Raw genomic sequence first — 111,847 nt, 5'->3', positions numbered from 1 at the left:
CGATGGCCCGCCGCGAGTACCGATCGGCGAGCACGCCACCGATCGGCACTGCCACCAGGAATCCGGCTATGCGCGCCGCGAGGACGACGCCGAGACCACTCGCGGTCAACGTCCGTTCGAGCACCGCAAGCCCGAGGATGAACGGCAGTGCCCAGGTCGCGACGGTGGATGCGGTGGCGGCCAGCCATAGCCGGAGGAACCTGGTGTCACGCAGGACAGAACGCTTCGCCGGAAGGGTCGTCACCTGACTACAGTGGCATGCTCCTGTGCCGCTATGGCAAGCATCTTCACGATCGGGTGCGGTTGGGTTTCGGCCAATTCCGGCTGGAAGAGCGTGGCCAGGAAAAACGGGTGGTCGTCGAGCTCGACGATCCTGAGCTGTCCTTCCTCGTCGGTGCCTGTCACGCGCAAGCCGTGCAATTGCAAGGGCTGCAAGTACTTCTCGCTCAGGCCGTACGCGCAGTGGTAGCGCTCGACGGTCCGGACGGCACCGAGAATCCTGTGCGCCAACGAATCCGGGGTTGTCACGATCGTGCCCTCATGGCCGACCAACGAACATGTCAAGGGCACAATCAACAGATCGTCGGCATCCGGGGTGGTTTCTCCGTGGTGTACGTCCAACCCGCACACGTTGCGGGCGAACTCCAGCAGGGCGTGTTGCAGGCCGCCGCACGTGCCGAGAAACGGGATCCGCCGCTCACGCGCGATTCGCACGGCCTGCACCGCACCGGCTTCGCTCCGGTACGGGCTGCCGGGCACCAGCCAGATGGCGTCGAACCCGGCCAGTTCCTCGTCGACGTCCTCGGTCGGGATCCAGTAGGCGTCCAGGTCCAGGCCTTGCAGCAGCAGGGGGATCCTGGTGTGGGATCTGACCGCCGCTGACCGGTCCCCCACCAACGCGAGTCGTGCTGTCATGCCGCAATCCTCACCCGGCGACCGAGTTCAGCACCAACGATGATTCATGCACTTTGCATTAGAGATACTTATGCACATGGATCCGCATCTGTTGAGGACGTTCGTGGCCGTCACCCGCTGCGGCTCCTTCTCCCGTGCCGCCGACGAACTCGGGTACACGCAGTCCGCTGTGTCACAACACATCGCCGCCCTGGAGAGTGACCTGGGCACGGCACTGCTGCACCGGCGTCCCGTCGCGCCCACGCCGGAAGGCCAGCGTCTGCTGGAGCACGCCGGACCGATCCTGGTGCGACTGGACGCTGCCCGGGCGGAGATCACCAAGATGGTCGAGGCACCGCCGGACCGGCTCGTCGTCGGCTTGTCCCCGCTGGCATTCATGCCCGACATCGTCGCGGCCAACCACGTGCGGGTCCTGCCACGCGCCGACGTGGTGACCGGTGTCGCACAAGGAACCCTCGACCTTGGCCTGGTCGACGGGGTGGCTACGGCCAGCGATCCGTTGAACCTGCCGGATGTCGCGCCACTGGCCACAGTGGGCGTCGCGGAACGCCCACTGGTCGTGGTCTTTCCCGCCGATCACCCACTGGCCCGGCGCAAACGGATCAACCTCGTGGATCTGAGTGACGCGCAATGGATCGACGCACCGGAGTCAGCGATCCCGTTGGCACAGCTGCGTAGCGCGAGCGGCACGGACGGTTTCCGTGCCGCTCTGCGCTACGAAGGAACGCACGTCCCTGGGCTGCTGGAGATGGCAGCCGCCGGCCATGGCCTGGCTCTGTTGCCACAGCACATGGTCGACGGCGTGCCTGCGGTGCCCATCACGCGCCTGGTACACCGCGTCGAACTGCTGTCTATGCCAGGTCGATCCGGTGTTCGCTGACCGGGTAGCCCGCCTTGGCGAACGCCCTGGCCATCGGGAAGTTGGGCTGGTCGGTGGCGGCGATGACCCGGTCGGCACCGTTTTCGACGAGAATGTGCGTGGCCTCGACCAGCAGGTCGTAGGCGTATCCGTTGCCGCGGTGCGCGGGCAGGACACCGATGTAGCCGATGATCGGGTTCTTGTAGTTGCGTGCCGGGATTGAGATTCCGGCCAGCTCACCTGACGGCGTGTACGCCAGCCGCCACCAGTCCCGTGGGCTGGGCAGCCAGCGCAGGATGTCCAGTTCTTCCTGGGCGGAGGCATCCAGACCGGACTGTTCGACGGTCTTGCGGACGTGCGCGTCCAGACTGCCCTGGTTGATCTGCCGGAACGCCTCGAAGATCTGCTGGTCGTCCTCGACCGGCTGGAAGTCAAGCCGGCCAGGCCGCTCTGGCAGGCCGCAGTCCGGCGTCCATCGATAGCGGTAGCGCTCGACAAGCCGCTTGAACCCTGCCGCTTCGGCAGCGGACAGCCGAGTCAGCGCGGCTTCGTGGATGTCCTTGTCCTCCCGCCAGTTCGGCGGCAACCGCAACCAGTACTCCGCGTGGAGCGGAGCCTCTTTCAACAACTGGACCGCGGCGTCCGCGTCGGTGAAGTCGAACCAGTCGAGTGTTTTGGGCTCGGTGTCCTCCGGCCCACCCCACCAGGCGGCACGCGCGACGACAACGCCGTCCCGTTCGGCAATCCAGGTCCACTCCGGACGGTACTCACCGGCCGCGTAGGTCTCGCCGAACGCGGCGAACCCGACAAGGCCGGGGTCGGGCAGCGAGTCGAAAAGGTGTTCTTCACCGGGCAGCAACGCCCGGATTGTCAAAGACATGGGATTCCTTCTGCAGAAGCGTGCGCGCTCCCAGTCAGATCCCCGAAGCCCTCACAGCCAGGCGGGAGCGCATGATCGACACAGTGATCATCGTTCCCACCTCCTTGATCCACTCGAGGGCTGCCGCCACCCTACTCCGTGTCCACCACTCCAACACACCGAAATACACACTCCGGCACACCGAGACGCACATCCCGGCACTGGCGGGGGAATTTCATGGTGCCGGAATGGTGGACACGGGGTGCTGCAAAGGTGGACACGGCGGTTCGTGCATGGTCGAGTGATGACATCCGCACATCGGATTTGCGCATGGGCCTCGCCACGCTGAAGGTATGAATAGCATCTTGCCGGTGGAACCGATGTTGCGCCGGGCCAGGGCGGTCACGCTGGGCTCGCTGGCGGTCACCGTGCTGACCAGCCTGATCATGCCTGGGATCGGGATCTTGCGTGACCAACGTCCGCTATGGATCGTGCTCGGGGCCATCGGTGTGCTTGCCTTCGCGGCGACGCAAGCGGGCGCGCTCTACGCCACAGTGACGCCGTGGCTCAGCGAGCAGGCCAGGCGACGGTTGCTGATCGCCTTCGGGCTCGCCTCAGTCCTGACACTCCCCCTCACAGCTCCGGTTGGCGGAAGCCAGTGGGAGACGTGGGCATGGATCGGCGGCTCGATCATCGGGTCGCTTCCTATGCTCAAGGTCGGGCGAGTCCCGACGACAGCCATAACGTTGGCGGTCTTCGTAGCCGCTGGGATCCTGGCTGACCGGCCGGTCGCGGCGCTGGTGATCGTGGCCAGCATCGCCGCGGCCGTGATCGCGATGAGCGTCGCGCACCTGTGGCTCTGGGACATGCTGCTACAGGCCCGCAAAGGCCGCGAAGCTCAGGCGCAGCTCGCGGCGACCGAGGAGCGGCTGCGGTTCGCCCGCGACGTGCACGATGTGCTCGGCCACGACTTGTCCCTGATCACTCTCAAGGCTGAACTCGCCTCGAAGCTCGCACCGGTCGACGCCGAAGCGTCGGCGAGAGAGGCGTCCGAGGTGCAACAACTGGCGACCCAAGCGCTGACGAACATGCGCGAGGCCGTCCACGGCTACCGCGCCGTCAACCTCAACGAACAGCTCGATGCGATCGCCGACGTGCTGCAGTCCTCCGGGGTACGCTGCACGATCACGCGGCCGGACAACGAACTGCCGCAGGCGATCGCCACGCGGCTCGCGGCGGTGCTGCGGGAGGCGAGCACCAACGTGCTGCGGCACAGCCAAGCCAAGTGGTGCACGATCGACGTGACACACGCGGGCGAGGAGGTGCGGATGACCGTGGCCAACGACGGCGCCGGGAACAGTGCGGCCGATCGGCACAGTTCGGGGCTCGCCGGGCTCGCCGACCGGCTGGCCGAGGCCGGTGGACGGCTGCGCACCCGTCAGGAGAACGGCGTCTTCACACTGGAAGCCTCGATAAAACCGTGATCCGAGTACTGCTCGCCGACGACGAGGACCTGATCCGCACCGCGTTGGCCGCGTTGCTGAACCTGGAGCCGGACCTCGAAGTCGTCGGCCACGCGTCCGACGGCCGCAAAGCTGTCGAGGCCGCGCTGGCGCACAAGCCGGACGTGGCCGTGGTCGACCTGGAGATGCCAGCGCTCGACGGCCTCGAAGTCACCACCGAGCTGATCAAGGTCGCGCCGGAGTGCGCGGTGGTCATCCTGACCGGGCACGGCAGGCCGCAGCACCTGAAACAAGCGCTTTCCGCCGGTGCCAAGGGGTTCGTGCGCAAAGGATCACCTGGTGGCACGTTGGCCGACGTCATCAGGCGCGTCCACGGCGGCGATCGCTACGTCGACCCGTCGCTCGCCGCGGACGCCCTGACCGCGCCCGAGTGCCCGCTGACACCGCGTGAGCTGGAGGTTCTCCGGCTCGCCGAGTTCGACACACCGGTGGCCGTGATCGCCAAACAAACCCACCTGTCCAACGGGACGGTCCGCAACTACATCGCCGCGGTGATCAACAAGCTCGGCGTCTCCACCAGGGCCGAGGCGATCCGGATCGCACGCGAGCACGGATGGCTTTGACCGTGTGTGACTGATCAGCTGCGGACTGGTACCGTAGATCACGATGAGGACACGACGGGTGGCCATTCTCCTACTGCTGCCGTTCCTGTGGCTCGTGATCGCTTCGTGCGCACCGCACACGGAGGACCATCCCGAGTCGCACGGCGTTGTGTCCACTCACGACGGTCACTGTCATCATGAGACAGAACCGCACTCACACGACTATTTCGCCGCTGTTCCAACGACTGCAGCTCCCATCCCGGTCACCACACCGGCGACGGCCGAGACCCAGCCGCAGGAGACGGGCGCTGGCCCCGCACGCGTTGACCAACCGCGCAGCAGGACCGGCCGCACTGTCCTCATTGATCTGTCCATCGCGCGGACCTGAGGGACCGCGAAACCGGCCGGAACTCTGCGCAGTCCACAGACGACTCTCTGTGGTGATGTCGCATGCCTTCGGCCGCTACGCGCCCCTACCCCACTGAGCGTTGTGAGACAGGTCTGATGAACGCTGTTTTGACCAACACCGGGCTTTCCGCGCCCACCCCTGCCCAGCTGCTGACCACCGCCGCGAACTGCCACTCCCCCGCCACCGCCGTCGGCAACACGCCGGTGCTGTGGGTCAACGAGGACGGCCGTGGCTACTGGGCGAAGCTCGAGGGCCACAACCCCGGCGGCATGAAGGACCGGCCCGCGTTGCACATGGTCGACAAGGCCATCCAGCGCGGCGATCTCAAGCCGGGAGCCATGATCGTGGAGTCCACCAGCGGCACCCTCGGTCTCGGCCTCGCGCTGGCCGCGACCGTGTACCGGCATCCGGTCACCCTGGTCACCGACCCTGGTATGGAGCCGATCGTGCGCCGGTTGCTGACGGCGTACGGCGCACGCGTCGAACTGGTCGAGGAGCCGCACCCGACCGGCGGCTGGCAGCAAGCCCGCCGCGACCGCGTCGAGAAAGTCATGCGCGCGAACCCTGGGTCTTGGTGCCCGGACCAGTACAACAACCCGGACAACGTGGCCGCGTACGCCTCGTTGGCCATGGAGCTCGTCGCCCAGCTCGGGCGGGTGGACGTGCTCGTGTGCTCGGTCGGCACTGGCGGTCACTCCGCCGGGATCGCCCGCGTTCTGCGAGAGTTCTGCCCGCACATGCGTTTGGTCGGCGTCGACACGATCGGCTCGACGATCTTCGGCCAGCCCGCGAGCACCCGGCTGATGCGAGGCCTGGGCTCCAGCATCTACCCCAGCAACGTCGACTACGCGGCCTTCGACGAAGTGCACTGGGTCGCACCGGCCGAAGCCGTGTGGACGTGCCGCAAGCTCGCGTCCACGCATCACGCCAGCGGCGGCTGGAGTGTCGGCGCGGTCGCACTCGTTTCCGGTTGGCTGGCAAGGACAAGCTCGCCGGAGACCCGGATCGCGGCGATCTTCCCCGACGGCCCGCACCGCTACTTCGACACGGTCTACAACGACGAGTTCTGCAGGCAGCACGGCCTGCTGGACACCAAGCCGACCGAGCCGGACACCATCGACAGCCCGCAGGACCGAGTCGTCGAACGGTGGACCAGGTGCACCGCCGTCAGCGATCCACTGGCCGGTGCCCGGTGATCCGGCAGTTCCGGTCGTTCGACCGGCCGAGCAAGCTGTTGATGGTCAACCAGTTCGCCATCAACGTCGGCTTCTACATGCTGATGCCCTACCTGGCCGGCTATCTCGCCGGGCCGCCCGCGCTGGCGGGCTGGGCGATCGGGCTGGTCCTCGGCGTGCGCAACTTCTCCCAGCAGGGAATGTTCCTGCTGGGTGGGACGCTCGCGGACCGGTTCGGGTACAAGCCGTTGATCGTCGCCGGGTGTCTACTCAGGACGGCCGGGTTCACGTTGCTCGGCGTGGTGAACTCGTTGCCCGCGTTGATCATCGCCTCGGCGGCGACGGGCTTTGCCGGGGCGTTGTTCAACCCGGCAGTCCGCGCGTACCTCGCGGCGGACGCGGGCGAGCGCCGGGTGGAGGCGTTCGCGTTGTTCAATGTCTTCTACCAAGGCGGGATCCTGCTCGGCCCGCTCGTCGGACTGGCATTGACCACTGTGGACTTCCGGCTGACGTGTCTGACCGCCGCGGCGGTCTTCGCGATGTTGACTGTTTTGCAACTGCGCGCGTTGCCCAGTCATGCCGCCGAAACTGGGAAACGCACCATGCTGGGCGATTGGCGGACGGTCATGGCCAACCGGCCGTTCATGCTGTTCGCGTTGGTCATGGTCGGCTCGAATGTGCTGTCGTTCCAGGTGTATCTGGCGCTACCGTTGCAGGCCAGTTCCCAGACCTTGGTGATGGCGTTGTTCGTGGTGTCGGCCGTGGTCGCGATCGCAGGGCAGCTGCGGATCACGGCGTGGTTCCGGGATCGCTGGGGTCCCGGCCGGTCGATCGTGATCGGTGCGGCCGTGCTGACGTCCGCGTTCCTGCCGCCATTGGCCGTGCCGGGCGACGCCGCTTTGCTGATCTCGTCCGCGCTGCTCGCCTTGGGGACAGCCGTGGTGTTCCCGTTCGAGATGGACACGATCGTCCGGTTGTCCGGCAACCGTCTGGTCGCCACGCACTACGGGTTCTATAACACCATTGTGGGTGTCGGAATCATGCTCGGGAACCTGTTCGCCGGCACGGTTTTCGATCTGTCCCCCAGCACCGGCTGGCTCGGATTGCTTGCCATCGGCGGCATCTGCGTACTCGGCCTGTTCGCTTTGGAACGCAGCCGTACCTTTGTAACGGTGAACTAGTGGCAATTGGTGAACCTTGCCCATCCCGATCGGGTCGACTACACGTCGACTATGGGATTCGGTAAGCGAACTGCCATCGCCGCGCTGTCACTCGCCTTGGTCGCGCCGGTTCAGGCGAATGCCGAACCGGCGCACCGCTACATCGTAGTGCTCGACGGGACTGCCGGGATCGACACGCTGACCAACCGGTTGGACGTACGGGCTGAGCACACGTATCACACCGTTCTGAACGGCTTTTCGGCTTCGCTGACCCAATCCCAGCTGCGCAGGCTGGCAGGGGACAAGTCAGTGTCCTATGTGGTGCCGGATGCCGAGGTCCACGCGTACGGCGAACAACTCAACCCGCCGTGGAACCTCGACCGTATCGACCAACGAGACTTGCCCTACGACGGCAAATACAGGTGGGTGACCGAGGCGGCCAACGTGCACGCGTACGTCCTCGACACCGGTATCCGGCGCACGCACTCGGATCTGCTTGGCCGAGTGGCGCCGGGTGTGGACCTCGTTGAGAACGACGGGAATCCCAACGACGACAACGGACACGGCACGTTCATCGCCGGGATCATCGGCGGTACGAAATACGGCGTGGCCAAGAAGATCACCCTCGTGCCGGTGAAGGTGCTCAGCGCGAACGGCTCGGGCAGCATGTCGACGGTCATCGCCGGTCTTGACTGGATCACCCGCAACGCCAAGAAGCCCGCGGTGGCCAACATTAGCCTCGGCGGTGCCGCCAACCAGGCGTTGGACGACGCCGTTCGCCGATCGATCGCGTCCGGCGTGACCTATGGCGTGGCGGCGGGGAGTTCCGCCAGCGACGCGGGCAACTTCTCACCGGCCAGAGTGAAGGAAGCGATCACCACTGCGGCGACGAACATCAACGACTGCGTGCACACCGCGTCGAACTACGGCCCATTGATCGACTTGCACGCTCCCGGCGTGAACATCACCGGGATCTGGAACTCCTCGGACACGGCAACGAACACGCTGACCGGGACATCGTTCTCGACGCCGCACGCGGTCGGCGGGGCGGGCCTGTACCTGGCAACGCACCCCACCGCCACACCGGCTCAAGTGGAAGCCGCACTGATCGCCCACTCCACCAAGGACAAGCTCTGCGGACTGCGGCCGAACACCGCCAACCGCTTGCTCTACACGTTGCCGTAGTGCGAGGCTTCCCCTTCCTTGTGCACCACCACAGTGCTGGCAACCTTGTCGTGCAAGCACTGGTACAGCGGACGGTCCCATAGGCACCACAACACGTTCAGCAAACCACCGAGCGGCACGATGGCGAACACGGGAGCAATGAGGAAACGGCCCAGCGCCGCACCGAAACCCGGGTATTCCGCGTTCGCCACACGCACCACCCGGATGCCCATGGCGAGCTTGCCCGGCGTGCCGCCTTTCAACGTGTTGAACAACGGCTCGTAGAGCAGCCATGCCAGACCCACGATGACCAGCAGCACGATCCCGATCACGTTCGCCGCTTCGTCCGGCCGGCGAGTGCCGAAGCCGTTGGTGATACCGGCGATGGCGGCGGCCAGGCCACCGATGACCGCGCCGAGGATCAGTCCGTCGATCAGTCTGGCGACCAGCCTGCGCCCAGGGTTGGCCAGCACACGGACCGGCTGCACCGGATCGAAGCGGGCGTACTGCGTGCCCGCCTCCGGCGGCAGGAACTGCGGACCGATGTGCTGCTGGCCGGGGTATCCGTACTGGTAGCCAGGCTGCTGGTAGTAACCCTGCTGCGGGTACGGCGGTGTCTGCGGGAACTGCTGGTACGGCTGCTGCTGGTTCGGATCACCAGGCTGCTGCGGCGGTGGCGGTGGAAAGGTCACGCGCTCCCCCTCTCGAATCGAGCGGACGGAGTGTAAACCGGTTACGGCGCTATGTGGGCCTTGAGGGTAGCGAGCCGCTCCCGCCACATCGCCTTCATCCGCTCAGCTTCCTCCGGGCTTTCCAGCCGCTCGTGCGCCACGGCCACAACGCTCTTGCCCGGTCCCTTCGCGTCGAAGCCCACGTTGACCCGCGTCCGGCCGTCCTCCCAGTCGAACCGGGCGGACCGCCCAGGCTGGGAAGTCCGTTCCCGCAGCGCCTCACCCGCCGTCTGCATGAACGCCTTGAACAACTCGTCGACCGGCACGTCCACTGTCTTGCTCACGCTGATGGTGAACAGGCCGTCCCGTCCGCTGCCCGGCGATCGCAACCCGCGCGCCTGCTCGTAGGCGACCGTGATCGACTGTGCCCACCAGCTGCCGACGCCGCGTTCGTCCATCAGCCAGGCGACGATCTCCTTGTGGCTGTGTCCGGTCGCTCCCCAGGCGTCCAGTTCGGCGTTCCACTCGTCCCAGTCACGCCCGGTCGCGGTCCGGACGGCGTCCACGGAAGTGCGCTTGACCTGCTTGTTCATCGTGTCCTCCTCGGGGTTGTCACCCGAGACGTAGAACCTGGCGAGGCGTTCTCGACATCGTGGTCCAAGTTGTTCGTGGAAATCGCGCCGATCGCCGTTGAAGTGACACTAAGCGGCCGATCCGACCGGGCTCTGCGTCCGCACCGGCGTGAGCAACTCGGCCATGCGTTCCCGGTAGGCGGTGACGTTGTCGAGTTTGATCTGCTCGTAGCCGCGGATCATGTCCGGCAACTCGGCCAGCTCCAGCCGCACGGCCGGGTCTGCTTGGCGCACAGCGTCGCGGTACTCGCCGATCAGCTCGCGCTCCACCTTGCGGACGTGCGCATAGCCGAACACATCGAGCTTGGTGCCGCGCAGCCTGCGCATCCCGACCAGCAGCCGGAACACCAGGCGGAACCAGCGGCCGAGGCTGAGCTTGCGCTTCATCCCCATGGCGCGCAGGACCGGCGGGTGCAACCGGTAGGAGACCTTGGCGCCCTCGCCGAACTGCTCCTCGACGCCGGACAGGTCAAGCGACAACCGGGCGACCTCGTATTCGTCCTTGTACGCCATCAGCTTGTACAGGTTGCGGGCGACGGCCTCGGCGACCTCGACCGTGTCGGAGGCACGGATCTGCTCGACGAAGGTCGCGTACTCGGTGGCGTAGCGCTCGTCCTGGTAGCCGATGAGGTCCGAGACACGCAGCCGGACCAGCCTGGCCAGCTCCGAGTCCGCTGGCGCGTCGACGATTCCGGCGATCCGATCGGTCGCCCGGTGCATCGGTGCTTCAACCTCGGGCGCGACCAGCAGCGCCGCAAGGGCCTCCGGGTCGGCGACAGCTTGGCGGCCACGCCGGAACGCTTGGAGGTTACGGTCGACCGCCGTGCCGTTGAGCCGGATCGCCTGTTCGACGGCGTCGGCGGACAACGCGATCGCACCGGTCTGGAATGCCGCGCCGACCTGGAGGATGTTGGCGTACTGGTCGTCGTCGAACAGCGCCTCGGCCAGGCCTCGCGCGTCGAGGTAGACCGTCCGGCGAGTCGCCGAGTCGATCACCGACCGGACATCGTGGGCGTCCGGATAGGACACACCGGTGTCCACGACCATGCTGGCCGTCGGCACTTCCGTTGTTGAGACGACGGCGGTCGTCCGGTCGGAGTCCGCCGCGGCCAGGTGCGTCGGGTCGGCGCCGACCAAGGCGTCGCAGGACAGGTAGAGGTCCGCTTCACCCGACGCCAGTTTCGCGGCCTGCTCAACGCGTGAGGCCGTGACCTTGACGTCGGATACGACCGCGCCGCCCTTCTGCGCGAGCCCGATCTGGTCGAGGGTCCGGACGTGCTTGCCGTCGATCGCCGCCGCGGTGCCAAGGATCTGGGACACGGTCACCACACCGGTTCCGCCGATGCCGGTGATCCGGACTGTGAAGTCTTCGCCGTCCTGCACAGGCATGGGCAAGTCGGAGGCGGCGATGTCGGGAATCTCCCGGTGTTGCGGCCGCTTGCCGGGAATGACGGTGAGGAAGGACGGGCAGTCACCGGACAGGCACGAGTAGTCGACGTTGCACGACGACTGGTGGATCCGGGTCTTGCGGCCGAATTCGGTGGCGACCGGCTGCACCGACAGGCAGTTGGACTTCGCGCCGCAGTCGCCGCATCCTTCGCAGACCCGCTCGTTGATCATGACCTTGGCCGCGGGCGTGGGAACCTTGCCGCGGCGGCGCTTGCGGCGCTTCTCGGCCGCGCACTCCTGGTCGTGGATGAGCATGGTCACGCCGCCGATGGCGGCCAGTTCCTCTTGGCTGCGCAACATGTCGTCGCGGTGGCGGACCTCGACGCCACGCGGCAGCGGCAGTTTGCGGACCCGATCGGGCTCGTCACTGGTGATGATGATCTTGCGAACGCCTTCGACGAGCATCATCGACGCGATCTTCTCGATCGGCAACGCGCCGACCGCCTGCTGGCCGCCGGTCATCGCGACCGTGGAGTTGTGCAGCAGTTTGAAGGTGATGTTCGCGCCCGCGGCTACGGCTGCGCGCACGGCGAGGCTGCCGGAGTGCATGAACGTGCCGTCACCGATGTTCTGCACGAGGTGGGTCGAGTCGACGAACGGGCTCATGCCGATCCACATGACGCCCTCGCCACCCATCTGCGTGACGCCGAGGACGTTGCCGACCTGCTCGGGCTCCATGAACAAAGCCATGGTGTGGCACCCGATCCCGGCACCCACGAGCGTGCCCTCCGGCACCTTCGTCGACGAGTTGTGCGGACAGCCCGAGCAGAAGTACGGAGTCCTGGCCAGCAACGGCACCGCGATCCGTTCGCGCTTGCGCCGCTGTTGCCACGCACGGACCGGCTCGAAACCCTGCAGCCGCTTGGCGAACGCGCCCGCGATCTGTTCCGGGCTCAACTCACCGGACTGCGCCAGCAAAGTCCTGCCGTCGGGATCATGCTTGCCGTGCACTCGAGGCGCATCCGGCATGCCGTACAGGATGTTCTTCACGGCCGTCTCGACGAACGCCCGCTTTTCCTCCACCACGACGATCTCGGAGAGCCCCTTGGCGAACTCACGCACGATCTGCGGTTCGACCGGATGGATCACGCCCAGTTTGAGCACGCGTACCCGGCCGGACATGCCCAGCGCGCGCAAGGCCTGCTGGACGTCCAGATAGGACTTACCGGCGGTGATCACGCCGATGTCGGTCGTGCCGCGCTCGACGATCTGGTTCACGCCGCTGGCACGGACGTACTCCATGGCCAACGGGACACGCGTGTCGAAGAAGCTGCGTTCCAAGGCAGCCTGTTGCTGGCCGAGCAGATGCGCGGACGGAACGTGCTTGTACGCGTTGGCAGGCAGTTCGGGAGCGGTCCAGTCGTGCGGCAGGACAACGGTTCCCGCGGCGTCGGCGACATTCGCGACAATCTTCATCGATGTCCACAAACCGCTCGCTCGCGACATTTCGACCGCGTGCAGGCCGTGCACGAGCAGGTCTTGCGAGTCGGACGGGAAGAAGACCGGGATCTCCAGGTCGGCCAGGGCAAGCTCGGAAGCGTTCGGCACGGTCGAGGACTTCGCGTTCGGGTCGTCACCGACTAACGCGACGGCTCCACCGCTCGGGTCCGTGCCCGCGAGGTTGGCGTGGCGCAACGCATCGGTGGCCCGGTCCAGGCCGGGTGCCTTGCCGTACCACATGCCCACGATGCCGTCGGGCCGCTGTGTGCCCGTGCCCGCCGCCAACTGGCTGCCCATCACGGCCGTCGCGCCCAGTTCCTCGTTCAGACCGGGCCGGTGCACGATGTCGTACGCGTTGAGCAGCTTCTTGCGGCGCCCCAGTTCCAGGTCGAACCCGCCAAGCGGCGATCCCGAGTACCCCGAGACGAAGGCGGCGGTCGTCCGGCCTGCGGCACGGTCGTGCCGGATCCGGTCGAGCAGAACCCGCACCAGCGCCTGGATCCCGGTCAGATAGGCAGACCCGGATTCACGGACATAGCGGTCTTCGAGAGTGAAGGTCATGACTGGCCTCCCTGGCACGCGTGTTGCGCACACCACACAACGCCCGCGTGCGCGACGCAACAACCCTGGCACCTGAGCGCCACAAAGACGCAAAAAACCCGCGCCCACCTGGCGGAACCGCGCACACTTTTTGCGCGCCGCGTACAGTCACCGCTCATGGATGTCGAACTTGACCCCACCGACCACGAGATCTTGGCATTGCTCCGGCAGGACGCCCGCCGGACGCTGTCGGACATCGCCGGGCGGGTCTCGCTGTCCATCGCGGCGGTCAAGCGCCGGATCGACCGGCTGCAGGAATCGGGCGTGATCCTCGGGTACACCGTACAAGTTGATCATGCCAAGCTCGGCTGGGGAATCGAGGCCTTCACCGAACTGCGGTTCGCGGGCACCACGAACGTGGCGGAGATCGTGCAGACGACGACGGCGATGCCGGAGACCCAGGCGGTGTTCACCATCGCGGGCGACCCGGACGCGCTGATCTGGCTGCGCGTCCGGGACCTGGCCCATCTGCAGGAGCGGATCGACGAGATCCGCCGGAGCCACCGGGTCACCGGGACCAAGACGCTGATCGTGCTCGACGCCTGGTCGCGTGACCAGCAGAACTGGCCCAGCCGCTAAGCCTCACACGCGAGGTCGTAGACGAGCTTGGCGCTCTCCGCGTTGATCCGGGTTTCCTCCATCGCGAACGTATGGCCTTCGGGCGCCGCCACGATTCGCTGGATGACGAGCATCGGCGTGGCGCACGGTATGTGCAGCCGGTCGGCGTCCTCGGGAGGCGGCATCACGGCGCGGACATGTTCCCGCCAGGTCAATGTGTGCCCGGCAGCCGAAAGGATGTTGTACAGCTGGGTCGGGCTCCGGTACGGCCGGTCGCCCAGTTTCCGAGGGTCACGGATGGTGTCGCTCGGCAGGTACATGCGGTGGAACATCCGTCGCCCCTGGCCGTCATCCAGCAATTGGTCGTGCCGGTAGACATCAGCGCCTTCCCGGATTCCCATCACCAGAGCCAGGCCGGCGTTCGCCCGCACCCACTCGGTTGTGGGTTCACCGACGACATCCCATTGATAGCCCTCCAGATCGGGGTCGAAATAGTCGGACGATCCACTGCCCGGCGGGGCGTCGTCGATGATTTTGCGTGGATGTGACCGCACGACCCACTCCGGCCGCATGCGGACAACGGCGCCTTTGCCGTGGTGCACCGTGACCAGGCCTTCGGCCTTGAGTATGGCGATCGCGTCGCGAACCGGCGTACGCGAGACGGTGAACCGTTCGATCAGCTGGCTTTCGCTGGGCAGCATACTGCCGGATGGATAGCGGCCCGCCATGATCTCGTCCCGGATGACGCTGGCGATCGCATCCTTCTTCTTCGCCAGCTTGCCCCCGTTGGACATTACCTCTCCTGCCTGAAATATGCGGCGAGACGCCACGAAAAACAGCCGCGACGCCTCAACCATGTATTCTTTTCAACCGGCGTGTGTTATCGGGCGTCGCGCTTCAGCCTCGCCGCCGAAGTCCATGCGGAAACCACGCCGACGGACTGGCACATGAGAATGGCGGCACAGCAAACAACCACTGTGAGTACCGCCATCCGGACGATCGGCCCCCATGTGGGCGCGTGCAGTGCTCGATCGATCAGCCAGATCGGGCGCATCGGGCGCCCGCGAGTCCCGGTCCGACGGCGTGACCTGCGCGAATCATAAAATCCGCCGCGCTGACCGAAATCCGCCCAACGAGGGACGGATTCACCTGGATTCGATAGCTGACCTGGACCTATAATGAACATGTCCTAGGTTCCCTTTCTTGGTGTTCTAGTACCGACCGACAGGGATCCAGGGCGATGCGGCTCGCTGTGTCAGCAGCGAGCCGCCCCTGTATGCGCTTCGATGTGGCCCCCCAATTACGAGCGACTCCGCATGTCAGCGCATGTCCAAATTGAAGCAGGTCAAGATTCCACGTCGCAAGGACACCTATCCAGAGTGCCCATGCCGACGATCAACGGTCATTTTCACGCGACGAGCGGCAGTTGGTTTCTGCCCGACTGATCTGCGGGCCACATTGCTGAGGATCTACAAATACCAACCGAAAAGCCATCACATAGCCCGGTCGTGTTCACCCTTAAGACCGACAGAAACACCGTTGTCCGGGCGAATTGACGCCACAGCGTGCGGTCCCGCCCGATCGAGCAGCATCGGAACACGGATGGAGCAGTGATAAATGGTGCACAAGTCATCCGTGCGGCCACGAACTTGTCATGACGACTCGTTCCATTCCGAGTGGCCTGTCAAGAACTGCACGGATCGGATAAACGCACCCGGAATCCACGCCGCGCTGTGCTGCGAACACGGCCCAGCAAACGCAGAGGCGGGGCCCGGACCATCCGTCCGGGGCCCCGCCTGGAGTGATCGCCTAGCCGCGGCCGCGGCTGAAGCCCCAGCCAGTGCGGTTGAGGGTGTCCTCGTGACCGCTGAAGCCTTCGTTCGGGTTCAGCACGTCCTCGACGAAGTCGACGTCGACGTCGTCGGCCGTGCCACCGATCTTGTCCGGGCCGACGCCGAACATCAGGGTCGGGTTGCCGCCCTGGTCCATCAGGCTGGCCACCTCGTTGAACTGGTCGACGTGCCAGCTGCCGATGAAGTGCCCGAGTTCATGGGCGGCGATGTTGCCGACGCCCTGGCTGATGAACCGGATCTTGTCGGTCGCCGGGGTGATGTACGTGTTCAGCGAGGTGCGGCCGGTCGGCCCGCTCAGCACGTCGAGCAGCAGCAGCGCCGATTCCTCGGTGCCGAAGTTGCCCGGGTCGATCGACTGGGCGATGCCCACGGTCGGGATGCCCGACTCCGCGATCGAACCGCCGATGATCAGCCTGCTCACGCCTCCCTGGCCGAACGGGTCCGCGTGGTCCCGGCTGTTGAGGATCTTGACGGCGAAGTTCCGGTTGGTCGACTTCTGCGCGAGATCCTTCTCGACGTTCTCCTTGACCACGTCGATGATGCGGTCGATCAGCACGTTCTCGTCAGCCGGGCCAAGACCCCAGCCCGCGAGGAACGTCGAGAACGGGGACAAGGTCCGCACACCGGTCGCCCCGGCGTTGAAGATCCCGACGTCGATCTGGGCACCGTCGAAGTCGAGGAAGATGGTCTGCACGGTGCCGCGCGGCTTGGTCTCGGTTCCTGGCCGGTATGCCTCGAGCGCGACCTGATACTGACCTTCACCGTTACGCACGTGCAGGGTGTATTTGCCGGTCGTCGGCGCGAGGAAGTCGACCACCGCGTTGCCGCCCCGCGGCAGCGGAGACGACGCCGGGTACAGCGACGTGAAGTCCTGCGACGAGCCGAACACCTCGCGCCCGGTGGAGTCGTGCACCTCAAGCCGAGTCGAACCGCCCGTGACCGCGGCACCGATCACGTCGCCCGCGCGCAGGAAGAAGGAGTACACGTCCTTGTCATAGGTCTCCTGGCCGGACAGGGTCACGGTGTAGGCGCCTTCCGAGCCCGTGCCGAGCCCGCTGCCCGAGTCCGAGGGGTTCTGCGGGAACGTCGTGCCGTTCTCGCCGAATCCGCTGACCAGGACGTAGTAGTCGCCCGGGGTCGGCAGCGGCACGGTCACCAGGCTGTCGGTGTTGTCCGGGCCTTGGTCGTCATTGACCGCGATCTGCTCGCCTGCCGCGTTGTAGACCGCGACGACGGAGTCGAGGTCGCTGGCGGGCGTGTCGACGTCGATCGTGACCGAGCTGAAGCCCGAGACCTTGTAGAAGTCGTAATCCCCCTTCTTGTCGCCGCTGCTGCCGTGCGGGCCGTCGCCGATCACGCCGCTGGTCCGGATCCGCCGGCCCTCACCGACCGCGGGCGCAAGCGGGATCGACCCGTTGTCCTCAGCGAACGGTGGCAACGTCTTCGTCTCGGGGTCCGGAGCGAGATTCCCGGTCAACGAGAATTTCGACGCGGCGCCGAAACCGGTGCCGAAACCGAACAGGAACTCCGCGGTCGCATCGGTGTCGTTGCGACCACGGACGCCGACCGGTTCCCTCTCGGTGTACGGCTTTGCTTCGCCCGACCTGTTGCGCAGCGCGGCTTGTTCGGCCGCACGAGCACGCCGCACACCCGCGATGTCCACATTGGACAAGTCGGGCAGGTACGCCAGCATCGGGTCGATTCCCGAGGATTGCGAGCCCTTCGGCACGATCTGCACGCCCGCAGCCAATTGGCGCGCCTTGGCGGCGGCCACATCCTGAGCGGACACCGGGTCCGCCACTGCCACTCCTGCGGCCGAGACCATCGTGGCCACGGCGGCGACAACCAAACCTCTACGCAAGAATGCCCCTCCCAGTAGATCCCCAGGCGTGTATATCGAGATGACCATGGGCGGTCAACACTTTCGACCGTGCCTGAAACAGCCGCACAGCGGCCGGTTTGCCGAGATAGGCGCAGGTTCGAGCCAGCTGTGCGCGGCCTCGGCCAGCGCCGACGATGGCGAGTTCTGGCCGAGCGCATCCGGCCACACTTTCTTGATCGATCGTTCCAATTCCGCTAACGTGGTGAGCATGGCCAGGACGAAGGAGTTCGACCCGGACGCCGCGCTACGTGCGGCGCTGGACCTGTTCTGGCGCAAGGGTTACGAGGCGACCTCGATCCAGGACCTGGTCGACCACCTCGGCATCGGCCGGGCCAGCCTGTACGCCACCTTCGGCACCAAGCACGACCTGTACCTGCGCGCGTTGGACCTCTACACCGAGCAGGTCAACGGCGACGCCGGGTCGACCCTGTTCCCACAAGGCAACGCCCTCGCCGCGGTGAAGCAGCTGATCAGGGATTTCGCCGAGGACTCACTGACAGACCCGGATCGCAAGGGCTGCTTCGTCACCAACACCGCTGTCGAGTTGCTGCCGCACGACGAAAAGGCCGCTCGCGGAGTCGACGTCGGCATCGGCGGTCTCGAATCCGCCATCGCCGGAGCATTGGTGCGCGCCCAAGACCAAGGTGAGCTCAGCGCCGACAAGGATCCGTACTCGCTCGCCAGGTTCCTGACCACCTTCGCACAAGGTCTTCGCGTGGTCGCCAAGCGGCCCGAACGGCGTCGGATCACCGACGCCGTCGAGCACGCGCTGTCCCTCCTCGACTAGTTTCACGCCCTTATATTGGAACGCTCGATCTAGAATGGACCGACGATGAACAACGCCGAGCTCGCCAAGTCGCTGGGTTTCACCAGTGAGTACGCCGACGTCAACGGAACACGGCTGCACTACGTGACCGGCGGCGAGGGCAGCCCGCTCGTGCTGCTCAGCGGCTGGCCGCACACGTGGTGGGAATTCCGCAAGATCCTGCCGCCGCTGGCGCGCAACCACCGGGTGATCGCCGTGGACCTCCGCGGTATGGGTGGGTCGGACAAGCCGGAAAGCGGCTACGACAAGAAGACCATGGCGCGCGACATCGCCGAGCTGATCAAAGCCCTCGGGTTCGACCAGGCGAACATCGCCGGGCACGACATCGGAGCCATGGTCGCGTACAGCCTCGCGGCCAACCACCCCGCGGTCGTCAGCAAACTCGCCCTGCTCGAAGTGCCGCATCCGGACGAGAGCTGGTTCGGATTCACCATGCTGCCGCAGCCACCCGTTCCGCACCTGTGGTGGTTCGCGTTCAACCAGCTGACCGAACTGCCGCAAGTGCTGCTGAACGGCCGGTACCGGGCACTGATCGACCACCTCTGCGAGGGAGCGTTGGTCAACCAGGCGGCGATCACCGACGCTGATCGGCAGATCTACGCCGAGGCGTACGACTCCCCCGACGCGATCCGGGCATCGAACGGCTGGTACCAGACGTTCGTCCAGGACATCCAGGACGCGAAAACGTACGAACCGGTGTCGATGCCGGTCCTGGGCCTCGCGGCCGAGGGCAACGCGTTTCTGGAAGTCGCGCTACGCAAGCACAGCGCCGACTTCCAGATCCACTACATCGCGGGCACCGGCCACTACATCGCCGAGGAACAGCCCGAAGCGGTCGTCGAGCACCTGCTGAAGTTCTTCGGCTAGTCCACCAAGCTCAAGTCGGCCGCCTCGGCACCCGCGGTGCCGGGGATGGTGTCGAACTTCTCCGGGTCGATCCGGTCGACAGCACCCGTGCTGACGTCGGCGATCATCCGGTTCAACCCGGCGACGACCGCGCGCGTGAACCGCTCGCGGTGTTGCTGGCCAAGGGTTTGCGTCTGGCCGCGAACCTCGAACAGCACGGTTCCGGTGCCGTTCAAGGCAAAGGAGCACCGTGCCTGGCCAGGCAGGTCACGGTCGGCCGCGTGCGGGTATCGGGCGCCGATGTAGCCGCCTTCGGTCATCCCGTTGTAGGCACTGATCGCCAGCTGCCGTGATTCATCCTTTGTGTACACGTCACGGTACTTCGCGTACTTCTGGCCGTCCTCGAAGAAGCGGTCGGGCAGCGGCGGGTAGTCCACGGCGACGTCGAGGAACTTGTTGCTGCCTTCCTGCCGGACGCACGCGCCTTGGTGGTGCAGGTCGACGTACACATCGGGCACCTTGCCGCGCTCGGCCTTCAGGTCCAGGTACACCTTGCGCAACGCCCTGGCCTCCGGCGTGATGAACCAGCCGGGACGGTCGGACGAGCCGGGTACGTCCGCGGCCTGCGGCACGTAGTCCAGTTCGGGGTGGAAGTCGCGGTTGACGTCGAACCCGGGCCGCGTGCGGTAGTCATCTCCTTGCTGCTGGCCGGAAATGTAGTTCCACGCCGGTGGACGCCCGGCCAGCTGCGGGAACGTCTGCTGCACCTCGGCCCAGGACAGATCGTTGCCGCGGCGGTCCAGTTCGGCTCCGTCCGGGTTGAGCTTCGGCACCGCGACGAAGGTGATCGCCGCACGCAACCGCTTGGCGTGCGCGGATTCCGACGTGCCGAGGAAGTCGAGGATGCGCAACAACGCGTCGGTGCCGGTCTTCTCGTTGCCGTGGATCTCGCTGCTGACGATCATCACTTTGGGGCCGGTACCGACGGTCACCCGGTGGATCGTGCGGCCACGGGTCGACAGGCCCGCCGTCTCGACTTTGACCCTGCCGTTGCTGACACGCTGCAACCTGCCCAGTTCCACCTGGAGTTCGCGGTAGTCGGTGAACTCGTGGATCGGCAGTTCCCGCGGTTCGTCGCTGCACGGTCTGGCCTGGACTTGCGGCTGAGCCGCCGCGAAAGCCGGATTGACGAGGCCGAATGCCAGTGCCGCGGCGAGTGTGCCAACAAGAATCCGCATGGACGCCTCCCAGTATGTTGGACAAAAGCCAACGTACTGACATCGGGTCTGGTCCGGTTAGCCCGATCGGCCCAGATTGGCCGGGCGATCACGCGGGTACACGACTGCATGAGAATCGGAGTGCTCGACATCGGCTCCAACTCCGCGCAGTTGCAAGTGATCGACGCGCGTCCCGGAGCGCCGCCACTGCCGGCGCACTGCGTCAAGGAACCCACGTTGCTGGCCGAGTCCATCAACAAGGACGGAGCCATCGACGACGATGGGGTGCAACGGGTCGCCGACGCGGTTTCCCGCGCGGTGGATTTCGCCTTCCGGTATTCGGTCGACCAGCTGTACCCGTTCGTCACCTCGGCGATCAGGGACGCGACGAACCGCGAGAAGGTGCTGGACAAGATCCACCAAGCGGCCTCGATCATGCCTCAGTACCTCTCGGGTGAGCAGGAGGCGCGGCTGACGTATCTCGCGGCGCACCGGTGGTACGGCTGGTCAGCGGGCCGGCTGATGGTCCTGGACATCGGCGGCGGCTCGATGGAGATCGTGCTCGGCCGCGACGCCCAGCCGGACCTGGCGGTCTCGCTGCCGCTTGGCGCAGGCCGGGTGACCCGCAGGTTCCTGCCGAACGATCCGCCGACCCGCAAACAGGTCAAGGTGGCACGCAGGTACATCCGCGACACCCTGAGTGAAGTCGTCGATCGGCTCCGGTGGGAAGGCGATCCGAGGCGCGTGGTCGCGACGTCCAAAACGTTCAAGCAACTGGCCCGGCTCAACGGGGCGGCGCCGCAACGCAAAGGCCCCTTCGTCCGGCGCACGCTGTCGGTCACGGCACTGGCGCGGTCGATTCCCAAGCTGGCGGCCAAGACAGCTGCCGAACGAGGACGGATGCGTGGCGTTTCGAAGTCCCGGTCAAGACAGATTCTCGCCGGAGCGATGATCGCCCACGACGCGATGGTGGCGCTGGACATCTCGTCGGTGGAGATCTGCCCGTGGGCCCTGCGCGAAGGGATCATGCTGCAGCACCTGGCCGGGATGGTCGGCGACAGCGTCTCGCTGCCGTTGCAGCCGCTGACCCGAAACGGTCGCGTGATCGAGTTGCGAGACCACGCCTGACTGGGTACTACGACCTTTAACCAGGGAGGTACAGGTACTCATGTCCACTGACAAGCCGAAACACGTGGTCGAGGAGATCGTCGGCAAGATCAAGGAGGAGTGGGGCGAGTACACCGGCAACGAGGCGTTGCGGGTGGAGGGCGAAGCGGAGCTCGAGCAGGCGAAAGAAGACCTCAAACGGGACGAAGAATGATCCGCCGGGTTTGGGGGTAGCCACGAGTCATGGCGCGTGCGATTTGGAGCGGGGCGATCAGCTTCGGGCTGGTCGCCATCCCGGTGGAGCTCTACAGCGCCACCAGCGACCACACTGTCCACTTCAACCAGTTCCAGCGCGGGACGTCCGACCGGATCCGCTACAAACGGGTGAACGAGCGGACCGGCAAGGAAGTGGACTACAGCGACATCGTCAAGGGCCGTGAGGTCGGTGACGGCCAGTTCGTCCTGGTCGAGCCGGACGAGCTGGCCGACATCGCGCCCGGCAGGTCAAGAACGATCGACATCGACGCCTTTGTGGACCTCGACGAGATCGACCCGATCTTCTACCAGAAGACCTATTGGCTGGCACCGGCCAAAAAGGAGTATGCGAGGCCGTATGCCTTGCTGGCCAAGGCGATGACCGAGAGCAACCGGGCCGGCATCGCCACGTTCGTCATGCGCGGCAAGCAGTATCTGACCGCGGTGCGCGCCCGTGACGGGATCATGGCGCTGGAGACGATGTACTTCGCCGACGAGATCAGGGATCCGGCGGAGGTCAAGGAGACCGTCAAAGGCGCGAAAGCCCCGCAGGGCAAGGAACTCAAGATGGCCACGTCGCTGATCGAGTCGCTCAGCGAGGCGTGGAAACCGGAGAACTACCGGGACACCTACACCGACAAGGTGAACAAGCTGATCGAGGACAAGGCACAGGGCAACGAGATCGTCGTCGAGGCCGAGCCGCCGGAGGCCACCGAGGTCACCGACCTGATGGAGGCCCTGCGCCGCAGCGTCGAGTCGACGAAGGGCCGCACCAAGCAGCAGAAGAAGCCGCCTTCCAACCTGTCCGACCTCAGCAAGGCCGAACTCGACGAACGCGCCCGTGACCTGGAGATCAAGGGCCGGTCGAAGATGAACCGGGCCCAATTGGAGAAAGCCGTGGCGAAGGCATCATGAGCACCGTCGCACCACTCCCCTGGGACCGTGCCGGAGCACCGATGTACGCGGTCGTCACCGGTGCTGACTCGGGCATCGGCAAAGCTGTCGCTGTCGCTCTCGCCGGAGGTGGCGTCGACGTCGGAATCACCTACAACCGGGACGCGGACGGCGCTGAAGAGACGGCGAAACTCGTACGTGAACGCGGCGTGCGAGCCGCTATCCGCCACCTCGACCTGACCGACCTGCCAACCTCGACCGGCGCCATCGACGCCCTCGCCGAAGAACTCGGCGGCCTCGACGTGCTGGTCAACTGCGCGGGCACAGGCACAAGCCAGCTTGTCATGGACATGGACTACGACACGTGGCGCGACGTGATCTCCGTCGACCTCGACGGGGCGTTCCTGTGCTCCCAACGCGCCGCGCGGCACATGATCGAAGCAGGCAAGGGCGGCAGGATCATCAACATCACCAGCGTCCACGAGCACGCGCCCAGAATCGGCGCGGCGCCGTACTGCGCGGCGAAAGCAGGCCTCGGCGCACTGACCAAAGTGCTCGCGCTGGAGCTGGCCGAACACGCGATCACGGTGAACTCGGTCGCGCCCGGCGAAATCTCCACGCCGATGACCGGCCAGGAGGACATCGACCCGAAATCCCAGCCCCGGCCGGGAGTTCCGCTCGGCAGGCCAGGCCACGCCCAGGAAGTCGCCGCCGTTGTGGCCTTCCTCGCCACACCAGCGGCCGGGTACGTCACCGGTGCGTCCTATGTGGTCGACGGTGGCATGCTGCTGATGGGCCCGCAGGCGAGTCAACTGCTGCACGACGACCGCTGGCGCACACCGTGAGGTTTCCGTCTTGCCGGACTGGGCAACACTGGATGCATGATCGGACAACTACGAAGCGTGGTGTTTGACTGCAAGGATCCGGCCAAACTGGGGGATTTCTACGCGCAGTTGATCGGCGGAACCGTCACCAACGACGACCCGGATTGGGTGGTGGTGACGGACCCAGCTGGCCAGCGGCTGGCGTTCCAGGTGGCGCCTGACCACCAGCCGCCGAAGTTCCCCGACACCGCGGGCTCCCAGCAGGTGCACCTGGACATCAAGGTCGACGACCCGGACGAGGCCGAACGCCAGGCCTTGGCATTGGGCGCCACCCGCGTGACCGAGGAGCACCACGAGGACCACTTCCGGGTGTTCCGCGACCCGGCGGGCCACACGTTCTGCCTGGTCTACGGCGTTCAGGAGGACCCAGCGGGCTCAGGAGCCTGAATCGGCCGCAGGGCGTTGCGAATGGTCTCCTCGGCGAACGCGACAGCAGCCGACGCGGCGCCCGAGCGTCCCATCGCGGCACCGTTGACCTTCAACCCGTCGATGATCAGCAACAGCCGGTCCGCGAGCGTGCGCGGATCGGCTGCACCCGCGCGCTTGGCGAGGTCGAACAGGCTCTCCCGGATGAACTCGAAGTTCGCGGTGGTCGCCCGGTTGACGGGGTGATCAGCCTGCGGGAACTCGGCGTGCGTGTTGTAGATGACGCATCCCCGAAACCCAGGAGCGGTGGCGTTCTCGGCGATCCGGGCGACAATCGCCAGCAACTGATCGGCGGGCGCCGAAACCTGCTCGGCAACCGCCCGCAGATCCAAGCACCACCCCTCCTTGGTCCGCTCGATGTAAGCGGCGACAAGGTCATCCTTGGTCGGGAACTCGCGGTAGAGCAGATTCTTGCCGCAGCCGACCACATCGATGATCTGCTGCATCCCGACAGCGTGCACACCGTGGGCGTTGAACAGCTGACAAGCAGCAGTGAGAATCCGATCCCTCGCCCCCGGATCAGGCTTACGAGGCATGGCGGAAACGATACCCGACCAATTCCGGACCGCCCAGTCCACGACCACGCCCCACCCCCCGTGTCCACCGTTCCAGCACACCGTGTCCACCCTTCCAGCACCGTGAATTGCACGTTCAAGCACACCGTGTCGCACGTTCCAGCACCGTGAGTCGCACGTTGCGGCACACCGTGTCCAACGTTCCGGCACCTTGAATTCCCTCAACGGACCGGAAGGGGAATTTCGTAGTGCCGCAATGAGGGACACGGTGAGCCGGAACGGTGGACACGATGACGAAGGGTGGGTTGACACAACCTTGCCATCTCCGCCACGATGGGGACCGATCAGTCCGGGACCGATCGGTCCGTAACACTGGAGGGCTCGCAGTGGATCTGCAACTGGCGGGGAAGACCGCTGTCGTCACTGGCGGCAGCAAGGGGATCGGTTTGGAGACCGTTCGCCTGCTTCAGCAGGAGGGCGTCAAGGTTGTCAGTGGTTCTCGCTCGATAACGCCGGCACTCAAGGAAACCGGCGCCTACCCGGTCACCGTTGACCTGTCCACATCGGATGGGCCGCAACGGTTGATTGACGAGGCCCTCGCGCATCTTGGCGGCATTGACATCCTGATCAACAACGTGGGTGTCGGTGACAGCGAGAGCCTTGTCGAAGGTGCGACCAAGAATCTGCTCACATTGCCGGACAGCGCCTGGGAAAGCGCCTTCGACCTGCACTTCTACAGTGCCCTGCGCGCGACGAGGGCCGCTTTGCCGAGCCTCATCGAACGCAAGGGCGTTGTGGTCAACGTTTCGTCGACCGGAGCGCGGCTCGTCGGCGGCGGCCCGGTCAACTACAACGTTTCCAAGGTTGCCCTGAACGCACTGACCAAAATCACGGCCGAGCAGTTCGGCGGCGAAGGCGTTCGTGCGATCACGGTCTCCCCCGGCCCGGTCAGCACCGGTGTGTGGACCGACGAGGACGGGTTCATCGGCAAGGTCGCTCGCGCGCAGGGGATCACGCGCGAGCAGTTCAAGGAGACGCTGCTCGACCAGCTGGGCGCCTACACAGGTCGTATCTCCACGCCGGAAGAGGTCGCCCGGCTGATCGTGTTCGCCGCGTCCCCCAACAACATCACCGGATCCGATTACCTGATCGACGGCGGCATGATCAAGTCCGCTTGACCCTTCGTCCGAAGTAGACCATTCCGGCGCCGGACATCAGCAACAGCGCACCGAGCGTCAACAGCCCGACCGGGTTGACGCCGGTGTTGGCCAGTTCGGCCGGCCGGAAGTTCAACGGCGGCACCAGATCCTCCGCAGCCTCGGTCGCACCGGCTGGCGGCGTCGAAGCCGGTGGCGGCAGTGAAGAACACGCGGCACCGAGCGTGATGGTCATGGTGTCGAGCTTGTCACCAGCGGCGTAGAACCCGGCGAACGCCTCAGAACTCGCCAGAGTCGCGGCAACGCCGGCGATCGTCACCACTCCGTCGGCATTCGTCGCCTTCGCCGCGTCCAGATTCAGCTTCGCCAGTTCGACGCCGGTCAGCTTGGCCGGCTTACCCGGCGCGCCCTCTTTCGCCGTCAACTCGACGTCCGCGAACAACGATCCCGTCTTGCCGTCGACAACCACTCGCGGATTGCCGAGGTGCACAGTGAAGAGGTGCGCCGGGTAGTCGAAGCTGATCATCCCGCCGAACACGACCTCGAACTTGGTGTCCGATGTGTACCTCGCCGACTTGAACGGATACCGGTGCGCACCGGTTGCCACACCGTTCTGATTGGGCACGACGTCGATGTCCGTGATCGCGGCTCCGCCGGAGGCCTTGATGCTGTTGCCGCTGCCGTTGCCCACGTACTGCCGGAAGCTGCGTTTGAAGCCCCACACCAGGTCGCCCTTGTCGAACTGGGTGCTTGCCTCACACTCGGCCGGGACGTCCGCGGTGAAGGTCACGGTGCCTGCGTCGACCTCCGTGCCCTTGGGATAGAACCCGGCGAACGCAGCCGCGCCGTCCTCGGTCAACGCCGCCGACTTGATCTTCACGGTGACGCTACGCCCGGACACCACCGGCTTGCCGTCGAACACCAAGTCGGCGTACGCGATCTCCTTGGGCCCGAACACTTTCTCCGGCTGCGCCTTGGTCCCGTAGAACGCCGTGTTGACCGTCGCCTGCAGCACGCCCTTGCCGTCGGGGTTGATCACGATCTTCGGGTTGGCCAGGCCGTAGTCCCAGATCGTGTGCGCCTCGTAGGCGAAAATGACCTTGCCGGAGAACTGCACCTCGCCCTTGCCCGCGCGCGGGTCGAAAGATGCCGACTTGAACGGCCACACATAAGGCAACGGTGGTGTGCCTGCGTTGTCGAAAGCGGCGCCTTGGGACGGTGTGATCGTGCCGCCGCGCGCGATGTAGCCACGCCAGGAGGCCTTGATCCCCCAGTTCAGCGCGCCGTCGAGTGGGTTGCCGGCCGCCTTGAACTTCAGCGGGATGACGATGTCCTTCGACGTGTCAGGGTTGTCCCACGGGAAGATCATCACGTAGAACTGCTCGTTCGCCGCGCTGATCGTCTCGCCGCCCGCGGTGTAGCTTGCCTTGACCGTCACCTCGGTCTGCCATGTGCCGTCCGGCTTCAGGTCGATGCCGAACTGCCAGTTCTCCTTCAGCAGCTTGCTGTACTGGGTGAAGGTCGTGGTCGCCTTGTCCCGCCAGCCTGTCCGCTGTGGACCGATGCGGACACCGTAGCCCTTGCCGTCACCGAACTTCGGGTCGAAGGCGGTGCCCTTGATGGTGATCTTCTGCCCGGCCGGGTCCAAATCGCTGGCGCTGGACAACGACACGCTCGGCTTCGCCTGTTGTGCCGACGCTGGCGCGGGCGCCGCGACCAGCAGCAACGCCCCCAGCGCCACCACGCCTAACCGTCTGACCTTACTCATCGCTTGTCTCTTTCTGCGCTGATCCCTTGTGGGCACCAAGGCGTCGACGAGACAGCACCAGACCACCCACAGCCACCAGGACGAGGACCGGAATACCGATCAGCAGCCAGAGGTTCGGCCCAGTGTCCCGTGGGAGTGGCTGCGCCTGCGCCGCTGGCTCCGGAGTTCGCGCCTCGCTCGTCGTCTCCACCGATGTGGTGGTGACGGAAGTCGAGGTGGTCGTCGTCGGAGGAAGTGAAGTGGTGGTCGCCGCCGGAGGCGTGGTCGTCGTCGCCTTCGGTTGAGGTGGTGGTGCGGGCTGCTGGTCGGGAACAGCGAAACTGATCGGGGTGAAGGTCTCGTTGTTGGCGTTCACCACGCCGTGCGCGCCGACCGTGATCACACCGCAACGCGACTTCAGGCAGTCTACTTCGGACACGCCGCCTGATCGGTCGGCGGCTTTGAAGCGAGGGCCGGGGATGTTCAGCCTGGTGCTCCACGTACCGTTCTCGGCAACAACACCGCCATTGGCCGACGCGGCCGTATCACTGCCTGGGAACGCCACAAAACGCTGATAACCGTTGTTGTCCTTGGTTTCACGGTCCTGGACGTACTTGAACGTCGCCCCGCTGGCACCGCCCTTGCTTGGCCGCCATGAACCGCCATCCGGGTCGGAGACCCAGCCGAAGAACACGTAAATTCCGCCATGACCGTTCTTCACGGACTGAAAACCCTTGCCCTGCAAGGTCAATGTTGTGGCGTACTGCGGGTCTGCGGTCGCGGGCGACACCGACACGGTCGCGCCCTGCGCGTATGCCGGAGTCGCCACAGCCAGCCCCAGAACGGCGGCCAAGCCCAGAACACGTGCTCTCATTACCCCTCCCGATACGGCATGACGACTGGTCGGCCAGTACGCGGATGCGCGAACACCTCGACGCGGTGTTGATAGACCTCGCTGAGCAACGCCTCGGTCAGCACCTCGGCGGGCGAGCCGTCCGCGACGACTCGGCCAGTGGATAGCACCGCTATCCGGTCTGCGTGCGCGGCCGCGAAACCTAGGTCGTGCAGAACGACCAGAACCGCGTCGCCTGCCGAAGCGCGTTTCCCTGCGATCTCCAGAACTGACTCGGCGTGCTTCAGGTCGAGCGCGGCCGTGGGCTCGTCAAGCAGGAGAATTCCGGTCTGCTGAGCCAAAACCCGAGCCAGTGCCGCACGTGCCTGTTCCCCGCCGGACAACGAGTTGAAGTTCCGTCCGGCGAAAGCCGTCGTGTCGGTCAGCGCCATGACTTCGGCGACCACCTCATCATCGTCTCCGGAGTCCCACGGCGCGCGACCCATTCGGACGACCTCGTCCACAGTGAACGGAAACGACAATGTGATCCGTTGGGGCAACACCGCCCTACGCCGCGCCAGCTCCTTTGTGGACCACTTGGCCAAGGACCGCTCGCCCAGCTGGACCTCGCCCGACTCTGGCGTCAGGTCACCGGCGAGCACACTGAGCAAAGTGGACTTTCCCGAACCGTTCGGCCCAACCAGCGCCAGTACCTCACCAGCGTGCAGCCGCAAGGACACGTCCCGAAGCACCGGTTGGCCACCCAGCCGCACGCTGACGCCGTCGGCCCGCAACACCTCCGTCATGCCCAACCACCAGCCCGACGCCTTGTCCGGCGCAGCAACCAGAAGAACAACGGGCCACCGACCAACGCGGTGAGCATGCCGATCGGCAGGTCGACGAACGTGATCAGCCCGCGCGCGCCAAGATCCGCCGACACCAGCAGCAAGGCTCCACCCAAGGCGCTGGCCGGAAGCAAGACACGGTGTCCAGGTCCGACAACCATCCGAATCGCGTGCGGCACAACGAGGCCGACGAACGCGATCACTCCCGTGAACGACACTGCGGCCGAAACCATCAGCGCCACAAGCACAATCGCGCCCATACGCAATGCCTCGACGTTCACGCCGAGATGCCTGGCCGAACGCTCCCCCAGCGACAACAGATCCATCCGGCGCGCCAACGTCATCGCCAACACGAGGCCGACCGCCGCGAGCGGGATCACCGTCCACACGTACGGCCATCGTGCGCCCGCGATGCTGCCCAGTTGCCAGAACACGATCTGCTCACGCGCCTGCTGATCACCGAGGAACGTCAGGAACGCGATCGCAGCCCCGGCAACGGCGTTCACCGCGATGCCGGTCAGCAGCAACGTGACGACCTCGGTCTTGCCCCGGGATCGGGACATGACATACACCGCCATGGTCGTGGCCAGCCCGAAGGTGAACGCGAAGATGGGCGTGGTGAACTGGCCAAGGAAGCTCCACTGGAACACGATCGTCAGGCACGCACCGACCGCGGCGCCAAGCGAAACCCCGACCACGCCAGGCTCAGCGAGCGGGTTGCCGAAGATCCCTTGCATCAGCGCGCCGGTAACCCCGAGAACCCCGCCGACCAGCAGAGACATGATCACCCGAGGGAAGCGGATGTTCCACAGCGTCGCTTCGGCGGCCGGATCACCGGCTTTGCCGCCGAAGACCGACGTGACGATGTCAGCAAGCGGGATCGGGAACTGGCCGATGGACGCGGAGACCAATGCCATCACGACCACGCCGACAATGAGCGTCGCGAACAAAGCGACGACTCGAAGCTTCACTTGGCGGTCCCGTACAGCGCCTTGGCCAACGCGTCCAAGACGCTCGCGGTGAGCGGGCCGAACCCGAGGATCTGGTGGTCGTCCATGTCGATGATGCGCCTGTTCTGCCCCGCAGGCGTTTGCGCGACGCCGGGCAGTTGCAGGACGCCGTCGACACCACCGACCGACTGAAGTCCCTTTGTCATCAACAGGATGACGTCCGGCCTGGCCTTGACGAGTGCTTCGGGGTTGATCGGCCTCATGCCGTCCATGCCCGCTTCGGTCGCCACGTCGACACCGCCGACAGCCTCGATCAACGAATCGACGCCGCTGCCTCTGCCGAACATGTAGTACACGCCGGCTTGCCCACGCAGGTAGAGAAAGACGATCCGCGGTTTCTGGTTTTGCGTCTTCGCAACGGTGGCCTTGGCCTCAGCGATCTCCTTCGTCGTGCGCTCGACGAGTTGCGCACCGGCCTCGGGCACGCCCAGCGCGTTGGCGACTTGCCCGACGATCTCGTTGACGTTGTCGATCGTGCGCTTGGAATCCGTTACCACGACAGGAATTCCGGAGTCGCGAAGCTGCAGCACGACATCCCACGGGCCGAGGGTTGTGTCCGTGATCACGACGCTCGGCCGCAGGGTCATGATCGCCTCGGCGTTGAGCTGATGCCCGTTCGCCGTGATGACAGGCAGGTTCTTGGCAGCGGGAAAACCCGTCGAGGTGTCCCGGCCGACGACCTTGTCACCAAGCCCCAGACCGAAGACGGTGGCGGCGAGCGTGCCGTACGTGTCGAATGCCAGGACGCGATCCACGCTGGTCACGGTCACCTTCGTGCCCTGGTTGTCGGTGACCGTGACCGGCAGTTTCGGTTGCGGCGCGGGGGTGATCGGCACGATGTCCGGCCGTGCGACAACCGCGGTGATTGGTCCAGTGGGTGCAACGGTGGAAGTGCTCGCCTCGGGCGCAGAACAGCCCGCCAGCAGAAGTCCTGCGACCAAAACCCGTCTCAACACGGGCTCGACATTAGCTTAGCCTTACCTAATAATCTAGTCCGACTCCCACCACGGTCCGTCACAAGAAGGGCTGTTCATGGTTCGCAAGTCAGTGACACTCGGCCTCGCGGCGTTCGCCGTGCTCGCGCTGGCCACCCCGGCATCGGCCGCCCCAGGTTCCGGCTCCAACAACGGAAGAACGTTGTCGGCGTCGAACGCCACCGGCCTCAACCCGGCGGGCGAGACGATCACCGTGTCCGGCACGGGATACGACCCGAGCAAGGGCTACTACGTCGCGCTCTGTCAAGTACCTGACGACTACCACTACGGCGAGAATCCGACGCCGTGCCTGGGAGGCAACGGGCAAGGAGGAAGCGGAGTCGGCGCATCGGCGTGGGTGACCAATACGCCGATCGGCGGCAACCCAACGACGCCGATCGCGGCGGACGGCAGCTTCACCACGCAGATCCGGATCACGCAGAGCGGCACGAACCTGGATTGCAGCGTGGTGACGTGCGCGGTCGTGAGCAAGCGGGACCACATGGGGCTGGGGGATCGCAGCTTTGACGTGTTCATCCCGGTGAGCTGGAGTTGAGTAGCTGAAGAAGGGGCTGCCACGCCGGGGATCAAGGCGTGGCAGCCTCCCGTGCGGAACGAACAAATGGGTGTCTGCCATGTTCATCCGCTCGCCCCAGCTCCCATCCCGATGGCGGGGAGTTGTTCACCATGGAGAAGGCACTTTCGAAGCCAGTGCGCTCAGACAGCGCGCCTTTCTCGAAGTACCAGTCGCCATGAAACTCGGCCCACCTAACTCACTGGCTCGCCACTGAACAAAACGATGCTTCGTATCGACAACACGCGGGGCGGTTTCGAGGTCACCCGGGTCATCCTAGAGAGTGCTTGACTTCCAGTGAACTTGAACTTTTACGTTCGGCACATGACGTATTTGGTGACGGGAGCGACCGGGAACGCCGGACGGCAGGTGGTCGAGCACCTGCTGCGCAAGGGACAACGGGTGCGGGCATTGACCAGGCATCCCGAGAAGGCGGACTTCCCCGACGAAGTCGAGGTCGTCGCCGGCGACTTGATGGATCCGTCGACGCTGGACTTCCGTGGTATCACGGGTATTCATCTGCTGACTATCGGTGGCGACGACTACGCCACGCTCAATACCGGTCCCGACATCGTTGCGCTGGCTGAAAAACAGGGCGTACGCAAGATTGTCACGTTGTGGAACGGACAGCCTGGTCCGGTCGAAACGGCCGTCGAAGCCGGCAGTCTGGAGTGGACACACATCGAGCCCACCGACTTCATGAGCAACTCCTTGCACTGGGCCCAAACCATCCGGACCACAGGCAAGGTCGAAGAACCCTTTGCCGACAGCCTCAACGCTGCCGTGCACCCGGCCGATGTCGGCGCGGTGGCGGCTACCGTCCTCGTCGAGGATGGGCACGCGGGCAAGCGTTACTCGATAACTGGGCCGGAACCGTTGACACCACGGCATAAGCTGGACCTCATCAGCGACGCCATCGGCAAGCCCCTTGAGTTCGTGGAGCTCACCGAGGCCCAAGCGCGCCGCAACTGGCAGAAAGCCGGGCACGCCGACGAGATGATCGAGATTCTCGTCGCGTGGCAGTCCAACCCGCCGCCTGCCGCCTACACCGTGACGACGACCGTCGAAGACATCACTGGGCAAAAGCCGAGGTCCTTCCGGCAATGGGCCGAGGAGAACGCCGACAAGTTCCGTTAACGGCCATCCAGCAAAGGCCGCAACGGATCCCAAGCCTCGCCTGTGCGGCGATGTGCGATCGCGGAAAGCGCTTCGAGCACCACGCGATTGGCCAAGGCCGCGGTGATGTCCGCGTGGTCATACGGCGGGCTGACCTCGACGACATCGATGCCGACGACGGGCAACTCCAGGCAGATGCGACGCACGGAGTCCAGCAGTTCGCGCGCGGACAAGCCACCGGGCTCCGGTGTGCCGGTTCCTGGGGCGTGCCCTGGGTCGCAGACGTCGATGTCCACCGAGAGGAAGACCCCGTCGCAGTCGTCCGTCGCGATTTCGAAGGCTTCGGTCAGACAGGAAGAAAGGCCACGCGCCACGATCTCGGACATCTCGTACGAGCGCATCCGCTGCTCCGCCATCCACTTCAGCACATCGGACCCCGGCCAGTAACCGCGCAGGCCGATCTGCAGGAAACGGTCCCCGCGCAGCGCACCGGACTCGATCAGCCGTCGCATCGGTTGACCGTGGCCCCACAGTGAGCCGAACTCGATGTCGCCGGTGTCGGCGTGCGCGTCGAAGTGGATCATCGAGACCCGGCCGTGGCCAAGCACATCGGCCACACCGCCTGCGTCGGGGAAGGCAATCGAATGGTCACCGCCCAGAATCAACGGGATGGCGCCGGCCCGCACCACCTTCGCGACCTCGCCACGCAATGTCGTCAACGAGCGCTCCGCATCACCGGAGAACATCTCGACGTCACCGGCGTCGAGCACGCGAAGGTCACGCAACCCGTCGGTCCGCAACGCCAGACTTGGCCGGGATCCGTGCTGTCCAAGGTAGTCAGTCGTCCGAATGGCCTTGGGCCCGAAGCGGGTCCCCGGCCGGTGTGATGTGCCGCCGTCGAAGGGCGCGCCGACGACCACCACGTCGGCGTCCGCATAGGACGATGGATCGTCCAGGTCGCAGCGTGGAACGCCAAGAAACGTCACATCCGGGCCATACATCGCCATGGTCTCTATTGTGGCCTTATGACCGACGCTTGGCACTACACACCTTCAGACCGTCCGCGGGCACGTGCGCTGACCATTCCTTTTCCCGGTCAGCCCGCCGCGCTCAACTCGATCACCGACGTCCCCGGCGTCGAGGTCGGCTACGAGACGCTCATCGAGGGCGACGACGTCCGTACTGGTGTCACGGCGATTCTGCCGCGTGGCAAGCAAGGTGTCGGGGTGAGCTGCGCGTCCGGTTTCCATTCGTTCAACGGCAACGGCGAGCTGACCGGATCACATTGGCTTGCCGAAACCGGTCTGCTCGGCTGGCCGGTGATGATCACCAACACGTACGCCGTCGGACCGGTGCACCGCGGTGTCATCGACTGGGTCGTCCGTGAACAGCCCAACCAGACACCCTGGGACTTCCCTGTTGTCGGTGAGACCTACGACGGCTACCTCAACGACATCAACCGCTCGACCATCACGGCTCAACACGCGGTGAACGCCATCGACAACGCCAGGACGGGCCCCATCGAGGAAGGCTCGGTCGGCGGAGGGACCGGCATGAACTCCTACGGGTTCAAAGCCGGTAGCGCAACCGCGTCCCGCAAAGTCCGGTACGCCGGAACGGACTACACGGTCGGAGCGTTCATCCAGGCCAACTTCGGCTCCCGCCGCCAGCTGACCATCGCCGGACGCTCGTTGGGCAAGGTCTTCGCGGACGACAACCCCATGGCCGAGACCAATTGGTTCCTGCCTCCCGGCGCTGGGTCGGCGATTGTCGTCGTCGCCACCGACGCGCCACTGCTCCCCCAGCAGTGCGCGGCGCTCGCCCGCCGGGCCACGATCGGGCTCGGTCGGACCGGGACGACCGGCAACCACAGCTCAGGCGACATTTTCCTGGCGTTCTCCACCGGGAATCCCGGGGCGCTGAGCAACCCTCCCGCAGCGCAGCGGGAAGCCTTGTCACGCCTGGAATTCGTACCGTGGCACGGGATCGATCCCTTCCTGGAGGCAACCGCGTACGCCGTGGAGGAAGCGGCGATCAACGCGATCGTGGTCAGCGAGACGATGATCGGCCGCGATGGCCACCGCTCCCCCGCGATCCCTCGGGAACGCCTGGTCGGCCTGTTCAGCGAGTGATCGGCGCGCCGTTGCGCCAGACGGCCGAGATACTCCGCATCGCGGTGATGTCCCTGGTCGGGTCGCCGTCGACCAGCACGAGGTCGGCGCGCAGGCCCCGCCGGATGCGGCCACGGTCAGCGAACCCATAGATGCCCGCGGGTGTCGCGGTGGCCGCCGTCAACGCCTCACGCGGCGTCAAACCGGCACGGACCAGCAACTCCAGCTCGACCAGAAGGCTGACACCGTATGCGACACCGGGAATACCGGAGTCCGTGCCCACGGTGATCGGCACACCCGCGTCATGCAGGATCTTCACGTTACGCATCGCCGGCTGCAGCACCGGACGCTCGAAACCCCAAGGTGTGTCGAGGAAAGCGCGCTGGGTGGCGGAAATGTACGGCGCCACCCTCGGATCGTTGACCACCGCGTTGGAAGCCGGGTTCGCCGCGGACTCCCATGAACTCCACACGGTCAGCGTCGGGTTGACGAACGCGCCCGTACGCTTTGCCAGCGCGACCGTGTCGGCGGACGCGACCTCGTCGAAGAAGATGTGCACCAGACCGTTCACCCCGGCCTGCAGACCGACGCGCGCGAGCCTTTGGCTGGTGGCGTGCGCGACCGCGGGCATGCCCAGTTTCTTGGCCGCCGCGACCAGTTTGTTCGTCTGGTCGACCGACAGCACCGGGATCGGCTTCGTGGTCACCAGATTGCGGTCTTCCAACGCCAGTTTCAGGTGGTCGGAGCCTTCAGCACGGCGGGCGGCGACAAACTCAGCCGGCACCGTGTCCGGCTCGACCAGCGGGATCTTCAGGCCGGAGTCGGTGCCGTGGCCGCCGGGAACGGTCGCCCACCAGCCCGCCGTCCATAGGTCCGAGTTCGCCGTGGGCGCGTAGGACTGACGCTGCTGTTTGAACGGGCCGTGCACGGTCGGGTCGCTGACCATGTCCAGCTCAGTGGTCACGCCGAAGCGCGGCGCGTCCGTGCGCACAGCACCGGTGTGGTGCACGTGTCCATCGATCATCCCTGGCAGCAACGTCTTGCCACGGCCGTCGACCACGTGCACCGACTCAGGCACGCCGCCCCGCTCGAGCACCGACACGATCCGGCCGCCCGAGACGACGACGTGACCTCGGTCGATGACCCGTCTACCGTCGAAGATCCGGACGTTGGCGATGACGAACGTCGCGGGCGCGGCCGCCGCTTCGGTCACACCGAATGCCAGCGCACCCGGCACAGCCACACCTGCGGCGAGCACGCTGCGACGGCTGATTTTCGGCACGGGAACAACATGGGACAAGCACATGTCTCAAACTCCCCAGTTCGACTAGGAGTCCCACGCTACTCCTTCACTGGGGCAGTTTGACCACCGTGAGGAAGAAATCGTCGATCTGCCGGACCGCTTCGACGAACTGGTCGAAGTCGACGGGTTTTGTCACGTACGCGTTGGCGTGCAGCTGATAGCTGCGCATGATGTCCTCGTCGGCCTCGGACGTCGTGAGGATCACGACCGGAATGGTCCGCAGATCCTCGTCGCTCTTCAGCTCTGCCAACACTTCCTGGCCGTTCTTGCGGGGCAGGTTGAGGTCCAGCAGGATCAGACCGGGTCGTGGCGCGTCTTCGTACGGCGCCTCGCCGCGCACGAACTGCATGGCTTCGACGCCGTCGCTGACCACGTGCAACTTGTTGCGGACCTTGTTGTCAGCCAAGGCTTCCTTGGTCATCAGCACGTCGCCCGGATCGTCCTCGACGAGCAGGATGTCGATCGGCCGCAGCGCTTCGGTCATGGTTTCTTCTCCCCAACGGGCAACGTGAAACGGAAAGTCGTGCGGCCGTTCGTCGCCGAGGTGTCCAGCCAGATCCGTCCGCCGTGGTGTTCAACGATCTTACGGGCCATCGCCAGGCCGATACCCGTGCCCGGATAGGCGGCACGGGGGTGCAGCCGCTGGAAGATCACGAAGATCCGGTCGGCGTACTCCGGGTCGATACCGATCCCGTTGTCGCTCACCGAGAACGTCCACTCGCCGTCGCCTGGTTCGGCTGTGATCTCGATGTGCGCCGGCTCCTCGCCACGGAACTTGACGGCGTTGCCGATCAGGTTCTGCATCATCGTGGTCAGCAGCGACTCCTCGCCACGCACTGGCGGCAGTTCGGAAACCGTGATGTCCGCACCGGTCTGCTCGAGGTTGCCGATCGCGGTCCGCACGACCTCGCCCATGTCCACGTCCGCGAACTCGCCGGTGCCGCGACCGACCCGGGAGAACGCCAGCAGGTCGTTGATCAGCACCTGCATCCGCCGGGAACCGTCCACAGCGAACGCGATGTACTGCTCACCGCGCTCGTCCAGCCTGCCTTGGTAGCGGCGCTGGAGCAGCTGGCAGAAACTGATCACCTTGCGCAGCGGCTCCTGCAGGTCGTGCGAGGCGACGTAAGCGAACTGCTCGAGGTCCGAATTGGACCGTTGCAGCTCGTCGGTCTCAGCGACCAACCGCTTGCGCAAGGCCTCGACGTCCTCGGCCAGCTGCTTCAGCTCCTGTGGCCCGTCGCCGGGCGGGATGGCACGGGAGATGTCGCTGGTCGCCGCCCGGATCTCATTGGCCAGGCTGAAGACCGGGCGCGCGACCCGGCGGTGGAACCCCAACGCCAGCAACACGAACAGGATCACGAGCAACGCGACGGCGACGGCGAACACGACAGTCAACAGGATGGCGGAGCGCAGCAAGGTCTGCCGGTTGGCCTCGCGTTCAGCGGTGAGGTTGGCGCGCTGGCTGTCCAGCGCCGCGCGTACCGCGTCGAACTGCGCTTTTCCAGTTTCGACAAGGGTTTGGTCAGTCGGTGCGCCGACCATCCGTTCGGCGGTCGCCTGCCATTCGACGGCTTTCGCCAGCACCAGGTCCAGATCGGCGCCCGCGGGGGTGCCTTCGACCGCGCCGAGCCTTCGCATGTCGGCGACGGATTGCTGCTGCTGCGTCCGCCCCTCTTGGTACGGTGTAAGGAAGTCCACCCGACCGGACAACAGGAATCCGCGCAAGCCGGTCTCCTGCTCGAGCAGGGACGTCTCCAGCTCACGCTGTTCGATGAGCTCCGGATCGATCTGGTCGACCACCCGCATGCGGGCCTCGCCCAGCTGCGTCAGGCCGATCACGCCGCCGGTGACCGCCGCCGCGAGCACGATCGCCTCGACGACGACCAGCAGCAGCACCCATCGGCGCAGCGTGTTCATCGGGACTCGCGGTGGCTCAGCAGGGCCAGCGCCACGTCGTCGTCCAGTGGGCCCTGGTTGAGGTCCACCACGGTGGCGATCAACCGGTCCAGCACATCCAGCGGCCGCGACCGCCAGTCCGGATGGGCACGCAGGTCACCCAGCACCAACTCCGCCATGTTCTCGTGGCCGAGCCGCTCGGGCATACCCTTCACCTTTCCTTCGAACACGCCGTCGGTGTACATCAGCAGTGCCCAGTCAGGGCTCAGCTGCACATCAACCGGCGCCCACGTGGCGTCCGGCAGTAGACCAAGTGGGACACCCAGGTGCTCCGAAGGCAGCAACCGCCCGGTGGTTCCTTCGATCAGCAACGGCGGCGGATGGCCGGCCAGACGCATCCGCAACGATCGCCTGTCCGCCGCGACGCTGATGGCGCACAACGTCGCGAACGAGTGCTTGATCCGTTCGTGCCGCAGCACGACTTCGATCGTGCGCAACACCTCGCCGGTCGGCAGACCCGCCAAAACCAAGGAACGCCAAGCGATCCGCAGCGCCACTCCCAACGCGGCCTCGTCCGGTCCGTGCCCGCTGACGTCACCGATGATCACGTGCAGTGTGCCGTCCGGCAATTCGACGGCGTCGTAGAAATCGCCGCCGAGCAGCGATCCACCCCGTCCCGGCCGGTAACGCGCGACCAGGTTCAGGCTCGGGTCGGTGAGCAGCGGCGCGGGCAACAAGCCGCGCTCCAGCCGCCGGTTCTCGTCGGCCACCAGCCGCTGCTCCAACAGCTGCCGCTCGGCTTCCTCGGCCCGCTTTCGCTCCCACGCGAATCGCAGGGCCTTGATCAGCAGCAGACCGTCCACCTGGTCCTTGACCAGGTAATCCTGGGCACCGGCCGCGACAGCCGCCACACCGACGGCCTCATCACGGTGGCCTGTCAGCACAACCACGGCCGTCCCCGGCGCGTGCTGCCTCACCTTTGTCAGCGCGGTGAGCCCCATGGCGTCGGGCAATTGAAGATCAAGCAGTACACAGTCGACCTGCAGCCGTGCGCTCAACGCACTGGCCAGCGTGTCGACTCTGTGCATCACCACGTGCTCAGCCACGTCCGCCAGCAGCTCGGACACGAGGAAGGCGTCGCCGTCGTCGTCCTCGACAAGCAGTACGCGCAGCGGTTTCCCCACCCCTGGTGGTGCGTCCAGAACGTCCACACGGCTCCCCTGGGGTGTGGCCGCCCGGCAGGCCATTACCGGTCGGACTCGGGTAGTTCTCGGGTGGCTGACGGTTCAACCGGCGATCATCTTACGGTCCACCGGCGTGGCCACCATTCCAGTACCTCGTGACTCTAGAGTGGGCTGGTGCAGTCACTCGCCGAACGGATCGAGCACTTCCCCGATCCGCGGGCGTTGATCTTCGACTTGGACGGCACCCTCGTCGACACGAAGGCCAACAACCGCCGTGCTCTGTTCGCCACGTTCGCGACGCAAGGGGTGCGCGCCGAAGACATGCCTTCCGCCCCTGAGGGAACGGGTTTCGTCGACTGGTGCGCCCTGCTCGTGGCCGAAGGCCTGCTCTCCCCGGACGTCTCAGTGCCCGCGTTGCAGGAGATCTGTGAGAAAGAGACGCTGCGCACGATCCGGGAGGTTCGGCCGATCGAAGCCGTCGCCGAATTCGCCCGATGGGCTGAACGCCGGTTTCCGCTGGCGATCGCGACCGGCAGTTCGCTGGCGATCGTCGATCCCTTGCTGGCGGCAACCGGGTTGCGCAGGTTGTTCGACGTGGTGGTGACCAGGGACCAGGTGGCCAACGGCAAACCGGCGCCGGATCTTTTCCTGCGTGCGGCCGAGCTGCTCGACGTGCCGCCCGCGCGGTGTGTGGTTCTTGAGGACACGCAGGTCGGGCTGGACGCTGCCAGCCGCGCCGGGATGTCCGCTATGGACGTGCGACCGTACCGATGACTTTCGCTGTCCCGGCGTCGTAGGCCGCGGTCGCCGAGACCATCGCGAGAAGCTGGTCGACAAGCCAGTTCTCCAGGTCCTGCCTGGGCAGGTTGCGCTCCTGCAGCCAGGTCAGCGTCGTTCCCTCGACCACCGCGGTCCAGCAGTTCAACGTCAGCAAAGCCAAGGGCGACGGTTCTTTCACCCCTGCGCGCGCGAGGATCTCCGCGACCGCGTGCCTGCGGACATCGTCGACGACCGCGCCGGTTTCCGCAGTCGCCACAACGGATCCGCCGCGCAACAAGGCGACGAACGCGGCCGCGTGTGACTCCGCGAACGCGATGAACTCACCGATCAGCGACCGCAGTTGGTCAAGCAGCGGGCCTTCCGCCGGTGCGGCGAACCGGGCGATCAGTCCGTCGGCGGCGAACCGGAGGGCGGCCACGTAGATCTCGCTGGGACTGGAGAAGTACCGGTAGAACAACGCACGGGACACGTCCGCGGCCGCGGCTATGTCGTCGATCGAGACCTGCTCGTACGGCCGGGTGCCGTACAGCTCGATCGCGGCCTGGAGCAACTGCATGCGCCGCTGCTCCGGCGCCATCCGCCGCGGTGTCCTCACCAGGCTCATTCTGGCATCACATGTCCAAGACGATCCGGCCGTGGCCCCGGGAGACGCAGATCCTCATCTCGTCACCGCCGACCACCTTCGTGCTGCACGTCCCGCAGAAGCCCTGCCTGCACGAGTACGGCACCGCCGGCACGGCATCGCGGATGACGTCCAGTGCCGTCCGATCGGCCGGGACTCGCAGGACGATTCCGGCGCGGCGCAGTTCGACCTCGAACGGGCGGCCGTCGACGATCGGCGGCGGCGAGAACCTCTCGTAGTGCAGGCCGGTCGCCCGGTCGACACGGACGCCCGCGATCATCGGTGCCGGACCGCAGCAGTACACATGCGTGTTCGGCAGTGCCCACGTGAGCAACTCCTTGCCGCTGACGGGAACGCCGAACTCGGTGTCCGGCCGGATCCACACCCTGGCCGGATCCAGCTCGGCGATCTCGTCAAGGAACGGCATCGAGGCACGACTTCGTCCACAGTAGACAAGGTGCCAGTCCTTGTCCTGTGCCGCTTTGACCATCGGCAGGATCGGCGTGATGCCGATACCGCCTGCGATGAACAGGTACCGGGGGACGTCGATGAACGGGAACGCGTTGCGCGGGCCTCGGACGGTGACCGTGTCACCTTCCCGCAGGGCATGCACTTCTCGCGAACCCGCGCCGAGCTTGCGCACCGCGATCCGGTACGTCCAACGGTCTTCAGGGTCGCCGCACAGCGAGTACTGCCGTTCGATGCCCGACGGCAGGCGCAGATCGATGTGACAGCCGGGCTGCCACGTCGGCAGCGGACTCCAGTCCTCTTTGGACATCGTCAGGCTGACGACGTCCTCGGCCTCGGCTTTGGTCTTGCGCACCACCAGCTTCATGCTCAGGCCCTTGACCGGCCGGACCGGCGGTTCGCTGCGCATGAAGCGCGTCGCCACCTCGTACGCACTGATGGCACGCGCGGCGAACTTCCACATCCGGTCCGTCGGGCGTCTGCCGTACAGATCGGGTGGTGCGCTCATTGCCCAGCCGCCAATGCCGCTGGCGAACTCGCCAGGTACGCCACGGCCTGGCTCGTCGAACCTTCTTGTGACGGGTGATAACTGCGCTTGAAGTACCGCAGCGTGGACCGCGCCAGATGCGGCGTACTGGGGACCAATCCGCGCCTGCCCGCTTTGACGATGTCCCGCCAGCGCGCCTTCTGCGTGGTCCGCGGATCGCTGGCCATGAGGTATCGCACGCCCCGGCTCCATTGCCAGACGAGGAACGGCACTGCCACCGCCATCGCAGCGGCACGGTTGGCGAACCGGCCGTCGATGTGCATGAAGAGGTCGAACGCCACGGAACGGTGTTCGACCTCTTCGGCACCGTGCCACCGCAGCAGATCCAACATCGTCGGGTCCGCTTTGGCCTCGTCGAGCTTGGGTGAATCGAGCACCCACTGGCTGAGGAACGCGGTCATGTGCTCGACGGCCGCGATCACCGCGAGCCTGGACACCAGCCATCGCCTGCCGCCGTCCGGCCGGTTGAGCCGGACCCTGAAGAACCATTCGAGCTGACGCACGTACGGTCCGGGATCGATGCCGTGGTTGACCAGGTGGTCCTGCGCGCCTTGATGGGCCGACGCGTGCATCGCCTCCTGGCCGATGAAGCCGACGACCTCCTCCCGCAGCCGCTCGTCGGTGATCAGCGGCAAGGCCTCCTTGAAGACCTCGACGAACCACCGCTCGCCTTCGGGCAGAAGCAGGTGCATCACGTTGAGGACGTGGGTCGCGAACGGCTCACCAGGGATCCAGTGCGCGGGCAGTGCCGACCAGTTGAACCGCACGTCCCTCGGCCTGAGCGCCAGCTTCTCCGGCTCCATCACGACCCTCCACAGTGAGACCAGATGTCATGATAGACAGATTGTCAGCAAGAGCTCTAGAGCAAAGCCGCGAGCTCACGCCACTCACGCACCGGCAGCTGCTCCGGCGTGGACGTCAGAACCTGCAGGCAGACGTGGTTCGCCCCGGCGTCGACGTGCTCGCGTACCCGTTCAGCGATGGCTTCGAGAGACCGTCCGGGCACGAGCGCGTCGACCAACCGATCGCTGCAGCCGTCGGCGAAGTCGCTTTCGTCGAAGCCCAGACGCATCAGGTTGGCGCGGTGATGCGGGGCCGCCGTCACGTAAGCGGCGACATGGCCACGCTTGATCTCCGGATCCGGATCAAGCACAACGGCCTGTTCAACCGCAAGATAGGCCGACGGCCCCATGCGTTCACGGGCCATCGCCGTGTGTTCCACGGGCACGAAGTACGGGTGCGCACCCCAGGTCAGTTCGGCCGCCAGATCGAGCATCTTGGGCCCGAGCGCGGCGAGAAGCCTTCGGGGCCGCGCCGCCGACGCCGCGTTCAACGGGACTTTGTCCAGGTCCACGAGGTAGTCACGCATTCCGGACACCGGCCTGCCGCTGAAGGGAATACGGTAGCCCTCCCAGTCGAGCTGCACGTCCGGAACACGGTGCCCACCAAGCCCGAGCACGAACCTGCCAGGGTGCTGCTCCCCTAACGAACGTTCCGCCGCTGCCATGGTCATCGGGTGGCGCAGGTAGATGTTCGCGATCCCGGTCGCCACGACCATGCGTTTGGTCGCGTTCAGCAACAGGGCGGCCTGAGACACCGCGTCCCGGCCGAACGCCTCCCCGAACCAGACCGCACCGAAGCCCAGTTCGTCCAGTTCCGCGGCGGTCTCGCGGACTTTCCCGGCAGGGTGCGGGTCGAACCCGAAGGTCCAGATACCAAGCCTGCCCAGGTCGTGCTGCATGTCGTCTCCAGTAAAGTGAGGTTGCCTCCGTTTCAACCGAGCATACGGAGGCAGCCTCCGGTTGGCAAAGGAGATTGGCATGCGAGCCGACGCGCGCCGCAACTACGAGCGGCTGCTCAAGGAAGCCGACGTGGCGTTCCGGGAACGCGGGACCGACGCGTCGCTCGAAGACATCGCCCGCAGCGCCGGAGTAGGCATCGGCACGCTCTACCGGCACTTCCCCACGCGTGACGCCCTGCTCGAAGCGCTGCTGCACGACCGGTTCGTCGCGTTGGGCGACCTCAGCACGGAGTTGCTTGAGTCGTCGGAACCCCGGGTCGCCTTGATCAACTGGCTCAGCGAGTTCGCGCGGTCTTCGAACCGGTACGAGGGCCTGCCCGCGTCCGTTGTGGCGACGCTGAACAACGAGAAATCCCAGCTCTACGCGTCGTGCCACGCGATGAGCGACGCGGGGGCGCGCCTGCTCGCCAAAGCCCAAGAGGCCGGCGAGGTGCGGGCGGACCTCAAGGCCGGCGAGCTCCTGCTTCTGGTGGCGTCGCTGTCCTGGGCCAACGAGCACAGCCCCGACAGCATCGACCGGTTTCTGACTCTGCTGGTCGAGGGCATCAAGGCCTGAAGTGTTCTGCGTGATCCAGACACAGTGGACTACCCGTCGAAGACGACGGCAAACCACCTGACGGTGCGGTTTGTTCCATAGTGGACACGCCGATTCCTGTTGTGCCGAAACTACGACGACAGGGGTAGGTGGGTCATGCTGAACTTGATCATGGCTGGTGTCCTAGCCGTGGCACCGGTCAGTGCCGCGCCGACCGCGTTGGCCATCTGTGACTCGGTGACGCAAATAATGCTGTGCAAGCCAATGGACACCTTGAGTTTGCCGCCAGAACCGACAATCGGCGACGCACGCGTGGAAGCGAAGCGCAGGTACGGGCAGCTGCCATGGGTGTGCGACCTGAACATCGCGGGCCGCGTCGAGGTCGAGACCTGTGTGTTCCCACGGGATCCGGACCAGACGCCGTTGCGTGAGGTGCTGAGCAGGTAGTGTCAGTGGAGTGACTAGCGCAGAGTTGCTCGTCGACGCGTTCGGCCGAGTGCGGGAGGAAGTCCACGCGGTGGTGGACGACCTGAGCATCGACGACCTGACCTTCCGGGTCAACGACAGTGCGAACACCATCGCGTGGCTCGTCTGGCACCTCACCCGGGTCCAGGACGACCACCTCGCCGGCGCCGCGGACGTCCCGCAGGTGTGGACCGAGCAGGGCTGGTTCGACCGATTCGGCCTGTCATTGCGCAAAGCCGACATCGGCTACGGCCACAGCGCCGCGCAGGTTGCCAAGGTCAAGGCAAGCACTGACCTGCTGATCGGCTACTACGACGCGACCCACGAGCAGACGATCGAGTACGTGCAGGCATTGAAGGACAAGGATCTCGGGCGGATCGTCGACGAGGGGTGGGATCCGCCGGTGACGTTGGGTGTGCGGCTGGTCAGCGTGATCTCCGACGACCTGCAGCACGTTGGCCAAGCGGCCTTTGTCCGAGGCCTGCTCGGCAAGTGACGGACTGGCGTCAGGTCGTCTGACCGCCTTCACGGAACGCGGCGAGCAACGCGTCGCGTACCTCGGCGGGCACGGCCTCCTGGGGCAATTCGCCGAGCGTCCGGACGGTCATCCGCATTTGGTCCAGGTACGGCCCGCATCCTGCACAGATCGCGAGATGGCTGTAGAACCGTTCGGTCGTCTCGGGGTCCAGCGCACCCTCGAGGTAGTCGGTGACCAGTTCGACCAGTTCGGCGCAGGTCAGCTCATCCTTCATGGTCGACCGCCTTGGCAGTGGAGAAGTACTCCTCCAGTTTCCCACGTACGAACGCCCGCGCGCGGTGCAGCAGAACCCGTTGGTTGGCTTGGCTGAGGTCCAAGATGGAGCACACCTCGTCGGCGTCGTACTCGTCGATGTCCCGGAGCGTGATCACGATCCGTTGGCGTTCGGGCAATTGGGTCAACGCTTCCTCGACCACGCCACGGATTTCCTTGGTCACCGCTTCCTGCTCTGGTGAGGGCATCGGCCATGGTTTCGGGAAAACGCGCCAGTCGCCGGGGTCTTCGGACTCCGGGCCCAGGAACTGCGCGGGATCCACCGTCGGCCCTTGGTCGTGCACGCTGCTCCACGGAATTGTCCGGCCTTCCTTGACGCCACGGCGTTTCGCCGTATTGACCAGGATCCGGCAGACCCAGGTCTTCAGCGACGAACGCCCTTCGAACGACTCCAGCCCGTTGATCACCGCCAGCCATGTGTCCTGGAGGACCTCGGCGGCCGAGTCGTTGGTGGACACGAAGTTCCGCGCCAGTCGCAGCATTCCGCCCGACCAGGAGCCCACCATCAGCGCGAAGGCGTCCTCGTCCCGCGAGCGCAGGCGGGCCACGAGTTCGCTGTCAGGCGGGAACCCCATGGCGTGAGACTATCCCGAAATCGGCCAGCGAGCGGACCGATGGCTCAATCCCGAGTTCGGCGCGGAATATCCGGCGGTACGAAGCCAGATACGTCTGCGCCTGGTGCCGGTTGCCCTGCGACAGGCAGGCCCTGATCAGCGTCTCGTGCGCACTGTCCCGCAAGGAATCGGCCTGCACCGCGGCCAGTGCCGCATGCACCGCGGCGCCGTGGTGCCCGTGTTCGGCCAGACCGGTTGCCAGAGTTTCCAAACAGGACAGTCGGAGCTGCCGATGCCGGCTCTGGTGCTCGACAAGCCAGTCCTCGTCCCAGTCCGGGAGCAAATCCTCGTACAAAGCCGCGTCCAGTGCGTCCTCGGGACGCACCACACCAGCCAGGATCCGGGTGGTCAGTCGTCGAGCCCGGTCCACGTCCACGCAGATCCCGTCAGCCAACCGCAAATACGAACCGGAGACCAGCAAAACGCCAGGACGGCTGCGTTCCAGCCGATAGATCGCAGTCCTGAGGTTCGCGTGTGCCCGTGCACTGGTCGTGTCCGGCCACAAGACGTGTGCGACCTGGCTTCGTGTCACGGGTGCGGAACGACACGCGACAACCGCCAGTAGCCGTTGCCCGGTCTGACTGATCTGCGCCAACTCTCCGTTCACCAGCAACTGGAACTCGCCAAGCAGGTTCAGCTCCACTGTGCCCTCCCAATTTCGTCTGGTCCTGCACAGTGCCTGGTGGCCCTCCGGGCGTTACATGATCCTTTGCCGCTACGGTGTGCTGGATGGGGAACAGTCGGATCGCCCTGCTCATCGCCCTGGCCGTGGACAACTTCGGTTCCGGGCTGTTCCTGCCGTTGGCGCTGGTCTACGTGGTCGACGTGGTGGGTCTGCCGCTGGGACAGGCGGGCACGGCCGTGATGATCGGAACCTTGGTCGGCCTCGGGATTCTGCCAGTGACCGGCCGGTTGGTGGATCGCGCCGGCCCGCGCAACGTCGTGGTTCTCGCACAGGTCGTGCAGGCAGCGGGCGCGTTTACCTATCTCCTCGCGGACGGGTTCGTGCTGACCGTGCTCGCAGCCGTCTTGTTGGCCGCTGGCCAACAAATGTTCTACGGCTCCCTGTTCGCGCTGATCGCCGACGTGGCCGGTTCCGGCCCGAAGGACAAGGCGTTCGCGGTGGCGGGCATGGTGCGCAACGCCTCGTTCGGCGCCGGAAGCCTGGCCGCCGGTCTGCTGCTGACAACGACCGGTCCCACTGGGTACACGGTCGCGATCGCGGTGGACGGTGTGAGTTTCCTGTTGTGCGCCCTGCTGTTGTGGTTCCGGGTACATCCGGAAGTGCATGCGGTGACGGAGAAACTCAAGGCTCACGGGCCGTTGCGTGATCGCCCCTACCTCACGCTGATCGCGTTGACGTTCCTCGTCGGTCTGGCCACCGATTTCTTCCTGATCGGTGTCCCCGTGTTCGCGATCGACCAGCTGCACATGCCCGCCTGGGTTCCTGGCGTCATCCTGGCCTTGTTCACCGCGATCAACGCGACCTGCGGCACTCTGGCCGTGCACGCGACCCGCGTGTACAAGCGCACCACCGCCATCGCGCTGAGCGCGGGACTCTTCGCGTTGTGGTGCCTTGTCAGCGTCGCCGCTGTGGCGCTGCCGCCGGGTTGGCGCATTCCTTACCTGTTGGCGACCACTTTGGTCGTAGCCGCAGCTGGGTTGGTGTTCCACTCACGGGTCAACGCGCTGGCGGAGGCCGCTGCGCCGCCCGCTGTCCGTGGCCGGTATCTAGCGGCCTTCCAATACTCGTTCGCCGTCGCGGGTGTCGCGGCGCCTGGTGTCGTCGCTCTGTTCGAGGTCGCGATCTGGCTGCCGTGGGCGGTCGTCTTCGCGTGTGCTTGCCTCGCTGCCTGGGGAATGCGCGCCATCGACGCCCGGCTGCCGCAGCACGCCGTGGTCGCCAGCGTCTGACGGGAACATCATGATCCCGGCGATGACCGCGACACCACCGGTGAACGTCCAGACAGTCAGGTCCTCGCCCAGGAACACGATCGCGGTGAGCACGCCGAACAGCGGCACGAGGTTCAGCGTGACCCCGGCCAGCCCGGCGGGGATGAACCTGATGACGTGGTTGTAGAGGAGGAAACTGCCCGCGAACCCGAGTCCGCCGATCGTCACCGCGACCGCCCAGAACTGCCACGGGACGTCGACCGGGAGCGCTTCCCGACCGGTCGACCACTGGAACACCGCGAACGGCACCGACATCGCCGCGCCCCACAGGAACTGATACGCGGTCATCGACAGCGTGTCGACGGTCGGCGCGACCTTGGCGGCCAGGATCACGTAGATCGCCGCGGCCAGGTTGCCCGCCAGGATGATCATGTCGCCGAAGGTGAACGACGGCGAGACCGCGAAGGCTTCCTCGATCAGCAGCACGCCGACGAACGCCAGCAACAGGCCGATCAGCGACCGAGCACCGATCCGTTCCTTGAGGAACACCGCGGCCAGCGCGACGACGAAACACGCCTCGCTCGCGCCGAGTAGTGCCGCGTTGGTTGCGGTTGTATAGGCAAGGCCGAGCGTCAACGCGCCATACGCGAGCGTGGGTTCGAACAGGCCCAGCCAGGCGAGTCGGCCCCTGCGCGTGAGTCGCGGCGCGCCTCGTACGGCCAGAACCGCCCACAACACAAGGGCTGCGGCGGCCAGCTTGACCAACAACAGTGTGGACGGCCCGAACCCGTCCAGTGCGTATTTCGTCGCTGTGGTCGCACCGCCCCAGCCCACGGCGGCCAGGACCAGTGCGAACCGTGCGGTGATGCTGTTCATGTGCGGACGCTATGACGCGCCCCGTCACACACTCGTCACTTGCCTCAGGCCGTGTGACGCTTCGGCGAACTGGCTTTCGTGGTACGCGTCCAGCCTGCCGAGCGCGGCCTCACACTCCACCCGGCCGAAGTCGCTCACCGCCCGCGCACGGGCGAATTTCTTGACTGGGGTCAGGAATCGGTACCGGTCTTGGACCGTGCTCTCCAGCATGTGCCTGTCCACCAAGGACTCAAGCAGGTCTTCGGTCAGTGTGGGAGGCCGGTCGAGCAACGCGGCCGCCGCCCGTACCCCGATATCCGGCGAGTCGATCAGCGATACCAGCAGCAACGTCCGCGTTTGTTCCTGGTCGAGGTCGGCCAGCATCTGCTTGAACGGCCGCTCGATCATCGCGCACTCCGGTGGTTGGGCAGGCGCGCCCGGTGTGCGCCGTTCGGCTCGTTCGGTGACCGACGCGATCGTCCACTTCGGTCTCGACGCGATCCGGTTTCCCATCGCCTGCAGCAAGTGCGGGATGCCCATGGTGATGCCGGCCAGCCGCCGGGACGCGATCGGCTCGGCCCGCACCCTCGCTTCCCCGATCATGTGCTCGAGCAGCATGACCGACTCGTCCTCGTCGAGGCCGCCCATGGCGATCCACCGGGCGTGCGGCGGGTCGTACAACCGTTGCCGTGCGGTCATGAGCACACCGCCTGAACTGGGCAGCAGCGCGGAAACGGAGTCGCGCACGTTGTCGATCACGATCAGCATCCGCTTCACGCTGGTCAACGTGCGCCACAACGTCTGACGTTCCCACTGTGTCCGAGGCAGTTCGACGACACCGACAGCGTGCAACAACTCGGCCAGTGGATCGGGTGATTCGTTCAGGTCGACGAACAACGTGCCATCGGGGAACTCCGACGCCATCCGGTGTCCGACATGGACCGCCAGCGCGGTCTTGCCCACACCGGACAAGCCTTCGATCCCGACCGGAATGCCGTCCCGCAAGGCGGCCGTGATCTGCGGCAACAACTGGTGGCGGCCCACGAAGAACGGCGTGTCCGCGGGCAGTTGCGCCGGCATTGGCGCAACCGTCTCGGCCGGCGTCAACGCGGGGTCGGCGACCAGGATTCGCTGGTGCATCTCACGCAGCTCCGGACCTGGCGCGATGCCGAGTTCCGCGCTGAGCACGCGGCGGGTCTCGTCGAACAACGCCAGCGCTTCGGCCTGGCGCCCCGACCGGTACAGCGCCAGCATCAGCAGTTCCCGCGGCCGTTCGCGGAACGGATGCCGATCGACCAACGCCATCAAGTCGGCGACGGCCTCAGCGTGCCTGCCGAGCTCGATGTCGGCCGCGGTCAGGTCTTCAATCACGGTGAGCTGCACGTTCTCCAGGCGTACGCGTTCCGCCTCGGCGTATTCACCGCGCACACCTCCGAGCGGAGTTCCCTTCCACAGCGCCAAAGCCGCGCGCAGCTCCGCAGCACGGGTGGCGAGGTCACCAGCCCTGGCCGCGCTGATGTGCCGCTGGAAGTCAGTCAGGTCAAGGGAAGGCTTGGGCAGCGCGTACCCATGCGCCACAGACTCGATCACCGGGCCGAGCGCACTGCGCAACCGTGACACATACGACCGGACCATGCCGATCGCGGCGCGTGGGGCTTCGCCGCCCCACGTCGCTCTGATCAGCTGGTCCGGCGACGCCGCGGTCCCGTTGTGCAACAGCAGGATCGCCAGGATCGCGCGTTGCTGTGGCGACCCGAGCTCCACCTCGGTGTCGCCGCGCCACGCGCGGACCGGGCCCAGCACCTCGAACCGCAGCTCCACCCTTGACTCCTCACCTGGTCAGCTTCCGGACAGGAGATGTTCGAACGGCGTCGGACTCGCGAACGGGTCCGTCATGACCGTTCGCTCCCGCACCGCCAACTCGTGCGCCAGTTCGCCCGCCGCGCGGTCGATCCGGGCGGACAGTGTGTTCCCGGCCCAGTCCTCTGAGGCCGCGTAGACCCCTGTCGGCACGACAATCGCCTTCAGGTACGTGAACAACGGCCGCATCGCGTAGTCGAGTACCAGCGAATGCCGTTCCGTACCACCTGTCGCGCCGATCAGCACCGGCTTTCCGGCGACCACACCCTGGCCAAGCACATCCACAAAGGACTTGAACAGCCCACTGTAGGACGCGGCATACGTTGGCGTGACCACGATCAGGCCGTCCGCATCGGCCACGGTGTCCAGCACGGGTTTGAAGTCCTGCGGCGGGAAGCCCGACAACATCGCATCGACGAGGCTGTGCGCATGACCGCGGAGTTCGATCGTCCGCACGTCCACTTCGTCGGGCACCGCCCGAACCGTGGCCGCGGCCAGCCGGTCAGCGAGCAGGCGGCTCGACGACGGCTGGCTCAGGCCCGCGGACACCACAGCGAGTGTGCGTGTCATGATGCCACCTTCAGCGTCTCGTGTGTCGGCGCCTTCGGCTTCATCGACTCGAACTCCTTGCGCAGCACGGGAAGGACTTCCTCGCCGATGATGTCCAGCTGTTCGAGGACGACCTTCCGCGGAAGTCCCATACCGTCCACATTGAACAGTTGACGCTGGTAGTCACCGAAGTCCTCGCGGAACCGCAGCGTCCGGTCGATGACCTCCTGGGGACTGCCGACCGAGATCGGTGTTTCCCGCATGGTCTGCTCCAGCGACGGCCCACCGCCGTACACCGGGGAGTTGTCGAAGTACGGCCGGAACTCCTTGATCGCGTCCTGCGAGTTGCGCCGCATGAACGTCTGCCCGCCGAGTCCCACGATCGCCTGGTCGGCTGGCCCGTGCCCGTAGTGCTCGAACTGACCGCGGTACAGGTCGATCATCCGCCTGGTGTGCTCCTTGGGCCAGAAGATGTTGTTGTGGAAGAACCCGTCGCCGTAGAACCCGGCCTGGACCGCGATCTCCGGGCTGCGGATGGAGCCGTGCCAGACGAACGGCGGCACACCGTCGAGCGGCCGTGGCGTGGACGTGAAGGACTGCAACGCAGTGCGGTGCTTGCCCTCCCAGTCCACCACGTCCTCCCGCCACAACTGCCGCAGCAGCGCGTAGTTCTCCACCGCGAGGCTGAGGCCGTCGCGGATGTCCTTGCCGAACCACGGATACACCGGTCCGGTGTTGCCGCGGCCGAGCATCAGGTCCACCCTGCCGTCCGCGAGGTGCTGCAAGGTGGCGTAGTCCTCGGCGATTTTCACCGGATCGTTCGTGGTGATCAGCGTGACCGATGTGGACAGGATGATCCTGCTGGTCCGCGCGGCGATGTAGCCGAGGATCGTGGTCGGCGACGACGTCACGAACGGCGGGTTGTGGTGTTCGCCGACCGCGACGACATCCAGTCCGATCTCCTCCGCCTTGGCCGCGATCGTCACCATGTTCTTGATGCGCTCGTGTTCGGACGGCGCCTTGCCCGTCCACGGGTCGATCGCGATGTCCCCGACCCCGAAGATGCCGAACTGCATGTCCCTCACCTACCCAAGCATGACATGAATGTTCAAGTCAACCGGCGTGCCGCCGCCGTTATTCCGCGAACTCCGCCTTGTGCAGGGACAGCCAGGTGGCGAAGTCCTGCAGGTCGGGGTTGATCGTCCGGACGTACTCCGGCCTGCGTACGCCTGCGAAGTAGTCGGAGAACTCCGAGTAGTACTGGAACATGTTGCCGATGTCGTCGGCGCCGGGCACCGGCAGCGCCCGCACCTGGTCGAAGGTCATCGGCCGGTACTCGACCGTCTCACCCAGCGCTTTGCCCAGCTCGGCGGCGTATTCCTGGCCGGTGAGGTTCTCGCCCGACAGGTTCACGGTCTCGCCGATCAGGTCCTTGCCGCGCTTGAAGATGCCGAACGCGGTGCGGCCGATGTCGTCACGGGCCACGCCTGGCAGCGGGGTGCCGGCCATCGGCAGCGTGATGTACAACGTGCCCTGCTCGTCACGGACTGGCTTGAAAAAGTGCAAGAAGGACTCGAAGTACATGGTCGTGCTCAGGAACGTGGTCGGCACACCGGCTTCGGTGAACAGCTTGTCGGACTCGCCCTTGCTGTCGAAGTGCGGCACCTTGTACTTGCCGTGCAACGTGGGCATCCGGTCGTCCTCGATCGGCACGTGCAGCCGCGTGTCCGGCAGCGTCGACCAGACAACGTGCTGCAGGTTGGCCGCCTTGGCGGCGTCGACCGCGGCACGCACGTGCGCCTGCTCGCGCTCGGCCGACCCGTACTCCCAGAACGCGGTCACCACGAAGGCGCCGTATGCGCCCTGGAACGCCGCTCGCACGGAGTCCGGGTCATCCAGGTCGGCCTTGACGATCTGCGCGCCACGCGCCGCCAACTCGCGAGCAACGTCAGACTCGGCATTGCGAGTCAGAGCACGGACAGCGAACTCACCGGACGGGTCGTCGAGTATCGCGCGGGCGAGACCGCCACCCTGCTGACCAGTGGCTCCGACAACGGCGATGATCTTCTTTTCGGTCATGCCACTGATGCAACCCCCGCCGCGTCACCGTCGCGTGCACGTTTCGTTCACGCGCGTTGACGCAGGCCGTCCAGGATGAATCCGAGGGCGCGCCGGGAGGCGTCATCGCCGAATGTGATGGTGGCCTGGACCGCCGCGGACAGCACCGTCATATCCGCGGTCTCGAAGTCCGCCCGCAGGTGACCGGCCGCCTTGGCCCGGCTGACCAGCTTGTCCAGGTAGCCGCCGGTGATCTTGTGGGTGTCGGCGAGCAGTTCGGCGAGCCGGGTCGGCTCGGCGCCACGGGACCAGCCGAGCGAGTCGGTGAAGCCGCTCGTGGTCAGTTGCCACAGGCCACGGTCGGCGGCGAGCTCCCGGATGGACGACTCGAAGAACTGCTCGAACGCGGCCCAGACGTCGTCAGCCTCGCTCGCCCGCATGGCCAGGTCCTCGGCGGCACGGATCCGCTCGCGATAGACCTCGTAGATCAGCTCGTCCTTGTTGGCAAAGCGCCGATAAACCGTGCCGACCCCGACCCCGGCGTGTTTGGCCACGTCAGCGAGGGTCGCGTCGAGGCCTTGGGTGGCGAACACCTCCGCCGCCGCGGCCAGGACCCTGCGCAGATTGGTCTCGGCGTCGCGGCGGATCCGGTCGCTTGGCGGCACAAGTCCACCGTACCCGCACCCATCAGTACATTGTGGACAGCGGGGATCAGCGGATGTCCCAGTCCAGTATGCCGTCCTCGACCACCTTGGGGTGGTAGTTCCGCACGACGCCGTTCGTCTCCAACGCGGTGGCGGTCTGTTCCAGCAGGTCAGTCAGCGTCGCAGGCCACCGGTCGAACATCATCTCGGTTTCCTCGTCCCGGTCCCCCAGCTTGCCTTTGCGGCCCGGCCGCTGGTCGAGCAGGAGATTGCCGCCGGCGAAGTCCTGCGCGAACGGGATGACCTGGCCGTGCCACCACGAGCCGACGCTTTCGTTGTGCCCGCTGGAGATGAGGATGTCGCACAGCATCTTGTGGTAGTCGACGATGGCGGTCGTCGACATCGGGGTGTAGAACGGCGGCAAAGTGAAGCCCCGCATGGTCGTGCCCGCGCCGTTGTGCCGGAGCAACGAGGCGATCAGCTCAGCCGGAACCGGGACGCCCAGCTGCCGCTGCATGTCCGAGATCGCCTCACGCGTGGCAGGTGGGGCCAAGGTCCGCGCGCTCGCCGGGGCCTTCGCCGCCAGCCACTTCTCGATCCGCTCCCAGGCGCGGTTCACCCGATCGGTGACGTGTTGCGGCACGTCGACCAGACGCTCCCGTCCCTGCGCGGTCCGGCAGCCGGAGTCGACCGTCAGCGTCGGCCGTGGCGGCGGGGTCGCCGTAGTGGTCTTCCTGGTTGTCGTCGTTGTCGTCGTCGGCCTCGGCCCGGCACCGGGTTCGGTGTTGGCCACGAGCAGGACCGTGACCAGGCCGATCACCACAACGGCGGCAACCACTGCGAGAACTTGCCCCCACCGAGTTTTCACGTCGGCGGACTATGCCATGAGATCGTGATCGTCGTGGACGAATCGACCCCAAAAGGCGGCCCGCTGGTCACCGACAGCTCGGTGACGTTCCGGCTGCCCGACAACGGCCCAGTCCTCGCCGGGGTCCGGCTGCTGCCCGCGTTGTCGCTGCCGAACGCCGAACTGGAGTTCACGCACGGCGACGAGTGCTGGACGTTGCTGCTCAACCGTCCACCGGTCTGGCGGATGGAATACCGCCTGCAACTGCGGCACCGCGACGGCGGGGTCGAGGAGATCTGCGATCCGGGCAACGACAAGCGTGCGCCGGGCGCGTTCGGTGACAAGTCGGTGGTGGAGTTCCCGGACTACGTCAGACCAGCCTGGCTGGACACCCCGGCGACCGGCGAGTACGTGGATCTCGACGTCCCGGGCATCAAGGCCCAGCTGTGGTCGCCCGGCGAAGGACCGATGCCGTTGCTGGTGGCCAACGACGGCCCGGAGTACGACCGGTTGGCCGGCCTGACCAGGTTCTCCGCGTGGTTCAAGATCCCGCACCGGGTGGCGCTGCTCCAGCCGGGTGATCGCGACGACGAGTATTCCGGCAACCCCGAGTACGCCCGCAGGCTCGCCCGTGACCTGCTGCCCGCGATCAAGCGCCTGGTCGCAGTGCGGAAGCCGGTGGTCGGGATGGGTGCGAGTCTCGGCGGGCTGGCCATGCTGCACGCGCAACGCCGCAGGCCAGGCCTGTTCGGTGGGCTGTTGCTGCAGTCGGGTTCGTTCTTCGACCGGCGGTTGGATCCGCAGGAGTCGGGGTACAGCCGGTATCGGCGGGTCACCAGGTTCGTCAGCGGGATCGTGCGCGGCACGAGCAAGGGCAAGCCGGTCCCGGTGACGCTCACGTGCGGCCTCGCCGAGGAGAACCTGGCCAACAATCGCCAGATGGCCGCGGCGTTGGTGGCACTGGGATATCCGACAGGACTGGTGGAGGTGCCGGACGCACACAACTATGTGGGGTGGCGGGACGCGTTCGACCCCGCGCTGGCTGACCTGCTGCGCACGGTGTGGGAGGGATCTTGAGGCGTGATCAAGTAGAGCTGGCCGGCGGAACGGTCATCGCGTACGGCCACTACGGCAGGCCATTCCTGGTGTTCCCGTCCGAGCAGGGCAGGGCGTGGGACTGGGAGAGCAACGGGATGATCGACGCGATCCGCCCGTTGCTGGACGACGGCCGCGTCAAGCTCTACTGCGTCGACTCGTTCGACGGCGCGTCATGGTCCAACCGGTCGATCCCGATGGAGGACCGCGCCAGGCACCATGGCACCTACGAAGCGTGGGTCCTTGATCATGTGCTGCCGATGATCCACGCTCATTGTGGCGGACCGCAGGAGGTGGCCACGATGGGATGCTCGCTCGGCGCGTTCCACTCGGTGCTGTTCGCACTGCGCCGCGCCGATCTGTTCCCCCTCGCGTTAGGCCTCTCCGGAAACTACGACGCGTCCTCGTGGCACGGTTGGGGCGAGCGCGGCGACGCGACGTACTTCGCCAACCCGGTCGACTTCGTACCGAATCTGAACGGCTCCCATCTGGACTGGTTGCGGTCCCGGCTGTCGATCCTGCTCGTGGTCGGCCAGGGACAGTGGGAGGACACCACCGGCTCGCTGCCGTCCACCCGGCACATGGCCGATCTGCTGCGCGCCAAGGGTCTGCGCTGCGAACTCGACGTATGGGGTCATGACGTGCCGCACGACTGGCCGTCGTGGCGCTCCCAGATCGCCCACCACCTGCCCAGGTTCGTATAGGGAGGACCGCGCATGCCAGACCGCACAGAGCATTTGCTCGGACTGTTGCTGGGCACCGAGGAGGACTGGCCGCGCGCGTTCGAGACTTTGGTGAAACGCCTCGGGCCGGTACGGGACAGCGCGGGCGTCGACCACACAGTGGCGACCGAGCGGATCACCATCGAACCGTTCGACCTGCGCGCGGAACCGCGTTACGACTTGGTCATCGACCGGCTCGCGTACTGGTACTACGTGCCGCGGGAGTGGTTGAAGAAGGTCGCGTTGATGGACGACGTGTACCTGCTCAACAGCCCGTTCACGTTCCAGTCGATGGAGAAGCACGCGGCGTACTGCGCGATGATGCGGCTGGGGTTGAAGGTGCCGCCGACGTGGCTCGTGCCGTACAAGAACCCGGTCGACCACGCCAAATACGCTTACACCGCGGCGAAGTACAACCGGCCGTTCGATTTGGACGCCGTCGCCGACCAGGTCGGCTATCCGCTGTTCATGAAGCCTTACGACGGTGGCGCGTGGCGTGGCGTCTCCCGGATCACTGATCGTCAGACACTGCACGCGGCTTATGACGCCTCCGGCGAGATGCTGATGCACCTGCAGGCCTCGATCGAAGGCTACGACTCGTTCGCACGGTCGTTGACGATCGGGCCGGACACCATGGTCATGCGGTTCCAGCCGGAAAAACCGATGCACGAGCGCTACGCCGTGCAACACGGCTTCCTCTCCCCCGAGGCCGGCACCGAGGTCGTCACGATCTCCCGGCTGATCAACGCGTTCTTCCGGTGGGAGTTCAACTCCTGCGAGAGCCTGGTCGTCGGATCCGAGGTCTACCCGATCGACTACGCCAACGCGTGCCCGGACATCTCGATCACCTCGCTGCACTACTACTTCCCCTGGGCGATCGGTGCTTTGCTGAAGTGGTCGGTGTTCTGCGCGGTGACCGAGCGCAAGGCCCAGCTGGATCTGGACACCAGGCGCTACTTCGAGGTCGCCGACTCCGAAATGGACTACTCGGCCAAGCTGGCCGAGTACCTCAAGCTCGCCGACGACTACTTCGACACGGCCCGATACCACGAGTTCTGCGCCACGTCCTTGTCCCATGTGGACGACATGGTGCGGGACTGGGTCTCCTCACCTGATTTCGACGCGCTGCTCGTCGACACGGTACGCACGACCTATCCACCGGCGGAGCATGATCGGTTCGTCGCGCACTTCCGCGGCCTGATCGGACTCTGGATCAAGGGAGGCTGACATGGGCCAGGAAGTCGAGAAGCGGGAATTCAGCCGCGACGACAGAACCCGCTACCGCCACAAGGTCCGGCGCTGCCTCGACGCGTTCGCCCGGATGCTGCAGGAGTCCCGGTTCGACTTCGAGCGGCCGATGACCGGACTGGAGATCGAGCTGAACCTGGTGAACAACCAGACCGAACCGGCGATGCGCAACGAGGAAGTGCTCAACGCGATCGCGGATCCGGACTTCGTCACCGAACTCGGCCAGTTCAACATCGAGATCAACGTCCAGCCGCGTGAGCTGTCCGGCGGGGGCATCACGAAGTTCGAGGAACAGGTGCGGGCCAGCCTGAACGCCGCGGAGACCAAGGCACGCACCAAAGGCGCGCACATGGTGATGGTCGGCATCCTGCCGACGTTGCGGGCGACCGACCTGACGCGCGAGACGTTGTCCGCGAACCCGCGCTATGCCTTGCTGAACGACCAGATCTTCACCGCGCGCGGCGAGGACATGCACATCTCGATCGAGGGAACCGAACGCCTCGAAGTCACGTGCGACTCGATCGCGCCCGAGTCCGCGTGCACCAGCTCACAGCTGCACCTGCAGGTCAGCCCGGCACAGTTCTCGGCGTACTGGAACGCCGCGCAGGCGATCGCCGGTGTCCAGCTCGCGCTGGCCGCGAACTCGCCGTTCCTGTTCGGGCAGAACCTGTGGCAGGAGACCCGGGTGCCGTTGTTCGAGCAGGCAACCGACACCCGGCCGGACGAGTTGAAGGCCCAGGGTGTGCGGCCACGGGTGTGGTTCGGCGAACGGTGGATCACGTCGGTGTTCGACCTGTTCGAGGAGAACGTCCGGCTCTATCCGGCGCTGCTGCCCATTGTGGACGAAGAGGACCCGTTCGAGGCGTTGGAGGCGGGGAAAATCCCGTCACTGGCCGAGCTGCGGCTGCACAACGGAACGATCTATCGGTGGAACCGCCCGGTGTACGACGTGGTATCGGGGACACCGCACCTGCGCGTGGAGAACCGGGTCCTGCCGGCAGGTCCCACGGTCGCGGACATGCTGGCCAACGCGGCGTTCTACTTCGGCGTCGTCCGGATGCTGGCCGAGGCCGAACGCCCGATCTGGTCACAGATGTCGTTCAGCGCGGCCGAGGAGAACTTCCACCTGGGTGCACGGCAAGGACTTGAGGCTCAGCTGTACTGGCCGGGCGTCGGTTTCGTGCCGGCGGCCGAGCTCGTCCTGCGGCGGCTGCTGCCGATGGCGTACGAGGGTCTCGACCGGTGGGGTGTCCACCCCGACGAGCGAGACCGGCTGCTCGGAATCATCCAGGACCGCTGCCTCACCGGCCGCAACGGCGCGACGTGGCAGGTCAGCGAGGTCGCGCGGATCGAAGAACGGGACAACGCCGACCGCTACACAGCGCTCAAGCGAATGCTGAACCTGTACATCACCCACATGCACTCCAACAAGCCGGTACACACCTGGCCGGTGGAGTAGAACCTTCGCGAGTACAGTCTGTCGCCATGTCGGACGGAACAGGCACAAAAGGTGCGTTGTTGGTTGTCAACATCGTGCTGTGGCTTCTGCAGATCGCGCTGGGCGCGTACTTCCTGTACAGCGCATACATGCTGTTCTTCGAGACCGGCATGGTGAACAAGTTCAACGACATCGGCTCCGGCCAGTGGTTGCGGTACGTGACCGGAGTGCTGGAGACCGCGGGGGCGATCGGCCTGCTCATCCCGGGCTTGTCCGGGCTGGCCGCGCTGGGTCTCGCGCTGGTGATGGTGGGCGCCTCCGCCACCGAGATCTTCATCCTGGAGAACGGAGACGCCACACTGCCGCTGATCCTGTTGCTCGCGTCGGTGGTCGTCGCGATCTTCCGGCGCGGCGACATCACCAGGTTCTTCAGCCGACTTGCGCCCGGTCGCTGAACCGCAGGACCCATTTGCGCTGCCACGGCGTCTCGACAGCCTTGCTGCGGTAGTGCTCACGGACCCAGGCGACGGCATCGGCCGGTGCGGTTCCTGCCAGGATCGCCAGGCAGGAGATCACCGTGCCGGTCCGGCCGTTGCCTCCGCCGCACGCGACTTCGACTCGCTTGCCGGACTTCGCTGTCTCGTGCAGTTTGCGGATCGCCCGGATCGCGGCGTCGGTGTCCTTCGGCAGCAGGAAATCGGGCCATTCGACCCAGTCGTGCGGCCATTCGATCGCGGCGTCGCGCTTGCGGCGCATCCGCGCCGACCCCAGGTACAGGCCGTATTCCGGCTTCTCTCCAGTGGCCTGCGAGTTCATCAGACCCCGGCCACGGATCCAGGTCCCGTCGGGCAACTGGATGGCACCATCAAGATGGGAACTGGTCATGCGGCATTTCTACCCATCCTGATGGTGCCGCGCAGTCGTTTTACTCAGTGCAGGTAGGTTCGCGCACGCCGCCCTGAACCCACGGCAGGTTCACCTTCCGGAACGCGATCGACCGGTGTGAGGTCGAACTGCTGCCAGTGTTCTCGTTGACCTCGATCAACGCACCGACGTGGTAGTCGGCGGTCTTCACGATGCTCGAGTAGCCGCCTTCCTTGTAGTTGCCGCCCTCCAGGGGCAGCGGCGCGTCGGAGAACGGACGGCTGTAGCTCCAGGTTTTGCCCTCGTCCTCGCTCATCCGGATCCGCATCTTGGTGCGGGTCGTGGTGCTCGCCGAGTTCACGAACGCCAGCCGCGCGGGCGCGTCGGCGTTGTACCGCATGGTCGACGCTTCGTTCAGCGGGTCGAGCAGGCAGTCGGCACCGGAGAACGGCGTGAAGCCGCCTTCGATCGTGCCGCGGGCCACCCAACGGCGTTTGACGTTCTCCCAATTGCCCGAGGTCGGCCGGTCGTTGCGGTAGAGCCTGCCGTCGGCCAGTTCGAGCACGGTCGACTCGCCGGTCTGTTCCATCGCCGCACCGGCCGTGGTCTTCATGACCTGGACCTTCCAGGTCTGGCCGTGGTCGTCGCTGTAGATGTTGCGGTGCTGGGCCGGGATCACCAGCCTGCCCGGGTTGCGCACGGTCGTCTGGATGCCGACACCAGGGCCGACCGCGTCCCAGTTCCAGCTCTTGCCCGTGGCCAGTTCGCGGGGCTTCAGGCTCTCGGACATGTTCACCGGCGCTGACCAGGTCGCGCCGTCGTTCGTGCTGGACGAGAGCCAGACCTGCCGGTCGTCCCACGAGTCGACCGGGTGGTGGCCTTCCGGCTGGTGGTTCATGAACAGCCAGATCTTGCCGTTCGACCGGTCGACAACCGGCGTGGGGTTGCCCCACACGCCCAGTCCGCCGCCGACCACCTCGGCCAGCTTGGACCAGGTCGCGCCGTTGTCGAACGAGCGCTTGTACAACAGATTGATGTTGCCGTAGTCGGCGTTGTTGTCCGCACGGCCTTCGACGAACGCGATCAGTGTGTCGTCGTTGGTGCGGATCAGGGCCGGGATCCGGAATGAGTGGTATCGGATGCCGTTGAGCGTGTCGTCGCCGCCCCCGTCGAAGATGATCTTCTCGGAATGTGACTCGGCGGCGGCCGAGGCGACGCCCGGCAACGCGGTTGTCATGATCATGGCTGCGAGCAGCAGCCGTCCCCAGGACTTCGAAGCCTGCATGGGCCTCATCGTGGCCACCGCGGATACAAGCCAGGTACAAACGCTGGACCTGGGCATTATTGTCTGCCCATGAAGCTTCGTTGGGTATTCACCACTGTCGTCGCCTTGGCGGCGTCAGTTCTCGCGGCCGCACCGGCCCAGGCTTCGACCGTGAAGCCGTTCGTCCGGTGCGAGTTCACGCCGACGCCGGAGAACCCGTCGCCTCGGCCGGTCATGCGGCCACTGCCGTACGCGCTGACCATCGGCACGCAGAAGGTCACGTTCAAGACCAACCACGGCCCGATCGTCATCGAACTCAACCGGGCAGGCGCGGCCCCGTGCGCCGCGCACAACATGATCAGCCTGGTCGCGCAGCGCTTTTACAACAAGAGCCAGTGCTGGCGGCTGACGAACAACGCGCGGCTCGGCGTGCTGCAGTGCGGTGACCTGATCAAGGCCGAGGTGGGCGGGCCTGGCTACAAGTTCGCCGACGAGGTCACCGGCAAGGAGACCTACCCGCGCGGCACCGTCGCGATGGGCAACCAGGGGCCGGGAACCAACGGCAGCGAGTTCTTCATCGTGCACTCCTTCGCCAACATCGCGCCGAAGTACTCGGTGTTCGGCAAGGTCGTGCGCGGGATGGACGTGCTGGACCGGATCGTGGCCAACGGCATCATCGACACCGACCCGGCTGTGCCGGGCGACGGCCTGCCCGCCAAGCCGGTGAAGATCGAAAAAGCTACTGTGACAGGTTTCTAGGCAGGGCGAACACCTGCCGTTCCGCAGCGGTGACAACCTCTTCGGGCTCGGGCCACCCCCGCTCGGCGAGGAAGCCGACGACCTCGGTGACCAGAACCTCTGGCACCGAGGCACCGCTGGTCAGCCCGATCGTGGCGACCGAGTCCAACCAGGACGGATCGATCTCGCTCACCGAGTCGATCAGGTGGGCCGCGTTCGCCCCGGCCTGCAAGGCGACCTCGACCAGGCGCACCGAGTTCGACGAGTTGCGTGAGCCGACGACAAGCACGAGTTCGCATTCCGGGGCGAGGAGTTTCACCGCGACTTGGCGGTTCTGGGTGGCGTAACAGATATCGCTGCTCGGCGGGTCCGCGAGGGCACTGAACCGTTCCTTCAGCCCGTCGACCCGTTGCATCGTCTCGTCTACGCTGAGCGTTGTCTGGGACAGCCAGATCACTTTCTCCGGGTTTTCCACGGTGACTTTCCCGACGTCTTCGGCTGTGTCGACCAACTGGACCCGGTCAGGTGCCTCACCCATGGTGCCTTCGACTTCCTCGTGGCCCTCGTGGCCGACGAGCAGGATTTGATAGCCGTTCCTGGCGAACCGGATTACTTCCTGATGCACCTTGGTCACCAGCGGACAGGTCGCGTCAATCGCCGTCAGCCCTTGGCTTCGCGCGTCCTGCTTCACCTTCGGCGACACGCCGTGCGCGGAGAACACCACCACTGAACCCGCGGGAACTTCGTCGACCTCGTCGACGAAAACAACACCGCAGTCGGCGAGCGTGCGCACGACATGCTTGTTGTGCACGATTTCTTTCCGCACATAGATCGGCGGTCCGTACACCTCCAGCGCCCGTTCGACAGTGACGATCGCACGATCGACGCCCGCACAGAAACCGCGTGGCGCGGCCAGCAGAATTCGACGTCCCATGCCAGCGAACGTAAGGCTTTCGGCTAATGCCAACACAGCCGTCGTTCCGTGGCGCAGAACGGCGGGTGGACCGCTTTGCCGGGCCCTCACAGACTCAGGCGGCGTGCAATTCGATCAGGGAGGGAACATGTCGGCTACCGCGGCCGCACTACAGCCAGGCCTGGCCTGCGATCCCGCGACACTCCGGGCCCTGGGACACCCGCGGCTGCGTGCCGTCGCCGCGGGCATCAGGCAGTTCCTGATCGAGAACGTCTGCCGCAACGGCGGCCACCTCGGCCCCAACCTCGGTGTCGTCGAGCTGACGTTGGCGTTGCACCGGGTGTTCCGCTCGCCACGCGACCGGATCCTGTTCGACACGGGACATCAGGCGTACGTCCACAAGATCGTCACCGGCAGGCAGGACTTCACGTCGTTACGACTGCGCGGCGGGTTGTCCGGCTATCCCAGCCAAGCCGAGTCGGCCCACGACATCATCGAGAACTCACACGCTTCGACCGCACTGTCCTATGCGGACGGCCTTGCCAAAGCTGATGCCGTTCGGGAGATCGCCGGGCGCACTACGGTCGCGGTCGTCGGTGACGGCGCGCTGACCGGTGGGATGTGCTGGGAGGCGTTGAACAACATCGGCGGTTCCAGCAGACCCGTTGTCGTGGTACTGAACGACAACGGCCGCTCCTATGCGCCGACCAGTGGTGGTATCGCGGATCATCTGGCGGATCTGCGGGCGGGCAACGGATCCAATGTCTTCGAACAACTCGGGTTCGTCTACATCGGACCTGTCGACGGCCATGATCTACCGGAACTGGAGCATGCGCTGCGTGAGGCGCGCTCGTACCGCTCCCCCGTGGTCGTGCACTGCGTGACGGTCAAAGGAAAGGGATTCGCTCACGCCGAAGCCGACGCCAACGACCGGATGCACGCTGTCGGAACCGTCGACCCCACCACCGGACGGCCACGGTCCTCGGCCAAGCCAACGTGGACAGACGTCTTCGCGTCGGAGATCGTCGACATTGGTGCGCAACGAGATGACGTGGTCTGCCTGACCGCGTCGATGCTTCTGCCGACTGGGCTCGGTGAGTTCGCGCGCCGGTTCCCCAAGCGGATCTTCGACGTCGGGATCGCGGAACAGCACATGGTCACGTCCGCGGCCGGGCTGGCCATGGGTGGGTGTCATCCTGTGGTCGCAGTCTATTCGACGTTCCTGAACCGGGCTTTCGACCAGGTGCTGATGGACGTGGCACTGCATCGGCTGCCGGTGACCTTCGTTCTGGACCGAGCCGGTATCACTGGGCCCGACGGACCCTCGCATCATGGCGTGTGGGACATCGGTTTGATGACCGCTGTTCCCGGGCTTCGCGTTGCTGCTCCCCGCGATCCGTCTCAGCTACGCGAGTTGCTTCGTGAGGCTGTGTCGGCCGCTGGTCCGACCGTGGTCCGATTCCCCAAGGCGTCGGCCGGTGCTTCGATTGGTGCCGTCGATCGAATGGGTTGCGTCGACATTCTCCGGTCTTCGGGCAATGACATCCTTCTGGTGTCGATGGGGCCCGTTGCGCAGGCTTGTCTTGACGCGGCTGCGCTGCTGGAGGCTGAAGGTCTTGGCGTGACCGTGGTCGACCCTCGGTGGGTTGTGCCGTGCTCCCCCGCTTTGGCCGCTCTGGCCCGCGCACATCGACGGGTGTTCACCGTCGAGGACTCCAGCAGGGACGGATCGGCCGGAAGCTTGCTTGCTCAGGCCGTACCGGAGATTCCGGTGTACACGATCGGGCATCCTCGCGCCTTCATCGCGCACGCGTCACGTCAGCAAATCCTTGAGTCCCATGGGTTCACTGGTTCCGCCATCGCGGACACTGTCTTGGAGGGACGGTCATGACCACACTCGCGCCTCGTCGGCAGACCCGCCAGCTGAAGGTGGGCCCAGTGGGGGTCGGCAGCGACTTCCCCGTCTCGGTGCAGTCCATGACAACCACAGTGACCGCTGATGTCGACAGGACCTTGCAGCAGATCGCCGAGCTGACCACCGCCGGCTGCGACATCGTCCGGGTGGCGTGTCCATCGCAGGACGACGCCGACGCGTTGCCCCAGATCGCCCGGAAGTCTCAGATCCCGGTGATCGCGGACATCCATTTCCAGCCCAAGTACGTGCTGGCGGCCATCGAAGCCGGTTGTGCGGCGGTTCGCGTGAACCCGGGGAACATCAAGAAGTTCGACGACAAGGTCGGCGTGATCGCTCGTGCGGCCCGTGACCACGGCACGCCTATCCGGATCGGTGTCAACGCCGGATCCCTCGATCCGCGGCTGCTCGCGAAATACGGCCGTGTGACGCCGGAAGCTCTGGTGGAGTCGGCGTTATGGGAGGCCACGCTGTTCGCGGAGCACGACTTCCATGACGTGAAGATCTCGGTGAAGCACCACGACTGTGTGGTGATGGTCGAGGCCTACCGGCAGCTGGCCGAGCAGTGCGACTACCCGTTGCACCTGGGCGTCACCGAGGCGGGTCCGATGTTCCAAGGTACCGTGAAGTCGGCGACGGCTTTCGGCGCCTTGTTGTCGTCGGGGATCGGGGACACGATCCGGGTATCGCTGTCGGCTCCGCCGGTCGAGGAAGTCAAGGTCGGCAGCCAGATCCTGGAGTCGTTGGGGTTGCGGCCGCGCAAGCTGGAGATCGTGTCGTGTCCTTCCTGCGGCCGTGCTCAGGTCGACGTGTACCGGTTGGTCGCCGAAGTCCAGGCCGCTTTGGACGGTCTGGAAGTCCCACTTCGGGTCGCTGTCATGGGTTGTGTCGTCAACGGGCCCGGCGAGGCGCGCGAGGCCGATCTCGGTGTCGCGTCCGGCAACGGGAAGGGCCAGATCTTCGTCAAGGGGCGCGTTGTGCGGACAGTGCCCGAGCACAAGATCGCCGAGACGTTGATCGAGGAAGCCCTCCGCATTGCCGAAGCGACTTGTTGACCATCGGGTTGGCGGGCGCGTCGGTCTCACGACAAGCCCCGATGTCTAGCAGCAGTGATCGCCGCGCCAAGCTTCGCGGCCTTCCTTGACCGCGACGGCGGCGATGACCAGAGCGACCACGGGGTCGGCCCATGACCAGCCGAACAGCGAGTTGAGCACGAGCCCGAGCAACAGCACGCCGGACAGATACGTACAGATCAGAGTCTGCTTGGAGTCGGCGACCGCGCTGGCCGAGCCCAACTCCCGGCCCGCACGCCGCTGCGCCGCCGACAGTACAGGCATGACCAGCAATGACACCGCGGCGAGCACGATGCCGACCGTGGAGTGCTCAGCCACTTCCCCACTCACCAGGCTGCGCACGGACTCGAACGTGACATACGCGGCGAGCGCGAAGAACGACAGGGCGATCACCCTGAGCGCGGCACGTTCCCGCGCTTCGGGGTCGGCACCGGAGAACTGCCAGGCGACCGCGGCCGCGGAGGCCACTTCGATGACCGAGTCCAGGCCGAAGCCGATCAGGGCGGTCGAAGACGCGATCGTCCCCGCCGTGATCGCGACGACTGCCTCGATGACGTTGTAGGTGATCGTCGCGGCGACCAGCAGCCGCACCCGCCGCGACAACACCGTCCGACGTTCGACCGCGATCGAGCTTGAGCTTGAGCTCGGGTTGCAGCAGGCGTCGCTCATCGCTCGTCCAGACAAGGTTCGGCGGTGTCGACAGCCAGCACGACCTGGGCGAGCTCGTTGAGGGCTCGCTTGAGGTGCTCGTCGGCGAGCGCGTAGTGCACCTGCCGTCCCTGATAGGTCGCGACGACCAGGCCACAGCCACGCAGGCAGGCCAGGTGGTTGGACACGTTGGAGCGGGTCAGCCCAAGCTGCTCGGCGAGTTTGCCGGGGTAGCTCACGCCGTCGAGCATGGCGACGAGAATCCGGCAGCGGGTGGGATCGGCCAGCGCACGGCCCAGCCTGGCCAGCGCGTCCTCCCGCGTCTCACACTTCAGCACGAAGCGAACAGTACAGCGCATGCTGACATGTTCACAAGCCAGTCACCGGCCGTTTGTACGCCGATTGTGCAAGGTGTGTGCAGGGTGAGGAGCACGATTCGCTCCGTGCCCGCACCTAAGAAATATCCGGACGAGCTGCGCACGCGCGCCGTCCGCCTGGTGTTCGACACCCGACGGGCCCGTGGCAACTCCTACGGCGTCATCGCCGAGGTCGCCACCAGGCTCGGGATCGGCGACCAGTCACTGCGCAGCTGGGTCCGGCAAGCCGAAATCCACGGCGAGCCGACCGGGACACCGATGTCGGCCGAACGCCGGATCACCGAACTGACCAGGGAGGTCCAGCAGCTTCGCCGGTCCAACGAGATACTCAAGGCGGCATCGGCTTTTTTCGCGCGGGAGCTCGACCCGCGACCGAGCAGCTGATCAAATTCGTCAACGAGCACAAGAGCACGTTCGGAGTCGAGCCGATCTGCCGAGTACTGGGGATCGCTCCGTCGACGTACTACGCGGCCGTCGCGCGGCCGCCGTCGCAACGCTCACGCCGTGACGAGGAGGTGAAACGCGAAATCCTCCGTGTCTTCTCGGAGACCTCCGCCGGGTCACGGCGAATCTGGCGCAGGCTCAACAGCGAGGGCGTCAAGGTGGCCCGTTGCACGGTCGAGCGGCTGATGCGGGAACTGAAGATCTCCGGTGGACCGCGGCCCACCACCACCGACGGCCTCAAGATCCGCCGGTGGTACGTGGACTTCCACAGCGGCGCGTTGTTCGTCGTCGACGAGACCGCACGAAAGATCGTCGCCTACGAGCGATGCGGCACCATCTCGACCGAACGGGTGCTCACCGCCTTGGAAAGCGCGCTGTTGAGCGCGGCATGGCATCACGGACACACTGTGATCACCTACAGCGAGCGCCTCGCCGCGTCTGGAGTGGACATCACGGTGGGGCCGGTCGGCGAAAGCCCGATGGCCCAGTCGATGATCCAGTGGTACAACGGGAGCTGACGTAAGAGTCCGCCGCCAGCAGGACAACACTCATACGCTCGTAAGGAGCTGTCATGACTGTGCCCGTCCGGCGGCGTCGACTCATCGCCGCACTCGCGACAATTCTGGTCTCCACCACGGCTTGCAACGGTGTGCAGGGCGGCAGCAATGCCGCCTCCTACCCCAATCGCGCCGTGCAGTTCACAGTTCCTTTTCCACCAGGCGGAAGCACCGACATAGTCGGCCGTGCGGTCGCCAAGGTCGCGGAAAAGCAATTGGGACAATCCATGCCGGTCGCCAACAAGCCCGGCGCGAACGGTGCCGTCGGCGGTAAGGAGGTGCTCGCACAACCGCCGGACGGGTACAACATCGGCCTGTTGGTCAAGTCCCTGTTCGCGATCACGCCACTCGCTGTACAGGATCCGACCGCGATCCAGCTGGACAAACTGACCATTGTGGCCACACTGACCACCGAGGACTACATCCTCGTGGTGAACGCCGAGTCGCCGTACCAGTCGCTCAAGGACCTCATCGGCGCGCCGTCGATCAGGTACGCCACATCCGGAGTCGGCACCGGAGCCCAGCTGTCCCAAGCTCTGTTGTTCAAAGCAGCCAACGTCAAGGCGACCGACGTTCCGTTCGACGGTGGCGCGCCTGCCGTGACCGCCTTGCTGGGCAAGCAAGTCGACGCGTTGTCGGGTTCGTTGTCGGAGACCATGCCGCACATCAAGGCAGGCAAGATGCGCGCTTTGGCCGTGTTCTCCGAGCAGCGCAGCAAGTTCGTCCCCGATGTGCCGACAGTCAAGGAAAGCGGCTACGACGTCGTGGTCGACCAGCGCCGGTTCGTCGTCGCGCCGGCAGGTCTGCCCGAGTCGGTGTCGGCGAAACTTTCGACCAGCTTCGCCGAAGCCCGCAAGGACGCGGCCTACGAGAAGTTCCTGAGCGACAACTACGTCGACCGCTGGGAAGTCTCCGGCGACGAGGCACGGACACACATCGCCGAAGCAGCCAGAGAGTACGCCGAACAGGTCCGCAAGTACGGTCTGACGTTCAGCTCATGACGCGGGCCGCGGCAGGCATCCCGCCGATCCTGCTCGGCCTTGTCGCACTGTGGTTCGCCACCGATCTGGACTTCGGGTCGTTGACCAATCCAGGCCCGGGGTTGTGGCCGATCGTGGTGTCCGTGGTGCTCGTCATCGCCGGGGTCGTGATCATCGTCGAGGCCAGGCAGGACACCGAAGGGCTGACGCGCGGCGCGATCACGGTCGTGATCGCCGCGGTCAGTCTGGCTGTGTACGCGTACTTGTTCGAGCTGACCGGGTTCGAGATCCCGACGATTCTGCTGCTCGCCCTGTGGTTGAAGGCGTTCGGCCGGGAAAGCTGGCTGGTCACCGGCGTTGTCTCGGTGGTCGCGACCGCGGCGGCGTATGCCCTGTTCATCCTCGGTCTGGGTGTGCCCTTGCCGCACCTGCTCGTGATCTGAAGGGGACGCCATGGACTTCGGACCGGTGCTGGCGGGGTTCTCGGTCGTGTTCGAGCCGCAGAACCTGCTGTACTGCCTTGTCGGCGTGACGCTCGGGATGCTTGTCGGCGTCCTGCCGGGGTTGGGACCGGCCGCGACGATCGCGATCCTGCTGCCGATCACGTACAACATCGAGCCAGCGGCGGCGGTGATCCTGCTCGCCGGGATCTTCTACGGCGCACAGTACGGCGGCACGATCACCTCGGTGCTGCTCCGCCTGCCGGGCGAGGCGTCCACTGTGGTCACTGTGTTCGACGGGCACGAGCTTGCGCGGCAAGGCAAAGCCGGGTCCGCGTTGGGGATCGCGGCGATCGGGTCGTTCATCGGCGGGACCGCGTCGATCATTCTGCTGACCTTCATCGCGCCCTTGGTCGCGGACTTCGCGCTGGAGTTCGGCCCGGCCGAGTACACGATGCTTGCGTTGATCGGCGTTCTGCTGGTCGCCACTCTGGTCAACGGGTCGCTGGTGAAGGGAATCGCGGCCGCGGCGGCAGGTCTGTTGCTGGCGACAGTCGGCAGCGACCCGATCGTCGCGACACCGCGGTTCGTGTTCGGCAGCGACCAGTTGGCCGACGGGATCGACTTCGTGATCGTCGCAATGGGACTGTTCGGGGTCGCCGAGATCCTCTACAACCTCGAACACCGGCTCCGGCAACAACCGTCGGTCAGCTCATTCGGGCGGGCCTTGCCGAGCAGAATCGACTGGCTCGCCTCAAGGCTGGCGATTCTGCGTGGTTCGATCGTCGGCTTCGTGCTCGGCGTGCTGCCCGGCGGCGGCGCGACCATGTCGTCCTTTGTGGCCTACGCTGTGGAAAAGCGAGCGGCCAAGGAGCCGTCGCGGTTCGGCAAAGGAGCGATCGAAGGCGTTGCCGGACCGGAAAGCGCGAACAACGCCGCGGCCACGTCGTCGTTCATCCCGTTGCTGACACTGGGAATTCCGGCGAACGCCACCATGGCCGTGCTGTTCGGTGCGTTGCTGCTGCAGGGAATCCCGCCGGGTCCGCAGCTGATCGTCGAGCACCCGGACGTCTTCTGGGGCGTGGTCAACTCGATGTATGTCGGCAACATCTTCCTGTTGCTGCTGAGCATCCCGCTGATCGGCGTGTTCGTCCGGCTGTTGAAGGTGCGGCCGGGGATCCTGGCGCCGCTGACGATCCTGATCACGATGATCGGCGTGTACAGCATCCGCAACAGCACGTTCGACATGTTCGTGGTGATCGTGCTCGGCCTGGTCGGCTACGGCATGAAGAAGCTCGGGTTCGAGCCGGGCCCGCTGGTGCTCGCGTTCGTGCTCGGCAAGCTGCTGGAAAGCTCGTTCCGCCGGTCGATGCGCCTGTTCGACGGCAACATCCTGGGGTTCCTGCAACGGCCGGTGTCCGCGACTCTGGCGGGCCTGTTCGTGCTGGCCGTCGTGGTTGTGCCGATTCTGCGCAGAGTCAGGCGTAAGCAGACCGTCTAGACGCGGTCGACGATGTGCTTCATCACGATCGTCGACGACACCCGCTGGACACCGGCCAAAGTGGCCAGTTTCTCGTCGTAGAACTGCTGGTACGCGGCGAGGTCCTTGGTCACGACCCTGAGCAGGTGGTCCGGGTCGCCGAACAAGCGCTCGGCCTGCACGATCTCCGGCAGCCGGGCGATGGCTTCTTCGAACGCGGCGACGACCGGGCGTTCGGTGGTGCTCATCGTGACGAACACAAGAGCTTCGAAGTCCTGGCCGAGCGCCGACCGGTCGATCACCGCCCGATACCCGCGGATCGCACCGGTCCGTTCCAGCTCACGCAGCCTGCGGTGGCACGGTGAGACGCTCAGCTGAACCCGGGCGGCCAGTTCGGTGATGGTCAGCCGGCCGTCCTTCTGCAGCTCGGCAATAATCTTCCGGTCCACGGCGTCCACGCGCGATATTTTACCCCTAAGTGCCGGTGTGCTGGGTAAATACAGGAACACCTTGCGCGGTGATCGTCATAGCGTTGCCGTATGGATTTCGGTGCTGTCGCGGCATTCCTGATGATCGACCTGTTGTTGGTTCTCACACCGGGCGCGGACTGGGCCTTCACCATCGCGGCCGGCATACGTGACCGGTCAGTCGTGCCCGCGGTGACCGGACTGGTGCTCGGCTACGCGGGGCACGTCGTCCTGGTGACGGCCGGTCTGGCGGCTCTGGTCGCGGCGAACCCCGAGCTGCTGAAGGTGCTCACGGCCGTCGGTGCGGCGTATCTGATCTGGACCGGCGGAAGCGTCCTGCTGAAACCCGCGCGCCCGACAATCGATCCGGTCCTGCCGTCGGCTCGACGCGTCGCATTGCGCGGGGTGGGGATCAGTGGCTTGAACCCCAAAGGGGTGTTGCTGATGGTGGCGCTGCTCCCCCAGTTCGTCCGGGCGGACGCGGCGTGGCCGATCGCGGTGCAGACCGCGACACTGGGCGTGGTGCACATGACCCTGTGCGCGGTGATCTACCTGATGGTCGGCCTGTTGGCCCGGACCGTACTGGGTGCACGGCCGCGGGCCGCCATGGTGGTCTCGCGGATCTCCGGCGTGGCGATGGTGTTGATCGGCGCTTCGCTACTGGTTGCGTAGTGGCTGTTTGCGTGGCTTGAGGCGGAGGTTCGGCAGGATCGGCGCGGGAATCCGTTCGCGGCCGTGCCCGGCGACCGTGCCGAACCGGCTCGTGTCCTCGTTCTCCCACGCCTCGCGGGCCGCCATGATCTCGTCATGGCTGCGTCCCACGAAGTTCCACCACATCACCAGGTCGTCGGGAAATGGTTCGCCGCCGAGCAGGATCACGCGTGCCGGACCGGCAAGCGTGACCTCGTCGCGGCCAGTCCCCAGGTACAGCAACGGTCCTGGCTTCAGCTCGACATCGGCCACCCGGACCGCGCCGTCGATCACCAGCAACCCGTACTCGAAGTCGGGCCGCAGCGGGACGGTGCCGACGTCGGTGACATCGATCTGGGCACCGACAAGCGGTGTGTACGTGGTCGCCCGCGATTCGACGTCCCCGAGCGCACCCATGAAGACCAGCGCGTCGATGCCCTCGCTGCGGAACTTCGGCAGCTGCGCGTGGTGCTCGAACCCAGGGTCGAGTTGTGTCGCTTCGGCGGGCAACGCGACCCACAACTGCAGGGCGTGCACGCCTTCGGTGAGCGAGACCTCCGAATGCGCCACGCCGCGGCCGCTGGGCATCAGGTTGAGCTGACCAGGACGCAGGACCACATCGCTGCCCACACTGTCGCGGTGGCGGATCTCCCCGGCCAACGGCCAGGTCACCGTCTGCAACCCGATGTGCGGGTGAGGCAGGACGATCATCTCGGCGAACCCAGGACCGAACTGGTCGAGGAAGCACCAAGCTCCGAGCGTCGGCAGGTCGCGCTGCGGCAACACCCGGTCGACCCGGACTCCCCGAACTCCGCCGAGCGGAACCTCGCGGGCCTCGAAGAACTCAGGGCTGGTCAGATTACTCATTGGGCCACTTGACGTGGTCGTCGTACTGCTCGTTCTTGCGGACGAACGAAGCGATGAACGGGCAGACCGGCACGATCACCTCGTCGCGGCGCACGACGTCGTCGAGGGCACCACTGGCCAGGACCTTGCCGAGGCCCTTGCCGGCGAAGGCGCCGTCGATCTCGGTGTGCGTGAAGACGACCTGGTCGCCTTGCTCGGTGTACGCCGCGAAGCCCGCGAGCTCGTCGTCGTAGAACACCTCGTAGCGGCTCTTGTCGTCGTTGCGGGCGACCCGCGTAGATTGGTCAGTCATCGTGTCCTTCTCGGTCGAGAACAGAAGCTTTGGTGACCATACTGACGTATGGCGGGGGCTGTGCATTCCAGGCACGAACCGCGGGACCGCTGCAGCATGGTCCCCGGTTTTCCAGATGGTCCGACCGGGCCTGCCTGAACTCGGGATCGATCCACTACGTTGTGGTAATTGTGAGGCCTGAGGACACCGAGATCACCCAGCTGGCGTTCGCGGCCCGGCGTGGGGACCGGACCGCCCTTGAGCGGTTCATCCGTGCGACGCAGCGTGACGTGTGGCGGTTCGTCGCCCACCTGGCCGATCCGAAGCTCGCCGACGACCTCGCCCAGGAGACCTACCTGCGCGCGCTCGGCAGCTTGGCCCGTTTCGAGGGGCGGTCGTCCGCGCGGACCTGGCTGCTTTCCATCGCACGCCGCGTGGTCGTCGACCAGATCAGGGCCGCGCAGGTCCGGCCGCGTCATGCGGACGTCTCCGACTGGCAGGCCGCCGCCGAGCGGGTTCAGCAGGCCGCCGGATTCGAGGAGAGCGTCGTCCTCGAGGAACTCATCCGCTCGCTCGACACCGAGCGGCGCGAGGCCTTCGTGCTCACGCAGACCCTGGGGTTGTCCTACGCCGACGCCGCCGAGGTCTGCGACTGTCCGGTCGGCACGATCCGGTCGCGGGTCGCGCGGGCCCGTGACGACCTGATCACGTCCATGAGGGACAGCGACACACCTCGGCGGCGGTTCGCCTAGTCGACGTCCAGAACGGCCTTGCCGGAGACCTGACGGCCGAACAACGCGGCCGCGGCCTCGTCGAACTCGGTCCACGAGCCACGCCAGCCGATGTCCACCTTCAGCTTGCCGTCGGCGACCAGCTTGAGCAGGTACTCGAGGTCCGAGGCGTAGTGGTTGCCCGACTGGAAGGCGACAAGGGATTTCGGGTCGGTGACCGTGGCATACGGCTGGAACACCGCGGGTTCCATCGACGTCCACCCGATGCTCTGCAGCACGCCGCCGGTCTTCAGCAGTTCCCATGACCGTACGAGGGTCGGGCCGCCGACGTTCTCCAGGACGATGTCCACCGGCTCGACGTTGTCCAGGTCGGCGACGACCTCCTTCGCGCCGAGCTCGGCGAGTCCGTCACCACGTCGCGCGAGGGCGACGACGTGCGCGCCTTCCTGCGTCGCGATCTGGATCGCATACCGCCCGACGCCGCCGGACGCCCCTGTGATCAGGACACGCTTGCCTGCCAAGTCACCAGAACGGTGCAGTGCGCGGGCCGCCGTGACTCCGGCTACCGGCAGCGTCGACGCGACTGCCAGGTCTACTGAGTCCGGCACGACCGCCAGTTCCTTCACCGATACCGCGCGCTTCTCCGCCCATGCCCCGTTCGGCCCGAAGCTCACCACTCGGGCACCGACCTCGGGCCCGGTGCCGTCGGCCGCGGCCTGGACCACCACGCCCGCGGCGTCCCAGCCTTGGACCCGGCCAGGGGCAGCACCAGCCGCCATCGCCACGTCCCCGTGATTCAGTGACGCGTTCTTCACTTCGATGATCACCTGATCGGCCGACGGGACCGGGTCAGGCGCCTCCTTCAACAGCAGCCCGAACTTGGTGTCGGGAGTCGTGACCAGGGCGCGCATCGCAGCCTCCACAGGCGAGTTGAACTGGCCGAACAGGTGCGTCAACCACAGCGCGCCCCAGCGTATTCCGATGATCTTGGTTTCACGTGGATCAGTCCCTTGTGGACTTACGTGCAGGTGATCACCGCCTGCGGGGTGTTGGACTTCTTCGCCTGCGGTGACAGGACTTCCAGCTGCGCGGTCCACGGACCGGACGACGCGTACAGCACGGTGACTTGCCCCACCCAGGTCTGTTGCGGACCCGATTGGGGGAACGACACGGCTTCGGCGTTCATCGGTGTCCCGTTGACCAGCCACCGGAACTTCAGCTCGGTCGGCCCTCGGTTCACCTTGATGATCGTCTTGAACTGCAGTGTCACCCCTTCAGTGCATTTGCCGACGTAGTTGGCCGAGCAGGTGTCGCACGCGGGCACCGGATCACACGTTTGCGCCGGATGGCACGCCGCGGCCGATGTGGCCAGAGTGATCTGCAGCGGTGGCGGCGGGGCAGACGATGTCGTACCGGTTGTCGTGCTCGTGGCTGTCGTCGGTGGCGTACTCACCGGCGTGGATGGATTGAGCGTCGGAGTGCTCGGCCGTGTCGAGGGCGCCGGTTTCCTGGTCGACGAGTTCGTGATGCTGGTCGGTGGCGCCACCGTGCTCGATGACGATGTCGGCGACTCGGTCGACGTACTGGAAGTGGTCGTCTCGACCGATTTGTCGCTGGTGTCTCGTGCCTGAGTGTCTGCTGGACTGTCCGGAATGAACAAGAACACCGCGGCCACAGCGGCGGCCGTCACTCCAGCAGAGATCATGGCCTGGGCTTTCTTTGGGATTCTCGGACGCCGAGGCATGGGAATCGCCGACGAACGCACCGAGGTGACGACTGTGGCGGCCTCGTCGCGCATGTGGTCCGGCATCGCGATGAGCGGCATGCCCAGGAACTCGGGGCGCAGGCCACGCCGCTTTTTGTCCTCGTACTGCGCTTGGCAGGGTTCGCAGGAGCCGAGGTGCCGCTTGACCATTTTGTACACCGGCGTGGTGAAGGCTTGCGTCGCCGCCCATGCGGGACGAATCTTCGCAAGCTGATCCACCAATCCGGCACATGTCTCGGGACTCCCCGCTTGGCCACGAGTGCGCGCGAGGAAAAGGCAGACGAACCGATCGATCACTTTGGTCTTCGCGGCGTGCAGCCGACGGTCGAACTTGGCCGCGGGAATGCCGCTGACCTCGATGAGCTCGTCGCGTGGCAGTCCTAATCCGTGCGCGAGCATCAGCAGGTTCAACTCGTCGGGGATGTCCACGGCGGCCTGCCGCAGCCATTTGTACATCTCCTTGCTGCGAGCGAGTTCCTCCGGCGACGGCTGCCGGGACCATTGATCGGTCATGTCGAACAGCTCCGGCTCGACGGATATCGACCGCTTGCGTTTGTTCAGGTAACGCCCGACATCATGAGTGGCGACCGTGTAGACGTACTTGTAGAACGACCTGACTCCGTACTCGAGCCGCAGAGGCTTGCGCGAGAAGGCGGCAACCACCTTCTCGATCACTTTCTCGGTGAGGTCGAAGGCCTCCTGCTCGTCCCGGACGCGGACCGAGAAGAAGTGGAAGAGCCGGGGACGCTCCGCGTCGCACAGCGCCGCGACGGCCTCCTCGGCGTACCCGTCGTCCTGCCGGAGCAGGCCGACCAGTTCGTCTCCCGCTGTCTTGCGGACATACGGGTCCCTGCTGCCTGCCCGGATCCCCAGATCCTTGATCTGCATGTCCACCCGCGTCACCGCCCGTTCACGCGGCGACGACGGAGGTCGGCCAACCACAATGGCGCACACGACCGCAACAACTCGTAAAATCAGACCGGACTGGTCCGCATAGCGTCTCCTTCACGCCGGATGCCACGACTCCCCTTCAGAGCACCGAGAACCCCGAATCTCCGCGCGAAAACCAAACAATCTTGAAAATCCGATAACCGCAGGTAAAAGCGTTATCGGCGACGTTCAATCGTCGTCACCACCAATGTGACGGTTGCTTGCAGCAACGCAATCACATTGTCGAGATCGCTGATCACGACGGCGACGATCGACAGCAGAAACCCAAGCCACACCGTCAACCACGCCGCACCGGACAGCGTTTGCACCGGCCCAAGCGTCGAACACGAACAACGACCCCCTCGCTTCGCCGACCGACGAACACGAATTCGATCCCGCACGACTCTCTCCCTTCACGCACCGGAAGAGAGTCGGCAGAGCAGCGATTCTTCATGCGATCTTGGAAATTTTTCCGGAACGCGCGGGCAATGTACCGCCCACCGCGATCCGGTACTGCGGTGGATGACACACAGACATATTCGCGATCCCGCTTTTGTGCGGAATCTTGGCGTGCATTTCACACGCACGGCGCGCTGCCCGGCGTACGCAGATCTGCGTACGTCAAGATCCGCACACGTGCGGACGTCTCAAGCCGCCTGCCCGGCGACGATTCCAGGCATGACAACGAACGTGCTGACCCCGCCGAGGCGCCCGGCACCGGCGAGGGCGAAACCGAGAAGGCTGGGCAAGGGTGCGCGCAAGGCGTGGCTGATCGTCCACATCGTCGCCGCGGGTGCGTGGATCGGGATGGACCTGGTGCTCGGTGTGCTGGTGTTCACCGCGATGTGGACGTCCGATCCGGCAACCGCCGCCGTCGCGTATCAGGCGCTTGAGCTGTTCGCCGTGTGGCCGTTGATCATCACCGGCGTCGTGTGCCTGGTCAGCGGGATCGTGCTTGGGCTGTTCAGCAAGTACGGGCTGGTCAAGTACTGGTGGGTGTTCGTGAAGCTGGTCATGAACATCGTGCTGGTGCTGCTTGTCATCTTCTCGCTGCGTACCGGTGTGCAGGAGGCTGCCGAGTTCGGCCGAGGAGTGGCCGCCATGCCGCCCGACAGCATGGCGTTCCCGCCGATCGTGTCCACCAGCGCGGTGATCTTCGCGACCGTCATCTCCGTCATCAAGCCGTGGGGACGGCTCAGGAAGGACAAGTCATGAACCCTGTCGAGACGACCAAGCTCGCCAAGAACTTCGGCGACACAAAAGCGGTCAAGAACGTCAGCCTGACCGTGCGGCCTGGTGAGGTCTACGGATTCCTCGGCCCGAACGGCGCGGGCAAGACGACGACACTGCGCATGCTGCTCGGCCTGATCCGGCCGACGTCGGGCAGTGTCCGGCTGCTCGGCAAGCCGCCAGGACCGGGCTATCTGGACAAGGTCGGCGCGCTGATCGAAGGACCGGCGTTCTACCCGTACCTGTCCGGCCGCAAGAACCTCGTTGTCCTGTCGGATCACGCGGGCGTCGCACGGTCCAGAGTGGACGAAGTGCTGGACGTTGTCGGCCTGTCCGGCCGTTCCGGTGACCGGTATTCGACGTACTCGCTGGGCATGAAGCAGCGCCTCGGCCTCGCCGCGGCGCTGCTCAAGAAGCCCGAACTGCTCATCCTCGACGAGCCGACCAACGGGCTTGACCCGGCCGGGATGGCCGACATGCGAGTCACCATCCGCGAGCTGGCGGCCAGCGGTTGCACGGTGTTGTTGTCCAGCCATCTGCTGGCCGAGGTCGAGCAGATCTGTGACCGCGTCGGTGTGATCACGCAAGGCGAACTGGTCGCCGAGACGACTGTTGCCGAACTGCGTGCAGGCGGGACGTTACGAGTGGTCGCGCATCCGCACGACCGCGCGCAAACCGTGCTCTCGGCACTGCTCGGAGACGAGCGAGTGCTGGGCGACAGCACGGCGTTCGACCTGGAGATCGAGGCCGACCAGGCCGCGAAGATCAACGCCGAACTGGTCGGCGCCGGAATCGCGGTCAGCGAGCTGCGCTGGCGTGAACCGGATCTGGAGCAGGCATTCCTTGAGCTGACAGGAGGTGCCCACGATGTTGACTGACATCAGGGCCGAGATCACCAAGCAGGTGCACCGGCCGGCGATCTGGCTGCTGCTGGGCATCGCGGTCATGCAGACACTCACTTTCGCTTACGTGATCCCGTATGCGGGCTTCACCGGGACGGCCACGGGACCGGTCAGCCGCGGGCTCGCCGCGATGTTGCCGGAGCAGTTCGTGGCCAGTGCGATCGGCGGGCTCCCGCTGTTCGTCGGCGCGCTCGCGTTGATCTTCGGCGTGCTCGTCGCGGGCAGTGAGTACGGCTGGGAGACGTGGAAAACCGTGCTCTCCCAACGGCCTTCACGCATCCGGGCCTATTCGGCGAAGCTGATCACGGTCGCGGCAGGCGTGTTCATGTTCGTCGTCGTGTTGCTGGCCTTCGCCGCGGCCGCGAGTGTCGTGGTCGCCGCGTTGGAGGACCAGCCGATGAACTGGCCGTCCGTCGTGGACATCCTGACCGGGTTCGGCGCGGGCTGGCTGGTCACGATGATGTGGGGCGCGCTCGGTGTGGTGCTGGGCATCGTGTTCCGGGGCGTCGCGATGCCGATCGGGCTCGGCCTGGTGTGGATGCTGGCCATCCAGAACCTGCTGTCCTCGATCGCGGCGCCGCTGCTCGGCTGGGTCGGCGACATGCAGAAGGGCCTGCCGGGGCCGAACGCGGGCGCACTGGTGGCGTCGCTGATCGGCTCGGGCCCGCCGGGAGTCGACCCGATCGTGGGCGGCGGCCAGGCAACCGTGGTCATCGTGGCCTACCTGCTGGCATTCTCCGTGGTGGGCGGTTGGCTGCTGCAGCGGCGAGACATCAAGTGAACCGGAGCGGGACATGAAGATCGGCGACATCGCGCTGGCGGTGGTCCTCGCGGCGGTCGCTGTGGTCTCGTCCGCGGCGCTGCACAACATGACCACCGTCGACAGGCCGATCGACCTGCTCGGATTCGCCTTGGCGGCCGGCACCGGACTGGTGCTGGCCGCCAGGCAGCGTTGGCCGGAAGCGACATTGGCCGCCAACGTCGCCGTGCTCACGACATACCTCTGGTTGACCTACCCGTACGGGCCGGTCATGTTCACGTTCTCGGTCGCCACGTACACCGTGGGCCGTCACCTGCCGCTGAACCGGGCCGCGACAGCCACCTTGATCGCGCTGGCGGTCGAAGTCACGCATTTGTTCGTGCACCCGGCCTCGGCAAGTGGCCTGTACGGGCTGATACCGGCGAGCGGCTTCGCGATCATCCCGCTGGCTGTGGGCGTGATGGTCCGGGTGAACCGGGAAGCCGCCGAACGCGCGAGGGCGGAAGCGATCAGGGAACGCGTTTCCGACGAACGTCTGCGGGTCGCCCAGGAGGTGCACGACGTCGTCGGCCACGGCCTCGCGGCGATCAAGATGCAGGCGGACATCGCGCTGCACCTGCTGGCCAAGAAGCCTGAGCAGGCCGAGATCGCGCTGAAGGCGATCAGCGAGACCAGCACCGGGGCGCTGGACGAACTGCGCGCCACGCTGACCGTGGTCCGCGGCCGCGCCCCAGTGCCCGGCCTGAACCTGTTGCCCGAGTTGACCGACCGGATGAGTCACGCCGGCGTGGAAGTCCGGCTCAATGTCGTTGGTACGCAACGCGCTTTGCCCGCAGCGGTAGATCTTGCCGGTTACCGGATCGTGCAGGAGTCGCTGACGAACGTGCTCAAGCACAGCCCGGTCAAGCGGGCCACGGTCAAGGTCAGCTACTCGGACGACGCCGTCGACATCGCCGTGTCCAACCCTGCCAACGGAGTGTCGGCGGGTGACGGGTTCGGCATCCCGGGGATGCGTGAGAGAGTCACCGCGTTGGGCGGGCAGTTCAGCGCCGGGCCCACCGCCGACGGCCTGTTCGAGGTGCGGGCGGCGATACCTGCGAAGGGGGACGCATGATCCGGGTGTTGATCGTCGACGACCAGGACCTGATCCGGGTCGGTCTGCGCACACTCGTGGAGAACGAGGACGGTCTTGCCTTCGCCGGTGAGGCGGCCGACGGTCTGGCGGCAGTGGCCGCGGCTTCGCAAACCAAGCCAGACGTCGTGCTGATGGACATCCGGATGCCGGGCATCGACGGTATCGAGGCCACCCGGCGGATCGTGGCGACTCCCGAACTGGCCGACACCAAGATCATCGTGCTGACCACGTTCGAGCTCGACGAGTACGTCTTCGACGCTTTGCGGTACGGCGCAAGCGGGTTCCTGCTCAAGGACACCAAACCGGACGAGCTCGTCTCGGCGATCAAGCTCGTCGCGGGCGGCGGTGCGTTGCTGTCGCCTTCGGTGACTCGCCGCGTGATCAGTGAGTTCGCTTCCGGCCCGTCGCGCACGGTCAAACCGCACCCGCAGCTGGGCACGCTGACCCAACGCGAACTGGAAATCGTCGGGCTGGTCGGCGAAGGCCTGACCAACGACGAGATCGCCGAGCGTCTCGTCGTCAGCCCTGCCACCGCCCGTACCCACGTCAGCCGCGCCATGATCAAGCTCGGCGCCCGTGACCGCGCGCAGCTCGTGGTCTTCGCATACCAGTCGGGTCTTACTTGAGCCCGGCGAAGAACTCACGGATGTCGGCCACCAGCAGCTCAGGCTCTTCGACAGCCGCGAAGTGCCCGCCGCGGTCCACGTCCGTCCACCGGACGATCGTGTGCTCGGGTTCGAGGTACCGCCGGACACCGGCGTCATGCGCGAAGACGATCATCGCGGTCGGCACGCCGGAGTTCTGCGCGACCGCGCCCCACGAGGCGTCCTGTGCGTAGCCGACATAACCCGCCGATCCAGCCGTCCCGGTGAGCCAGTAGATCATCACGTTGGTCAGCAGCCAGTCCCGGTCGATGATCTTGTCGGGGTCGGCTTCGCGGGGGTGGGTCCACTCGCGGAACTTGTCCATGATCCAGGCCAGCTGGCCGACCGGGGAATCGACCAGGCCGTACGCCAGCGTTTGCGGGCGCGTGGACTGGATCGCGATGTAGCCGAACTCCTCGCCGTGGAACGCCTGGATCCGGTTCAGCCGGTCCTGCTCCAGCGCGGTCAGCGACGCCCATTCGTCCTCGGGGATCGGGAACTGCGGGATCGCCATGGGACCGTTGAGGTGCACGCCGATCACGCGGTCGGGCGCCACACGGGCGACCTCAGGACTGACCGCCGCGCCGATGTCGCCACCCTGCACGCCGAACTTCTCGTAGCCGAGGCGGTCCATCAACGTCGCCCACGCCCATGCGATCCGGGTGGTGTCCCAACCGGAGTCGTTCGTGGGGCCCGAGAAGCCAAAGCCCGGCAACGCGGGGATGACCAGGTGGAACTGGTCGGTCAGCAGCGGGATCACGGTGAGGAACTCCGCGACCGAGCCGGGCCAGCCATGCGTGAGCAACAACGGCGTCGCGTTCTCGTTCTGGGAGCGAACGTGCATGAAGTAGATCCGCTGTCCGTCGATGGTGGTCGTGAACTGCGGGTATGCGTTCAGCTTGGCTTCGGCGTCCCGCCAGGAGTACTCGGTGCGCCAGTAGTCGACCATCTCGCGCAGCCAGCTCACAGGCACGCCGGTGTCCCAGCCGTCGCCGGGTAACGCGGCAGGCCAGATGGTGGCGTCCAGCCGGGTGCGCAGGTCGTCCAGTCGCTTCTGCGGGATGTCGATGCGGAACTCGGTGATCTCTTCACTCATGAGAACCACACTATGATCCACTTAGGGCGAGACATGTCCTAAGCTACGAACGTGCGGCTATTTCAGTTGTTGTCCCTACTTCAGACATCGCGCGACTGGAGTGGAACGGACCTCGCCTCCCGGCTCGAAGTGGACATCCGGACCGTACGCCGGGACATCGAGCGCTTGCGCGACCTTGGATATCCGGTCGTGGCCGCCCAAGGCCGAGCCGGATACCGCCTGGGCGCCGGTGCGAAACTGCCGCCGCTGCTGCTGGACGACGAAGAGGCCATCGCCGTCGCGATTGGACTGCGTACCGCGGCGAGCGGCACGATCGCGGGCATCGAGGAGAGCTCGCTGCGTGCTTTGGCCAAGCTCGAACAGGTGTTGCCGTCACGCCTTCGACATCGCGTGCAGTTGGTGCACTCGGTCACCGAGACGTTGCCGTCCCACGGTCCGACCGTGGATCCGGACACGTTGACCGCGATCGCGACGGCGTGCCGCGACCACGAGATCCTGCGGTTCGACTACTCGTCCCACGACGGCACCGCTTCGGTGCGGAAGACCGAGCCGCACCGGGTCGTCCACACCGGACGCCGGTGGTACCTGGTCGGCTGGGATGTCGATCGCGGCGACTGGCGGACCTACCGAGTCGACCGGATCCAGCCGCGCATCCCGACCGGCCCCCGGTTCACGCCAAGGGAAGTCCCCGAACTGGCCGGATACGTGTCACGTGGTGTGTCCACATCGGCCTACCGCTACCACGCCAAGATCACCCTAGGCGTGTCTGCTTCGGTTGCAGCACAACGAGTTCCCCCGACCACGGGCGTGATCGAGGCCCTGGATGACGACACTTGCCTGCTGCACACCGGGTCCAACTCCCTCGACGAGATCATCGTCTACGTCGGACTGTTCGACTTCCCGTTCACGATCGAGGAACCACCGGAGCTGATCGCCCGGGCGCGCGAACTCGCGGACCGGTTCGCTCAGGCCAGCGCTTCACGGTAGGTGTTCACCGAGTCGGCCAGCCTGTTCAGGTCCGCCCGCATCTGGGCAAGGCCCGCGTCGTCGAGACCCATGGCCTCGCCGATGACGCCTGGGATCCGCTCGGCCCGCTTACGGAGAGCGGCACCCTCCGGCGTCAGGCTGATCCCGACCGAACGCTCATCTTTTGCTTGACGGGTGCGTTTGACGTATCCGGCGTATTCGAGGCGCTTGAGCAGGGGCGAGAGGGTGCCGGAGTCGAGGTTGAGCTCGGCGCCGAGCTCCTTGACCAGCCGATGGTCCCGCTCCCACAGCGCGAGCATGACGAGGTACTGCGGGTAGGTCAGATCCATCTCTTCGAGCAGGACGCGGTAGAGCGCAGTCACCGCCCGGGACGCGGAGTAGAGCCCGAAACACACCTGGTCATCGAGACGCAACGACATCCCACCATAATGCCGCGCAACTTTGCCGCGCGCAAATTCATGCCAGGCAACTAGGTAGCGCACAACTCAATGCCACACGTCCAAGCAGGGAGCGACCCAAGCCCGCCCAACCCATCACCACACCACTCACCACTACGCCACTCATCACTGGCCCCTCATCACAACGCCACCCACCCCTGCCCCCGCCTCCACGGCCACCCACCTCCATACGCTGAACGCCACACGTTCTACAACCCCCGCCTCGGTGCGGCACTCACCTCCGCACCATCCAAAGCACAGTCCGGCCTGCCCATCTACCGAAGACAACTCGATCCATCCCAACCCGATGGCACACTCCAGCCTCACCCAACCAGCCCCACGCCACTCCCTCCCCCAACCCAACCCCCACGCCACCCACATCCCGTCCGACCCGATCCAGCGCAAGCCGGTGTTGGCCACCGCTTGGTCCGTGCTCACTGTCCAGCGGCCGAGCCATCCGTGCTCGTCCCGGAAACCTCCGGCAGCAAAATCCCCTGTCGGGTAATCCCGTGGCGTGCAACCATCTGCCGCACAACTCAAGTGGCCTTCATCTCATTGTCCACGAATCAGTTGTGCACAACTTAGTTGTGGACTAACTTTCGTGTCATCAGCTCAACCCCCCGAGATGGCTCGGACCTGAGTCACCTCGAACCCGAGGAGGAAGCAATGACCGCCAACCCGCGCAACCTGGTTCTCGAGCCGGCCGCCCAGGCGTTCGTCGAGGCAACCGCTGAGCCGCCGTACCTCTTCGAGCTGCCGCCTGCCGAGGGGCGGGCCGCCGTCGACGGTGTTCAGGACGGTCCGGTGGACATGCCGCCTGCCGACATCGAGACTTTGCACGACGTTCCCGGCGTTCCCGAGGTTCGGATCGTGCGGCCGCAAGGCGTGACCGGCCCGCTTCCGGTGATCGTGTACATCCATGGCGCCGGGTGGGTTTTCGGCAACTTCCACACCCACGAGCGTTTGGTTCGCGAACTCGCTGCCGGCACCGGCGCCGCCGTGGTCTTCCCCGAGTACGACCGGTCACCGGAGGTGCGCTACCCGGTCGCGATCGAGCAGAACTACGCGGCCGCGAAATGGGTTGCCGAGCACGGCGCCGAGAAGAACTTGGACACCACTCGGATCGCGATCGCCGGCGACTCGGTCGGCGGGAACATGACCGCCGCGTTGACCTTGATGGCCAAGCAGCGCGGGGACGTGACCTTCAAGCAGCAGGTGCTGTTCTACCCGGTCACCGACGCCAACTTCGACACCGGCTCGTACACCGAGTTCGCCGAGGGTTACTTCCTGCGCCGCGACGGCATGCAGTGGTTCTGGGACCAGTACACGACCGACCCGGCACAGCGCGCGGAGATCACCGCGTCGCCGCTGCGCGCCACGCTGGAGCAGCTCGCCGACCTGCCGCCCGCGCTGGTGATCACGGGTGAGGCCGACGTGCTGCGTGACGAGGGCGAGGCCTACGCGGCCAAGCTGCGTGAGGCGGGCGTGCCGGTGACCGCGGTCCGGTACCAGGGCATCGTCCACGACTTCGTGATGGTCAACGCCCTGCGCGAGACCCACGCTGCCGAAGCAGCGATCAACCAGGCGATCGCCGTCCTGCGCAAGGCGCTGAGCTGATTACCTTGGACTGAGTATCTCGGCGACGAACTCGTTGCGGAATTTGCCCGCCGGGTCCAGTCGCCGAGCCAGATCGTCGAAGTCCTGCAGCCGCTCGTAGCGCGACTGCAGGACTTCCGGTGCGATGTCGAAGATCTTCGCCCAGTGCGGCCGTGCGTCGAATTCCGCCAGTCGTTCGCTCACCATGGAGATCACCGGCATGACCACGGTGCCGTCCGCGATCCACGTGAAGTGGATGCTGACCGTGTCGCGCTGGTAGTACGGGCTCAGCCAGAGCTGATCCGCTTTGATGGCACGGATTTCGCTGATCTGCAGCACCGGGTGGATGTGCTCGCGGATCTCGTTGATCGCCTGTAGGGCAGCCACGGCGTCGTTGCGCGCGACCATGAACTCGGTCTGCAGCTCCTCGCCCGCACTCGGCGTGAACTCCGGGCGGAAGTGCGGCAGACGTTCGAAGAAGCGTCCCGGAACCCCCAGCTGTTGCGTGCAATTCTCTGTCGCCATACCAGGAATCGGGTGGCGTGGGCCATCGGCTGGCGTCGTGCCGTCGGGGATGAACTCCGGGTCTTGCGTACGCTGCTTCACCCAGACCTGGTTGATCGTGTCGCCTGACCAGTCGGTGAACAAGCTGACGCTGTAGGCGCCGTCGAGCACGCCCAGGATGTCCGCGGCAAGCGGGAGTCCCTCGTGGACGTACTGCCGGATTTCGAAGGCGGGCACCAGATCCAAAGTCACGCTGGTGACAACGCCGAGCGCACCAAGGTTGACCACGGCGCCATCGAAGTCGTCATCACCGCGGTTGAGGGTGACGCTCGAACCGTCGGCGGTGACGATCTCCAATCCGGCAACGGAAGTGGACAGACTTCCGTTGCCGGATCCCGATCCGTGTGTCGCGGTGGCGATCGCACCGGCGACCGAGATGTGCGGCAGCGAGGCGAGGTTGGGCAGCGCGAACCCCTTTTTGTCCAAGTCTTCGACGAACTGCGAGTACCGCAGGTCGGCCGAGACCTTGACGCTGGGAGCGCCGGTGTCGAACTCGACGAATTTCGGCATCCGCGCCAGTGAGACGAGCTCACCCCCAGTGTTCGCGAGCTCGTTGAACGAATGCCTCGTACCCAATGCCCTGATCTGCCGTGATTTCGCGATCGTCGACCGCAGATCGGCAAGGGTGGCCGGGTGATGGATCTCGGTAGCGCGGTACGTGACGTTGCCTGCCCAGTTCTTCTCCACCCGGCCAGTCTGTCATCAGTATTCGTCGCGGTACTTCATCTCCGGGCTGCCTGCCTGCACACCGAGGCCCATTGACCTGCCCTTCGGCTCTTCCCAATCTTCCTGACGGCCCAGTGCGGTGATGTCGAGGATGGCCGTGGTGCTCGTGAGCAGCTCGACGCCGCGGCCGTACGAGGAGTACGTGTGGAAAACCCGGTCGCCGTCTCGCAGGAACGTGCTCATCCCTGGCAGCTCGAACGGCTGGTCGCCCTGGACGTAGTAGCCCGTACCGCTGTTGATGTGCTCTTGCTTCGACCGGTAGTTGTAGACGATCGGTTTGACCGACTCGTCGTGCGTGACGTTGAAGTCGTAGTTGAAATCGCTGCCGTAGGAGGAGTACCAGGGCACGTTCCAGCCCATCCGTGCCTTGAACTTGGTGATCTTGTCGATCGGCGCGCGGGAGATGGCGGCGAATGTCGTGCCACGGACGTTCAGGTGCGTGAGGTGCCCGATGTCGTCGAGGAAACTCGAGCAGCTCTTGCAGCCCGCGTCCCACGCCGGGTCGAACATGAAGTGGTAGACGACCAGCTGAGGCCGTCCTTCGAAGATGTCGAGCAGGCTGGCCTTGCCGTCGGGGCCTTCGAACACGTAGTCCTTGTCGATCTCGACCATCGGCAGCCTGCGGCGGTCGGCGTTCAGCTCGTCCCGTGCCTTGGTCGCCGCCTTCTCCTTGACCAGCAACTCCTGCCGGGCGGCCAGCCACTCGTCCCGGGACACGACCTGAGGAAGACTCATGTTTTGCTCCTTTCTCGTCCGTGTAGACCCTCGCCGCGCGCAAAACTCATCGCCTCCCCATAAAGATTTTCTCTGGGCTTTAGCCGTTGTCGGCGAATGACGGTGATTCGTAGAGTGGCGAAACCCTGCACCCCTCAACGATGAGGAAAGTCCACATGGGACTCACACGTCGATCCTTCCTTGCCTTGACAGGCACATCCCTGCTGATAACGCCCAGACCTGCACTGGCGGCGAGCCCACCGGGAGACGTGGTCGGCAAGATCACCGTCGGCTACCAAGGCTGGTTCGCCTGCGCCGGTGACGGCGCGCCGATCAACGGCTGGTGGCACTGGAGCCACAACTGGGGACAACCGCCATCGCTGAGCAACAATGTCATCAAGGCGTGGCCAGACATGCGCGAATACACCCGCACGTACCAGACGGCCTACCCGGCATTGAACAACGGTCAGCCCGCCACGCTGTTCTCGTCCTACGATCAGAGCACAGTGGACATCCACTTCCGATGGATGCAGCAGTACGGCTGCGACACCGCGGCATTACAGAGGTTCAACCCCGTCGGCGGCGAAGGCCCAACCCGTGATGCCATGGCCACCAAGGTGCGAACGGCCGCCGAAGCGACCGGCCGCAAGTTCTACATCATGTACGACGTCACCAACTGGACGGACATGCAGTCCCAGATCAAGACGGACTGGTCGTCGAAGATGTCCGCGTTGACGTCGTCAAGCGCCTACGCCCGCCAGAACGGCAAACCGGTCGTCGGCATCTGGGGCTTCGGCTTCAACGACAGCGGCCGCCCATGGGGACCGGGGCCGTGCCTTGACGTGATCAACTGGTTCAAAGGCCAGAACTGCTATGTCATGGGCGGCGTGCCGACGTGGTGGCGAACCGGCACAGGCGATTCCCGGCCGGGCTTCCTTGACGTCTATCGCGCGTTCAACATGATCTCGCCGTGGATGGTCGGGCGTATCGGAAACATGGGCGACTCGGACCGCCTGTACAACGAAGTGACAGTGCCTGACCAGAACTACTGCAATGCCAACGGCATCGACTACCAGCCATGCGTTCTGCCCGGTGATGTCGCCGAACGCCAACGCGCCCACGGAGACCTGATGTGGCGGCAGTTCTACAACGTGGTTCGCGCGGGCGCCCAAGGCATCTACATCTCGATGTTCGACGAGTACAACGAAGGCAACCAGATCGCGAAGACCGCGGAGAACGCCTCGATGGTCCCGTCCGGCTCGGGCCTGTGGGCTCTGGATGAGGACGGCACGCCGTGCTCTTCGGACTACTACCTGCGGCTTACCGCGGACGGCGGCCGGATGTTGAAGGGACAGTTGGGTTTGACGCCGACGCGGCCGACCCGCCCCGTCCTCTGACGACCAGCGCCCCGAACAGCATGTGATCGAGGTACTGCGGAATGCGCGGCAAATCCCTGATCGCGGGATAGCGCCGGCCGATGATCTCCAGGTCGAGGATGGCGATCATCAGGCCGGCCACCGCACCGCCGATCGGCCCAAGTCCGCGCCTCGGATCCGTGACACCGCCAGCAAACCCCAGCCCGCGCTTCGGGTCCGCCGCACCGCCAGCCACGCCCGATCGACGCACCCGAGCCGTCCCTCCCGCAACCACCCCGAACCGACGCCGTTGACCGGACATGCCAGCGCGTCCCCGGTCCACGGCGTCGATCACGGCGGCCCAGAACACAGATATCCCCAGGTGAACGGCTGCGCCAGCCAGAATTGTCAGACCCTCCTGATAACGTGAAATCAAGGGATTCCCCCGGGCGGATTTCTCTCGCGATGGAGCATGGCCCGATGGATCCGCGGTCGATTCGCTAGGCCCTCGTGAACCAGGCGATCTGCGGGAACCCGAAACTGTCGGACCCCACTGATAACGTGAAAACAAGGGGTTCCCCCGGGGGAATTCCTGGTGCGGTGGAGGGTGCGCGGGGGCGTTTTTCCTGCTTGGCAGGAGTGTTGCGGCGGCGCGGGTTGCTGCCAGGGGGTCGCGGCCGGTCAGCAGTGCGTGCAGGGTGGATGGCGCGCCGCTCAGCGCGGCGGCGATGAAGACGCGGGATGGCCATCGCACATGTCCAAGCATCGCATGACTACGCCCCAGGATGATCTCGTCTTGTTGGCTGGAGTGTCTGCGGGATCAAAGCTGTGGGTCGCCAACGGCAGTAGGATCGCAATCAGCGCAGACGCGTTGTCACTCAAGTGCTGCACAGTGGCTAATGGGGGAATTGATGAAGCTGCATGAAGGCTGGGATGAACACGCCCAGGATTGGATCAAGTGGTCTCGCGCGCCAGGCCACGATTCGTACTGGCAATACCATCGAGCAGCGTTTTTGCCTCTCGTTCCGCCGCCGGGCAAGCTGACCGTCGACGTCGGTTGCGGTGAGGGGCGCGTCACCCGTGACCTGCAAGAACTCGGTCATCGAGTGGTGGGAGTGGACCGTTCTCTGACGATGGCTCGGGCGGCGGGCGAGCAGTCGCACGCCGTCGTGGCTGACGCGACGGCGCTTCCCTTCGCTACCGGTAGCGCCGATTGCGTGGTCGCGTTCATGAGCTTGCACGACATCGATCCGATGCGGGAAACCGTTCGGGAGATCGCCCGGGTTCTGGCTCCCGGCGGGCATTTGGTGCTGGCGATCGTGCACCCGATCAACACGGCGGGTGGGTTCGTCGAAGGGGACGAAGTGGACCGGCCGTACGTTATCGAAAAGCCCTACTACGAGCATCGGCAAGAGGTCTTCGTCATCGACAAGGACGGCCTCACCATGACGTTCCACAACGCACATCGGCCGCTGCAGGAGTACACCGAAGCGCTGACGGACGCCGGATTCGCCATCACAAGGTTGCGTGAGCCGACCAACCCGGACCCCACGACCGCGTGGAACCGCATGCCGTTGTTCCTCAACATGGTTGCAAGGCGCTGACGTCACGTGCACTTCATCGCGAGGTTGACCGAAGCCTCGGACAAGCACGCGGCGGACCCGAATTCGCGGTGCCACGGCGCGCCCCGGATTCCCGGTGTTATCTGGGAATCCGGGGCGTCGGCGGATCAGCCGCTCATCGCTTCCAGAAGGACTTTCGCTTACCTCCCAGCGACTCCAGGGTTGTGATGGTGCTGTTCCAGCGGTTGGCGATGTCCGCGTCGGACGTCACTGGGGTTTCGAGGGTGGTGGCGAGGGCCGCGAGGGTAGCGATGGAGTTGGCTGGTTCGTTCGCTGCTTGCCAGGCTGGGACGCGGATGCGGATCGCTGAGGCAAGGGTGGCCAGCAGACCAGCTTTGGTCGCGGTCGGCTCGTTCCCCGCTGCGCGGAGAGCCTTCAGTTGCTCGGCGACGAAGTCGGCCAAGGTTGTGGGCGTGGGACCAACGGGATCCTCGAACGACTGGGCGCCGCCGCGGCCGCGCTTGCGGGCGGGTGGGGGTGCGCCGAAGAAGCCACCCGGTGCGCCTCCTGGGGCTGCACCTTGGTTTGTGTCGGCGCTGCCGTAGCCGGAAGTTGGGGTCAGGCCTGGACGGCCGCTCAGGTTGACGGCGCCACCTGGTGCGGCGGGAGGCCCACCCTGGTAACCGTCAAAGGCGGGGCTTTGTGGAGCGAACGCGGCTGCCGCGTACGCCCTCGGTGCCGCTGCCATGGGTGCACCGGCTGCTGGGACGGGGGCGTGCATTTCCCAGCCACTTGGCAGGTCGACGGGTTGGGTGACCTTGTGGGTCTTGCCGCCCTCGTTCACCACTCGCTGGTCGACCGCGACGAACGCCGTGAAGCGGGAGAGCACTCCGAACTTCAGTGATGTGTCGATGATCTGGGTTTCCAGCGGTGTTTGGTCGCCGAAGCCGGCTACGTACTGGTCTTCAAGGTCACGGATCCGTGCCCTGGCCCAGAGCGCCCCGAGGCTTGGGTTGTCGCTCGGAGTCGCGGTGACTTCGGCGGTCCAGTTGTCGGCGCTGGTGACAGTGACCGATCCGGTAGGTGTGCCGGTGAAGCGGCCGGTGACCACCACTGGGACGCCCTCGAACAGGTCGGGAATCGGGCTCGGTGCGACCGAGTCCTCCTCCACCGCAAGCCCCGACGAAGAGAGGCTCAGGCCAACCGCCACGGGTGCGCCGATGCGTCGGTGGATGTTCTGCATCGCGTCGTCCAGCCGGTCCTCCGACTCCACCAGCTCGTACCGGCCGGACGACCCGGCCAGGCGCTGCAGGAACGCCTCGTTGACCGCACGGTCGATGCCGACGGTGTGCACGCGGACGCCCGACAACGCCTGCGACAGTTCGCGCAGTAACTGGTCTTCATTGCCGATTTGGCCGTCAGTCACCAGGACCAGTACTCGGTCACGGTCTGGCGACTCGCTCAGCAGCGATGTGGCGCGGCGCAGCGGCAGCAGCATCTCGGTGCCGCCGCGAGCATCCAAGCCGGACAGGAACTCCACGGCACCGAAGCGGTTGCGGTCATTGGCTTCCGCGAACGACGACGACAACGTCGGCGGCGTGACGACCTCGTGGTCGAACGCCAGCACAGCGAATCTGTCGGCCGAGCCGAGGGTGTCCACGATCCGTGCGGCCGCTCGCCGGGCTGCGACCATCTTCCAGCCGCCCATTGAGCCCGAGCGGTCCAGGACCAACACGACATCTCGAGGACGCCCGAGGGCATTGGTCGACGGCGGCAGAACGGTCAACGCGAAGGTGCCGCCAGAGTCGTCCTCTGGCACGACGGCAAGCGACGTGCTGATCGCGTCGGCGCCGTAGCGGAGGCGCAGGATGAAGTCACGGTCGGCGCGCTCCCCCGGATCGAGCCGGACCTGGGTCCCCCGTGGCGCGTCCGAAGTGGCCAGCGCGTGCAGACTGGATGAAATTCCCTGCAGCGGCAAGGAACCCGGGTCGATGTCGACGACCACCGACAGCTGGACCGGATTCGGGAACCCGGGCAGGAGCACCGGCGGGCTGATCCGGGACGCGTCCGGGACGGCGTCCGTGTCACGGGCGACACCGTCGCCGACCTGCTCGCCAGCCAATGCCGCGCCAGGGATGTAGCGCGGCGCGACGACCAACGGGAACCGGAAGGTCGCCTCGTTGTCCTCATAGGACAGATGACTCGCCAGGGTGAGGTGCACGCTGACGCGCTCGCCGGGCATGATGTTGCCGACGCGCATGGTGAAGACGCCGGGCCGTTCCTCTTCGGCGATCGACGCGCGTTTCCCCTCCGCGATGGCCTGGTCGTAGCTCTCTCGAGCGGCGCCGCGTTCCTTGAGCACGCCCTCAACCACTCGCCCGTCGGCCTCCATGCGCAGCGCGGTGACCGCGGCACGTGGCGGTAACGGGAAGATGTATGTGGCTTCGAGCGGTTCCTCGTACGGATTGTGGAAGCCTTGGGTGACTTCGATGCTGGTCGCCAGGCCGGTGATTGCCGCGCGGACGTCGATCAACTCCAGCGGCAGATTGCCGCGCGACGTGTGCAGGCAGCCCAGCCCGTCGTCCTCCGTCGGCCGACCAGGTGCCTCAGTGTCGATCAGGTCGACGTGCGTGCTCATGCTTCTTCCCCTCCAGTGGTCGGCGCCAGGCCGAGCCGGCCGAGCACTTCGAGCAACGGTGCGGCGGCTGCCTCGATGGCCGCGAGTTCGTCCGCGTTCGGCGCACGATCCGCAGCATCCAGTACGACCGTGACACTGTCAGCCAGACGGACTCCATGGATCGCCTTCGTTACAGTGTCGCCGCTTCTTGCAGTGTCGTTGCGGGCCTCAACTGCATCGGTAGGCACCGTAGGACGGTCGTGCGCGTGCCCTTTCCAGAACTGCGCGGACGTCCCGATCTCGACCTGCGGTCGCACGATGTCCACGTGCGCCACACCGGCCAGCTCCGCCAGCCGTTCGTCGGTCGCCCCGAGCAGCAACTCCTGGATCTTCGCCAGCGTGTTGCCCGTGGCCTGCAGTTTCTTGACCGCGACGATTTGTAAAAGCTGACGGCGCCCGTACAGCACCGTCCGCCCACGTGTCGCCGCCGGTCGGTCAACCAGACCGATCGTGGTGTACCACCGGATCGTTCGACGGTCGGGCAACTCCCGGACCCGGCCGTTGCTCTGGCCGTTGTAGTCCTCGGCCAGCAGCTCGGCAACCCGATCCGGGAGCTGTTCGATCGTCCACAGCTCGCTCACACTGCAATACTGTCACTCTTTACTGACACTGTCAATGTTGCAGTGTCAGTAATCCACAGGAGCGGAAGGGGTCAGGTCGCCGGCGTCGCGTCGAGGTCCTGTGACAGCAGCTCGGCCAACTCCTCCAGCGCCGCCTCGGCACCGTCGCCTTCCGCGGACAGTTCGACTTCTTCCTCGAACTTCACGCCCAGTGCCATCACGGCCAGAATGCTCGACGCCACAACGCCTTTCTCGCCGGGCCTGCCGATCAGCACCGGCACCGGCTGACGGGCGGCGGCTTGGGCGAACAGGCCCGCGGGACGAGCGTGCAGCCCCACAGTGGACGCGATCTTCACTCGCTTGGTCGCCATGGTTCTCCTCCGTCGCAGAGAAGCTCACGGTAACCACGGCCGATGTGGTTGAGCAAGGGTTTCATGTTGATTTAGTTTGTTTTACGTGGTTCAAACTTGGACTACGCGGGGTCCCACGGCAGAGATCTCATCGGCAACGGCGTCGTCGATCCCGGTATCGGTGATAAAGGTGTCGATGTCGCCGAGATCGGCGAAGCGCGAGAAGTGGTCGTTGCCGACCTTCGTGTGGTCGGCCAGCAGTACACATCGACGTCCGCTCGCGATCGCGGCCTTCTTGACCATCGCCTCCGCGGGATCCGGCGTGGTCAGGCCCCGGTCGACCGAAACCCCGTTCGTGGCGATGAACACGACCTCGACGAACGTGTCCCGAAGCGCCTGCAAAGCCCAAGCGTCCACAGAAGCCAAGGTCCGGCTGCGCAACCGGCCACCGACAAGCATCACTGTCACATTCGGACGCGTGATCAATGACAGTGCGATGTTCACCGAATGCGTGACCACGGTCAACTCACGGTCCACAGGCAACGCATCAGCCATCCGCGCGGTCGTCGTGCCTGCGTCCAGGAGAATCGTCCCGGACTCCGGCAACTCGGCCAGAGCGGCCTTGGCGATCCGGTCCTTCTCCTCGGTCATCACGGTCTCGCGTACCGACAACGCGGGCTCGAAGCCGAGCCGCTCCACCGGTATCGCGCCGCCGTGCACGCGGCGCAGCACACCGTGCCGTTCCAAGACGGTCAGGTCACGACGGATCGTCTCGGTGGTGACGTCGAACTCCTCAGCCAGCGCGGCGACGTCGACGCGTCCCTTCGCCCTGGCCCTCTCGAGGATCACTTGCTGCCGTTCCTCCGCGTACATGGTGTGACTTTATGTTGATTTATGCGCGCCAGCAACACCTAGGTCTTGCAAACCCACATGAACACATGCACAATCACTTAAATCCACGTTGGGTGTGCGTTGAACCACATGGGAGGTGGCAACGAGCGTGATCGTCACGGTGACGGCGAACCCGAGCATCGACCGGACGGTCGAGGTGGGCGCGCTCGTGCGAGGCGGACTGCACCGGGCCACCGGTGTGCACGTCCAGCCGGGCGGCAAGGGGATCAACGTCGCCAGGGCGTTGGTGTGCAACGGGATCAAGGCCCGCGCGGTCGTTCCAGCGGGCGGTGCCGAAGGCGAGCAGCTGATCAGCCTGCTCAGCGACTACAGCATCGACGTCGTACGGGTGCCCACGCTGGGCCCGGTACGGATGAACGTCAGCGTGATCGAGCCGGACGCGACCGTGACCAAGCTGAACGAGCCAGGCGCACGGCTGAGCGAAGACGAGACCGCGGCACTGGCCGACGCGATCATCAACGCCTCCCACAAGGCGTCCAACGTCGTACTGGCAGGCAGTCTCCCGCCAGGCGTGCGTGACGACTTCTACGCCGGACTGATCACCCGCCTTGCCGACGAGGACATCCCGGTCGTCGTCGACACCAGCGGCCCGGCCCTGCGCGCAGCCCTCGCGTCAGGCCCAACGTTGATCAAGCCGAACCGCCACGAGCTCGAAGAGGCCGTCGACCGTCCGTTGTCGACGTTCGGCGACGTCATCGAGGCCGCGCAAGAACTGCGGTCCCTTGGCGCGCAAGCAGTTTTGGCCAGTCTTGGCCAAGACGGAGCCGTGCTTGTCGACGGTACGGGAACATGGCACGCCGAAGCGCCGGTCGTGCTCGCCCGAAGCTCGGTGGGGGCCGGTGACGCGATGCTCGCCGGTTTCCTCGCCGGAGGAGGAAAGGGACGCCAGGCACTGGTGTCCGCAGTGGCGTGGGGCGCGGCAGCGGTGTCGCTGCCGGGCAGCACCATGCCGAGGCCGGACGACCTCCGGCCGCACCTCGTCGAGGTGCACCCACGGATCACAGCAGGCCGGGAACTACGCGGGGACAACTGAAAGCACCACCAGTACAGGAAGTGTCGACGATGACAAAGACTGAAGACGCGCCATCGCGAGCGCACCAGTTGCGGGCCTCGGTGCAACGCTTCGGCGGCCACCTCGCCGGCATGGTGATGCCCAATATCGGCGCATTCATCGCCTGGGGCCTGATCACCGCGCTGTTCATCCCGTCGGGCTGGTTGCCGAACGAGCAGCTGGCCGAACTCGTCGATCCGATGGTCAAGCTGCTGCTGCCGGTCCTGATCGGTTACACAGGCGGCCGGTTGGTACACGGGCAGCGTGGTGCCGTGGTCGGCGCCGTGGCGACCGTCGGTATCGCGGTCGGTGCCGACGTGCCGATGTTCCTCGGCGCCATGCTGATCGGTCCGCTCGCGGCGTTCCTGCTGAAGCTGTGGGACAACTCGGTCGGCGAGAAGGTCGGCCCCGGTTTCAAGATGCTGGTCGACAACTTCAGCGCGGGCATCATCGGCGGTGCCATGGCCGTGCTGGGTTCGCTGGCAATCGGGCCGGTCGTCGAGGCAATCACCAAGGCGCTGGGCAACGGAGTGCAGTTCCTGCTGGACGCGCACCTGCTGCCGCTGGTGTCGGTGATCGTCGAGCCCGCGAAGGTGTTGTTCCTCAACAACGCCATCAACCACGGTGTACTGTCCCCGCTGGGTGTCACGCACTCGGCGGAGACCGGCAAGGCCATTGAGTTTCTGATCGAACCCAACCCGGGCCCCGGTCTCGGCATCCTGGTCGCGCTGGCACTGTTCGGTGCACGGGCGGCACGGGCGACAGCACCCGGCGCGATCGTGATCCAGTTCCTCGGCGGGATCCACGAGATCTACTTCCCCTACATCCTCGCGGCGCCGCGGCTGATCCTGGCCGCCATCGCGGGTGGTGCGTCCGGCGTGCTCGTCTTCAGCATCTTCGGCGCGGGCCTGACCGCCACACCTTCGCCCGGCAGTATCTTCGCGGTACTCGCCGTGACCCCCAAGGGCGGTTGGCTCGGCGTGCTCGCCGGTGTGGTGATCTCCGCGGCGGTGTCGTTCATCATCGCGTCGCTGTTGCTGAAGTTCGGCAGGGACGCGCGGAAGGCCGAACGTGAGCAGGAAGTCGCCAACGGCGGGACTGTCAAGTCCTGAAAGGAAAGCCTGACATGAGCAGCATCGAAGGGTCCGCGATCAAGAAGGTCGTCATCGCCTGCGACGCCGGGATGGGCAGCAGCGTGATGGTCGCGTCCCAGCTGGCCAAGCGGCTCAAGCCGTACAAGGTCTCGGTCACCCACACGCCGGTCAACGACATCCCGCAGGACGCGGATCTCGTGCTGTGCCAGACGACGCTGCTGGCCAGGGCCCGCAAGACCACGGGAGAAACGGTGGTACTCGGGTTCCAGAGCTTCCTCGGCGACCCGGTGTTCGACAAGGTCGAGGCCGCGATACGGGACGGTGGGTCACTTGCCGACTGAGCGGACCTCGCTGCTCACGGCCGAAGGCATCCTCCTCGGCCGCACCGCGAAGGATCGGGCGGACGCGATCGACCAGTGCGGTCGCGCCCTGCTCGAGCTCGGTGCGGTCGAGGCGGAGTACCTGCCGGCGATGCACGAACGTGAGGAGTCGTTGTCGACCTTCATCGGTGAAGGCGTCGCGATCCCCCACGGCACGGACCAGGCACGTCAGTACGTGAAACGCACGACGCTCGTGGTCCTGCAGTTCCCCGATGGCGTGGAGTGGGGCCCCGGCAACACGGTCCAGCTGTGCGTCGGCATCGCGGCGAACGGATCCGAGCAGGTCGGGATCCTCTCCGCGCTGGCCCAGGTGCTGATGGACAGCGAGAAGGCCGCCAAGTTGCGGCAGGCGGCCGACGCCGGGACGGTGCTGGACCTGCTGCAGTCGATCGACGAGGAGAAGGACTAGTGAAGGTCGCGCGCTTCTACGCGCCAGGGGACATCCGCATCGAGGAGGCGCCCGAGCCGTCGGCGGGACCCGACGAGCTCAAGCTGAAGGTGCACAACTGTTCCACGTGCGGGACGGACCTGAAGATCTTCCGGCACGGGCACCACCACATCGACCCGCCCCGGGTGATCGGCCACGAGATCGCGGGCGAGGTCGTCGAGGTCGGCTCGAACGTCGACGGCTGGCAGGCCGGTGACCGCGTCCAGGTCATCGCCGCGATTCCGTGTGGCGAGTGCCCGGACTGCAAGCGCGGCTGGATGACGATCTGCCCCAACCAGCGGTCAATGGGCTACCACTACGACGGTGGCTTCGCCGAGTACATGATCGTGCCGCACGCGGTGCTCAAAGTGGACGGCGTTAACCGGATCCCGGAGTCGCTGTCGTATGCGGAAGCCTCGGTGGCGGAACCCTTCGCGTGTGTCCTCAACGGACAGGAACTGGCTCGCGTCGGCGAAGGCGACACCGTCGTCGTGGTCGGCGCCGGGCCGATCGGCTGCCTGCACGTGCGGCTCGCCCGAGCGCGTGGCGCGGAGGCCGTGTACCTCGTCGAGTTGTCACGTCAACGCTTGGAGATGGCGGCTGCGCTGGTCAAGCCGGACGCGGCGATCTGCTCGGCGGACGTCGACCCGATCGAGGAAGTGCTGCGACTGACCGACGGACGTGGCGTCGACGTGGTGATCACGGCCGCAGCCGCGGGCAAGGCACAGGAAGACGGCCTGAAGATGGCCGCGAGGCGCGGCCGGATCAGCTTCTTCGGCGGCCTGCCCAAGGACAACCCGATCATCGCCTGCGATTCCAACCTCGTGCACTACCGCGAGCTGACGATCGTCGGCGCCAACGGCTCGAGCCCGGACCACAACAAACGTGCGCTCGAACTGATCGCGTCCGGCGCGGTGCCGGTCGACGACCTGATCACGCACCGGATGCCGCTGGACGGCGTGCTCGACGCGATCCACACGGTGAGCACCGGCGAGGCCATCAAGGTGACAATCGAGCCGTAACGGAATCTCCCGGCGGCCACCGGGGTTGACCTGGACATGCAAGCTCGTGGACGAGTCAAGATCGAACCGGGCACCAGGCGTGTCCGGGTCTACCTCGGTGGTGCACTGGTCGCGGACACGCTGGCGCCGGTGTACGTATGGGAAGTTCCCTACTATCCCGCCTACTACATCCCGCGCGCCGACGTGAAGGTCGAGCTGATCGCCTCGGGCAACACCGACCACTCCCCCTCACGCGGCGAAGCGACCTTGTACACCGTCAAGTCAGGTGACAAGGAGGCGGTGGACGCGGCCCGGATCTACCACGACTCTCCTTTGGAAGAGCTGCGTGACCTGGTCCGGTTCGATTTCGCCGCGATGGACGCGTGGTTCGAGGAGGACGAGGAGATCTACGTCCACCCACGCAGTCCCTACACGCGGGTCGACGTCTTGGGCAGCTCACGGCACGTCCGCGTGGAGATCGACGGTGTGACCGTCGCCGAGTCGGCCAACGCGCGGCTGCTGTTCGAAACCGGCCTGCCGACCAGGTACTACCTGCCGAAAACCGCGGTCCGGATGGATCTTCTCGAGCCGAGTTCCACCCATACGGCGTGCCCGTACAAGGGTGAAGCGTCGTACTACTCGGTGCGTGTCGGGGACAAGCTGCACGAGGACGTCGTGTGGTACTACGACACTCCCCTGCCGGAGAGCCAGAAGGTCGCCGGCTTGGTGGCGTTCTACAACGAGAAAGTCGACACCTTTGTGGACGGAGTGCTCCAGCCGAGGCCGAAAACTCACTTCTCGTGACCGGCGGTGAGTCCCTTTTGGCCTAACCACCCGGTGGTGGGCTGAACTCCACTGTGGACGTGACCACTTCCTTCTAGCGTTCTGCCTCGGGAGCGCACCGGGAGGAAGAAGGTCTTTCATGGGTGACATGTCACGCCGGGCCGCACTGTTGGGTGTGCCCGCCGCAGCGGCGGGAACCGTCGCGGTGAGCGCGTCTGGCACAACAGAGCTCTCGTTCACCGCGACCCGTTCGAAGAACACACTCCCGCTCAGCCCACCGCTGGGCGCGCCGTTCATCATCTACCTGGCGTTGCGTAATCCCACCGGCCAGGCGATCGGCGACGGGTCGCTGACGGCCATGGTGGTCGACCTGATCCCGGACGTCCCGCCGAAGATCGTCATCCAGTTGAAGGTGATCTTCCGGTTGGCCGACGGGGAGATCCACGCGAGTGGCATGCAGATCCGGCAGGTTCCCGAGCCGGGCAAGCTGCACCAGTTGGCGATCACCGGTGGCACACGGGCTTACAGCTCAGCGCGTGGCGAGGGCACCGTCGAACACGTGACGGCGGATGTCTCGGCGGTGACGCTCAAGGTGGTGACGGACTGACTGGCAGGGCGGCACGTTTTCGTGCCGCCCTCGCATGTCAGCCGAACTGGTCGGGGTGCGGGCCGGTGCGCTCGTTCTTGTCCAGTGTGGACAGCTCGGCCATCTCGGCGCCCGCCAGCTCGAAGTCGAACAGCTCCAGGTTCTCCTTGATCCGCTGGGGTGTCACCGACTTCGGGATGATCACGTTGCCCAGCTGCAGGTGCCAGCGCAGCACGACCTGGGCGGGTGTCCGGCCGACCTTCTTGGAGATCGCCACGACCGTCGGGTGCGTCAGCAGGTCGCCGCCCTTGGCCAGCGGGCTCCACGCCTCGGTGGCGATCCCCAGCTTGGTGTGCACCTCGCGGAGCTCGTTCTGCTGGAGGTACGGGTGCAGCTCGATCTGGTTGACCGCGGGAACGCGCCCGGTCTCGTTGATGATGTGCTCGAGGTGGGAGGGCTGGAAGTTCGACACACCGATGGCGCTGACGCGGCCTTCGTCGGCCAGCCTGATCAGGGCTTTCCAGCTGTCGACGTAGCGGTTCTGCTTCGGCGCCGGCCAGTGGATCAAGTAGAGGTCCAGGTAGTCCACGCCGAGCAGGGACATGCTCTTGTCGAATGCGCGCAGCGTCTCGTCGTAGCCCTGGTCGGCGTTCCACAGTTTGGTGGTGATGAACAATTGTTCCCGTGGGAGTCCAGCAATCGCCTTGCCGACGCCTTCCTCGTTGCCGTAGGCGGCGGCAGTGTCGATGCTGCGATATCCGGCGTCGAGTGCCGCGGTGACGGCGTCGAACGTCTCCGCTTCGGGTACCTGGAACACGCCGAAGCCGACCTGCGGCATGGCCACGCCGTTGTTGAGCTTGATGGTTGGGATGTCCGGCACGATGATCCTTTCAGCACGACTACCGGCGTAAGCAATATTTGCAGACGCCTCGTATCCTACAACATCCGGCTTGGCCGCAACCGTGGCCGACATGTCCGAAAAGGTGCGTTCGTCGGCGATACGGTCAAGGTATGCAGATCGCATTCGTTGTTTACCCAGGAATGACGGCCCTAGACGCGATCGGGCCGTATGAACTCCTGCGCTCGATGCCGGACTCGGAGGTTCGGTTCGTGGCCGCCGCTCCGGGCAAGGTCGTCACGGACAGCGGCGTACTCGCGCTCGGTGCGTCGCACTCGTTCGACGAGACCCCGTCGCCCGACATCGTCCTGGTCCCTGGCGGCTCCAACGGCACAGTCGGCGCGATGAACGATGCCGCGTTGATCTCGTGGCTGCAGGCCGTGCACCCGACGACAACGTGGACGACCTCGGTGTGCTCGGGTGCGTTGATCCTGGCGATGGCGGGTCTGCTGAAGGGCGTTCCGGCCACGACCCACTGGGTCTGCCAGGAAGTACTGGGGTCGATGGGCGCGATCCCCCAGCCGGACAAGCGAATCGTGCACGCAGGCAAGATCGTCACGGCGGCCGGTGTGTCCGCGGGCATCGATCTCGCGTTGTGGCTGATCGGCGAGATCCACGGGGTCAAGCAGGCCGAACAAGCCCAGCTGGAGATCGAGTACGACCCACAGCCGCCGTACGACGCGGGGCACCCGAGCAAGGTCACCCCGGAAATGCTGGCGGAAGTCCGCGGCAAGCTGCTGGCCGACGCTCAGAAACCCACGGTGGCCACAACGTCCTGGTAGCTCACCACGGCGTGTCCACCACTCCGGCACGGTGAAATTCCCCCAGCGGCCAAGCGCCGGGGATCTCACGGTGCCGGAATGTGCGTTTCATGGTGTTGGAAAGGTGGACACGGCGGGGTCAGCGGCGTTTCTTGAACTCGACCGGGCCGGTCGGGGGTACCTCGCCTCGGCTCTTTCCGTTCACCGAAACCTTGTCGCCGACTTCGGCCGGGACGAGGAACTTGCCTTCCTCATCGGTCTCGGCCGCGCCATGCGGTGTGGACACGACAGCTCCTGCGTCTGTCTGGCCCGCGACCCACATCCGCTCCTCGGACACCGAGTCCCCGTTGGAGGTGATGATCGCGAAGCGCTGCACGGGCGGGCCTGCCGGGACGAGCAACGCACTGTCCACTGTGGCCGTCACAGTCATGTCGAGGCCTGGCTTCAGCTGGCCGCCCAACGCCGACCAGAAGTCGGAGTTGTCCCGTTCGCCGCCCGTTGCGATCGAGATCCCCGGTACCGGCGTCACCTTGTCGTACGGCGACTGCAGGTATTCGGCGTCGATCTCGGTGTGCATCAACAAGGCCGTCAACGTCGCGCCAAGCAACGAGTGCTCGTCGCGCATGTCCGACGTCCACGCTGTCACCAGGTAGCGGCAGTCCACTCTGGGCAGTGGTGGACGGCGGTGCGGCCTGCCGTTCTCGTCGTGCACGGTCTCCAGGCCGTACTCGCGCTCGGACACGTTGCGGCGCACGTCCCACAGGTACAGGTTCACCGTCGGCCGGGAGACACGGGCTGACCAGTCCTTGTCCGGTGCGTCGAACGAGATGTCGATCTCACGCTTGGGCAAGGGCACGACCGCGCGCAGGAACTCCTCAAGGGACTCGTCAAGCAGGTTCAGCATGGCCGTCCCCATTCACCAGGTTGAAATAACGGTCGAACTCCGACTCGGTCCGCAGCCGTCCCATCTTCTGGAACTCACGTTTCAGGGCCAGCGCGACACGTTCCATGGTCACCGGCGCGTTCTCGTCCGCGGCCAGGAAGCCTGCGCCGAGCGCGGCGTTGCGGATGATCCCGCCGGTGATCCGGAACTGCTTGGCGAGGAAGTCGAAGTCCAGCTCGGCCACGGGCGCGCTGGCCGGGAAGGCCTGCTGCCAGATCTGTTTGCGCTGCGGCTCGTCCGGCGCCTCGAAGTCGATCGACACCGAGATCCGGCGCAGGAACGCGTCGTCGATGTTGCGCTGCAGGTTCGTGGCCATCACGACCAGGCCGTCGTAGGACTCCAGGCGCTGCAACAGATACGCGACCTCGATGTTGGCGTACCGGTCGTGCGCGTCGCTGACCTCGGAACGCTTGCCGAACAGGGAATCCGCTTCGTCGAAGAACAGTACGAGGTCGCCGGCGGCCGCCGCGCCGAAGATCCGTTCCAGGTTCTTCTCGGTCTCCCCGATGTACTTGCTGACCACCGCCGAGAGGTCCACTTTGTACAGATCGAGGCCGAGTTCACCCGCGACGATCTCGGCTGCCAGCGTCTTTCCCGTGCCGGACGGCCCGGAGAACAAGGCGACCACACCGGTCGACGGCAACGGCGAGAAGCCCCAGTCCTGGTAGACCGTGGTCCGGCGCTTGTACCGCGCGATCAGTTCACGCACCTGAGCGACCTGGTCGGCCGGAAGGACCAGGTCGGACATGGTTCGACGAGGCCGGATCCGGACCGAGAGCCCGTCGAGATGCCCACCCGCGAGCCGCCGGACGCCCGCCGCGACCTGCCCGGGATCACCGGCCGACGCGGCCGTGACGAGTCTCAACTGCTCACGGGACAACGGAAACGACGGATCCGGCCGTACACCAAGCGCTTGCTCCCAGTCGGCGGCCGACGCCAGGCCGGAATCCAGCCGGATCTCCTGCCACGGCCGTCGCGGCAACGCGTCCAGCGCGAGTTCCTTGGGCGAGCTGAGGACCCAGCTCAGATGCTCGGCCCGGTCGATCCAATCGGCCGCGGCCCGGCTCGGCGGTCCGTCCAACTCCAGCACGACCGCGCGGTCACCGACACCGGCTTCCCGCACCACAGCCGCCCATTCGGCCGACGTCGAGGGCGTCGGGCTCACCAGCAAAGCCTTGCCAGGCCAGCGATCGCGCACCGCGGCGAGCCTGCTGTCGCTGTCCGCTCCTGTGACCAGCAACATCGACGGCTCAAGGTCCCCGGAGCCAACGGCTTGCAGCCGCCGCGCACCCGCGGGCAACGCGGAGTCCGCCGAGTCATCGGAAGCGATCGCCCACGTCAAGCGCGGCGCGGGCCAGCACATCCGGGTGGCCCACGGTCCTTCGGTGCCGAGCTCCACGAACTCGGCCCGGCGCAAAGGCGCGTCCGGGGCAACGCACCGAGCGTCCAAGATCCGGCTCAGGCTCGCCACAGTGAGCCGTGGCAACTGCACGTTGTCCTGGAAATACGCGACCAGCCGCATCCGGTGCGGCGACCGCTCCACCGCCAACAAGACAGCAAGCGCTTGGGCGTCACGGGAATCCAGCCGGGCGGTACGCGCCAGGCGGTCGAATGTGGACTGACCAGTGGCCAGTGACTCGTCGAACTGCTTACGGGCCAGCACAAGCTCGGGTTCGAGCTGACGCAGCAAGGCTTCGACCTTCGCCGCGGCGGGGCCGGAGGAACCGGGCAGCTCGGCGAGGATCCGGTCGACCTCTTCGTGTCCAATGTAGAGCCCGGCGAAGTCGTGCGGCAGCAGCCCTTCACCGAGACGGCAGACCAAAGCCTCGCGCTGCAGCAGGGTGTCGGCCATCACCTGCCACGGCGGCGCGGGTCGCGGCCGGCCATCGTCGCGCACTTCACCCCTTCGAGAAACCACAGGACACTTCTCGCGCCTGAAATTAACACCAACTGGTACCAACCTGCGCGAACAGTGCCCTTTTGGGCACACGAAATGCCACCCACCGACCCGGAGAGTCAAACATAATGGCCACATGGCGCGATACTCCGCGGAACAGATCTACGCGTTCGCGCGCGAGGCTGGGTTCTCCCCGGATCGCGCGGCGACGATGACCGCGATCGCCATGGCCGAGTCGGGCGGCAACGACGGCGCCCACAACCCGCATGGGGAGAACAGCAAAGGGCTGTGGCAGATCAACCAGGCCGCACATCCGCATTTCGCCAGCGTCAACCTGTTCGATCCGGTGCAGAACGCCAGGGCGGCGTTCCAGGTCTCCAAAGGCGGCGACGACATCTCGCCGTGGACGACCACGCACAAGGGTTCGGCGGCCAAGTACCTGAAGTACAAGGAGCAGGCCCAAGCCGCCGCCGAGGCGTACGGCGATGGGCCGAACCGGGGAATGTGGACCGGCGTTTCGGGCTACGGCGACCACACGTCCGCCGGTGACGCGCGCGGCGGCGGCCAGGGCGTCGCGCCGACGCAGTCGGCCTCAACGGGCAGCGGAAGCGACAACGTCAACGTCCGGCAGGTCGCGACCACCACGACCGATTCCACCGCGGCCGCCGAACAACAAGCGGGAATCCAGTTCGGCGCCCCACTCGACGACGAAGTCGCGGTGGACGCGAACGGTGTGCAGAGCCTGACCGCGGGTTCCACCGACCCGAACGCCCTGGCCGAGAAACAGGCCGGGCTCCAGTTCGGTGCCCCGCTGGACGAAGACCCGCTGCAGGGCACCGCGCAACAACAGGGCACGACAGCTCAGGCCACGAACCAGACGGTGGGCCAGCAGGCGTTGCCCACGGGCGACGGCACGAAGTTGCAGACGTTCCTCAACTCAGCTGTGGCGCAGACCGGCGACAAGTACGTCTTCGGGCACGAGGTGAGCATGACCGACCGCAACCCGAGCACGTTCGACTGCTCGGAACTGGTCGAGTGGGCCGCGGCCCAGGCAGGTGTGAAGGTGCCGGACGGCTCGTGGATGCAATACCGGCAACTCGCCAACGGCGGCACCACCATGTCGGTCGAGCAGGCACTGAAGACACCGGGCGCGCTGCTGTTCAGCTTCTCCTCCGACCCGATGACCGGCGGCCGGCCGTCGGCCGCGCACGTGGCGATCAGCCTCGGCAACGGCAAGACGATCGAGGCCAAGGGCACGCAGTACGGCGTCGGCTCATGGGAGGCCAACACCAAGCGTTTCCAGTACGCCGGCTACCTGCCGGAGATGGGCGCGGGCATCGGCAACATCCCGCCGCCTCCCCCACCTCCGCCGCCAACGGACACGTTCACATACCGCGTGAACAACGACCCGGCGCCGATGGACCGCAACCCCTCCACGGTGGCGATCAGCCAGGAGATGACCAACGCCGATCCGTCACCCGCGCCGCCTCCTCCCCCGCCACCGCCGCCACCTCCGCCGCAGCCGGTGGACATGGCGCCGCCCGCCCAACCGCCCGCGAACCAGAACGACGACGATCTCGACAACGACAACCAGGTCGACGGCATGCAGTTCGCGCACGACTGGGTTGCCCCGGAGGACCACTCGATGCCTGACCGCCCAGTCGACCTGGATCTCGGTCCTGACCACACACCTGGGCATTGATGACCACCGCGGGACGGAGCGCGGCGGAGACCGCGGAGATGCTGCAACTGATCGACACCGCGATCACCGAGACCCGGACGGCCGGGCGGCCGGACCTGGCCGAGAAGCTGATCAAGTGCCGTCGCCAGCTGACCACGGGTGCCTGGCACGTGCTGGTCGCAGGCGAGTTCAAGAAGGGCAAGAGCGCACTGATCAACGGCTTGCTCGGGGTCCCGGTGTGCGGTGTGGACCCGGTGGCGTTCACCGCCGTGCCGACATCGATCAAGCACGGCGACAAACCCATGGCCTACCTGATGCCGGAAGCCCCGGCGGACGCGGTGCAGCTGCCGCCGCCGATCAAGATCGACATCCGGAAAGCCGCCGAGTACGCGAGAACCGGACTCGCCGACGACGGAACCCGGTTGCGGGCCATCGAAACCACGCTGAAGCGCGAGCTTCTCGCTGACGGTCTCGTGCTCGTCGACACGCCTGGTCTCGGCGGCGGGTTCGCGGCAGCGGCGGCCACAGCGACCATGCGAGCGCTTTCGTTGGCAGACGGCGTGATCGTCGTGACAGACGCGTCACAGGAGCTCACCGCGGCCGAAGTCGACTTCATCAGGCACGCGATCGACGTCTGCCCGAACCTGATCGTGGTGCTCACCAAGACGGACTTCTACCCGCAGTGGCAACGGATTCTCGAGCTCGACCGGCAACACCTGAAGGCAGCGGGGATCCAGGCGGAGATCGTCGCGGTGTCGTCCGTGCTCAGGGAATTGGCTTTGGACACCGGCGATCCGGCGCTGAACGCGGAATGCGGCTTCCCAGTCCTGGTGGAACGCCTGGGTTCGCGGCTGCTCGCCGACCACGCCGCGAAGTCCGTGCTGGCCGCGGCCGGTGTCGTGCGGAACTCGCTGCGCCAGGTCGCGGAAGTGCTGGCAACCGAGCACGCGGCGTTGACCAGACCCGAAGAACGCCAGGCGACCATGCGCAAGGTCGAAGCGAGCGGCGAACGCGCCAAGGCGTTGTCCAGCCCGTCGGCGCGCTGGCTCAACACCATCACCGACCGGTTCGCCGACATCCAGGCGAGCGTGGACGCCGACCTGACGGATCGCTCACGCAGACTGGAGAACGAGGTCACCAAGCGGATCAAGGAAGGCGACCCGACCAAGGAGTGGTCGGAGATCGTGCCGTGGCTGCAGAAACGCACCAACGAGGAGATGACCGACGCGCACACGCTGTTGATCCGGCAGATCAACGAGCTCGCCGACGACATCGCCGCGTTGTTCGACGCGACCGCGGAACAAGTCGACGCGATCGCCAAAGGCACTGACATGTCGGTCGACCTGAAGCTGGAGAACCTGGCGAGCAAGAAGGGCGGCAAGCTCGAAGTCGGCATGCACGCCGCCCGCGGCTGGTCGCTGTCGAGCTCGATCGTGACGACAGTGCTGGTGACCACCTTGGCGCCGAGCCTGCTGATCGTCCTGCCGATCACAGCCGCGCTGGGCTCGGTGTTCGCGTGGCGCGCGGTCCGTAGTTACAAGACCACGAAGGTCGACGCGGCCCGCGCCGAGGCTCTGCGTGCCGCCGCGGTCTACCTGAACCAGGCCAGAGTGGACGCCAACCGGGCGTCGTACGACCTGATCCGGCACAGCCGCGGCAAAATCCGCGACTACTACCTCGACCAGGCACAGGAACTGGTCTCGGCCGCGAAACACGAGCAGGAGGCCGCGATGCGCGCGGTTCAAGCCGACGCGCAGGCGGCAGCGACCCGGGGAGCGGCGGCCAAGGCCGAGCTCGACCGGGTCTCCGCGTTGCTGGCCAGCGCGGAACGGGTGACACAGAAGGGCCGGTCGTGACAGTTTCCCTTGCCGCACGAGTGCGGTCGCTGCTCAACGACGCGGTACAGGCATACCAGGGCCGGCAAGGCGGCCGCGTGCTGACCGACGTGGCCAGGCACCTCGACGGCCCGCTCCGGGTGGCGATCGCGGGCCGGGTGAAGGCCGGTAAGTCCACTTTGCTCAACGCACTCGTCGGTACGCGAATCGCCGCGACCGACGCCGGTGAATGCACCCGGATCGTCACGTGGTACTTCCGTGGCCCTGAGCCACGGGCGACCGCTTTCCCGCACGGGACAAGGCCTCTCGGGCTCGCGATCGACCACGACGGCGGCCGCTACACCCTCGACCTCGGCACGCTCGATGTCGAGGCGGTCGACCGGATCGAGGTGTCGCTGCCGAGCGACTGGCTCGGCCAGATGACCCTTGTGGACACTCCAGGTATGGGGTCGCTGACCGAGTCGGCGGGCCGTCGTACGCAGGACTTCCTCGGCGAGACGGCCAGTGTGGACGCTGTGCTGTATTTGATGCGGCACTTGCACTCCACGGACATCGACTTCCTCGACGCCTTCAACGACAGCGATACCGCCGACAGCAGTCCGGTCAATGCCGTCGGTGTGCTGTCCCGTGCCGATGAGGTCGGTGGCGGCGATGAGGACGCGATCACGCACGCGGGCAAGGTGGCCGCCGGGTATCGGGCTGACTCCCGGATCCGGAGTCTCGTGCACACCGTGCTGCCTGTGGCAGGCCTGCTCGCCGAGACCGCTGCGACGATGAGTGCCGAGGATTTCGCTGACTTGAAGGCGATCGCGTCGGTAAGTGATGGCGCGACCATGCCGCTGTTGTTGTCCGCCGGACGGTTCGTGTCGCCAACGCGCGCGGTGGACGTGACAGAGGAGTCGCGCAAACGACTGCTCGGGATGCTTGGGTTGTATGGGCTAAGGCTCAGCTTGGACTTCTTGCGGGCCGGGAATGCGGACCAGACTCAGCTGTGCACGATGCTGCGGGAACGTAGTGGTCTCAACGAGCTTCGGCGTCTGCTGCTGACCCAGTTCGCTCAGCGGCGGGATGTGCTGAAGGCCGATGGTGCCCTGCGCGCGATCGAGTCCGTGACCAGGAACGATCCGATTCCCGCGGCTCCACGGCTGCGTCAGGCTGTTGAGCGTTTGCGTGTGGGGGCTCATGAGTTGACGGAGCTGCGGCTGCTGACCGAGTTGCGGACCGGGTCTGTGCAGGCTCCTGCGGAGCAGGTTGCTGTGATGGAAAGGCTTCTCGGCGGGCAGGGTGCTTCGGTTGCCGACCGGCTGAACCTGCGCCCGGATGCTCCTTTTGAGACTGTTCAGGCGGCTATCAGCGGGATGCACGGGCATTGGCGCCGGGTTGCGCAGAATCCGTTGATCGACCCCAGTTTCACGCGGGCGGCACAGGTTTTGCAGCGGACTTGTGAAGGGCTGGCGGCTGCCGTCCGGGCGACGCCGCAGCGTCCGGTCCAGGGACCTCCGCCCGGCCAGCGGTCGATGCCACCTACGCCGCCGCGCCGCCCAGGGCCAGTACCTGTCGACAAAACGGAGAATATCCGCAAACCACCGCCCGCCGAGGACAAAACGACCGCCTTCCAGCGGCCGACGAACCACATGCCCCCAGGCTAGCTGCTGCCGCGAGGGCCGAAGGTGCCGAGCCACATGGCTGCGTCGGTCGCGTTCTCCGTGCCTGACTGTCCAAGGCCGACGATCACGGCCTGGTTGCCCTCCACTGGAAACATCCCGTTGAGGAACACCACGCGCGGAGAACCCTGTGCGCTGCCGACGTTCCAGCGTTCCCACTTCTGGTCCTTGGTCAGCGTCCAGCAGCTCGCGGGCGGCGGCTGCCCCGACCCGACGGACCCACACACCATCATGGTCCCGTCAGTCAGCCGGGCAACGCCACGAAGCGCCGGTGCGCCTTCCGGAAGGTACGGCGACAACTCCCACTTGACGCCGTCCTTCGAGGTCCAAATACCCGGACCACGCTTGGCACCTTGCAACACGGTCCCCACCGCCATGTAGGAACCGTCGGCAGTCTTGGTCACCTTCTCGACATCCTGCGGCCCGGTGCCGGAAAGGCCGGTCGTGGCAACAAGATTCCACGTGTTCCCGTCGGTCGACATGTACACCGCGGCATCACCGTCGTTGCGGTCGTTGCGGTCGTCACGCCCGATGGCCAGCAACGAGTTGTCTCGCCCGGCGGTCACCGCGGTGAGTTCTTTGAAGCCCGAGTTCGGGTTGAAATCCCCTTGCTGCGGCAGCAGATCCCACTTCGACCCGTCCGGTGAGGTCCACACCGCGGCACGCTTCTTCTGCCCTGTCCCGCTCCAGCCGACCGCCACCAAAGTGGACCCGATCGGCGTGACGTCGAGCATCAGGCCTTGGCCGTCCTCGCCGACCGGGACCGGGACGAAGTCCTCTCTGCCGCCCTTGCTCAGCCACGCCCGCGGTTGGCGGTTCTGGGAGAAGCCGACGGCGACCACATCGCCGTTCTGGCGGCCGGTGACGGCTCGCATCTCGTCGGTGCCGTTCGGCGGAATCACCAACGGCTGGCCGGTCAGCGTGATCTTGCCGACCGCGGGCAACCCGACGACGCCCTCCGGCTGGTTCTGCTGGTTCTGTTGTGGCCCGAGCTCGTTGGAGCCCTGGTTCATCACGAAGATGATCAATCCGGCCACCACAGCGGCAATCACCAGCACGACCGCCAGCGCGATCAGACGGCCACGTCCCTTGCCCTTGGCATCACGCGTGCGCACCTCGGCGAACTGGTCACCGGTCCGCGGCGGAGGCGTCATGGTCACCGGTTCAAGCGGCTGCATCTGCTTCAACACGGTCCGGATGTCCGTGACGCCGGTCAGGCCCGAGCGGGCAAGGTCGACCTTCTCGCTGACGGCTGGTGCAGGCTGGCCAGGCGGCGTGATCGTGCCCATGCTTCGCTGCCCAGGACCGGGCGGGGCGGGGAACGCGGGCTGGGAGCGTTGACCCGGCTGATACGCAGGTGGCGGCGCCATGGGCCGTGATCCCGCAGGGTTGTACAGCGGGTGAGGCGGAGGCGCGGCCGGCCGTGCGGGAGGCGCGAAACCGCCTGAAGACCGAATGCCCGCGGCGCGCGGAGCCGCGGCGATCGCCGCACCCAGGCTGACGGTGTACTTCGGGTGCGCGTCCAGCGCGACCCGGATGCCCAGCTCGTCCGACAACAGCTTGCGTACCAGGGGAATCCGGCTCGACCCACCGACGAGCAGGACACCGTGCAGCTTCGCCGGATCCACCCCGGCCCGCCTGACGACCTGGCCGAACACGCCGACCGTGCCGAGCACCCGCTGCTTGATCAGGTCCTCGAACTCCGCCCGGGTGACCAGCACCTGACGGCTCACGCCCGGCAGGACGACCGGAACGACGACCTCGACGTCGGCCGACAGTGCCTCTTTGGCCTCCACGACCGAGCTGAAAAGCTGCGCCATCGCGCTGGAGACCACCGGGTCGGTGAAGTCCAGCTGCGCGACGTCCACCCCCGCATGCGCTCCGATGTGCCGGAACAGCGCGTGGTCGAAGTCGATGCCACCGATCGAGTCGTCGCCGCCAGCCTCTCCGTAGATCTCCACGC

The 111,847-nt window shown here is 65.9% G+C and carries 113 protein-coding genes, 2 pseudogenes and 1 other annotated feature (2 of these 116 cut by a window edge); of the genes and pseudogenes, 58 read left to right on the top strand and 57 right to left on the bottom strand.

What is annotated here, in order from left to right; translation table 11 throughout:
- Together B9C43_RS02945 and B9C43_RS02940 are read right to left on the bottom strand one after the other, a co-directional pair.
- Positions 1–244: the 5' portion of an MFS transporter gene (locus B9C43_RS02945; protein ID WP_143446058.1), read on the bottom strand. 962 nt of this gene lie to the left of the window's left edge; only the first 244 of its 1,206 coding nucleotides appear in the window; the start codon lies at positions 242–244; its stop codon lies off the left edge, out of view.
- Positions 241–915, bottom strand: a complete 675-nt coding sequence (locus B9C43_RS02940) for a CTP synthase C-terminal region-related (seleno)protein (RefSeq protein ID WP_084424459.1) — start codon at positions 913–915, stop codon at positions 241–243. The genes B9C43_RS02945 and B9C43_RS02940 overlap by 4 nt, the downstream gene beginning before the upstream one ends.
- A gap of 76 nt (positions 916–991) precedes the next feature.
- Here B9C43_RS02940 and B9C43_RS59560 point away from each other — a divergent pair, with 76 nt between their 5' ends.
- Positions 992–1,795: a LysR family transcriptional regulator gene (locus tag B9C43_RS59560; RefSeq protein WP_084424458.1), complete on the top strand. Its 804-nt coding sequence runs from the start codon at positions 992–994 to the stop codon at positions 1,793–1,795.
- Here B9C43_RS59560 and B9C43_RS02930 read toward each other — a convergent pair.
- Entirely contained in the window at positions 1,767–2,654 is an 888-nt protein-coding gene (locus tag B9C43_RS02930) for a GNAT family N-acetyltransferase (RefSeq protein ID WP_084424457.1), read from the bottom strand. The two genes, B9C43_RS59560 and B9C43_RS02930, sit on opposite strands and share 29 nt — an antisense overlap.
- Positions 2,655–2,986: 332 nt before the next feature.
- Here B9C43_RS02930 and B9C43_RS02925 point away from each other — a divergent pair, with 332 nt between their 5' ends.
- From B9C43_RS02925 to B9C43_RS02900, 5 genes are all read left to right on the top strand, one after another.
- On the top strand, positions 2,987–4,117 hold the full coding sequence (locus B9C43_RS02925; RefSeq protein WP_200825407.1) for a sensor histidine kinase: 1,131 nt from the start codon (positions 2,987–2,989) through the stop codon (positions 4,115–4,117).
- Entirely contained in the window at positions 4,114–4,719 is a 606-nt protein-coding gene (locus B9C43_RS02920) for a response regulator transcription factor (RefSeq protein ID WP_084424456.1), read from the top strand. The genes B9C43_RS02925 and B9C43_RS02920 overlap by 4 nt, the downstream gene beginning before the upstream one ends.
- A 483-nt stretch (positions 4,720–5,202) precedes the next feature.
- Positions 5,203–6,303: a PLP-dependent cysteine synthase family protein gene (locus B9C43_RS02910; RefSeq protein ID WP_084424454.1), complete on the top strand. Its 1,101-nt coding sequence runs from the start codon at positions 5,203–5,205 to the stop codon at positions 6,301–6,303.
- 41 nt (positions 6,304–6,344) lie between these two features.
- Positions 6,345–7,463 carry an MFS transporter gene (locus B9C43_RS02905; protein WP_084425551.1) on the top strand — a complete coding sequence of 373 codons (1,119 nt, stop codon included), beginning with the start codon at positions 6,345–6,347 and terminating at the stop codon, positions 7,461–7,463.
- Positions 7,464–7,514: 51 nt separating this feature from the next.
- Positions 7,515–8,627 (top strand): S8 family peptidase, encoded by a 1,113-nt coding sequence (locus tag B9C43_RS02900; protein WP_084424453.1) that lies wholly within the window; start codon positions 7,515–7,517, stop codon positions 8,625–8,627.
- Here the strand turns inward: B9C43_RS02900 and B9C43_RS02895 are convergent.
- The 3 genes from B9C43_RS02895 to B9C43_RS02885 all read right to left on the bottom strand — a co-directional run bounded on the left by B9C43_RS02895 (position 8,612) and on the right by B9C43_RS02885 (position 13,359).
- Positions 8,612–9,298 (bottom strand): RDD family protein, encoded by a 687-nt coding sequence (locus tag B9C43_RS02895; protein ID WP_160096271.1) that lies wholly within the window; start codon positions 9,296–9,298, stop codon positions 8,612–8,614. The genes B9C43_RS02900 and B9C43_RS02895 overlap by 16 nt on opposite strands.
- A 41-nt stretch (positions 9,299–9,339) precedes the next feature.
- Positions 9,340–9,870 (bottom strand): DUF4287 domain-containing protein, encoded by a 531-nt coding sequence (locus tag B9C43_RS02890; protein ID WP_084424451.1) that lies wholly within the window; start codon positions 9,868–9,870, stop codon positions 9,340–9,342.
- A 108-nt stretch (positions 9,871–9,978) separates the two neighbouring features.
- On the bottom strand, positions 9,979–13,359 hold the full coding sequence (locus B9C43_RS02885; RefSeq protein ID WP_084424450.1) for an indolepyruvate ferredoxin oxidoreductase family protein: 3,381 nt from the start codon (positions 13,357–13,359) through the stop codon (positions 9,979–9,981).
- 156 nt (positions 13,360–13,515) lie between these two features.
- Between B9C43_RS02885 and B9C43_RS02880 the strand changes: the two genes are divergently transcribed.
- On the top strand, positions 13,516–13,977 hold the full coding sequence (locus B9C43_RS02880) for an Lrp/AsnC family transcriptional regulator (RefSeq protein WP_033379881.1): 462 nt from the start codon (positions 13,516–13,518) through the stop codon (positions 13,975–13,977).
- Here B9C43_RS02880 and B9C43_RS02875 read toward each other — a convergent pair.
- Positions 13,974–14,750, bottom strand: a complete 777-nt coding sequence (locus B9C43_RS02875; protein ID WP_051894702.1) for a GntR family transcriptional regulator — start codon at positions 14,748–14,750, stop codon at positions 13,974–13,976. The two genes, B9C43_RS02880 and B9C43_RS02875, sit on opposite strands and share 4 nt — an antisense overlap.
- A 1,015-nt stretch (positions 14,751–15,765) precedes the next feature.
- Positions 15,766–17,670, bottom strand: a complete 1,905-nt coding sequence (locus B9C43_RS02870; RefSeq protein WP_160096269.1) for a PPC domain-containing protein — start codon at positions 17,668–17,670, stop codon at positions 15,766–15,768.
- Between the two features lie 229 nt (positions 17,671–17,899).
- On the opposite strand from B9C43_RS02870, the gene B9C43_RS02865 reads away from it, so the two are divergent.
- Together B9C43_RS02865 and B9C43_RS02860 are read left to right on the top strand one after the other, a co-directional pair.
- Entirely contained in the window at positions 17,900–18,478 is a 579-nt protein-coding gene (locus B9C43_RS02865) for a TetR/AcrR family transcriptional regulator (protein ID WP_084425550.1), read from the top strand.
- Between the two features lie 45 nt (positions 18,479–18,523).
- The gene (locus tag B9C43_RS02860; RefSeq protein WP_084424447.1) at positions 18,524–19,384 is read left to right on the top strand and encodes an alpha/beta fold hydrolase; all 861 of its coding nucleotides are present in this window, start codon (positions 18,524–18,526) and stop codon (positions 19,382–19,384) included.
- Here B9C43_RS02860 and B9C43_RS02855 read toward each other — a convergent pair.
- Entirely contained in the window at positions 19,381–20,601 is a 1,221-nt protein-coding gene (locus B9C43_RS02855; protein ID WP_084424446.1) for a M14 family zinc carboxypeptidase, read from the bottom strand. The two genes, B9C43_RS02860 and B9C43_RS02855, sit on opposite strands and share 4 nt — an antisense overlap.
- 108 nt (positions 20,602–20,709) lie before the next feature.
- On the opposite strand from B9C43_RS02855, the gene B9C43_RS02850 reads away from it, so the two are divergent.
- The 5 genes from B9C43_RS02850 to B9C43_RS02835 are packed head-to-tail and all read left to right on the top strand — an operon-like array spanning position 20,710 to position 24,107.
- Positions 20,710–21,708, top strand: a complete 999-nt coding sequence (locus B9C43_RS02850) for a Ppx/GppA family phosphatase (protein WP_084424445.1) — start codon at positions 20,710–20,712, stop codon at positions 21,706–21,708.
- Between the two features lie 40 nt (positions 21,709–21,748).
- Positions 21,749–21,901 carry a CsbD family protein gene (locus B9C43_RS55370; protein ID WP_143446054.1) on the top strand — a complete coding sequence of 51 codons (153 nt, stop codon included), beginning with the start codon at positions 21,749–21,751 and terminating at the stop codon, positions 21,899–21,901.
- Positions 21,902–21,930: 29 nt separating this feature from the next.
- A complete protein-coding gene (gene ku / locus B9C43_RS02845; protein WP_084424444.1) occupies positions 21,931–22,857 on the top strand; it encodes a non-homologous end joining protein Ku in 927 nt (308 codons plus the stop codon).
- Positions 22,854–23,681, top strand: coding sequence for an SDR family oxidoreductase (locus tag B9C43_RS02840; RefSeq protein ID WP_084424443.1), 828 nt, complete (start codon positions 22,854–22,856; stop codon positions 23,679–23,681). The genes ku and B9C43_RS02840 overlap by 4 nt, the downstream gene beginning before the upstream one ends.
- A 36-nt stretch (positions 23,682–23,717) precedes the next feature.
- The gene (locus tag B9C43_RS02835; RefSeq protein ID WP_084424442.1) at positions 23,718–24,107 is read left to right on the top strand and encodes a VOC family protein; all 390 of its coding nucleotides are present in this window, start codon (positions 23,718–23,720) and stop codon (positions 24,105–24,107) included.
- Here the strand turns inward: B9C43_RS02835 and B9C43_RS02830 are convergent.
- The gene (locus B9C43_RS02830) at positions 24,077–24,682 is read right to left on the bottom strand and encodes a TetR/AcrR family transcriptional regulator (RefSeq protein ID WP_143446053.1); all 606 of its coding nucleotides are present in this window, start codon (positions 24,680–24,682) and stop codon (positions 24,077–24,079) included. The genes B9C43_RS02835 and B9C43_RS02830 overlap by 31 nt on opposite strands.
- Positions 24,683–25,047: 365 nt before the next feature.
- Between B9C43_RS02830 and B9C43_RS02825 the strand changes: the two genes are divergently transcribed.
- Entirely contained in the window at positions 25,048–25,839 is a 792-nt protein-coding gene (locus tag B9C43_RS02825; RefSeq protein ID WP_084424440.1) for an SDR family oxidoreductase, read from the top strand.
- On the opposite strand, the gene B9C43_RS02820 is transcribed toward B9C43_RS02825, so the two are convergent.
- From B9C43_RS02820 to B9C43_RS02800, 5 genes are read right to left on the bottom strand one after another with little or no spacing between them, the layout of a single operon-like run.
- Positions 25,826–27,586 carry an HtaA domain-containing protein gene (locus B9C43_RS02820; RefSeq protein ID WP_084424439.1) on the bottom strand — a complete coding sequence of 587 codons (1,761 nt, stop codon included), beginning with the start codon at positions 27,584–27,586 and terminating at the stop codon, positions 25,826–25,828. The two genes, B9C43_RS02825 and B9C43_RS02820, sit on opposite strands and share 14 nt — an antisense overlap.
- Entirely contained in the window at positions 27,579–28,439 is an 861-nt protein-coding gene (locus tag B9C43_RS02815; RefSeq protein WP_084424438.1) for a hypothetical protein, read from the bottom strand. The genes B9C43_RS02820 and B9C43_RS02815 overlap by 8 nt, the downstream gene beginning before the upstream one ends.
- Positions 28,439–29,203, bottom strand: coding sequence for a heme ABC transporter ATP-binding protein (locus B9C43_RS02810; RefSeq protein WP_084424437.1), 765 nt, complete (start codon positions 29,201–29,203; stop codon positions 28,439–28,441). Before B9C43_RS02810 ends, B9C43_RS02815 begins: the two co-directional genes overlap by 1 nt.
- Complete coding sequence (locus B9C43_RS02805; protein ID WP_235038403.1) at positions 29,200–30,213, bottom strand: FecCD family ABC transporter permease; 1,014 nt, start codon at positions 30,211–30,213, stop codon at positions 29,200–29,202. Before B9C43_RS02805 ends, B9C43_RS02810 begins: the two co-directional genes overlap by 4 nt.
- Entirely contained in the window at positions 30,210–31,208 is a 999-nt protein-coding gene (locus B9C43_RS02800; protein ID WP_235038402.1) for a heme/hemin ABC transporter substrate-binding protein, read from the bottom strand. Before B9C43_RS02800 ends, B9C43_RS02805 begins: the two co-directional genes overlap by 4 nt.
- A gap of 76 nt (positions 31,209–31,284) precedes the next feature.
- Here B9C43_RS02800 and B9C43_RS02795 point away from each other — a divergent pair, with 76 nt between their 5' ends.
- Together B9C43_RS02795 and B9C43_RS02790 are read left to right on the top strand one after the other, a co-directional pair.
- Positions 31,285–31,782, top strand: coding sequence for a hypothetical protein (locus B9C43_RS02795; protein WP_084424436.1), 498 nt, complete (start codon positions 31,285–31,287; stop codon positions 31,780–31,782).
- A 342-nt stretch (positions 31,783–32,124) separates the two neighbouring features.
- Complete coding sequence (locus tag B9C43_RS02790; protein ID WP_084425547.1) at positions 32,125–32,937, top strand: NAD(P)H-binding protein; 813 nt, start codon at positions 32,125–32,127, stop codon at positions 32,935–32,937.
- Here B9C43_RS02790 and speB read toward each other — a convergent pair.
- On the bottom strand, positions 32,934–33,923 hold the full coding sequence (speB, locus tag B9C43_RS02785) for an agmatinase (RefSeq protein WP_084424435.1): 990 nt from the start codon (positions 33,921–33,923) through the stop codon (positions 32,934–32,936). The genes B9C43_RS02790 and speB overlap by 4 nt on opposite strands.
- Positions 33,924–33,941: 18 nt before the next feature.
- On the opposite strand from speB, the gene B9C43_RS02780 reads away from it, so the two are divergent.
- Positions 33,942–35,048: a DmpA family aminopeptidase gene (locus tag B9C43_RS02780; protein WP_084424434.1), complete on the top strand. Its 1,107-nt coding sequence runs from the start codon at positions 33,942–33,944 to the stop codon at positions 35,046–35,048.
- On the opposite strand, the gene B9C43_RS02775 is transcribed toward B9C43_RS02780, so the two are convergent.
- The 4 genes from B9C43_RS02775 to B9C43_RS02760 all read right to left on the bottom strand — a co-directional run bounded on the left by B9C43_RS02775 (position 35,038) and on the right by B9C43_RS02760 (position 39,440).
- The gene (locus B9C43_RS02775; RefSeq protein ID WP_160096267.1) at positions 35,038–36,309 is read right to left on the bottom strand and encodes an amidohydrolase family protein; all 1,272 of its coding nucleotides are present in this window, start codon (positions 36,307–36,309) and stop codon (positions 35,038–35,040) included. The genes B9C43_RS02780 and B9C43_RS02775 overlap by 11 nt on opposite strands.
- A gap of 67 nt (positions 36,310–36,376) precedes the next feature.
- Positions 36,377–36,814 carry a response regulator gene (locus tag B9C43_RS02770; protein ID WP_033379901.1) on the bottom strand — a complete coding sequence of 146 codons (438 nt, stop codon included), beginning with the start codon at positions 36,812–36,814 and terminating at the stop codon, positions 36,377–36,379.
- Entirely contained in the window at positions 36,811–38,250 is a 1,440-nt protein-coding gene (locus tag B9C43_RS02765; protein ID WP_084424432.1) for a sensor histidine kinase, read from the bottom strand. Before B9C43_RS02765 ends, B9C43_RS02770 begins: the two co-directional genes overlap by 4 nt.
- On the bottom strand, positions 38,247–39,440 hold the full coding sequence (locus B9C43_RS02760; RefSeq protein WP_235038401.1) for a PP2C family protein-serine/threonine phosphatase: 1,194 nt from the start codon (positions 39,438–39,440) through the stop codon (positions 38,247–38,249). Before B9C43_RS02760 ends, B9C43_RS02765 begins: the two co-directional genes overlap by 4 nt.
- Positions 39,441–39,587: 147 nt before the next feature.
- Between B9C43_RS02760 and B9C43_RS02755 the strand changes: the two genes are divergently transcribed.
- Positions 39,588–40,187 (top strand): HAD family hydrolase, encoded by a 600-nt coding sequence (locus tag B9C43_RS02755; protein WP_160096265.1) that lies wholly within the window; start codon positions 39,588–39,590, stop codon positions 40,185–40,187.
- Here B9C43_RS02755 and B9C43_RS02750 read toward each other — a convergent pair.
- Genes B9C43_RS02750 through B9C43_RS02735 form a run of 4 tightly spaced genes read right to left on the bottom strand, consistent with a single transcriptional unit; the run spans position 40,162 to position 43,571 of the window.
- On the bottom strand, positions 40,162–40,797 hold the full coding sequence (locus B9C43_RS02750; RefSeq protein WP_235038400.1) for a TetR/AcrR family transcriptional regulator: 636 nt from the start codon (positions 40,795–40,797) through the stop codon (positions 40,162–40,164). The genes B9C43_RS02755 and B9C43_RS02750 overlap by 26 nt on opposite strands.
- A 7-nt stretch (positions 40,798–40,804) precedes the next feature.
- The gene (locus B9C43_RS02745; protein ID WP_084424428.1) at positions 40,805–41,791 is read right to left on the bottom strand and encodes a PDR/VanB family oxidoreductase; all 987 of its coding nucleotides are present in this window, start codon (positions 41,789–41,791) and stop codon (positions 40,805–40,807) included.
- A complete protein-coding gene (locus tag B9C43_RS02740) occupies positions 41,788–42,633 on the bottom strand; it encodes a metal-dependent hydrolase (protein WP_084424427.1) in 846 nt (281 codons plus the stop codon). The genes B9C43_RS02745 and B9C43_RS02740 overlap by 4 nt, the downstream gene beginning before the upstream one ends.
- A gap of 56 nt (positions 42,634–42,689) precedes the next feature.
- Complete coding sequence (locus tag B9C43_RS02735) at positions 42,690–43,571, bottom strand: TIGR03620 family F420-dependent LLM class oxidoreductase (protein ID WP_084424426.1); 882 nt, start codon at positions 43,569–43,571, stop codon at positions 42,690–42,692.
- A 79-nt stretch (positions 43,572–43,650) separates the two neighbouring features.
- On the opposite strand from B9C43_RS02735, the gene B9C43_RS02730 reads away from it, so the two are divergent.
- From B9C43_RS02730 to B9C43_RS02720, 3 genes are all read left to right on the top strand, one after another.
- Complete coding sequence (locus tag B9C43_RS02730) at positions 43,651–44,187, top strand: TetR/AcrR family transcriptional regulator (RefSeq protein ID WP_084424425.1); 537 nt, start codon at positions 43,651–43,653, stop codon at positions 44,185–44,187.
- Between the two features lie 135 nt (positions 44,188–44,322).
- The gene (locus B9C43_RS02725) at positions 44,323–44,613 is read left to right on the top strand and encodes a hypothetical protein (RefSeq protein WP_033379916.1); all 291 of its coding nucleotides are present in this window, start codon (positions 44,323–44,325) and stop codon (positions 44,611–44,613) included.
- Between the two features lie 10 nt (positions 44,614–44,623).
- Complete coding sequence (locus B9C43_RS02720) at positions 44,624–45,127, top strand: mycothiol transferase (RefSeq protein WP_084424424.1); 504 nt, start codon at positions 44,624–44,626, stop codon at positions 45,125–45,127.
- Positions 45,128–45,137: 10 nt separating this feature from the next.
- Here the strand turns inward: B9C43_RS02720 and B9C43_RS02715 are convergent, their stop codons facing one another.
- Genes B9C43_RS02715 through B9C43_RS02705 form a run of 3 tightly spaced genes read right to left on the bottom strand, consistent with a single transcriptional unit; the run spans position 45,138 to position 46,699 of the window.
- The gene (locus tag B9C43_RS02715; protein ID WP_143446051.1) at positions 45,138–45,383 is read right to left on the bottom strand and encodes an anti-sigma factor family protein; all 246 of its coding nucleotides are present in this window, start codon (positions 45,381–45,383) and stop codon (positions 45,138–45,140) included.
- Positions 45,373–46,017, bottom strand: a complete 645-nt coding sequence (locus B9C43_RS02710; RefSeq protein WP_084424423.1) for an RNA polymerase sigma factor — start codon at positions 46,015–46,017, stop codon at positions 45,373–45,375. The genes B9C43_RS02715 and B9C43_RS02710 overlap by 11 nt, the downstream gene beginning before the upstream one ends.
- On the bottom strand, positions 46,001–46,699 hold the full coding sequence (locus B9C43_RS02705) for an AfsR/SARP family transcriptional regulator (RefSeq protein ID WP_160096263.1): 699 nt from the start codon (positions 46,697–46,699) through the stop codon (positions 46,001–46,003). The genes B9C43_RS02710 and B9C43_RS02705 overlap by 17 nt, the downstream gene beginning before the upstream one ends.
- An 86-nt stretch (positions 46,700–46,785) precedes the next feature.
- On the opposite strand from B9C43_RS02705, the gene B9C43_RS58300 reads away from it, so the two are divergent.
- Positions 46,786–47,970: an MFS transporter gene (locus tag B9C43_RS58300; RefSeq protein ID WP_084424421.1), complete on the top strand. Its 1,185-nt coding sequence runs from the start codon at positions 46,786–46,788 to the stop codon at positions 47,968–47,970.
- An 18-nt stretch (positions 47,971–47,988) separates the two neighbouring features.
- Here the strand turns inward: B9C43_RS58300 and B9C43_RS02695 are convergent.
- The 7 genes and pseudogenes from B9C43_RS02695 to B9C43_RS02665 all read right to left on the bottom strand — a co-directional run.
- Positions 47,989–48,825, bottom strand: a pseudogene (locus B9C43_RS02695) (DMT family transporter); the annotation flags it as partial.
- Positions 48,826–48,849: 24 nt separating this feature from the next.
- Positions 48,850–50,625, bottom strand: a complete 1,776-nt coding sequence (locus B9C43_RS02690) for an AfsR/SARP family transcriptional regulator (RefSeq protein WP_084424419.1) — start codon at positions 50,623–50,625, stop codon at positions 48,850–48,852.
- Positions 50,626–50,643: 18 nt separating this feature from the next.
- Complete coding sequence (locus B9C43_RS02685; protein WP_084424418.1) at positions 50,644–51,234, bottom strand: FMN reductase; 591 nt, start codon at positions 51,232–51,234, stop codon at positions 50,644–50,646.
- Positions 51,231–52,289, bottom strand: a complete 1,059-nt coding sequence (locus B9C43_RS02680; protein WP_084424417.1) for an LLM class flavin-dependent oxidoreductase — start codon at positions 52,287–52,289, stop codon at positions 51,231–51,233. The genes B9C43_RS02685 and B9C43_RS02680 overlap by 4 nt, the downstream gene beginning before the upstream one ends.
- A 58-nt stretch (positions 52,290–52,347) precedes the next feature.
- Positions 52,348–53,292 carry an NmrA/HSCARG family protein gene (locus tag B9C43_RS02675; RefSeq protein WP_084424416.1) on the bottom strand — a complete coding sequence of 315 codons (945 nt, stop codon included), beginning with the start codon at positions 53,290–53,292 and terminating at the stop codon, positions 52,348–52,350.
- Between the two features lie 47 nt (positions 53,293–53,339).
- Positions 53,340–53,936: a TetR/AcrR family transcriptional regulator gene (locus B9C43_RS02670; protein ID WP_160096261.1), complete on the bottom strand. Its 597-nt coding sequence runs from the start codon at positions 53,934–53,936 to the stop codon at positions 53,340–53,342.
- Positions 53,937–53,982: 46 nt separating this feature from the next.
- Positions 53,983–54,783, bottom strand: coding sequence for an SMI1/KNR4 family protein (locus B9C43_RS02665; RefSeq protein ID WP_084424414.1), 801 nt, complete (start codon positions 54,781–54,783; stop codon positions 53,983–53,985).
- A gap of 33 nt (positions 54,784–54,816) precedes the next feature.
- On the opposite strand from B9C43_RS02665, the gene B9C43_RS57405 reads away from it, so the two are divergent.
- From B9C43_RS57405 to B9C43_RS02640, 5 genes are read left to right on the top strand one after another with little or no spacing between them, the layout of a single operon-like run.
- Positions 54,817–55,839: an alpha/beta hydrolase gene (locus B9C43_RS57405; protein ID WP_200825406.1), complete on the top strand. Its 1,023-nt coding sequence runs from the start codon at positions 54,817–54,819 to the stop codon at positions 55,837–55,839.
- Positions 55,836–56,561, top strand: a complete 726-nt coding sequence (locus B9C43_RS02655) for an esterase family protein (protein ID WP_084425544.1) — start codon at positions 55,836–55,838, stop codon at positions 56,559–56,561. Before B9C43_RS57405 ends, B9C43_RS02655 begins: the two co-directional genes overlap by 4 nt.
- 12 nt (positions 56,562–56,573) lie before the next feature.
- A complete protein-coding gene (locus B9C43_RS02650) occupies positions 56,574–57,806 on the top strand; it encodes an ATP-grasp domain-containing protein (protein WP_033379932.1) in 1,233 nt (410 codons plus the stop codon).
- Position 57,807: 1 nt separating this feature from the next.
- Positions 57,808–59,286, top strand: a complete 1,479-nt coding sequence (locus tag B9C43_RS02645; RefSeq protein ID WP_084424413.1) for a glutamate-cysteine ligase family protein — start codon at positions 57,808–57,810, stop codon at positions 59,284–59,286.
- A gap of 26 nt (positions 59,287–59,312) precedes the next feature.
- Positions 59,313–59,720, top strand: coding sequence for a DoxX family protein (locus B9C43_RS02640; RefSeq protein WP_084424412.1), 408 nt, complete (start codon positions 59,313–59,315; stop codon positions 59,718–59,720).
- Here B9C43_RS02640 and B9C43_RS02635 read toward each other — a convergent pair.
- A complete protein-coding gene (locus B9C43_RS02635) occupies positions 59,695–60,150 on the bottom strand; it encodes a protein-tyrosine phosphatase family protein (protein WP_033379935.1) in 456 nt (151 codons plus the stop codon). The two genes, B9C43_RS02640 and B9C43_RS02635, sit on opposite strands and share 26 nt — an antisense overlap.
- A gap of 40 nt (positions 60,151–60,190) precedes the next feature.
- Positions 60,191–61,414, bottom strand: coding sequence for a sialidase family protein (locus B9C43_RS02630; RefSeq protein WP_160096259.1), 1,224 nt, complete (start codon positions 61,412–61,414; stop codon positions 60,191–60,193).
- Positions 61,415–61,483: 69 nt separating this feature from the next.
- On the opposite strand from B9C43_RS02630, the gene B9C43_RS02625 reads away from it, so the two are divergent.
- Positions 61,484–62,152, top strand: a complete 669-nt coding sequence (locus B9C43_RS02625; RefSeq protein WP_084424410.1) for a peptidylprolyl isomerase — start codon at positions 61,484–61,486, stop codon at positions 62,150–62,152.
- Here the strand turns inward: B9C43_RS02625 and B9C43_RS02620 are convergent.
- The gene (locus B9C43_RS02620) at positions 62,133–63,065 is read right to left on the bottom strand and encodes a 4-hydroxy-3-methylbut-2-enyl diphosphate reductase (protein WP_084424409.1); all 933 of its coding nucleotides are present in this window, start codon (positions 63,063–63,065) and stop codon (positions 62,133–62,135) included. The genes B9C43_RS02625 and B9C43_RS02620 overlap by 20 nt on opposite strands.
- A 127-nt stretch (positions 63,066–63,192) precedes the next feature.
- On the opposite strand from B9C43_RS02620, the gene B9C43_RS02615 reads away from it, so the two are divergent.
- Together B9C43_RS02615 and ispG are read left to right on the top strand one after the other, a co-directional pair.
- Entirely contained in the window at positions 63,193–64,935 is a 1,743-nt protein-coding gene (locus B9C43_RS02615; RefSeq protein ID WP_051894720.1) for a 1-deoxy-D-xylulose-5-phosphate synthase, read from the top strand.
- The gene (ispG, locus tag B9C43_RS02610; protein ID WP_084424408.1) at positions 64,932–66,011 is read left to right on the top strand and encodes a flavodoxin-dependent (E)-4-hydroxy-3-methylbut-2-enyl-diphosphate synthase; all 1,080 of its coding nucleotides are present in this window, start codon (positions 64,932–64,934) and stop codon (positions 66,009–66,011) included. Before B9C43_RS02615 ends, ispG begins: the two co-directional genes overlap by 4 nt.
- A gap of 45 nt (positions 66,012–66,056) precedes the next feature.
- Here the strand turns inward: ispG and B9C43_RS02605 are convergent, their stop codons facing one another.
- Both B9C43_RS02605 and cmtR read right to left on the bottom strand, forming a co-directional pair.
- Positions 66,057–66,698, bottom strand: a complete 642-nt coding sequence (locus tag B9C43_RS02605; RefSeq protein ID WP_084424407.1) for a cation efflux transmembrane domain-containing protein — start codon at positions 66,696–66,698, stop codon at positions 66,057–66,059.
- A complete protein-coding gene (gene cmtR / locus B9C43_RS02600) occupies positions 66,695–67,015 on the bottom strand; it encodes a Cd(II)/Pb(II)-sensing metalloregulatory transcriptional regulator CmtR (protein WP_084424406.1) in 321 nt (106 codons plus the stop codon). The genes B9C43_RS02605 and cmtR overlap by 4 nt, the downstream gene beginning before the upstream one ends.
- A gap of 84 nt (positions 67,016–67,099) precedes the next feature.
- On the opposite strand from cmtR, the gene B9C43_RS02595 reads away from it, so the two are divergent.
- The 5 genes from B9C43_RS02595 to B9C43_RS02575 all read left to right on the top strand — a co-directional run bounded on the left by B9C43_RS02595 (position 67,100) and on the right by B9C43_RS02575 (position 70,976).
- Positions 67,100–67,438, top strand: coding sequence for a transposase (locus B9C43_RS02595; RefSeq protein ID WP_033379939.1), 339 nt, complete (start codon positions 67,100–67,102; stop codon positions 67,436–67,438).
- Positions 67,396–67,509, top strand: a sequence feature (AL1L pseudoknot). (Overlaps the previous gene by 43 nt.)
- 60 nt (positions 67,510–67,569) lie before the next feature.
- A complete protein-coding gene (locus tag B9C43_RS56570; protein WP_051894717.1) occupies positions 67,570–68,016 on the top strand; it encodes an IS3 family transposase in 447 nt (148 codons plus the stop codon).
- Positions 68,017–68,069: 53 nt separating this feature from the next.
- Positions 68,070–69,056 (top strand): Bug family tripartite tricarboxylate transporter substrate binding protein, encoded by a 987-nt coding sequence (locus B9C43_RS02585; protein WP_084424403.1) that lies wholly within the window; start codon positions 68,070–68,072, stop codon positions 69,054–69,056.
- Positions 69,053–69,478, top strand: coding sequence for a tripartite tricarboxylate transporter TctB family protein (locus B9C43_RS02580; RefSeq protein WP_084424402.1), 426 nt, complete (start codon positions 69,053–69,055; stop codon positions 69,476–69,478). Before B9C43_RS02585 ends, B9C43_RS02580 begins: the two co-directional genes overlap by 4 nt.
- A gap of 10 nt (positions 69,479–69,488) precedes the next feature.
- Complete coding sequence (locus B9C43_RS02575; RefSeq protein ID WP_084424401.1) at positions 69,489–70,976, top strand: tripartite tricarboxylate transporter permease; 1,488 nt, start codon at positions 69,489–69,491, stop codon at positions 70,974–70,976.
- On the opposite strand, the gene B9C43_RS02570 is transcribed toward B9C43_RS02575, so the two are convergent.
- A complete protein-coding gene (locus tag B9C43_RS02570; RefSeq protein WP_033379942.1) occupies positions 70,973–71,413 on the bottom strand; it encodes an Lrp/AsnC family transcriptional regulator in 441 nt (146 codons plus the stop codon). The two genes, B9C43_RS02575 and B9C43_RS02570, sit on opposite strands and share 4 nt — an antisense overlap.
- 81 nt (positions 71,414–71,494) lie before the next feature.
- On the opposite strand from B9C43_RS02570, the gene B9C43_RS02565 reads away from it, so the two are divergent.
- Entirely contained in the window at positions 71,495–72,094 is a 600-nt protein-coding gene (locus B9C43_RS02565) for a LysE family translocator (protein ID WP_084424400.1), read from the top strand.
- Here B9C43_RS02565 and B9C43_RS02560 read toward each other — a convergent pair.
- Positions 72,080–72,979, bottom strand: a complete 900-nt coding sequence (locus tag B9C43_RS02560) for a pirin family protein (RefSeq protein ID WP_084424399.1) — start codon at positions 72,977–72,979, stop codon at positions 72,080–72,082. The two genes, B9C43_RS02565 and B9C43_RS02560, sit on opposite strands and share 15 nt — an antisense overlap.
- Positions 72,972–73,271, bottom strand: a complete 300-nt coding sequence (locus tag B9C43_RS02555) for a GNAT family N-acetyltransferase (RefSeq protein WP_033379944.1) — start codon at positions 73,269–73,271, stop codon at positions 72,972–72,974. The genes B9C43_RS02560 and B9C43_RS02555 overlap by 8 nt, the downstream gene beginning before the upstream one ends.
- Before the next feature lie 161 nt (positions 73,272–73,432).
- Here B9C43_RS02555 and B9C43_RS02550 point away from each other — a divergent pair, with 161 nt between their 5' ends.
- Positions 73,433–74,002: a sigma-70 family RNA polymerase sigma factor gene (locus B9C43_RS02550; RefSeq protein WP_200825405.1), complete on the top strand. Its 570-nt coding sequence runs from the start codon at positions 73,433–73,435 to the stop codon at positions 74,000–74,002.
- Here B9C43_RS02550 and B9C43_RS02545 read toward each other — a convergent pair.
- From B9C43_RS02545 to B9C43_RS56565, 3 genes are all read right to left on the bottom strand, one after another.
- Positions 73,999–74,892 carry a zinc-binding dehydrogenase gene (locus B9C43_RS02545; RefSeq protein ID WP_084424398.1) on the bottom strand — a complete coding sequence of 298 codons (894 nt, stop codon included), beginning with the start codon at positions 74,890–74,892 and terminating at the stop codon, positions 73,999–74,001. The genes B9C43_RS02550 and B9C43_RS02545 overlap by 4 nt on opposite strands.
- A gap of 107 nt (positions 74,893–74,999) precedes the next feature.
- The gene (locus B9C43_RS02540; protein ID WP_143446049.1) at positions 75,000–76,640 is read right to left on the bottom strand and encodes an RNA polymerase sigma factor; all 1,641 of its coding nucleotides are present in this window, start codon (positions 76,638–76,640) and stop codon (positions 75,000–75,002) included.
- Positions 76,641–76,852: 212 nt separating this feature from the next.
- The gene (locus tag B9C43_RS56565; protein ID WP_160096257.1) at positions 76,853–77,005 is read right to left on the bottom strand and encodes a hypothetical protein; all 153 of its coding nucleotides are present in this window, start codon (positions 77,003–77,005) and stop codon (positions 76,853–76,855) included.
- Positions 77,006–77,354: 349 nt separating this feature from the next.
- Between B9C43_RS56565 and B9C43_RS02535 the strand changes: the two genes are divergently transcribed.
- The 5 genes and pseudogenes from B9C43_RS02535 (at position 77,355) to B9C43_RS02515 (ending at position 81,329) form a co-directional block, all read left to right on the top strand.
- Positions 77,355–77,891: a hypothetical protein gene (locus tag B9C43_RS02535; RefSeq protein ID WP_051894721.1), complete on the top strand. Its 537-nt coding sequence runs from the start codon at positions 77,355–77,357 to the stop codon at positions 77,889–77,891.
- A 62-nt stretch (positions 77,892–77,953) separates the two neighbouring features.
- Positions 77,954–78,784 (top strand): annotated as a pseudogene (locus tag B9C43_RS02530) (ABC transporter ATP-binding protein); the annotation flags it as partial.
- Positions 78,774–79,589 carry an ABC transporter permease gene (locus B9C43_RS02525; protein ID WP_084424395.1) on the top strand — a complete coding sequence of 272 codons (816 nt, stop codon included), beginning with the start codon at positions 78,774–78,776 and terminating at the stop codon, positions 79,587–79,589. The pseudogene B9C43_RS02530 and the gene B9C43_RS02525, both read left to right, overlap by 11 nt.
- Before the next feature lie 13 nt (positions 79,590–79,602).
- The gene (locus B9C43_RS02520) at positions 79,603–80,682 is read left to right on the top strand and encodes a sensor histidine kinase (RefSeq protein WP_084424394.1); all 1,080 of its coding nucleotides are present in this window, start codon (positions 79,603–79,605) and stop codon (positions 80,680–80,682) included.
- Positions 80,679–81,329: a response regulator gene (locus B9C43_RS02515; RefSeq protein WP_084424393.1), complete on the top strand. Its 651-nt coding sequence runs from the start codon at positions 80,679–80,681 to the stop codon at positions 81,327–81,329. Before B9C43_RS02520 ends, B9C43_RS02515 begins: the two co-directional genes overlap by 4 nt.
- Here the strand turns inward: B9C43_RS02515 and B9C43_RS02510 are convergent.
- Positions 81,322–82,443, bottom strand: coding sequence for an epoxide hydrolase family protein (locus B9C43_RS02510; protein ID WP_084424392.1), 1,122 nt, complete (start codon positions 82,441–82,443; stop codon positions 81,322–81,324). The two genes, B9C43_RS02515 and B9C43_RS02510, sit on opposite strands and share 8 nt — an antisense overlap.
- Positions 82,444–82,494: 51 nt before the next feature.
- Here B9C43_RS02510 and B9C43_RS02505 point away from each other — a divergent pair, with 51 nt between their 5' ends.
- Positions 82,495–83,430, top strand: coding sequence for a helix-turn-helix transcriptional regulator (locus tag B9C43_RS02505; RefSeq protein WP_143446047.1), 936 nt, complete (start codon positions 82,495–82,497; stop codon positions 83,428–83,430).
- On the opposite strand, the gene B9C43_RS02500 is transcribed toward B9C43_RS02505, so the two are convergent.
- Positions 83,409–83,849, bottom strand: a complete 441-nt coding sequence (locus B9C43_RS02500) for a MarR family winged helix-turn-helix transcriptional regulator (RefSeq protein ID WP_033379964.1) — start codon at positions 83,847–83,849, stop codon at positions 83,409–83,411. The two genes, B9C43_RS02505 and B9C43_RS02500, sit on opposite strands and share 22 nt — an antisense overlap.
- 684 nt (positions 83,850–84,533) lie before the next feature.
- Here B9C43_RS02500 and B9C43_RS02490 point away from each other — a divergent pair.
- Positions 84,534–85,484, top strand: a complete 951-nt coding sequence (locus B9C43_RS02490; protein ID WP_084424389.1) for an alpha/beta hydrolase — start codon at positions 84,534–84,536, stop codon at positions 85,482–85,484.
- Here B9C43_RS02490 and B9C43_RS02485 read toward each other — a convergent pair whose 3' ends face one another.
- Together B9C43_RS02485 and B9C43_RS02480 are read right to left on the bottom strand one after the other, a co-directional pair.
- Entirely contained in the window at positions 85,485–86,714 is a 1,230-nt protein-coding gene (locus tag B9C43_RS02485; protein WP_084424388.1) for an FAD-binding protein, read from the bottom strand.
- Between the two features lie 15 nt (positions 86,715–86,729).
- Positions 86,730–87,488 (bottom strand): DUF899 domain-containing protein, encoded by a 759-nt coding sequence (locus tag B9C43_RS02480; RefSeq protein WP_084424387.1) that lies wholly within the window; start codon positions 87,486–87,488, stop codon positions 86,730–86,732.
- Between the two features lie 155 nt (positions 87,489–87,643).
- Between B9C43_RS02480 and B9C43_RS02475 the strand changes: the two genes are divergently transcribed.
- Together B9C43_RS02475 and B9C43_RS02465 are read left to right on the top strand one after the other, a co-directional pair.
- Positions 87,644–88,864, top strand: a complete 1,221-nt coding sequence (locus B9C43_RS02475) for a glycoside hydrolase family 99 protein (RefSeq protein ID WP_084424386.1) — start codon at positions 87,644–87,646, stop codon at positions 88,862–88,864.
- 971 nt (positions 88,865–89,835) lie between these two features.
- Positions 89,836–90,426, top strand: coding sequence for a class I SAM-dependent methyltransferase (locus B9C43_RS02465; RefSeq protein WP_200825404.1), 591 nt, complete (start codon positions 89,836–89,838; stop codon positions 90,424–90,426).
- A 133-nt stretch (positions 90,427–90,559) separates the two neighbouring features.
- Here the strand turns inward: B9C43_RS02465 and B9C43_RS02460 are convergent, their stop codons facing one another.
- The 4 genes from B9C43_RS02460 to B9C43_RS02445 form a co-directional block, all read right to left on the bottom strand.
- Complete coding sequence (locus B9C43_RS02460; RefSeq protein WP_084424383.1) at positions 90,560–93,022, bottom strand: VIT domain-containing protein; 2,463 nt, start codon at positions 93,020–93,022, stop codon at positions 90,560–90,562.
- On the bottom strand, positions 93,019–93,642 hold the full coding sequence (locus B9C43_RS02455; RefSeq protein ID WP_200825403.1) for a helix-turn-helix domain-containing protein: 624 nt from the start codon (positions 93,640–93,642) through the stop codon (positions 93,019–93,021). The genes B9C43_RS02460 and B9C43_RS02455 overlap by 4 nt, the downstream gene beginning before the upstream one ends.
- A 71-nt stretch (positions 93,643–93,713) precedes the next feature.
- A complete protein-coding gene (locus B9C43_RS02450; RefSeq protein WP_033394060.1) occupies positions 93,714–93,992 on the bottom strand; it encodes an HPr family phosphocarrier protein in 279 nt (92 codons plus the stop codon).
- Between the two features lie 90 nt (positions 93,993–94,082).
- Complete coding sequence (locus tag B9C43_RS02445) at positions 94,083–94,844, bottom strand: DeoR/GlpR family DNA-binding transcription regulator (RefSeq protein WP_084424382.1); 762 nt, start codon at positions 94,842–94,844, stop codon at positions 94,083–94,085.
- 127 nt (positions 94,845–94,971) lie between these two features.
- Here B9C43_RS02445 and pfkB point away from each other — a divergent pair, with 127 nt between their 5' ends.
- The 7 genes from pfkB (at position 94,972) to B9C43_RS02410 (ending at position 100,226) form a co-directional block, all read left to right on the top strand.
- A complete protein-coding gene (gene pfkB / locus B9C43_RS02440) occupies positions 94,972–95,916 on the top strand; it encodes a 1-phosphofructokinase (protein WP_084424381.1) in 945 nt (314 codons plus the stop codon).
- A gap of 29 nt (positions 95,917–95,945) precedes the next feature.
- Positions 95,946–97,046 carry a mannitol-specific PTS transporter subunit IIC gene (gene mtlA / locus B9C43_RS02435; protein WP_084424380.1) on the top strand — a complete coding sequence of 367 codons (1,101 nt, stop codon included), beginning with the start codon at positions 95,946–95,948 and terminating at the stop codon, positions 97,044–97,046.
- Between the two features lie 14 nt (positions 97,047–97,060).
- The gene (locus tag B9C43_RS02430; RefSeq protein WP_084424379.1) at positions 97,061–97,369 is read left to right on the top strand and encodes a PTS lactose transporter subunit IIB; all 309 of its coding nucleotides are present in this window, start codon (positions 97,061–97,063) and stop codon (positions 97,367–97,369) included.
- Complete coding sequence (locus B9C43_RS02425; protein WP_033394067.1) at positions 97,359–97,817, top strand: PTS mannitol transporter subunit IIA; 459 nt, start codon at positions 97,359–97,361, stop codon at positions 97,815–97,817. The genes B9C43_RS02430 and B9C43_RS02425 overlap by 11 nt, the downstream gene beginning before the upstream one ends.
- Entirely contained in the window at positions 97,817–98,857 is a 1,041-nt protein-coding gene (locus B9C43_RS02420) for a zinc-dependent dehydrogenase (RefSeq protein ID WP_084424378.1), read from the top strand. Before B9C43_RS02425 ends, B9C43_RS02420 begins: the two co-directional genes overlap by 1 nt.
- Before the next feature lie 36 nt (positions 98,858–98,893).
- A complete protein-coding gene (locus tag B9C43_RS02415; protein ID WP_033394069.1) occupies positions 98,894–99,640 on the top strand; it encodes a DUF427 domain-containing protein in 747 nt (248 codons plus the stop codon).
- 118 nt (positions 99,641–99,758) lie between these two features.
- Positions 99,759–100,226: a hypothetical protein gene (locus tag B9C43_RS02410; protein WP_084424377.1), complete on the top strand. Its 468-nt coding sequence runs from the start codon at positions 99,759–99,761 to the stop codon at positions 100,224–100,226.
- A gap of 37 nt (positions 100,227–100,263) precedes the next feature.
- Here B9C43_RS02410 and B9C43_RS02405 read toward each other — a convergent pair whose 3' ends face one another.
- A complete protein-coding gene (locus B9C43_RS02405; protein WP_143446045.1) occupies positions 100,264–101,085 on the bottom strand; it encodes an aldo/keto reductase in 822 nt (273 codons plus the stop codon).
- Positions 101,086–101,216: 131 nt separating this feature from the next.
- On the opposite strand from B9C43_RS02405, the gene B9C43_RS02400 reads away from it, so the two are divergent.
- The gene (locus tag B9C43_RS02400) at positions 101,217–101,885 is read left to right on the top strand and encodes a DJ-1/PfpI family protein (RefSeq protein WP_084424375.1); all 669 of its coding nucleotides are present in this window, start codon (positions 101,217–101,219) and stop codon (positions 101,883–101,885) included.
- Between the two features lie 118 nt (positions 101,886–102,003).
- On the opposite strand, the gene B9C43_RS02395 is transcribed toward B9C43_RS02400, so the two are convergent.
- Both B9C43_RS02395 and B9C43_RS02390 read right to left on the bottom strand, forming a co-directional pair.
- On the bottom strand, positions 102,004–102,768 hold the full coding sequence (locus tag B9C43_RS02395; RefSeq protein ID WP_084425541.1) for a Pvc16 family protein: 765 nt from the start codon (positions 102,766–102,768) through the stop codon (positions 102,004–102,006).
- Complete coding sequence (locus B9C43_RS02390) at positions 102,752–104,704, bottom strand: ATP-binding protein (protein ID WP_235038399.1); 1,953 nt, start codon at positions 104,702–104,704, stop codon at positions 102,752–102,754. Before B9C43_RS02390 ends, B9C43_RS02395 begins: the two co-directional genes overlap by 17 nt.
- 136 nt (positions 104,705–104,840) lie before the next feature.
- Here B9C43_RS02390 and B9C43_RS59555 point away from each other — a divergent pair, with 136 nt between their 5' ends.
- The 3 genes from B9C43_RS59555 to B9C43_RS02375 are packed head-to-tail and all read left to right on the top strand — an operon-like array spanning position 104,841 to position 109,869.
- Positions 104,841–106,406, top strand: a complete 1,566-nt coding sequence (locus tag B9C43_RS59555; RefSeq protein WP_084424373.1) for an NlpC/P60 family protein — start codon at positions 104,841–104,843, stop codon at positions 106,404–106,406.
- The gene (locus B9C43_RS02380; RefSeq protein WP_084424372.1) at positions 106,406–108,241 is read left to right on the top strand and encodes a dynamin family protein; all 1,836 of its coding nucleotides are present in this window, start codon (positions 106,406–106,408) and stop codon (positions 108,239–108,241) included. The genes B9C43_RS59555 and B9C43_RS02380 overlap by 1 nt, the downstream gene beginning before the upstream one ends.
- A complete protein-coding gene (locus B9C43_RS02375; protein WP_084424371.1) occupies positions 108,238–109,869 on the top strand; it encodes a dynamin family protein in 1,632 nt (543 codons plus the stop codon). Before B9C43_RS02380 ends, B9C43_RS02375 begins: the two co-directional genes overlap by 4 nt.
- On the opposite strand, the gene B9C43_RS02370 is transcribed toward B9C43_RS02375, so the two are convergent.
- A protein-coding gene (locus B9C43_RS02370; RefSeq protein ID WP_051894944.1) for an Hsp70 family protein crosses the window boundary here: on the bottom strand, positions 109,866–111,847 show its 3' portion. The gene runs 562 nt beyond the window's last position; only the last 1,982 of its 2,544 coding nucleotides appear in the window; the start codon falls outside the window, past its right edge; its stop codon occupies positions 109,866–109,868. The two genes, B9C43_RS02375 and B9C43_RS02370, sit on opposite strands and share 4 nt — an antisense overlap.

The organism is Kibdelosporangium aridum, from assembly GCF_900176515.1.
In the GTDB taxonomy this organism is placed as follows: domain Bacteria; phylum Actinomycetota; class Actinomycetes; order Mycobacteriales; family Pseudonocardiaceae; genus Kibdelosporangium; species Kibdelosporangium aridum.
Note: the sequence above shows the minus strand (reverse complement) of the source record. Positions and strands in the feature narration are given on the sequence as shown.

What these genes read in the sequence shown, in the direction of transcription:
- B9C43_RS02780 (WP_084424434.1), top strand. Translation starts at nt 33,942, where the DNA reads ATGACCGACGCTTGGCACTACACACCTTCAGACCGTCCGCGGGCACGT.
- B9C43_RS02685 (WP_084424418.1), bottom strand. Translation starts at nt 51,234, where the DNA reads ATGACACGCACACTCGCTGTGGTGTCCGCGGGCCTGAGCCAGCCGTCG.
- B9C43_RS02560 (WP_084424399.1), bottom strand. Translation starts at nt 72,979, where the DNA reads ATGAGTAATCTGACCAGCCCTGAGTTCTTCGAGGCCCGCGAGGTTCCG.
- B9C43_RS02725 (WP_033379916.1), top strand. Translation starts at nt 44,323, where the DNA reads ATGCTGAACTTGATCATGGCTGGTGTCCTAGCCGTGGCACCGGTCAGT.
- B9C43_RS02765 (WP_084424432.1), bottom strand. Translation starts at nt 38,250, where the DNA reads ATGAACACGCTGCGCCGATGGGTGCTGCTGCTGGTCGTCGTCGAGGCG.
- B9C43_RS02875 (WP_051894702.1), bottom strand. Translation starts at nt 14,750, where the DNA reads ATGTCCAACGGGGGCAAGCTGGCGAAGAAGAAGGATGCGATCGCCAGC.
- B9C43_RS02885 (WP_084424450.1), bottom strand. Translation starts at nt 13,359, where the DNA reads ATGACCTTCACTCTCGAAGACCGCTATGTCCGTGAATCCGGGTCTGCC.
- B9C43_RS02910 (WP_084424454.1), top strand. Translation starts at nt 5,203, where the DNA reads ATGAACGCTGTTTTGACCAACACCGGGCTTTCCGCGCCCACCCCTGCC.
- speB (WP_084424435.1), bottom strand. Translation starts at nt 33,923, where the DNA reads ATGGCGATGTATGGCCCGGATGTGACGTTTCTTGGCGTTCCACGCTGC.
- B9C43_RS02580 (WP_084424402.1), top strand. Translation starts at nt 69,053, where the DNA reads ATGACGCGGGCCGCGGCAGGCATCCCGCCGATCCTGCTCGGCCTTGTC.
- B9C43_RS02855 (WP_084424446.1), bottom strand. Translation starts at nt 20,601, where the DNA reads ATGCGGATTCTTGTTGGCACACTCGCCGCGGCACTGGCATTCGGCCTC.
- B9C43_RS02820 (WP_084424439.1), bottom strand. Translation starts at nt 27,586, where the DNA reads ATGAGTAAGGTCAGACGGTTAGGCGTGGTGGCGCTGGGGGCGTTGCTG.
- B9C43_RS02810 (WP_084424437.1), bottom strand. Translation starts at nt 29,203, where the DNA reads ATGACGGAGGTGTTGCGGGCCGACGGCGTCAGCGTGCGGCTGGGTGGC.
- B9C43_RS02565 (WP_084424400.1), top strand. Translation starts at nt 71,495, where the DNA reads ATGGATTTCGGTGCTGTCGCGGCATTCCTGATGATCGACCTGTTGTTG.
- B9C43_RS02675 (WP_084424416.1), bottom strand. Translation starts at nt 53,292, where the DNA reads ATGACCGAAAAGAAGATCATCGCCGTTGTCGGAGCCACTGGTCAGCAG.
- B9C43_RS02525 (WP_084424395.1), top strand. Translation starts at nt 78,774, where the DNA reads ATGTTGACTGACATCAGGGCCGAGATCACCAAGCAGGTGCACCGGCCG.
- B9C43_RS59560 (WP_084424458.1), top strand. Translation starts at nt 992, where the DNA reads ATGGATCCGCATCTGTTGAGGACGTTCGTGGCCGTCACCCGCTGCGGC.
- B9C43_RS02880 (WP_033379881.1), top strand. Translation starts at nt 13,516, where the DNA reads ATGGATGTCGAACTTGACCCCACCGACCACGAGATCTTGGCATTGCTC.
- B9C43_RS02890 (WP_084424451.1), bottom strand. Translation starts at nt 9,870, where the DNA reads ATGAACAAGCAGGTCAAGCGCACTTCCGTGGACGCCGTCCGGACCGCG.
- B9C43_RS02630 (WP_160096259.1), bottom strand. Translation starts at nt 61,414, where the DNA reads ATGCAGGCTTCGAAGTCCTGGGGACGGCTGCTGCTCGCAGCCATGATC.
- B9C43_RS02500 (WP_033379964.1), bottom strand. Translation starts at nt 83,849, where the DNA reads ATGTCGTTGCGTCTCGATGACCAGGTGTGTTTCGGGCTCTACTCCGCG.
- B9C43_RS02585 (WP_084424403.1), top strand. Translation starts at nt 68,070, where the DNA reads ATGACTGTGCCCGTCCGGCGGCGTCGACTCATCGCCGCACTCGCGACA.
- B9C43_RS55370 (WP_143446054.1), top strand. Translation starts at nt 21,749, where the DNA reads ATGTCCACTGACAAGCCGAAACACGTGGTCGAGGAGATCGTCGGCAAG.
- B9C43_RS02415 (WP_033394069.1), top strand. Translation starts at nt 98,894, where the DNA reads ATGCAAGCTCGTGGACGAGTCAAGATCGAACCGGGCACCAGGCGTGTC.
- B9C43_RS02740 (WP_084424427.1), bottom strand. Translation starts at nt 42,633, where the DNA reads ATGGAGCCGGAGAAGCTGGCGCTCAGGCCGAGGGACGTGCGGTTCAAC.
- B9C43_RS02490 (WP_084424389.1), top strand. Translation starts at nt 84,534, where the DNA reads ATGACCGCCAACCCGCGCAACCTGGTTCTCGAGCCGGCCGCCCAGGCG.
- B9C43_RS02745 (WP_084424428.1), bottom strand. Translation starts at nt 41,791, where the DNA reads ATGAGCGCACCACCCGATCTGTACGGCAGACGCCCGACGGACCGGATG.
- B9C43_RS02620 (WP_084424409.1), bottom strand. Translation starts at nt 63,065, where the DNA reads ATGGGACGTCGAATTCTGCTGGCCGCGCCACGCGGTTTCTGTGCGGGC.
- B9C43_RS02520 (WP_084424394.1), top strand. Translation starts at nt 79,603, where the DNA reads ATGAAGATCGGCGACATCGCGCTGGCGGTGGTCCTCGCGGCGGTCGCT.
- B9C43_RS02650 (WP_033379932.1), top strand. Translation starts at nt 56,574, where the DNA reads ATGCCAGACCGCACAGAGCATTTGCTCGGACTGTTGCTGGGCACCGAG.
- B9C43_RS02835 (WP_084424442.1), top strand. Translation starts at nt 23,718, where the DNA reads ATGATCGGACAACTACGAAGCGTGGTGTTTGACTGCAAGGATCCGGCC.
- B9C43_RS02790 (WP_084425547.1), top strand. Translation starts at nt 32,125, where the DNA reads ATGACGTATTTGGTGACGGGAGCGACCGGGAACGCCGGACGGCAGGTG.
- B9C43_RS02575 (WP_084424401.1), top strand. Translation starts at nt 69,489, where the DNA reads ATGGACTTCGGACCGGTGCTGGCGGGGTTCTCGGTCGTGTTCGAGCCG.
- ispG (WP_084424408.1), top strand. Translation starts at nt 64,932, where the DNA reads ATGACCACACTCGCGCCTCGTCGGCAGACCCGCCAGCTGAAGGTGGGC.
- B9C43_RS02380 (WP_084424372.1), top strand. Translation starts at nt 106,406, where the DNA reads ATGACCACCGCGGGACGGAGCGCGGCGGAGACCGCGGAGATGCTGCAA.
- B9C43_RS02615 (WP_051894720.1), top strand. Translation starts at nt 63,193, where the DNA reads ATGTCGGCTACCGCGGCCGCACTACAGCCAGGCCTGGCCTGCGATCCC.
- B9C43_RS02905 (WP_084425551.1), top strand. Translation starts at nt 6,345, where the DNA reads ATGGTCAACCAGTTCGCCATCAACGTCGGCTTCTACATGCTGATGCCC.
- B9C43_RS02830 (WP_143446053.1), bottom strand. Translation starts at nt 24,682, where the DNA reads ATGCCTCGTAAGCCTGATCCGGGGGCGAGGGATCGGATTCTCACTGCT.
- B9C43_RS02735 (WP_084424426.1), bottom strand. Translation starts at nt 43,571, where the DNA reads ATGCAGCACGACCTGGGCAGGCTTGGTATCTGGACCTTCGGGTTCGAC.
- B9C43_RS02730 (WP_084424425.1), top strand. Translation starts at nt 43,651, where the DNA reads ATGCGAGCCGACGCGCGCCGCAACTACGAGCGGCTGCTCAAGGAAGCC.
- B9C43_RS02860 (WP_084424447.1), top strand. Translation starts at nt 18,524, where the DNA reads ATGAACAACGCCGAGCTCGCCAAGTCGCTGGGTTTCACCAGTGAGTAC.
- B9C43_RS59555 (WP_084424373.1), top strand. Translation starts at nt 104,841, where the DNA reads ATGGCGCGATACTCCGCGGAACAGATCTACGCGTTCGCGCGCGAGGCT.
- B9C43_RS02865 (WP_084425550.1), top strand. Translation starts at nt 17,900, where the DNA reads ATGGCCAGGACGAAGGAGTTCGACCCGGACGCCGCGCTACGTGCGGCG.
- B9C43_RS02750 (WP_235038400.1), bottom strand. Translation starts at nt 40,797, where the DNA reads ATGAGCCTGGTGAGGACACCGCGGCGGATGGCGCCGGAGCAGCGGCGC.
- B9C43_RS02715 (WP_143446051.1), bottom strand. Translation starts at nt 45,383, where the DNA reads ATGAAGGATGAGCTGACCTGCGCCGAACTGGTCGAACTGGTCACCGAC.
- B9C43_RS02815 (WP_084424438.1), bottom strand. Translation starts at nt 28,439, where the DNA reads ATGAGAGCACGTGTTCTGGGCTTGGCCGCCGTTCTGGGGCTGGCTGTG.
- B9C43_RS02940 (WP_084424459.1), bottom strand. Translation starts at nt 915, where the DNA reads ATGACAGCACGACTCGCGTTGGTGGGGGACCGGTCAGCGGCGGTCAGA.
- B9C43_RS58300 (WP_084424421.1), top strand. Translation starts at nt 46,786, where the DNA reads ATGGGGAACAGTCGGATCGCCCTGCTCATCGCCCTGGCCGTGGACAAC.
- B9C43_RS02475 (WP_084424386.1), top strand. Translation starts at nt 87,644, where the DNA reads ATGGGACTCACACGTCGATCCTTCCTTGCCTTGACAGGCACATCCCTG.
- B9C43_RS02795 (WP_084424436.1), top strand. Translation starts at nt 31,285, where the DNA reads ATGGTTCGCAAGTCAGTGACACTCGGCCTCGCGGCGTTCGCCGTGCTC.
- B9C43_RS02395 (WP_084425541.1), bottom strand. Translation starts at nt 102,768, where the DNA reads ATGCTGAACCTGCTTGACGAGTCCCTTGAGGAGTTCCTGCGCGCGGTC.
- B9C43_RS02510 (WP_084424392.1), bottom strand. Translation starts at nt 82,443, where the DNA reads ATGAGTGAAGAGATCACCGAGTTCCGCATCGACATCCCGCAGAAGCGA.
- B9C43_RS02680 (WP_084424417.1), bottom strand. Translation starts at nt 52,289, where the DNA reads ATGCAGTTCGGCATCTTCGGGGTCGGGGACATCGCGATCGACCCGTGG.
- B9C43_RS02710 (WP_084424423.1), bottom strand. Translation starts at nt 46,017, where the DNA reads ATGGGGTTCCCGCCTGACAGCGAACTCGTGGCCCGCCTGCGCTCGCGG.
- B9C43_RS02640 (WP_084424412.1), top strand. Translation starts at nt 59,313, where the DNA reads ATGTCGGACGGAACAGGCACAAAAGGTGCGTTGTTGGTTGTCAACATC.
- B9C43_RS02410 (WP_084424377.1), top strand. Translation starts at nt 99,759, where the DNA reads ATGGGTGACATGTCACGCCGGGCCGCACTGTTGGGTGTGCCCGCCGCA.
- B9C43_RS02445 (WP_084424382.1), bottom strand. Translation starts at nt 94,844, where the DNA reads ATGTACGCGGAGGAACGGCAGCAAGTGATCCTCGAGAGGGCCAGGGCG.
- B9C43_RS02645 (WP_084424413.1), top strand. Translation starts at nt 57,808, where the DNA reads ATGGGCCAGGAAGTCGAGAAGCGGGAATTCAGCCGCGACGACAGAACC.
- B9C43_RS02430 (WP_084424379.1), top strand. Translation starts at nt 97,061, where the DNA reads ATGAGCAGCATCGAAGGGTCCGCGATCAAGAAGGTCGTCATCGCCTGC.
- B9C43_RS02555 (WP_033379944.1), bottom strand. Translation starts at nt 73,271, where the DNA reads ATGACTGACCAATCTACGCGGGTCGCCCGCAACGACGACAAGAGCCGC.
- B9C43_RS02850 (WP_084424445.1), top strand. Translation starts at nt 20,710, where the DNA reads ATGAGAATCGGAGTGCTCGACATCGGCTCCAACTCCGCGCAGTTGCAA.
- B9C43_RS02605 (WP_084424407.1), bottom strand. Translation starts at nt 66,698, where the DNA reads ATGAGCGACGCCTGCTGCAACCCGAGCTCAAGCTCAAGCTCGATCGCG.
- ku (WP_084424444.1), top strand. Translation starts at nt 21,931, where the DNA reads ATGGCGCGTGCGATTTGGAGCGGGGCGATCAGCTTCGGGCTGGTCGCC.
- B9C43_RS02840 (WP_084424443.1), top strand. Translation starts at nt 22,854, where the DNA reads ATGAGCACCGTCGCACCACTCCCCTGGGACCGTGCCGGAGCACCGATG.
- B9C43_RS02770 (WP_033379901.1), bottom strand. Translation starts at nt 36,814, where the DNA reads ATGACCGAAGCGCTGCGGCCGATCGACATCCTGCTCGTCGAGGACGAT.
- B9C43_RS02900 (WP_084424453.1), top strand. Translation starts at nt 7,515, where the DNA reads ATGGGATTCGGTAAGCGAACTGCCATCGCCGCGCTGTCACTCGCCTTG.
- B9C43_RS02925 (WP_200825407.1), top strand. Translation starts at nt 2,987, where the DNA reads ATGAATAGCATCTTGCCGGTGGAACCGATGTTGCGCCGGGCCAGGGCG.
- B9C43_RS02930 (WP_084424457.1), bottom strand. Translation starts at nt 2,654, where the DNA reads ATGTCTTTGACAATCCGGGCGTTGCTGCCCGGTGAAGAACACCTTTTC.
- mtlA (WP_084424380.1), top strand. Translation starts at nt 95,946, where the DNA reads ATGACAAAGACTGAAGACGCGCCATCGCGAGCGCACCAGTTGCGGGCC.
- B9C43_RS02460 (WP_084424383.1), bottom strand. Translation starts at nt 93,022, where the DNA reads ATGAGCACGCACGTCGACCTGATCGACACTGAGGCACCTGGTCGGCCG.
- B9C43_RS02400 (WP_084424375.1), top strand. Translation starts at nt 101,217, where the DNA reads ATGCAGATCGCATTCGTTGTTTACCCAGGAATGACGGCCCTAGACGCG.
- B9C43_RS02625 (WP_084424410.1), top strand. Translation starts at nt 61,484, where the DNA reads ATGAAGCTTCGTTGGGTATTCACCACTGTCGTCGCCTTGGCGGCGTCA.
- B9C43_RS02545 (WP_084424398.1), bottom strand. Translation starts at nt 74,892, where the DNA reads ATGCGCGCCCTGGTCACGACTCCCGACACCAAGTTCGGGCTGCTGTTG.
- B9C43_RS02480 (WP_084424387.1), bottom strand. Translation starts at nt 87,488, where the DNA reads ATGAGTCTTCCTCAGGTCGTGTCCCGGGACGAGTGGCTGGCCGCCCGG.
- B9C43_RS02450 (WP_033394060.1), bottom strand. Translation starts at nt 93,992, where the DNA reads ATGGCGACCAAGCGAGTGAAGATCGCGTCCACTGTGGGGCTGCACGCT.
- B9C43_RS02515 (WP_084424393.1), top strand. Translation starts at nt 80,679, where the DNA reads ATGATCCGGGTGTTGATCGTCGACGACCAGGACCTGATCCGGGTCGGT.
- B9C43_RS02635 (WP_033379935.1), bottom strand. Translation starts at nt 60,150, where the DNA reads ATGACCAGTTCCCATCTTGATGGTGCCATCCAGTTGCCCGACGGGACC.
- B9C43_RS02535 (WP_051894721.1), top strand. Translation starts at nt 77,355, where the DNA reads ATGACAACGAACGTGCTGACCCCGCCGAGGCGCCCGGCACCGGCGAGG.